83 protein-coding genes, 4 pseudogenes and 3 CRISPR repeat arrays (1 of these 90 running past the window's edge) are annotated in these 102,749 nt (G+C 71.8%); of the genes and pseudogenes, 53 read left to right on the top strand and 34 right to left on the bottom strand.

The features are described from left to right. Window positions 1-260, top strand: a pseudogene (locus tag ABD371_RS19845) (hypothetical protein); the annotation flags it as partial. 583 nt (window positions 261-843) lie between these two features. Here the strand turns inward: ABD371_RS19845 and ABD371_RS19840 are convergent. From ABD371_RS19840 to ABD371_RS19820, 5 genes are all read right to left on the bottom strand, one after another. Further along, the gene (locus tag ABD371_RS19840; protein WP_344478789.1) at window positions 844-1,755 is read right to left on the bottom strand and encodes an SDR family oxidoreductase; all 912 of its coding nucleotides are present in this window, start codon (window positions 1,753-1,755) and stop codon (window positions 844-846) included. A 92-nt stretch (window positions 1,756-1,847) separates the two neighbouring features. Further along, a complete protein-coding gene (locus tag ABD371_RS19835) occupies window positions 1,848-2,309 on the bottom strand; it encodes a GNAT family N-acetyltransferase (protein WP_344478787.1) in 462 nt (153 codons plus the stop codon). Next, window positions 2,306-3,646: a UDP-glucose dehydrogenase family protein gene (locus ABD371_RS19830; protein WP_344478785.1), complete on the bottom strand. Its 1,341-nt coding sequence runs from the start codon at window positions 3,644-3,646 to the stop codon at window positions 2,306-2,308. The genes ABD371_RS19835 and ABD371_RS19830 overlap by 4 nt, the downstream gene beginning before the upstream one ends. A gap of 155 nt (window positions 3,647-3,801) precedes the next feature. Then, complete coding sequence (locus tag ABD371_RS19825; RefSeq protein WP_344478784.1) at window positions 3,802-5,100, bottom strand: aminotransferase class III-fold pyridoxal phosphate-dependent enzyme; 1,299 nt, start codon at window positions 5,098-5,100, stop codon at window positions 3,802-3,804. Between the two features lie 73 nt (window positions 5,101-5,173). Continuing rightward, window positions 5,174-6,445, bottom strand: a complete 1,272-nt coding sequence (locus ABD371_RS19820) for a hypothetical protein (protein WP_344478782.1) — start codon at window positions 6,443-6,445, stop codon at window positions 5,174-5,176. 378 nt (window positions 6,446-6,823) lie between these two features. Between ABD371_RS19820 and ABD371_RS19815 the strand changes: the two genes are divergently transcribed. Together ABD371_RS19815 and ABD371_RS19810 are read left to right on the top strand one after the other, a co-directional pair. Continuing rightward, the gene (locus ABD371_RS19815) at window positions 6,824-8,137 is read left to right on the top strand and encodes an NsdA family TPR-like regulatory protein (protein WP_344478781.1); all 1,314 of its coding nucleotides are present in this window, start codon (window positions 6,824-6,826) and stop codon (window positions 8,135-8,137) included. A 1,514-nt stretch (window positions 8,138-9,651) separates the two neighbouring features. Further along, the gene (locus ABD371_RS19810) at window positions 9,652-9,864 is read left to right on the top strand and encodes a hypothetical protein (RefSeq protein WP_344478779.1); all 213 of its coding nucleotides are present in this window, start codon (window positions 9,652-9,654) and stop codon (window positions 9,862-9,864) included. A gap of 428 nt (window positions 9,865-10,292) precedes the next feature. Continuing rightward, window positions 10,293-10,560: a CRISPR direct-repeat array (repeat unit 23 nt; unit sequence CCCCGCCCGCGCGGGGGTCGTTC). Window positions 10,561-10,653: 93 nt separating this feature from the next. Here ABD371_RS19810 and ABD371_RS19805 read toward each other — a convergent pair. Next, window positions 10,654-12,735: an SMI1/KNR4 family protein gene (locus ABD371_RS19805; RefSeq protein WP_344478778.1), complete on the bottom strand. Its 2,082-nt coding sequence runs from the start codon at window positions 12,733-12,735 to the stop codon at window positions 10,654-10,656. Between the two features lie 831 nt (window positions 12,736-13,566). Between ABD371_RS19805 and ABD371_RS19800 the strand changes: the two genes are divergently transcribed. The 3 genes and pseudogenes from ABD371_RS19800 to ABD371_RS19790 all read left to right on the top strand — a co-directional run. Beyond that, window positions 13,567-13,692, top strand: coding sequence for a hypothetical protein (locus tag ABD371_RS19800; protein WP_344478776.1), 126 nt, complete (start codon window positions 13,567-13,569; stop codon window positions 13,690-13,692). Beyond that, entirely contained in the window at window positions 13,685-13,981 is a 297-nt protein-coding gene (locus ABD371_RS19795) for a hypothetical protein (RefSeq protein WP_344478775.1), read from the top strand. Before ABD371_RS19800 ends, ABD371_RS19795 begins: the two co-directional genes overlap by 8 nt. An 85-nt stretch (window positions 13,982-14,066) precedes the next feature. Then, a pseudogene (locus tag ABD371_RS19790) lies at window positions 14,067-14,249 on the top strand (IS5/IS1182 family transposase); the annotation flags it as partial. Between the two features lie 14 nt (window positions 14,250-14,263). Here ABD371_RS19790 and ABD371_RS19785 read toward each other — a convergent pair. Next, a complete protein-coding gene (locus ABD371_RS19785; RefSeq protein ID WP_344478773.1) occupies window positions 14,264-14,527 on the bottom strand; it encodes a hypothetical protein in 264 nt (87 codons plus the stop codon). 256 nt (window positions 14,528-14,783) lie between these two features. Here ABD371_RS19785 and ABD371_RS19780 point away from each other — a divergent pair, with 256 nt between their 5' ends. The 9 genes from ABD371_RS19780 to cas2e all read left to right on the top strand — a co-directional run bounded on the left by ABD371_RS19780 (window position 14,784) and on the right by cas2e (window position 27,297). Beyond that, window positions 14,784-15,539, top strand: a complete 756-nt coding sequence (locus ABD371_RS19780; RefSeq protein WP_344478772.1) for a hypothetical protein — start codon at window positions 14,784-14,786, stop codon at window positions 15,537-15,539. An 816-nt stretch (window positions 15,540-16,355) separates the two neighbouring features. Further along, window positions 16,356-16,810: direct repeats of the CRISPR family, unit length 28 nt; unit sequence GTCCGCCCCGCCCGCGCGGGGGTCGTTC. Between the two features lie 228 nt (window positions 16,811-17,038). Then, entirely contained in the window at window positions 17,039-19,888 is a 2,850-nt protein-coding gene (gene cas3 / locus ABD371_RS19775) for a CRISPR-associated helicase Cas3' (RefSeq protein ID WP_344478803.1), read from the top strand. 265 nt (window positions 19,889-20,153) lie between these two features. Next, window positions 20,154-21,833 carry a type I-E CRISPR-associated protein Cse1/CasA gene (gene casA, locus ABD371_RS19770; protein WP_344478770.1) on the top strand — a complete coding sequence of 560 codons (1,680 nt, stop codon included), beginning with the start codon at window positions 20,154-20,156 and terminating at the stop codon, window positions 21,831-21,833. Beyond that, entirely contained in the window at window positions 21,830-22,960 is a 1,131-nt protein-coding gene (gene casB, locus ABD371_RS19765; RefSeq protein ID WP_344478768.1) for a type I-E CRISPR-associated protein Cse2/CasB, read from the top strand. The genes casA and casB overlap by 4 nt, the downstream gene beginning before the upstream one ends. A gap of 194 nt (window positions 22,961-23,154) precedes the next feature. After that, window positions 23,155-24,381 (top strand): type I-E CRISPR-associated protein Cas7/Cse4/CasC, encoded by a 1,227-nt coding sequence (gene cas7e / locus ABD371_RS19760; RefSeq protein ID WP_344478767.1) that lies wholly within the window; start codon window positions 23,155-23,157, stop codon window positions 24,379-24,381. After that, a complete protein-coding gene (gene cas5e / locus ABD371_RS19755; RefSeq protein WP_344478765.1) occupies window positions 24,381-25,175 on the top strand; it encodes a type I-E CRISPR-associated protein Cas5/CasD in 795 nt (264 codons plus the stop codon). Before cas7e ends, cas5e begins: the two co-directional genes overlap by 1 nt. Before the next feature lie 4 nt (window positions 25,176-25,179). Continuing rightward, window positions 25,180-25,974, top strand: a complete 795-nt coding sequence (cas6e, locus tag ABD371_RS19750; RefSeq protein ID WP_344478763.1) for a type I-E CRISPR-associated protein Cas6/Cse3/CasE — start codon at window positions 25,180-25,182, stop codon at window positions 25,972-25,974. Beyond that, window positions 25,967-27,007 (top strand): type I-E CRISPR-associated endonuclease Cas1e, encoded by a 1,041-nt coding sequence (cas1e, locus tag ABD371_RS19745; RefSeq protein ID WP_344478762.1) that lies wholly within the window; start codon window positions 25,967-25,969, stop codon window positions 27,005-27,007. Before cas6e ends, cas1e begins: the two co-directional genes overlap by 8 nt. Beyond that, on the top strand, window positions 27,004-27,297 hold the full coding sequence (gene cas2e / locus ABD371_RS19740; RefSeq protein WP_344478760.1) for a type I-E CRISPR-associated endoribonuclease Cas2e: 294 nt from the start codon (window positions 27,004-27,006) through the stop codon (window positions 27,295-27,297). The genes cas1e and cas2e overlap by 4 nt, the downstream gene beginning before the upstream one ends. A 62-nt stretch (window positions 27,298-27,359) precedes the next feature. Then, window positions 27,360-27,631: a CRISPR direct-repeat array (repeat unit 28 nt; unit sequence GTCTTCCCCGCCCGCGCGGGGGTCGCTC). Between the two features lie 25 nt (window positions 27,632-27,656). Here the strand turns inward: cas2e and ABD371_RS19735 are convergent. Together ABD371_RS19735 and ABD371_RS19730 are read right to left on the bottom strand one after the other, a co-directional pair. Beyond that, window positions 27,657-28,249: pseudogene (locus ABD371_RS19735) on the bottom strand (IS5 family transposase); the annotation flags it as partial. Window positions 28,250-29,633: 1,384 nt separating this feature from the next. Further along, window positions 29,634-30,014, bottom strand: a complete 381-nt coding sequence (locus ABD371_RS19730) for a hypothetical protein (RefSeq protein WP_344478759.1) — start codon at window positions 30,012-30,014, stop codon at window positions 29,634-29,636. A gap of 635 nt (window positions 30,015-30,649) precedes the next feature. On the opposite strand from ABD371_RS19730, the gene ABD371_RS19725 reads away from it, so the two are divergent. From ABD371_RS19725 to ABD371_RS19715, 3 genes are all read left to right on the top strand, one after another. Beyond that, window positions 30,650-31,255 carry a GOLPH3/VPS74 family protein gene (locus ABD371_RS19725; protein ID WP_344478757.1) on the top strand — a complete coding sequence of 202 codons (606 nt, stop codon included), beginning with the start codon at window positions 30,650-30,652 and terminating at the stop codon, window positions 31,253-31,255. Between the two features lie 269 nt (window positions 31,256-31,524). Next, on the top strand, window positions 31,525-32,196 hold the full coding sequence (locus tag ABD371_RS19720) for a hypothetical protein (protein ID WP_344478755.1): 672 nt from the start codon (window positions 31,525-31,527) through the stop codon (window positions 32,194-32,196). A gap of 366 nt (window positions 32,197-32,562) precedes the next feature. Beyond that, the gene (locus ABD371_RS19715) at window positions 32,563-32,922 is read left to right on the top strand and encodes a hypothetical protein (RefSeq protein ID WP_344478753.1); all 360 of its coding nucleotides are present in this window, start codon (window positions 32,563-32,565) and stop codon (window positions 32,920-32,922) included. Between the two features lie 620 nt (window positions 32,923-33,542). Here the strand turns inward: ABD371_RS19715 and ABD371_RS19710 are convergent. Next, complete coding sequence (locus tag ABD371_RS19710; protein WP_344478751.1) at window positions 33,543-33,854, bottom strand: hypothetical protein; 312 nt, start codon at window positions 33,852-33,854, stop codon at window positions 33,543-33,545. A 114-nt stretch (window positions 33,855-33,968) separates the two neighbouring features. Between ABD371_RS19710 and ABD371_RS19705 the strand changes: the two genes are divergently transcribed. Beyond that, entirely contained in the window at window positions 33,969-34,652 is a 684-nt protein-coding gene (locus tag ABD371_RS19705) for a hypothetical protein (RefSeq protein ID WP_344478749.1), read from the top strand. Between the two features lie 947 nt (window positions 34,653-35,599). On the opposite strand, the gene ABD371_RS19700 is transcribed toward ABD371_RS19705, so the two are convergent. After that, window positions 35,600-36,580: a LolA-like protein gene (locus ABD371_RS19700; protein ID WP_344478747.1), complete on the bottom strand. Its 981-nt coding sequence runs from the start codon at window positions 36,578-36,580 to the stop codon at window positions 35,600-35,602. A 503-nt stretch (window positions 36,581-37,083) separates the two neighbouring features. On the opposite strand from ABD371_RS19700, the pseudogene ABD371_RS19695 reads away from it, so the two are divergent. Both ABD371_RS19695 and ABD371_RS19690 read left to right on the top strand, forming a co-directional pair. Next, a pseudogene (locus tag ABD371_RS19695) lies at window positions 37,084-37,282 on the top strand (helix-turn-helix transcriptional regulator). Between the two features lie 303 nt (window positions 37,283-37,585). Next, the gene (locus ABD371_RS19690; protein WP_344478745.1) at window positions 37,586-37,843 is read left to right on the top strand and encodes a hypothetical protein; all 258 of its coding nucleotides are present in this window, start codon (window positions 37,586-37,588) and stop codon (window positions 37,841-37,843) included. A gap of 52 nt (window positions 37,844-37,895) precedes the next feature. On the opposite strand, the gene exaC is transcribed toward ABD371_RS19690, so the two are convergent. From exaC to ABD371_RS19660, 6 genes are all read right to left on the bottom strand, one after another. Next, entirely contained in the window at window positions 37,896-39,419 is a 1,524-nt protein-coding gene (gene exaC / locus ABD371_RS19685) for an acetaldehyde dehydrogenase ExaC (protein WP_344478742.1), read from the bottom strand. 93 nt (window positions 39,420-39,512) lie between these two features. Continuing rightward, on the bottom strand, window positions 39,513-40,769 hold the full coding sequence (locus tag ABD371_RS19680) for a GAF domain-containing protein (protein WP_344478740.1): 1,257 nt from the start codon (window positions 40,767-40,769) through the stop codon (window positions 39,513-39,515). A 111-nt stretch (window positions 40,770-40,880) separates the two neighbouring features. Beyond that, window positions 40,881-41,489, bottom strand: a complete 609-nt coding sequence (locus ABD371_RS19675) for an N-acetylmuramoyl-L-alanine amidase (protein WP_344478738.1) — start codon at window positions 41,487-41,489, stop codon at window positions 40,881-40,883. 362 nt (window positions 41,490-41,851) lie between these two features. Further along, a complete protein-coding gene (locus tag ABD371_RS19670; RefSeq protein ID WP_381734398.1) occupies window positions 41,852-43,213 on the bottom strand; it encodes an esterase-like activity of phytase family protein in 1,362 nt (453 codons plus the stop codon). A gap of 333 nt (window positions 43,214-43,546) precedes the next feature. Continuing rightward, on the bottom strand, window positions 43,547-44,896 hold the full coding sequence (locus tag ABD371_RS19665; protein WP_344478735.1) for an SWIM zinc finger family protein: 1,350 nt from the start codon (window positions 44,894-44,896) through the stop codon (window positions 43,547-43,549). Then, window positions 44,893-47,793, bottom strand: a complete 2,901-nt coding sequence (locus ABD371_RS19660; RefSeq protein ID WP_344478733.1) for a DEAD/DEAH box helicase — start codon at window positions 47,791-47,793, stop codon at window positions 44,893-44,895. Before ABD371_RS19660 ends, ABD371_RS19665 begins: the two co-directional genes overlap by 4 nt. Before the next feature lie 278 nt (window positions 47,794-48,071). On the opposite strand from ABD371_RS19660, the gene ABD371_RS19655 reads away from it, so the two are divergent. The 4 genes from ABD371_RS19655 to ABD371_RS19640 all read left to right on the top strand — a co-directional run bounded on the left by ABD371_RS19655 (window position 48,072) and on the right by ABD371_RS19640 (window position 51,172). Next, window positions 48,072-49,181, top strand: coding sequence for a fatty acid desaturase family protein (locus ABD371_RS19655; RefSeq protein WP_344478731.1), 1,110 nt, complete (start codon window positions 48,072-48,074; stop codon window positions 49,179-49,181). Between the two features lie 70 nt (window positions 49,182-49,251). Continuing rightward, window positions 49,252-49,434 (top strand): hypothetical protein, encoded by a 183-nt coding sequence (locus tag ABD371_RS19650; protein WP_190125446.1) that lies wholly within the window; start codon window positions 49,252-49,254, stop codon window positions 49,432-49,434. A gap of 205 nt (window positions 49,435-49,639) precedes the next feature. Further along, window positions 49,640-50,044, top strand: a complete 405-nt coding sequence (locus tag ABD371_RS19645) for a roadblock/LC7 domain-containing protein (RefSeq protein ID WP_344478729.1) — start codon at window positions 49,640-49,642, stop codon at window positions 50,042-50,044. Between the two features lie 132 nt (window positions 50,045-50,176). Next, the gene (locus ABD371_RS19640; protein ID WP_344478728.1) at window positions 50,177-51,172 is read left to right on the top strand and encodes a DUF6397 family protein; all 996 of its coding nucleotides are present in this window, start codon (window positions 50,177-50,179) and stop codon (window positions 51,170-51,172) included. A 5-nt stretch (window positions 51,173-51,177) separates the two neighbouring features. Here ABD371_RS19640 and ABD371_RS19635 read toward each other — a convergent pair whose 3' ends face one another. Next, a complete protein-coding gene (locus tag ABD371_RS19635; RefSeq protein ID WP_344478726.1) occupies window positions 51,178-51,468 on the bottom strand; it encodes a hypothetical protein in 291 nt (96 codons plus the stop codon). A gap of 303 nt (window positions 51,469-51,771) precedes the next feature. Here ABD371_RS19635 and tdh point away from each other — a divergent pair, with 303 nt between their 5' ends. From tdh to ABD371_RS19620, 3 genes are all read left to right on the top strand, one after another. Continuing rightward, window positions 51,772-52,800: an L-threonine 3-dehydrogenase gene (gene tdh, locus ABD371_RS19630; RefSeq protein WP_344478724.1), complete on the top strand. Its 1,029-nt coding sequence runs from the start codon at window positions 51,772-51,774 to the stop codon at window positions 52,798-52,800. Between the two features lie 82 nt (window positions 52,801-52,882). After that, complete coding sequence (locus ABD371_RS19625; protein ID WP_344478723.1) at window positions 52,883-54,064, top strand: glycine C-acetyltransferase; 1,182 nt, start codon at window positions 52,883-52,885, stop codon at window positions 54,062-54,064. 44 nt (window positions 54,065-54,108) lie between these two features. Continuing rightward, a complete protein-coding gene (locus tag ABD371_RS19620; RefSeq protein WP_344478721.1) occupies window positions 54,109-55,023 on the top strand; it encodes a LysR family transcriptional regulator in 915 nt (304 codons plus the stop codon). Window positions 55,024-55,025: 2 nt separating this feature from the next. Here ABD371_RS19620 and ABD371_RS19615 read toward each other — a convergent pair whose 3' ends face one another. Together ABD371_RS19615 and ABD371_RS19610 are read right to left on the bottom strand one after the other, a co-directional pair. After that, on the bottom strand, window positions 55,026-57,146 hold the full coding sequence (locus ABD371_RS19615) for an ATP-binding protein (RefSeq protein ID WP_344478719.1): 2,121 nt from the start codon (window positions 57,144-57,146) through the stop codon (window positions 55,026-55,028). Window positions 57,147-57,186: 40 nt separating this feature from the next. Next, a complete protein-coding gene (locus ABD371_RS19610; RefSeq protein WP_190125438.1) occupies window positions 57,187-57,699 on the bottom strand; it encodes an SRPBCC family protein in 513 nt (170 codons plus the stop codon). 391 nt (window positions 57,700-58,090) lie between these two features. Here ABD371_RS19610 and ABD371_RS19605 point away from each other — a divergent pair, with 391 nt between their 5' ends. Further along, window positions 58,091-58,531, top strand: coding sequence for an SPW repeat protein (locus tag ABD371_RS19605; RefSeq protein WP_344478717.1), 441 nt, complete (start codon window positions 58,091-58,093; stop codon window positions 58,529-58,531). Window positions 58,532-58,549: 18 nt separating this feature from the next. Here the strand turns inward: ABD371_RS19605 and ABD371_RS19600 are convergent, their stop codons facing one another. From ABD371_RS19600 to ABD371_RS19590, 3 genes are all read right to left on the bottom strand, one after another. Further along, window positions 58,550-59,281, bottom strand: a complete 732-nt coding sequence (locus ABD371_RS19600; protein WP_344478716.1) for a DUF2470 domain-containing protein — start codon at window positions 59,279-59,281, stop codon at window positions 58,550-58,552. Between the two features lie 137 nt (window positions 59,282-59,418). Next, complete coding sequence (locus ABD371_RS19595) at window positions 59,419-59,685, bottom strand: DUF6296 family protein (protein ID WP_344478714.1); 267 nt, start codon at window positions 59,683-59,685, stop codon at window positions 59,419-59,421. A 150-nt stretch (window positions 59,686-59,835) separates the two neighbouring features. Continuing rightward, entirely contained in the window at window positions 59,836-60,696 is an 861-nt protein-coding gene (locus tag ABD371_RS19590) for a (2Fe-2S)-binding protein (RefSeq protein WP_344478712.1), read from the bottom strand. Window positions 60,697-61,036: 340 nt separating this feature from the next. On the opposite strand from ABD371_RS19590, the gene ABD371_RS19585 reads away from it, so the two are divergent. From ABD371_RS19585 to ABD371_RS19560, 6 genes are read left to right on the top strand one after another with little or no spacing between them, the layout of a single operon-like run. Beyond that, on the top strand, window positions 61,037-62,230 hold the full coding sequence (locus tag ABD371_RS19585; RefSeq protein WP_344478710.1) for an ATP-grasp domain-containing protein: 1,194 nt from the start codon (window positions 61,037-61,039) through the stop codon (window positions 62,228-62,230). Next, window positions 62,227-63,954 carry an IucA/IucC family protein gene (locus ABD371_RS19580; protein WP_344478708.1) on the top strand — a complete coding sequence of 576 codons (1,728 nt, stop codon included), beginning with the start codon at window positions 62,227-62,229 and terminating at the stop codon, window positions 63,952-63,954. The genes ABD371_RS19585 and ABD371_RS19580 overlap by 4 nt, the downstream gene beginning before the upstream one ends. Beyond that, window positions 63,951-65,699, top strand: coding sequence for an IucA/IucC family protein (locus ABD371_RS19575; protein ID WP_344478706.1), 1,749 nt, complete (start codon window positions 63,951-63,953; stop codon window positions 65,697-65,699). The genes ABD371_RS19580 and ABD371_RS19575 overlap by 4 nt, the downstream gene beginning before the upstream one ends. Next, window positions 65,696-66,964, top strand: coding sequence for a type III PLP-dependent enzyme (locus tag ABD371_RS19570; protein ID WP_344478703.1), 1,269 nt, complete (start codon window positions 65,696-65,698; stop codon window positions 66,962-66,964). Before ABD371_RS19575 ends, ABD371_RS19570 begins: the two co-directional genes overlap by 4 nt. Before the next feature lie 58 nt (window positions 66,965-67,022). Beyond that, window positions 67,023-67,724 carry a YoaK family protein gene (locus ABD371_RS19565; protein ID WP_344478701.1) on the top strand — a complete coding sequence of 234 codons (702 nt, stop codon included), beginning with the start codon at window positions 67,023-67,025 and terminating at the stop codon, window positions 67,722-67,724. Window positions 67,725-67,734: 10 nt separating this feature from the next. Next, window positions 67,735-68,706, top strand: a complete 972-nt coding sequence (locus ABD371_RS19560) for a phosphotransferase (RefSeq protein WP_344478699.1) — start codon at window positions 67,735-67,737, stop codon at window positions 68,704-68,706. A 55-nt stretch (window positions 68,707-68,761) separates the two neighbouring features. Here ABD371_RS19560 and ABD371_RS19555 read toward each other — a convergent pair whose 3' ends face one another. Then, on the bottom strand, window positions 68,762-69,409 hold the full coding sequence (locus tag ABD371_RS19555) for an HD domain-containing protein (protein ID WP_344478697.1): 648 nt from the start codon (window positions 69,407-69,409) through the stop codon (window positions 68,762-68,764). 479 nt (window positions 69,410-69,888) lie between these two features. On the opposite strand from ABD371_RS19555, the gene tgmA reads away from it, so the two are divergent. The 3 genes from tgmA to ABD371_RS19540 all read left to right on the top strand — a co-directional run bounded on the left by tgmA (window position 69,889) and on the right by ABD371_RS19540 (window position 71,607). Continuing rightward, window positions 69,889-70,080 (top strand): putative ATP-grasp-modified RiPP, encoded by a 192-nt coding sequence (gene tgmA / locus ABD371_RS19550; RefSeq protein WP_190125427.1) that lies wholly within the window; start codon window positions 69,889-69,891, stop codon window positions 70,078-70,080. A 13-nt stretch (window positions 70,081-70,093) separates the two neighbouring features. After that, entirely contained in the window at window positions 70,094-71,029 is a 936-nt protein-coding gene (gene tgmB / locus ABD371_RS19545; protein WP_344478693.1) for an ATP-grasp ribosomal peptide maturase, read from the top strand. A 122-nt stretch (window positions 71,030-71,151) separates the two neighbouring features. Continuing rightward, the gene (locus tag ABD371_RS19540; RefSeq protein WP_344478690.1) at window positions 71,152-71,607 is read left to right on the top strand and encodes a lamin tail domain-containing protein; all 456 of its coding nucleotides are present in this window, start codon (window positions 71,152-71,154) and stop codon (window positions 71,605-71,607) included. A gap of 72 nt (window positions 71,608-71,679) precedes the next feature. Here the strand turns inward: ABD371_RS19540 and ABD371_RS19535 are convergent, their stop codons facing one another. The 3 genes from ABD371_RS19535 to ABD371_RS19525 form a co-directional block, all read right to left on the bottom strand. Continuing rightward, a complete protein-coding gene (locus tag ABD371_RS19535) occupies window positions 71,680-71,895 on the bottom strand; it encodes a YbdD/YjiX family protein (RefSeq protein WP_344478688.1) in 216 nt (71 codons plus the stop codon). Further along, window positions 71,892-74,018 (bottom strand): carbon starvation CstA family protein, encoded by a 2,127-nt coding sequence (locus ABD371_RS19530; RefSeq protein WP_344478686.1) that lies wholly within the window; start codon window positions 74,016-74,018, stop codon window positions 71,892-71,894. Before ABD371_RS19530 ends, ABD371_RS19535 begins: the two co-directional genes overlap by 4 nt. Before the next feature lie 97 nt (window positions 74,019-74,115). Further along, window positions 74,116-74,379, bottom strand: a complete 264-nt coding sequence (locus ABD371_RS19525) for a DUF3311 domain-containing protein (protein WP_344478683.1) — start codon at window positions 74,377-74,379, stop codon at window positions 74,116-74,118. Window positions 74,380-74,552: 173 nt separating this feature from the next. On the opposite strand from ABD371_RS19525, the gene ABD371_RS19520 reads away from it, so the two are divergent. From ABD371_RS19520 to ABD371_RS19510, 3 genes are read left to right on the top strand one after another with little or no spacing between them, the layout of a single operon-like run. Then, window positions 74,553-76,118 carry a sodium:solute symporter family protein gene (locus ABD371_RS19520; protein WP_344478681.1) on the top strand — a complete coding sequence of 522 codons (1,566 nt, stop codon included), beginning with the start codon at window positions 74,553-74,555 and terminating at the stop codon, window positions 76,116-76,118. Continuing rightward, window positions 76,115-76,720 carry a sigma-70 family RNA polymerase sigma factor gene (locus ABD371_RS19515; protein ID WP_344478679.1) on the top strand — a complete coding sequence of 202 codons (606 nt, stop codon included), beginning with the start codon at window positions 76,115-76,117 and terminating at the stop codon, window positions 76,718-76,720. Before ABD371_RS19520 ends, ABD371_RS19515 begins: the two co-directional genes overlap by 4 nt. Further along, window positions 76,717-76,989, top strand: a complete 273-nt coding sequence (locus ABD371_RS19510) for a hypothetical protein (protein WP_344478677.1) — start codon at window positions 76,717-76,719, stop codon at window positions 76,987-76,989. The genes ABD371_RS19515 and ABD371_RS19510 overlap by 4 nt, the downstream gene beginning before the upstream one ends. Before the next feature lie 50 nt (window positions 76,990-77,039). On the opposite strand, the gene ABD371_RS19505 is transcribed toward ABD371_RS19510, so the two are convergent. Beyond that, window positions 77,040-77,798: a DUF4111 domain-containing protein gene (locus ABD371_RS19505; protein ID WP_344478675.1), complete on the bottom strand. Its 759-nt coding sequence runs from the start codon at window positions 77,796-77,798 to the stop codon at window positions 77,040-77,042. 250 nt (window positions 77,799-78,048) lie between these two features. On the opposite strand from ABD371_RS19505, the gene ABD371_RS19500 reads away from it, so the two are divergent. Beyond that, window positions 78,049-79,443 (top strand): cytochrome P450, encoded by a 1,395-nt coding sequence (locus ABD371_RS19500; RefSeq protein WP_344478673.1) that lies wholly within the window; start codon window positions 78,049-78,051, stop codon window positions 79,441-79,443. A 288-nt stretch (window positions 79,444-79,731) separates the two neighbouring features. Next, window positions 79,732-81,078, top strand: coding sequence for a cytochrome P450 (locus ABD371_RS19495; protein ID WP_344478670.1), 1,347 nt, complete (start codon window positions 79,732-79,734; stop codon window positions 81,076-81,078). Between the two features lie 33 nt (window positions 81,079-81,111). Here the strand turns inward: ABD371_RS19495 and ABD371_RS19490 are convergent, their stop codons facing one another. After that, window positions 81,112-82,080: a zinc-binding dehydrogenase gene (locus ABD371_RS19490; RefSeq protein ID WP_344478800.1), complete on the bottom strand. Its 969-nt coding sequence runs from the start codon at window positions 82,078-82,080 to the stop codon at window positions 81,112-81,114. 215 nt (window positions 82,081-82,295) lie between these two features. On the opposite strand from ABD371_RS19490, the gene ABD371_RS19485 reads away from it, so the two are divergent. After that, window positions 82,296-83,747, top strand: coding sequence for an aminotransferase class V-fold PLP-dependent enzyme (locus tag ABD371_RS19485; protein WP_344478668.1), 1,452 nt, complete (start codon window positions 82,296-82,298; stop codon window positions 83,745-83,747). Window positions 83,748-83,794: 47 nt separating this feature from the next. On the opposite strand, the gene ABD371_RS19480 is transcribed toward ABD371_RS19485, so the two are convergent. Beyond that, window positions 83,795-85,471, bottom strand: a complete 1,677-nt coding sequence (locus tag ABD371_RS19480; RefSeq protein ID WP_344478667.1) for an ATP-binding cassette domain-containing protein — start codon at window positions 85,469-85,471, stop codon at window positions 83,795-83,797. Between the two features lie 295 nt (window positions 85,472-85,766). Here ABD371_RS19480 and ABD371_RS19475 point away from each other — a divergent pair, with 295 nt between their 5' ends. The 3 genes from ABD371_RS19475 (at window position 85,767) to ABD371_RS19465 (ending at window position 90,707) form a co-directional block, all read left to right on the top strand. Next, window positions 85,767-86,936 carry an alpha/beta hydrolase family protein gene (locus tag ABD371_RS19475; RefSeq protein WP_344478666.1) on the top strand — a complete coding sequence of 390 codons (1,170 nt, stop codon included), beginning with the start codon at window positions 85,767-85,769 and terminating at the stop codon, window positions 86,934-86,936. 105 nt (window positions 86,937-87,041) lie between these two features. After that, a complete protein-coding gene (locus ABD371_RS19470) occupies window positions 87,042-87,983 on the top strand; it encodes a GNAT family N-acetyltransferase (protein ID WP_344478665.1) in 942 nt (313 codons plus the stop codon). Between the two features lie 240 nt (window positions 87,984-88,223). Then, window positions 88,224-90,707, top strand: coding sequence for a penicillin acylase family protein (locus ABD371_RS19465; RefSeq protein ID WP_344478664.1), 2,484 nt, complete (start codon window positions 88,224-88,226; stop codon window positions 90,705-90,707). Window positions 90,708-90,848: 141 nt separating this feature from the next. Here ABD371_RS19465 and ABD371_RS19460 read toward each other — a convergent pair whose 3' ends face one another. Beyond that, window positions 90,849-93,185, bottom strand: coding sequence for a chitinase C-terminal domain-containing protein (locus ABD371_RS19460; protein ID WP_344478663.1), 2,337 nt, complete (start codon window positions 93,183-93,185; stop codon window positions 90,849-90,851). A gap of 600 nt (window positions 93,186-93,785) precedes the next feature. On the opposite strand from ABD371_RS19460, the gene ABD371_RS19455 reads away from it, so the two are divergent. Then, a complete protein-coding gene (locus ABD371_RS19455) occupies window positions 93,786-95,306 on the top strand; it encodes a hypothetical protein (RefSeq protein WP_344478661.1) in 1,521 nt (506 codons plus the stop codon). Window positions 95,307-95,331: 25 nt separating this feature from the next. On the opposite strand, the gene ABD371_RS19450 is transcribed toward ABD371_RS19455, so the two are convergent. Beyond that, window positions 95,332-96,114 (bottom strand): GntR family transcriptional regulator, encoded by a 783-nt coding sequence (locus tag ABD371_RS19450; RefSeq protein ID WP_344478660.1) that lies wholly within the window; start codon window positions 96,112-96,114, stop codon window positions 95,332-95,334. Window positions 96,115-96,273: 159 nt separating this feature from the next. Between ABD371_RS19450 and ABD371_RS19445 the strand changes: the two genes are divergently transcribed. Then, window positions 96,274-97,452, top strand: a complete 1,179-nt coding sequence (locus ABD371_RS19445) for an acyl-CoA dehydrogenase family protein (RefSeq protein WP_344478658.1) — start codon at window positions 96,274-96,276, stop codon at window positions 97,450-97,452. 18 nt (window positions 97,453-97,470) lie between these two features. On the opposite strand, the gene ABD371_RS19440 is transcribed toward ABD371_RS19445, so the two are convergent. Next, window positions 97,471-97,968, bottom strand: coding sequence for a hypothetical protein (locus tag ABD371_RS19440; RefSeq protein WP_344478657.1), 498 nt, complete (start codon window positions 97,966-97,968; stop codon window positions 97,471-97,473). Between the two features lie 148 nt (window positions 97,969-98,116). Here ABD371_RS19440 and ABD371_RS19435 point away from each other — a divergent pair, with 148 nt between their 5' ends. The 3 genes from ABD371_RS19435 to ABD371_RS19425 are packed head-to-tail and all read left to right on the top strand — an operon-like array spanning window position 98,117 to window position 101,424. Next, window positions 98,117-98,536 (top strand): helix-turn-helix domain-containing protein, encoded by a 420-nt coding sequence (locus tag ABD371_RS19435; protein ID WP_344478655.1) that lies wholly within the window; start codon window positions 98,117-98,119, stop codon window positions 98,534-98,536. Between the two features lie 10 nt (window positions 98,537-98,546). Beyond that, window positions 98,547-98,963 (top strand): VOC family protein, encoded by a 417-nt coding sequence (locus ABD371_RS19430; RefSeq protein WP_344478654.1) that lies wholly within the window; start codon window positions 98,547-98,549, stop codon window positions 98,961-98,963. Between the two features lie 52 nt (window positions 98,964-99,015). After that, a complete protein-coding gene (locus ABD371_RS19425; protein WP_344478652.1) occupies window positions 99,016-101,424 on the top strand; it encodes an ATP-binding cassette domain-containing protein in 2,409 nt (802 codons plus the stop codon). A 53-nt stretch (window positions 101,425-101,477) separates the two neighbouring features. Here ABD371_RS19425 and ABD371_RS19420 read toward each other — a convergent pair whose 3' ends face one another. Beyond that, window positions 101,478-102,479: a helix-turn-helix domain-containing protein gene (locus ABD371_RS19420; RefSeq protein ID WP_417801415.1), complete on the bottom strand. Its 1,002-nt coding sequence runs from the start codon at window positions 102,477-102,479 to the stop codon at window positions 101,478-101,480. A gap of 171 nt (window positions 102,480-102,650) precedes the next feature. Between ABD371_RS19420 and ABD371_RS19415 the strand changes: the two genes are divergently transcribed. Continuing rightward, a protein-coding gene (locus tag ABD371_RS19415) for an NAD(P)-dependent oxidoreductase (RefSeq protein WP_344478648.1) crosses the window boundary here: on the top strand, window positions 102,651-102,749 show its beginning. It continues 837 nt past the right edge of the window; the window shows 99 of its 936 coding nt (coding positions 1-99); it begins with the start codon at window positions 102,651-102,653; its stop codon lies beyond the right edge, outside the window.

Below are 102,749 nucleotides of genomic sequence, written 5' to 3'. Positions count from 1 at the left end.
AGTATCTGCCGCCCGAGTCGATGACCTACCCCTCGTCCCCCGGGGTCACGGCGAGTCCGGTGCATTGCGGGGCCCTGGGCTGCCGGTCCGCAGTGGCGGTGAGCGTGGCGGCGTCCGGGCTGCCGCCCGAGGCCCTGGCGCGATTCGCCCGCCGCGCAGCCGGGCTGGACGGCGAACGGCGCACTCCCCGCCCGGGCCGCCAGACGCGCGGCCGGCGAGCGGGAGCCGCGCCCCAGTCGGCACGGAGCCGACTCCTGTAGCCGGCCCGGAGATACGGAAGACCCCCGACCGCAAAAGTCGAGGGCTCCGGCGCACGAAAGGCCACGTCCACCCCACCCGCGCAGGGGTCGCTCTAGACCAAGCGCCTTTCCCTAGATTGGTCAGTAGTCCGCCCCGCCCGCGCGGGTCGTTCGGCGTGGCTCGCGCGCGTCGTCGGTCTCCAGCAATCGTCCCCGCCCGCGCGGGGGTCGTTCTCACATCACCATCACCCACGGCGCGCTCTCCAGGTCGTCCCCGCCCGCGCGGGGTCGCTCGCGACACCTTCCGGGCTGTCGTTCAGGCGGCGTATCCGCGCGCCGCGCGGGGGTCGTTCGTGGCTCGGCCGAGACCGGGAGCTGCGGTCGTGGTCCGCCCCGCCCGCGCGGGGTAGCTCTCTGCCAGCGGGGCGGGGAGTCGCGGCGGCCGCCGTTCCGTTCGGTACAGCAAGCCACCCGCGCAGGCGGCAGATTCACCCGTTCGGGTGGGAAGTAAGGCCGTTGGGCCCCGTAGAAGGAGCCGCTGTGTGCCGTGCTGCGGCAACTGCGCTATCAATGAATGGATTTGGGGAACGAGCGAGTGGGCGGATCACTGGAGCTCGCCGCCCTGTTCGTACCCGGGGACCCGTCCCGGACTGGCCATGTCGACTTCTGGGCGGCAGGACCGATGTCCGGGGATGGGATCGCGCAGGAACTGCCGGGCGCCGCGAAGAATCGTCCGGAGCTGTCGCTGGGTGGCTTTGCTGTCGAGGCGTACGTCGAGGGCGCCGGGGATGTTGCTGCTGGTCCGGAGCGCTGTGGGCAGGCGGGTGGGGTCGAGGCCGTCGCGTTGGGCGATGAGGGTACCGAGTTCGTGTCTGCTGAGGGCGTCGGGGCCTGCGAGGTGGTGGATACCGGTCATGTCGCTGTCGGCGAGTTCGAGGAGGGCGCTGGCGAGGTCGGTGATGTGGACGGGGCAGCGGATGTCGTCGGTGAAGAGGGCGCCGTCGGTGGTGCCGTCGGCGAGCTGGTGGACGAGGTGTTCGTGGGCGGAGTGTCCGTGGCCGATGATCAGCGAGGTGCGGGTGACGGCTGCCTTGGGGTGGACGGCGAGGACTCCGGTCTCGGCGGCAGCTTTGGCGGCTCCGTACGGGGTGAGGGGGTCGGGGAGGCTGGTTTCGTCGTAGTGGACCCGGGTGCCGGAGAACACCGCGTCGCTGGAGAGGTGGACCAGGCGGATTCCCTGGTGTGCCGCCGTCATTGCGAGGTGGACCGGGCCCTGCGCGGTGACCGTCCAGTCGGTCCCGCCGCTTGAGGCGTTGATGACGATCTGCGGGTTCACCTCGGCCATGACCGCGGCCACACCGTCCGGGTCCCGCAGGTCCAGGTGGTACCAGGAGGTGGGGTCGGCGCTGCTGGGCCGGGTCGCGTAGGTGGCGGCCGTGGTGCGCCCCGCCGCTCGTGCCTGCCGGACCAGCTCGGTTCCCAGGAAGCCGCTGCCGCCGACGATCAGGACTGTCACCGGGCCACCGTAGCGAGGTGGGCGCGGTGCCGGTGGGCGGTCGCCCAGGTTGTCCGGGTGACCGCCAGGGCGTGAGAGGTTCGCCGGGGCGGCTACGCCCCTGGGCTCCAGAGGTAGTGGATGTCCGGTTCGCGTTCGTCGTTGCGCGCGCCGTCGGTCCGCCCGGCCTCAGTGAAGCCGTGCCGTTCGTAGAACCGCCGCGCCGGTGCGTTGACCTGGAACGTCCACAACGACAGACCGGCCGGCCGCTCGTGTTTGGCCAGCGCGATGAACCGGTCGCCCAGGCCCCGTCCGCGCCATCGCGGGTCGAGGTAGAGCTGCTTCAGCTCCTCCCCGTGCAGTACCAGGACGCCGGCGACGCCGGTCTCGGTGACCGCCACCCAGGTCTCGTACTGGGGGACGAGGACGCGTGCGAACCACTCCCGTACGTCGTCCTCGGTGTGCGCGCGGCGGACGGTCGGCAGCGCGGCGGCGAAGGAGCGCAGCCACACATCGGCGGCGGGGCGCGCGTCGGTGTCGCCGGCCCGGCGCAGGAGGACACCGTTGCCGCTCACAGCAGTGACCTCTCATTCTCGGCTGGGCGTCCGAGCTGGTGGACGGTCCAGCCCGCGGCGCGCCAGGTTTCGGGGTCGAGGGTGGTGCGGCAGTCCACGAGCAGGGGGCGGACCGTGCGGCCCGCCAGGGCCTGGGGGTCGGCGTGCTGGTATTCGGGCCATTCGGTGGCCAGGACAACGAGTTCTGCTCCGTCGACGGAGGCGGTCAGGTCGTCGGTGTAGTCCAGTTCCGGGTTGCGGGCCATCGCGGTGGCGACGGCTTGCGGGTCGTGGACGGTGATGGTGGCACCTTCCTGCTGGAGGGCGTGGGCGAGGGTAAGGGCGGGGGATTCGCGGACGTCGTTGGTGCCGGGCTTGAACGCCGCGCCCCACACGGTGACCCGGGCCTCGTTCAGGGGGTGGCCGTCGAGCGCGCGGGTGATGAGGTCCAGGGCGACACCGGTGCGGTTCTCGTTGATCTGCTCGGCGGCGCGCAGGAGCAGGGCGGCGTCGGTGGCACCGAGTCGGCGGGCGGAGGCGGTGAAGGCGCGGACGTCCTTGGGGAGGCAGCCGCCTCCGTAGCCGATGCCGGGCCGCATCCCGCCGGCGCCGATCCGGGGGTCGACGCCGAGGATTTCCACGATCTTCTCGATATCGCCATCGGCGGCCTGGCACATGTCGGCGACGGCGTTGATGTAGCTGATCTTCAAGCCGAGGAAGGTGTTCGCTGCGCCCTTGGCGAGCTCGGCGGTGGCTGGGTCGGTGACGAACAGCGGCACCCCGGTGTCGATGATGGCGGCGTAGACAGTGCGGATCGCTTTCTCGGCCCCGGCGGTAGTGAGGCCGGCGATGATCCGGTCCGGGCGCAGCGTGTCCTGGACGGCGTGGCCCTCGCGCAGGAACTCGGGGTTCCAGGCGACATCGACGTGGTTGCCGGCGGGGGCGAGGCGCTGGGCGAGGGCAGTGACTTCCGCTGTGGTGCCGACCGAGACGGTGGATTTTCCGACGATCGTGCATGCCTGGTCGAGGTGGGGGGCGAGCTGGCGGATCGCGCCGAAGACCTGGGCGGTGTCGTAAGAGCGGCCGTCGGCGTCGATGGGGGTGCCGACGCCGAGGAAGTGGAGCTCGGCGAAGGCGGCGGCCTCGCGGATGTCGGTGGTGAACCGCAGCTGCCCTGAGGCGGTGTGGCGGGTGAGCAGTTCCGGCAGGCCGGTCTCGTAGATGGGGCATTCGCCGGCGTTGAGCCGGTCGACCTTGGCCTGGTCGATGTCCACGCCGATGACCTCGTGGCCCAGTTCGGCCATCGCCGCTGCGTGCGGGATGCCGAGGTGACCACAGCCGATCACGGAAACGCGCATGTGCAGGATCGTCCTTTGTCTCGCCGGGGGTGCACCGAAGCCGGCGCACCCCCGGACGTTATCGGTTGTCATGGAAGCCCAAATCGGCTTGTCCGTAAGGGTGTTGGATCACTCGAACGAATGTCGGATGATGGCTTTGGGGCAGGGGTGGTGTGTCAGCCCGTGGTGTTGAGCGCGTCGGCCAGGGCGGTGGTGAGAAAGGCGATGTCGTCGTCGGTGGAGGTGAGCGGGGGCGCGACGACCAGGCCCTCGCTGACCGGGTCCCCGGCACCGGTGAACGGGTAGAAGAAAACGCCCCGCCTCTCCGCCGCCTTCAGCACGTGCCAGAGCGTTCCGGGGGCCACCTCCACCCCGTGGAGGAATCCGAGACCTCGCACGTCCCGCACCGGACCGGTGCCGTTCAGCGCGGCCAGCGCCTCGCCGAGCCGCTTCCCGCGCGCGGTGAACGCGGCCTGGTCGATCGCCTCCAGCTCGTCGAGGACGCCCAGGCACGCCGCCGCCATGAGCGGATGGGTGGCCATGGTGCCCATCGCGGGCAGCGGATCCGCCGCCTCGTGCCGCAGCCACCGGGCCGGGCCGGGCGACACGAGCACCGCGCCCACCCCGGTGTATCCGGCGCCGAGCCCTTTGGACAGGATCACCAGGTCCGGCTCGCAGCCCTTCCAGTGGTGGCTCGCGAGCGGCGTCCCGGTCCGCCAGAGGCCGGTCAGCACCTCGTCGTGGATGACGAGGACGTTCCGCTCCCGGCAGATGTCCGACACGCGTGTGAGGTAGCCGTGGGGCGGCACGAACGCGCCCCCGGTGGTGCCGTTGACCGGCTCGATCAACACCGCGGAGACGTTCTGAGCGCCGCGGCGGTCGATCTCCTGCGCGATCGCGTCGGCGCACAACGCCTCGCAGCCGCGCCCGGGATGGCCAGTGGCGTGGGTAGGCGGGTAGGGCGCGGGGAAGCCGGGGCCGAGGCCGAGCGCGTCCTCGGGCCGGGGCCGGCGGGTATGGTTCCCGGCGAGCGCGAGGGTCAGCGCCGAGTTGCCGTGGTAGCTCAGGGTCGAGGTGAGGATGTCCCCGCGCTCTTTCCCGTCGCGGGCGCGGGTGATGTTCCGAGCCAGGGCGATGGCGACCTCGACGCCGAGGGTCCCGCACGTGGTCAGCGCCACCGAGTCGTCGGGGCGGCCCACCGCCCGGCACAGACGGTCCATCAGCTCCAGCTGAACATGGGGCCGCACGACGGCAGCGCCGCCGAACGTGTAGCGGGAGAACTGCTCCTCGATGCGGGCACGGACCCGGGGGCTGCTCTGCCCGACATTGGCGCACAGCAGACCGCTCGACCCGTCGAAGAGGCGGGAGCCGCCGGCCAGGTGCAGCCACGGCCCCTCCGTCCCCGTGACCGCGACGTCCGGCAGAGGCCGCGAAGACGTCAGCAGCCGTTCACGGTGGCGCTCGTACCGCTCCATACAGATGGTTCCCTTCTGAGAGGTGCTGGGTGGACGGGGCCGCGTGCGCGGCCCCGGGCGGGTCGTGGGCGGGTCAGGGTGTCAGCGCCGCCGCGGGCCGCTCCCGCTGGTCGTGTTCGCGGAGGAGTTCCCTCAGCCGGGTCAGGGCCTCGATCGCCCCGGCACGGACGACGACGTCGCCTTCCCGGGCGCCCTCGATGGGGTACTCCTTGAAGGTCCCGTTCTCCATCAGCCCCTCCGGGTCGACGAAGAACACCTTCATGCCCCGTGCACGGGCCCGTGCCTGGACCGCGCGCCGGTCGGCGTGCAGCCCGATCACCAGGAGGGCCTTCGCTTCCGGGTGGAACGGGATGGGCGGGATCTTCTGGTCGTAGCGGCGCACGAAGCACTCCGGCAGCCCGGCGCGGGCCGCCAGCAGGTCGAAGTTGTGCTGGATGACCGGGCCGACCAGGCCCCCGGCGTCGTGGAGCTCCTTCAGGATCCGGTGCGCGGTCGTCGGCTCGGCCTCGAACGCCGCCTTGAACAGCCCGGTGAGCTGACCGGCCTTGGCGGCCGGGTTGGTCAGCATCTCCTCGACCAGGGTGTCGTCCTGCGGTCGCATCGTGAACCGGTGCGACTGCGTGAGCGCGTTGTCCCGCCGCTCGGTCACCCGGTACACCTCATGAAGGAAGTGGAGCGGCGGTACTCCGGCCTCGATCGAACTGCCGCAGCCGAGCTCGACCATGAACGGCAGGTGCTCCAGCAGCCCGGACAGATCCCCGTCGATCCTCGGAGTGCCACGCTGCTCCTTGATCCGCATCCCGCCCGCGAGGACGTTCCAGGGGAGCTGCCGCACGGTGCGGGGGACCTCGAACTCGTCGCTGACGATGACCACGTCCACGGAGCGGAACCCGGCCGGGGTGTCCCGGCCCGCGCGCTCGTCCTGCGGATGCTCCCGGTGCTCGGTGACGGTGACCCGCAGGTCGCCCCTCGACCAAGTCCCGTCGTCCTTCCTCCGCCAGCGGCCCTGCTCCAGCCACACACCGATCCGCGTACGGTATGCCTCGATCTCACCGGCGGGGGCCAGGACCGAGTGGTACAGGTACAGGTCCGCCAGGACCAGCCGCGGCACCGGGAAGGTGTAGTCGAGGTCGTACCGGTAGCGGTAGTGCACGATCCGCCGACGCCCGTGCTCGTCCACGCTCCAGCCGGACTGCCCGGCATTCGCCGTCTCCTGGGTCCGGCGCCAGATCCCCTCCTCGACCGCCCGGGGCCGCTCGTGCCGGCCGGTGCCGGCGAAGTGCTTCTCCCAGGTGGCCACCTGGGCGTCGTCCAGCTGCTCGATCACGGGATGGGGAAGAAACATCTCGTCCTCCTCGAAAAAGGGGGCTGGTGGTGGAACAGCGAGCGGTGCCCGCCCACGAACGTGGGCCGACTGGGCACGGGCGTGGTGGTCTTGCTTCCAGCGGCGAACCCACCGGGTGAGGGAGGGGAGCGCGCGGCAGTACGGAGCCCGCCATCCGGCCACGGGGCAGGCACGGAGGACAGGACTTCCGGACGCCAGCCCAACACCACGCCCAAGCGCACAGTTGTTCGTGTCCTGGTCTGGAGATCGAGTACAGCCCACCCGCCCCGGCCCGGAAAGGGTCCTCGTGTGGTGCCGCTGTGGTGCCGGTCCGGGCATCCGACTGCCACGGGCCCGGCGGGCCACTACGCTCCTGGACACACCCCCGGGAGACACGCTGTGGACGACACGATCCGCCACCCCCTCGCCGCCGCCCGCGCCGACCGAGGCTGGACCCAGTCCGAACTCGCCCGCCGCATCGGCGTAGCGGCCCGGGCGCGCGGGCTCCGCAGCGGCATCGACCGGCACCAGATATGGAAGTGGGAGAACTACCGTGCCGTCCCCGGTGCCGAGTCCCAGATGCTGCTCGCCGATGTCTTCGACACCGACCCCGCTCTCGTCGAGGCCCTGGGCTGGCCGTCCTGGCTGCCCGGTCCCGACCGTCCGGTTCCCCTCGGGCCCGGAAGCGCCGTCCCCGCTCTCCGAGAGGCCCTGCGCATGGACCGCCGAACCTTCCTCACCGCAACGACCGCCACCGCCGTCACCGGCCTCGCCCTGCAGTGGGCGGCCACCGGGCCCGCCCACGCCCTGCCCCGGGCCTTGGACGGACACCGCGTCGACGACGACCTCGTCACCCGTCTGGAGGCCATCGGCGACCAGCTCACCACTCTCGTCACCGAGCAGCGCCGGCACACCAGTCCCCTCCTCGACGGACACCTGAGCACGGTCACCAACCTCCTCGACGCCGGGAACCACCCGGCGGATCTCGGTCGGCGCCTGCACACCCTGGCCGCCCGCCTCGCCCTCACCAGCGGCTGGATCCGTTTCGACCAGGCCCACCACGCCGCCGCCAGCCGCTACTGGCAGGCCGCCCTCCACTCCGCCCACGCCTGCGGCGACCGCGACCTCGGCGCCGGCATCATCGCCGATCTCTCCTACCAGGCCCTGTGGACCGGCGACCCCCGCACCGCCGCCGACCTCCTCACCCACGCCCTCACCCACACCCGCCACCCCACCGCCCGCTCCCTCCTGAACCTCCGCCTCGCCCGCGCGCACGCCGCCCTCGGCGACGCCCGCCCCAGCGACCAGGCCCTCACCCGGGCCGAGCGCGAACTCGGCCGCACCACCGACCAGATGCCACCCTCATGGTGCTCGTGGATGGGACCTGAGGACCTCCTGGTCGACGCGGGCCGATGCCAGCTCGATCTCGGCCACACCCGCCGCGCCCACCAGCTCATCGGCGAAGGCACCGCCCTCCTCCCCGACACGCGTGCCAAGACCCTCGGCGTGTTCCTGGCGTACGAGGCCGAGAGCCACCTGCGCACGGGCTACCTTGACCAAGCCGCCGCCGCAGCCACCGAATCCCTCACCCTCGCCCGCCGCATCGGCGCACCCCGCTGCGTCACCCTCGTGGAACAGCTCCTGCCCGCCTTCCGCGACCACCCCCGCGCACCCGGCGTCCCCGAGCTGCTCCACCTCACCCGCAGCGCCTGAACACCCGGCCGCACCGGGCCTGCGCGGGGCACCCGCTACGGCGGCGGGAACCCGCACACACCCCGGGCCCTCGCCTGTATCCAGCACCGGGCTGTCCCCCCTGCTGACGGGCCGTCCGCCCCGCCCGCGCGGGGATCGTTCGACTTCGCCCTCGATCCGCACGGGCAGGAACTCGTCCGCCCCGCCCGCGCGGCGGTCGTTCCAGCTCAGCGGCGGAGATCTTGGCCGCGCGGGGCGCTCGATGACGAGCACGAAGGTCCGATCGAGGGCGAGGTTGTCCCCGTCCACGCGGGGTCGCTCGACAGTCCGGCCAGCAGGGGTGTGTGGCTGGTGCCGGACCGAGGTGGCAATCATGGAGGCTGGTCGCTGTCGCCGCCGAGGTCCGGACGTCGCTGCTGGCCGGCGTCGTACGCACCCGGCACGAGCTCCAGAGGCTCGGCGGATCCGGACGAGCTGGACACAGGTCCGGCCGCAGCAGTGCCAGTGCTCGCCCACACCGCGCTCCAGGCGGTCGAGTGGGCGCTGCTGGAGGTTCTGCACCAGCCCCCTCGGGCGTACCGAGGAAGCCGAGACAGCGGCACGCCGGGCGTACGGACCAGACTGAGCAACCGGTGCTGGTGCAAGCACAACCCGACCCCCCCCCACGGACGCCATCACTGCCGCGAGCAAGGCCCCCGACACGGCGAGGGAACGCACCGCACGATCAGTACAGGCATCCGCCGGCGAGGCTGCCATGCCGACGGATACGGTGCTACCAAAGCCCGGCACCACTTGCCCGTGGCCCGCCAGCAGAATCTGGGAACGGTCGTGAAGCATGTAAAGGAAAACAGCATGATCACGTGACAACGCCCCAGGTCACGCAGTGTCGTCCCCGCCCGCGCGGGGGTCGCTCCGCCGCCCGCGACGGTCGTACCTCATGACGATCGTCGTCCCCGCCCGCGCGGGGGTCGCTCCGCCGGTGCCGCCGGGGCGGCGGCCGAGACCGCGTCGTCCCCGCCCGCGCGGGGGTCGTTCCTGGTGGTTCACCCTGCACAACGACTTCCGGGTGTCGTCCCCGCCCGCGCGGGGGTCGTTCGGGCATGGACGTCGTGTCCGGGCTGTGGTCCGGGTCCGCCCCGCCCGCGCGGGGTTGCTCGACAGCCTGGCCGACCGGGGTGGGTGGGGTGTGTGGCCGGTGCCGGACCGAGGCGGCCATCGCGGAAGCCGGGCCGGTGCCCGTCGCCGCCGAGGTCCGGACGTCGCTGGCGGCCAGCAGCGAGCGCACCAGCACGAGTTCCCTGGGCTCGGTGGATCCGAGCAAGCTGGACACGGACCCGGCCGCAGCAGTGTCCGCCCCGCCCGCGCGGGGGTCGTTCGCCAGCCTCCTCGCCGGCCTCAACGTCGGAATCGTCGTCCCCGCCCGCGCGGGGGTCGTTCACCCGAGAGCAGTGGGCCGAGGAGACCCAGGTCGTCGTCCCCGCCCGCGCGGGGTGGCTCGGCAGCCTGGCTGGCCGGGGTGGGCGAGGTTGTCGCCGGTGGCGATCGTGGAGGCCAGGCTGGTCGCCGCGCGGCGGCGGCAAAAGGCCGCCGACACCGCCCGGACCCGCACCGCGCAGCACCTGCTCACCGCGCGCCTGGAGCAGCTGCGCGAACAACCACCACCCCGACCGAGCAGGTGGCCGTGCCGTGGGCGGACCGGCTGGCCCACCTCGCCGCCCGCCCCCTGGATGACGACACCGGAGCAGTGATCGGGGTCGCCGAGCTGAGCGGGGTGGCCTCGCCCGCCGGGCCCTGGCTGCGGCCCGGGGGATGGCGGGCAGTCGCCTCCGTGGTCCGCCGGTGGCGTGCCGGTGCAGCCGCCCTGCCCACAGGGGGCGTTCCTGGGACCGTCAGGGTGGGGTTCGAGAAGAACCGCCCTGCCGCGGTGCCGTACCGGATCTCTGCTTCGTGCTGCGGTCGCCCCGGACCGGAGTGGGTATGCGGATATGGGTGCTCGGTGCCGGTGTGGGTGGGTGGTTCTGGTCCTTGGCTCAGACGCAGGCAGGTGACCAGGACCGGCGTATACGGTGGTGGCCGGCGACGACAACACCGCAGCAGCAGGACCCGGGAGCTGTCCTGAACCATGTAAAGGAAAACAGCATGATCACCCGACAACACCCCAGGTCACGAAGTGTCCGCCCCGCCCGCGCGGGGGTCGTTCGGGGCCCTGGCTCTTTCCCAGCCGGGCCCCGTTATCCGCCCCGCCCGCGCGGGGGTCGTTCCCGACGTGAACTTTTGCCCGCCGTCCCCCGGGCATCCGCCCCGCCCGCGCGGGGGTCGTTCGGCCGAGCCCGGGGGCATGATGCAGGTCCTCGCGTCCTCCCCGCCCGCGCGGGGGTCGCTCTTCCGCCACGGCGACCGCGCCGGGCAGATCGACGTCGTCCCCGCCCGCGCGGGGGTAGTTCCCCGGCTGGTGCGTCGACGAGGACATCTCGAAAATGAGTCATGTCGCCGCCGGGTGAGCCGGGAAGGACACCCGCGAGCAGGAGCCGCTGCGCTCACGTGTCCTCATCGGTGTCCGGTCCGCTGGAAGAGCCGTAGACGAAGGTCGCATACGATTCGCCGGGTCCGGGCGGGCGGATCCATGAACGGGTGACGAAGCCGTGCAGCGGGCCTTCCAGCAGGGCGGTGCGTGGCAGGGTCAGTCCCAGGGCCCGCTCCAGGGCTCTCAGTGCACTCTTGGTCCCCGGCAGCCCCCGGGCCGGGGTATTGGGGGTGCCTGTTTCCTTCCGGAGGTTCTCGTCGCCCCGCCACTGCCCGGCCGTTGCCGGGAAGCCGTCGAGCGTCAGCCACGGCGGTATCTCCCCGGTCCAGTGGGGCTCGATGTCCCCGGCCGTCACGGAGAACGCGCACACCTCCTCCCCGCCGACCCCGGCGGAGAGGAGGAAACGAGTCCGGGTCCGGTCGAAGGTGTCGACGCTGTGCCAGACGACCACCGCCCTGGTCCCCTGTGACGCGGCGGCGGCCGGGGAGACGAAACGCTCCTCGTCGAAGCCCGCCGGGGCGCCGTCGAAGGCGAAGCTCCACCCGGGGGCAGCCTGCCCGATCCGGGCCAGGGCGCGGTCGTCGTACGACGTACTGCCGAGCGCCAGACCCAGCAGGTAGTGAGCGTCCCACTGGCTGAGGGGTGGATACAGCCCGTCCGGCCCGGGCGTCGCTTCCCGCTGCGGCCGGCCGCCGGGTCCGGGGCCGCCCCCGTCCGGGTCCATCAGACGGGCCGGCAGGCCCGCGGGATCGGGGTCCGCGACGAACACCGCCCGATAGCCCTGGCGGAGCCGGTCCGGCACCTCGTCCTCCAGCCAGCACAGACCCGCCGGATCGTCCCCCGGGGTCGTGCCGGGCCATTCCCCCTCCGGGCGCGCGAACTCGCCCCGGGGCAGGGCCAGCAGCAGCCGCGCCCGCTCCGGGGTGATCACCGGACCCACTACCGGATCCGCGAGCAGTCCCAGCGGCGCCAGATGGTCGGGGCCCAACGGCCGCCAGTGGGGGAGTGCGGCCCACAGAAGCCGCCACGCCTCGTTCCACCGGCCCCAGCGGGCCAACGCCCGCGCCTCACCAGCCGCCTCCCCGAGCGGCCCGTCGGCCGTGAAGCGGTACGTCCCCTCCCGCACCGCCCGCAGCGCCTTCTCCGCCCTCTCCCGTTCCCCGGGCGTCGTGCAGCGGGCGAGCAGATCCCACGACCGGCCGGCGTGGCCGTAGTGCCGGTCACCGGCGGCGAAGCCCACCGCCGCCACCGGCAGCAGATCAGAGGCGTAGACCGGGTCGAGCGCGAGAGAATCGGCCGAGAGACCCGGTGCGTGCGCCGAGAGAAGGCAGTCCAACTGCGCCCGCAGCAGCCCGGCCCTGGGCCTGCCGTACTCCTCGGCCCCGCGCAGCAGGGCCATCGCCTGCTCGTACTCCCCGCTCAGCGCCGCTCGCCGGGCCCGCTCCACCACGGCGTCCTGCGCCCGCGTCGTGTCGTTGGCGAACGGCGGCCCTTCGCCATGAGCGGCGTCATAGGCCGCCGAGCTGTGAAAGGACCGGTACAGATGCTCCATGTAGTGGCGGAAGGACGGATAGCGGTCAGGTGGCGCGGCACGCCACGACGCGTACTCGTACACCGCCCACTCGCCTTCCGCGCCCCGGTCCAGCGGATCGATCAGGACCAGCGTCATGTCCGTCTCCGCGTGCAGACCGAACGCCCGCTGCCACATCCCGGCCTCCAGCAGCCTCTGCGGCGACGCATCCTCGTCCAGGTGCTCCCCGAAGACCTCGGCGAGGTCCCACTCGTCCTCGTGAGGATGAATGTCCCGGGTCCCGGCCAGCCGGTAGACGGGGTGGTCCGCCGGCCGCCAGCCGTCGCTGATCCGCAGGAACGCGCCGAGCGACGGCGGCAGCCGATACCCGATCCGCTGCTCCAGAGCGGCGATGTCCGCGTCCGACGCCCCCGGACAGCCGAGCCACCGCGCCGCTATCAGCTCCGACTGCGCCTCGTCCTCCTCATCAGGGGCCTGCGCATCCGCCCACTCCCCGCTCCACAGGGTGAGGAACTCCCTCCAGTCGAAAGGAGATTCGGGTGCTGTCTTGTCCGTCGAGGTCATACCACTGATGGTGGCACCCGCCACTGACAACAGGCCCCGTCCGCCGGATCAGCACAACCGCGGCACGGGGAAGAAGCCCAGCATCTCCTCCAGGCCCTGAGGGTCCGGTCCGGCCCCGGCGGCCGAGTCGGCTCGACCAGCCTCTCCGCCTGACGTTCCCCCGGTCCGCGGCGAGGCACCGGGCCGCAGTGGCACCCGGCTGGACATGCTGCGTGTGGCCAAACCGTGTGGGCTCGTCGTGTGGTGGTGGGCGTGACGCGAACCAGCGGTGCCCTGCGGCCGGCCGCAGGGGCCACCGGGTCAGGCGTTCGCCGCCAGCGCGGCGGCGGCGCGGGTCACCTCGGGTCTGCCCGGATCGCTGCGGCGACCTCGTCGGCGGCCGGCCCGCCCGCCCGGGGGGGGCCACCGCGGGGCACGCACGGTCTTCAGGGTGCCCAAAAGCGCCAGGGTGGGCGTGAACGCACCAACGGCACCCTCGTCGTCACAGGCCGCGAGGTCCGCGCACACCAGGTCAAGCGCGGCCTACACCCCGTCCAGAGCCTTCCTCATCTGCCGAGGGCACCGGGCGACCGCCAGGCCCGGGCTTTCCCGAGTCGGGGTGTACACCTTCCTCAACGTGATCGCGATCGCGTTGAGGAAGCCAGCAGCCTCGTAGAGCGACTCGTCCGGGCAGGACGTGCTGGATGTAGCCCTCTCCCTGTTCTCCGTAGCGGCAGCGGCGGATGCCGTGTCCGTGGGCGAACTCGTTGACCGTGCTCTCCACTCCGGCGTGAGCTCCTGGCGGCCGCGCCCGAGAACGCCAGCGCAGTGCGTCGCTGGTGGTGCGAGGCGATGCTCGGCACCGACCTGAACGGTGACCGCCTGACCGAGGCCGCGCTGTACGGGACCCTGCCGACCACCACGGGGTCACCGAGGTCATCGAGCGCCGGCGGGCGGCGGGCCGACCCGGTTGAGTGAGCCGTACAACCCGGAGCCGGAGGGCTGGCCCTGCCTGCTGTCCGCCGAAGTCGATGCCTTGCTGGCCGACCTTGCACTGCCCGCCGACGTGTTCGGGGCGATCATCGCGGTGAGCGTCCAGATCAACGAGACCAAGGGCTACGTGCCGGGCAGTACCGCCTCGGCGAGGTGGCCCCAGCAGCACCGTGTCCCGCTCGGACCGGACGGATCCCTCGGCGTCGCCGAGTACGTCATCGTCGCCGACGCCGACGTGCCCCACTGCGTCCGGACCCGAGTCCAGCTCTTCTGAACCCAGCCGACGTGCCGAGACGGCAGCCTGATCGTGGTCGGCAATCCTGCCGCCGCCGGAAGCACACCACCTGGTCCATCCGCCCCGCCCGCGCGGGGGACGGCCACCCGGCTTCGACGAGGACCGCTACAAGAAGCGCAACACCGTCGAGCGGGCGATCAGCCGCATGAAACAGTTCCGGGCGGTCGCCACTCGCTACGACAAGCGCGGCTACGTGTTCCTCGGCACCCCTACCGCAGCGGCCCTCGCCATCTGGCTCCGGACCTGACGATCAGACGCAGCTCAGCTACCGCACTCGGCGGGCCGCTGATGCCCGCACGGCACCAAGCCGCCGTTCTTGTCGAAGACCTCCGCATCATGACCCGCGTTCACCCACACCGTGATGCCCTGGTCATGCACGACCACATTGAACGGCGACTGCTCCGGCTCCGCCTCGGTCGCCACCGTGAACTCCTCACCCGGACGCATCCAGTGATCAGTTCCCCACGGCTCAACCCACAGGCAGACCACGCCGCTGGTCTCGTTACTCACGCTCGTCCTGGCCATGCCCGCACCCTAACCAGCAACATGATCGCCCGGACAAGTCCCAGTGGAAATGTGCCCTTCCACCCCGCTGGCACCGCGTCGACCCGGCCCGCCCGTGTCAGCGATCATGTTCTGCGTGGCCCCGGGTTGGGGCAAGCCGGGCCCGGCAACCCAGCCACCGTTCCGGGACCAGGCCAGCCGTCAGGGTGTTGCTGAGAAACAGGAGCGTCTCCAGGGTGGTGTGGGCCCTGTCGGACCTGGCTGGCAGTCTGGGCCGGTGCTGATCGACGGATTCGAGAAGGCCCCGCTTGTCGCCGGGGAAGAACTCCTGGTCCTTCCAGGGTTCTGGGCCGCCTACCTGCTGTGGCTGTGCCGGACCGGAGAGGAGGATCCGGAGCCGGAGTGGTTCGGCGCCGACGAGGCCGACACGGACGCGGCATACGAGGCCCTGAGCGACGAGGGACGGTGGCCGGTCTTCCGGATACCTTTCAGCGACGGCCACACCGCGGTCGTCCTGGCATGCAACCACGCCGACGACGCGGGAACGGAGTACTTCGTCTCCCACCCCGCATGGGACCGGAACGGATACCTGGCCACCATCGACGGGCACCAGGCCGGCCCCGGGCTGTCCTGGCGCGAACTCACGCACATCGCCAATACCCCCGACCCGCACGCCCCCGGCGTTCAAGCCCCGTACGCCCGCCTGCTGCTCCTGCTGCCCGCACTCGGCGACGCCGACCTGCCCGGCGAGGCTCCCGACCTGCTGGGCGGCGCGCTCATCCAGGCGGGCGCCGCAGCCGGCGAAGCGCCGCGGCTGGCGCAAGCCCTCCTCCTCGACCACCCCCTGTGGGAGCCGGCCTCGTGGGAGCCACCCGCCGCCTCCCCGCTCTCCGGCAGCCGGGCCCCCTACCCCGGCATCCTGCACTGCGACGAACCCGGCAGCCCCCGCTTCGGAATCCACCTCGCCCAAGGCATCACCCGAGACCAGAGCGACCGACTGGCCCGAGCACTGGGCACCTGGCCCGCGACATGAACCCACGGGAATAACCGACCCACATCCACCCGCCCGCGCGGGGTCGTTTCGACCGGCACCGAGCCGACCCTCGGCTCGATGCCGGACAGCGCGGCGACGGGCATCAGCCCCGTCCGATGGCTGGTGCCGGTACGGTGCTCGGCCATGGCGAACACTCAAAACTCCGAGCGATTACTGGTCCCCGGCTGCCGGTCCGGCGAAGAGTCCGCCCCGCCCGCGCGGGGGTCGTTCAGATGTGGGCAGGTTCCGGGGATCGATTACCTGGTCGTCCCCGCCCGCGCGGGGTCGCTCGAACAGCCCGGTCGGCCGGGCTGTTCGCCGTCCCCTCCGAGGTCCGGACGTCGCTGGCGGCCGGCAGCGAGCGCACCGGCACGAGCTCCCGCGGCTCGATGGATCCGGGCGAGCTGAACACGGACCCGCCACGGCCGTATCCGCGCTCACCTTCGCCGTCCGCCAGACCGTGGAGGCCGCACTGCCGGAGTACCACGCCAGCGCCCTCGGCCGACTCGGGCGAGCTGAGGGAAGCCGAGACGGAGACCCATCGGGCGCACGGGACCGGGCAGAACCGACTCCGGTACCAGCACAACCCGAACCGCACGGACACCACCGGCACCATGAGCAAGGCCCCCGACACAACGAGGGAACGCACCGCACGGTCAGTACAGGCGTCCGCCGACGCGACCTCCGTACCGACGGATACGGTGCTACCCAAGCCCGGCACCACCGGCACTGACACACCAGCAGGATCTGGGAACGGTCGTGAAGCATGTAAAGGAAAACAGCATGATCACGTGACAACGCCCCAGGTCAGGAAGTGTCCGCCCCGCCCGCGCGGGGGTCGTTCGTTCGCCGCCGCCGGAGCAGCGGCCGGCGGGTTGTCCGCCCCGCCCGCGCGGGGGTCGTTCGATCGCCGCGCGCGAGGATCCGCGCCTTCAGATGTCCGCCCCGCCCGCGCGGGGGTCGTTCGCGAGGCATGGCACCGCTCATCGTGTTCACGGGGTCCGCCCCGCCCGCGCGGGGGTCGTTCCTCGGCGACGACGACGTCCTCAACTTCGATCTCGTCCGCCCCGCCCGCGCGGGGGTCGTTCGCGCGATCGGCAGCGCCCACGCCGCCAGGAAAGGTCCGCCCCACCCGCGCGGGGGTCGTTCCCTGGCCCGGTCGGCGGGTATGGCGCTGATCGTGTCCGCCCCGCCCGCGCGGGGGTCGTCCCTGCGAGGAGATCGCCGACGCGGACCGTTGTAGGTCGTCCCCGCCCGCGCGGGGGTCGCTCGCACATGCTCATCGCCGGAGCCACCGGGTCCGGGCCCCATCCGCGTGAGGGGATTCTCCGGGTGTGCCTGATGCAGTGGCTTGAGGAAGGGTTCGTCTCTGAGCTGGGGTGGTGTTGGTTGGGAGGGGGCGTTGTCAGTGGTGCGGCGTAGGGTGCCCGGCATCCGTGGGAGCTTTGCTGTGAGGGGAGTTGGGCCGGGTGGATGGCGAGGTCTCGGTTGTCGCGCTGATGCGGTCGATGGGGCTGGAGCCGGAGGTGGCGTCGCGGTTGTCGGTGTTGTGGGGGAAGTCGGCGGCGCGTAATAGGGGGCGGACGCATTTGCTGTTGGGGCATCTGCTGGATACGGCGGCAGTTGCTGAGGTCATGTGGCGGGAGTACCTGGCTCCGTCACTGAAGCGCCGGCTGGACGAGGTCAGCGGAGGGCGTGGCCGGGAGTGGTTCATGTGGGTGTGCGGGATTCATGACTGCGGGAAGGCGACTCCGGCTTTCCAGGCGCTGGATCCGGTTGAGGCGGTTCCGGTCGTCGCTGCTGGGCTGACGTGGGGCCGGTGGGCGAAGGGGAAGCGGTGGCGGCACGACATTGCGGGTGGGGTGTTGCTGGCTCCGTTGTTGCGTGAGGCGTGGGGGCGTGAGGCGGCTGGGTGGGTGTGGCCGTTGGTTGCTGGGCATCACGGGGCGTTTCCGTCGGTGGGGAGTTTGAGGAAGGCGCCTGTTGAGCTTCAGGGGCGTGGGGGTGAGTGGTTGGAGGTTCAGCGGGGTTTGGTGGATGTTTTTACTTTTGCGGTTGGTTTTGACGGTTTGAGTGCTGTGCGGCCTGTGGGGGCGTTGCGGAAGGCTGAGCAGTTGGCGTTGTCGGGTCTGGTGGTGATGGCGGACTGGATTGCGAGTGACAGTTCGTGTTTTGAGGGGTTGGGGGAGGCTGGGAAGGTTTCGCTGGCGGGGGCCCGACGGCGGGCGGCGGCGGGGTGGGCGCGGCTGGGGCTTCGTGGCGGGTGGGGTGCTTTGGAGGTGCCAGGGTCTGCAGTGGAGCCGCTGGCGCGGTTGGGTGTGGTTCCGCGGGAGTCGCAGGTGGAGCTGGTGGATCGGGTGTGGGCGATGCCGGCCCCGGGGCTGGTCGTGGTGGAGGCCCCGATGGGGGAGGGGAAGACGAAGGCGGCTTTGGCGGCTGCGGAGGTGCTGGCGGCGCGGTTCGGGCTGGACGGCGTGTTCGTGGCGATGCCGACGCAGGCGACCAGTGATCCCATGTTCGCGCAGGTGGTGTCGTGGGCCGAATCGTTTGATCCGGCCTTGGCGGGTCAGGTGGCGTTGCTGCACGGCAAGCGGCGTTTCAACCAGCAGTGGCGGCAGTTGTGGGAGGCATCGGCGGGTGAGGGGCAGGAGGGTTCTGGAGGGGATGAGTACGGGGCTGTCGATGAGGACGACGAGTTCGGGTACGGGACAGATTCATGCGGTGCGGCGGAGCGGGATGCGCCCCTGCGCTGGTTTCTGGGGAACAAGCGGGGTCTGCTGACGGCCTTCGGAGTGGGGACCGTCGATCACCTGCTGTACGCGGCGACGCGGACGCGTCATGTGATGCTGCGGTTCGCCGGCCTTGCGGGGAAGGTCGTGATCGTGGACGAGGTGCATGCCGCGGACGTGTACATGCGGCAGTTCCTCGTGGAGGCGCTGCGGTGGCTGGGGCAGGCGGGTGTTCCGGTGGTGCTGCTGTCGGCGACGTTGCCGCCGGCGGTGCGGCAGACGCTGGTGGACGCGTATCTGTCGGGGGCGGTGGGGCGTGCGGATGTGTCGGAGGCGGTTCCGGCACCGGCGGGGTATCCGTCGGTGACCTCGGCGTATGCGGTGGACGGGCGTGTGGCGGTGGAGAGCTCGACCGTGGCGGTGAGGTCGTGGCGTCCGTCGGTCCGGGTGGGGGTGGAGTGGCTGCCGGACGCATTGGTGGAGGGCGTCGTGGTGGCGGACGCGGTGCGGGCGGCGGTGGCGGGCGGCGGTGTGGCGCTGGTGGTGGTGAACCAGGTGGACCGGGCGCAGAACATCTACAGCTCACTGGTGTCGGGGGGTTTTGAGGGGGAGGTTCTGCTGCTGCACGGGCGGTTGTGCGCGGCGGACCGTGCGGAGCGGACGGAGCGTTGTCTGCGGCTGATGGGCCCGGGGGCGGTGCGGCCGGGTCGGATGGTGGTGGTGGCGACGCAACTCGCCGAGCAGTCCTTTGATGTGGACGCGGACGTGCTGTTCACGGACTTGGCACCGGTCGATCTGATGTTGCAGCGGGTGGGGCGGCTGCACCGCCATGACGGGACACGACGGCCAGAAGGACTGTCGGAGCCGCGGGTACTGGTGACGGGGGTGGCCGACGGCAGGGCGGGGATGCCGGTGTTCCTGCCGGCGTCGAAGGCGATCTACAAGGAGTGGCCCCTGCTGCGGGCTGCTGCTCTGGTGGCCGAGGCGGCGGGCGGGCTTCCCCCGGCGTCGGGGTCCGGTACCGGACCGGCCGCAGGACCTGGGTGGAGCGTGCCTGAGCAGGTGCCCGGTCTGGTGGCGCGCGCCTATGGGGAGGCCGATGTGTGCCCCCTGCCATGGGCACGGCGTGAGCAGGCGGCTGAGACGGTGTGGCTGAAGGAGCTGGAGGAGCGGGCGGCGGAGGCGCAGAAGTTCGTCCTGACGCGGCCTCGTGAGTGGGCGTCTCCGACGCTGGCGGGGCTTCATTACGGCGGGGAGCACGGGGTGCGGAAGGAGGAGGACCTCGAGGCGCTGGTGCGGGACGGCAAGCGGTCGGTGGAGGTGGTGGTTGTCCGCCGGGTGCGGGGCGGGTACGCGGCGCTCGGCGGGGGCCGGCTCGGGGTTCATGGTGAGGCGGTTGGCGCTGAGGTGGCGGAGCGGGTGCTGGGAGGGCTGGTGCGGCTGCCTCTCGGGCTGACCGAGGCGGCGGAGACGGATCTGAGGCCGTTGCCGGGGTGGGCGGGGGATCCGTGGCTGGGGTACGCGAAGGCGCTGGTTCTGGAGGAGGACGGGTGGGGCGTCGTGGGCTCGTCCCGGGTCGGCTACGACGAGGTGCTGGGCCTGGTCGTGGAAGAAATGTAGGACCCCGCGCGGGCGGGGACGACGGCCACAGGCAGACAGGAACACCCCTGCTGGACAGGGAGCCCGAAGGCGGTTGGCGATTATGCCACTGTGGCTGGCGGAATCCGGGTCCATGAGGCGGGAGTCACCTGATCGAGTGATCTGTCCCCCAATCCGACTGCGCATCACAGTCAGACATTCAACAATCCCAGTACTGGCGGGCACCTCCAGGCCCTCATTAACGCCTGCTAGTACCCCGAGCCACACAGAAAAAGGAAGAGCTGCGGTGCACGGTGATCTTGTTCGGGACGGCTGGTTACCCTCCGCCGGCATGGACGGCGGACAGTCCGTTGAAGGAATCCTGGGTGCGCTGACACGGGCCCATCTGATCCGCAGACTCGAGCTGCCCGAGCCGACGATGCTCCCTGCGGTACTGCGGCAGGTACTGCTCCCGGTGGTGCTGGACGCCCTGGGCGCGCCGAGGACTCCCGCCGAGTGGGCGGACCGGTTCGAGCGGGGCCGCTTCACTGGGGAAGAAGCCGGGCGGCTGGCGGACTATCTGGGGCCGCGGTTCGGTGACCGTTTCCGGCTCTTCGACGAGACCAGGCCCTTCGTCCAAGTCGCGGGGCTGACAGCGGTCAGCGGGGACACGAAGTCGTCCACGCTGCTCGTGCCGTCGATCGCCTCGGGAAACAACGTGCCGCTGTTCAGCTCCCTCAGCGAGGCCGACCACCTCGATCTGACACCCGGCCAGGCGGCGCTGTGGCTGCTGCACGCCCAGTGCTGGGACACCGCGGCGATCAAGACCGGTGCCGCCGGGGACCCTCGGGTGGCCAAGGGCAAGACCACGGGGAACCCGACCGGACCGCTCGGACAACTCGGTGTGATCGTTCCCGTCGGCAGGACTCTGTACGAGACGCTGCTGCTGAACCTTCCGATCGTGCCCGACGGCCTGCCGCCGGATGACCGCCCCCAGTGGGCCTGGCACGAGCGCCGGGCTCCGGCCGGCGGGAAGGATCCCGGCACGGCACAGTGGTCGTCGCGTCCGGCGACGGGTCTGCTGGACCTGATGACGTTCCAGTCCCGCAGGATCCGGCTGATCCCGGAGGAATCCCCTGACGGCCTGCGGGTGCGGCGGGTCGTGCTCTGCGCGGGAGACCGCATGGAGCAGACCTCCCAGCAGGAACCGCACACCGCGTGGAACCACACCGCGAAGCCGAAGGCCGGACAGCGGGCGCAGCGCCCTCGGCGTCATCTGTCCGGCCGTGCAGCCTGGCAGGGCCTGGCGGCCCTGCTCGCTCTCGATCTGTCCGCGGACGGCAATGGGCCGGTCACTTCCCTGCTGCTGCGCCAGGCCGGTGACCTGAGTGCCGAGGATTACCTCGCGGTGGACTACTCCCTGGGTGTGGAGATCTGCGGTCTGGAGTACGGGAACCAGAGCGCGGTCGTCGAGAACGCCATCGCGGACAGTCTTCCGCTGCCCGTCACCGCGCTCGTCGCCGGGAACCCGGATGTGCGGGAGGCCGTCCTGGAATGCGCTGCCCAGGCCGATCAGGCCGGTCGTGCCCTGGACCGTTTCCACGCGGAGCTGCGGCGGGCGGCGGGTGGTGATCCGCTGCCCCGGGACAAGGGCGAGCGGCCGTCGCTGCGGCTTCTGCACGCGGTGGACGGGCGGATGCGGCGTCTGCTGGCCGGGCTGCGCACCGTCGGCGACGACTGGGATCGGCTGGAGCGCGGCCGGGAGGCGTGGGAGCTGACGCTGTGGCAGGAGGTGGGCCGGGAGGCCGGGCAGCTTCTGGCGGCGGTGCCGCCGCGAGCCGTCGTGGGACGGGCGACCCGGGAGAACGGCAAGGAGATCGTCCACCGCAGCGGCCTGGCCGAGGCGTGGTTGTGGAAAGCGCTGCGGGAGGCCCTGCCCCGGGCGGCGGACGCACAAGAGGGCAAGGGCAGGGGTGAGGCGGCGTGACCGGGACCACCAGCGCTTCCGCGGGGCGCGGTGCCCGCGGGCTGCGGCCCCACTTCTGGGAGACCTATGCTCCCGGGGAGCCCTATGCGGCCAGAAGTATCGCCGCGCTGCGGGCGGGAGTGGGCCGCGAGCCGGGTGCCCTGCCGAAGGCACTGCACCGGGTGCAGGTCTCCGATGCCGACCAGGCGGCCGGGAGCGTGCCGGCGGGTTTCGCCGCCGAGCATGTGGCGCTGACGCTGTTCGGCGTGCACCAGCAGGGCCAGGCACGGACCGTCCACCAGGACGGGGTCGGACTGGGGACTGCCTGCCGGGCGCTGCGCGGCTGGGGCCGGGCCAGCGAGCTGGCCGTGGACCGGCGGATGGAGGCCGTGGCGGGTTCCCTCGATCTGGGCGAGCTGGCCTCTCACCTGCGCCCGCTGGTGCAGCAGTTGCGGGGAGCCGGTATCGGTCTGGACTACACCCGTCTCTACTTCGACCTGCGGGCCTGGCAGCGGGCGGAGCCGGAGCGCGACCGGCGGCTGCGGGCCTGGGGTCTGCAGTACACGGACCTGGCCCGTACGGACCCCGGCACTGCGGGCCCGCTGCTGCGGACTGCCGACGAGGGGCGTCCCTACTGGGAGCGGTACCCCAATACGCCGCGTGCGGCCGCGGAGCTCGCGGCGCTGCGGGCCGGGGCGAACCGGGAGGCCGGGACGGTGCCCGCGATGTGGCACCTGTACCGCAGCAAGGTCAGTCCCTACGGGCAGAACACCGGCGCTCTCGGGAGCCGGCTGGCCGCGGAGCACACCGTGCTGGTCCTCTTCGGGCTGCACCAGCACGGCCGGCGGAAGACGATGCATACCCCGGGTGTGGGGCTCGGCGAGGCATGCGGACGGCTGCGGGCTGCGGGCCGGGGGAGCGCGGAAGCACTGGAGCGCCGCTTCGGGAACATCCTCACCGCCGTGGACGGCCATGAACTCGGCCGGCATCTGCGCGGTCTCGTGCCGCTCCTGCGAGCAGCGGATCAGCCTCTGGACTACGGCCTTCTCCAGGACGATCTGCACGGCTGGGACGTCCCCGAGGGGCGGACGGCGATCCGCAGCCGGTGGGACCGCGCGTTCCACACAACCGGTGCTGCCCCGGCCTGAGCAGAGCTCGCCGCCGTCCGGGAGCACACCGCCGACGGCAGCACACGCGCGCCGACGGGGGCCGTCCCGGCCGCGGCGGACCATATCCGGCCCGCCGCCTGGCAGGTTCCCGGCCTTCGACGCCCGGCCCCGCCCGTGCTACCGCCATCACAACAGATCCAGGGTCACAGCACCCCGCACCGAAGGAGTTCACCATGACCACACCCACCCTGTTCGTCGAGGTTCACATCCTGCAGAGCCTCCCCCCGTCCAACCTCAACCGGGATGATTCCGGCACCCCGAAGCAGGCCGTGTACGGGGGTGCGCGCCGGGCCAGGGTCTCCTCCCAGGCGTGGAAGCGCGCCACACGGATGCACTTCGCGGCCTCGATCCCCGAGACGGACCGCGCCACCCGCACCAAGAGGATCGGCAGCCTGCTGACCGGGCGGCTCGCCCAGGCCGTCGCCGAGGGCGGGGCCGGCCTCGCCCAGGACCAGGCCGAGGGCCTGGCCGGTGCTCTGCTGACCCCGCTGGGCATCACCCAGTCCGCGACCAAGGCGAACCAGTCCGCCTATCTCCTGTTCTTCGGCAAGCGGCAGCTCGACGACCTCATCAAACTGCTCGACGGGCGGGCCGCCGAGCTCGCCGAGCTGCCGGACGAGGAACTTAAGCAGGAGATCGGGAGGCTGGACGTCGTCCAGACACTCTCCAGCGGGCACCCTGCGGAGGTGGCCCTGTTCGGCCGCATGGTCGCGGACCTGCCCTCCCTCAATGTGGACGCCGCCGTGCAGGTCGCCCACGCGCTCTCCACCCACGCCGTGCGCACCGAGTTCGACTACTACACCGCCGTTGACGACGAGAACACTGAAGACTCCGGCGCCGGCATGATCGGCACCGTGGAGTTCAACTCCTCCACCCTCTACCGCTACGCCGTCCTCGGGCTGCACCAGCTGCGCGACAACCTCACCTCGCCCGACGCCACCCTGGACGCCGCTGTCCGTTTCGTGGACTCCTTCACCCGCTCCATGCCCACCGGGCATCAGAACACCTTCGCCCACCGCACCCTGCCCCAGCTGGTCCTCGTCACCCTGCGTACCGACCAGCCGGTCAACCTGGTGTCCGCGTTCGAGGAGCCCGTGACCGGAGCGAGCGGCCTCGCCGCGCAGTCAGCGGTCCAGCTGGCGGCCGAGCTGGACACCGTCGCCACCTCCTGGGGCTCCCTGCCCGCCCAGATCCTGTCCACCCATGCTCTCCAGGGCGACAAACTCACCGAGGCCTTCGGCCCCTCCCGTCCGTTCCCCGCACTCCTCGCGTCTTTGAAGAGCTCTCTCGACAGCTGGCTCTCCACCGGCCAGATCCCCGCCGGGACACCGGTGCACGGCGACGTGCCGCCGGCACGGGACGGTGCCATCCCCACCACGACCGCCGCCCAGGACGCCTGATGCCGCAATCCGCCGTCCTGGTCCTGCGGCTGGCCGGGCCCCTGCAGTCCTGGGGCCGGCCGTCCCGCTACAACCGGCGCGAGACACACCACCAGCCCACCAAGTCAGGCATCCTCGGACTGCTCGCCGCAGCCGAAGGACGCCCCCGCGAAGCCCCCATCACCGACCTGCTCGCCCTGCGCCTCGGCGTCCGCACCGACCAGCCCGGCAGCCTGCTGCGCGACTACCACACCGTCAGCGACCACCGCGGACTGCCCATGCCCTCCAGCCAGGTCAACGCCAAAGGCATCCAGAAGAAGACCAGCCCCGCCAAACACACCGGCGTCACCAAGCGCTACTACCTCCAGGACGCCGTCTTCACCGCAGCCCTGCGCGGCCCCGCACCCCTCCTGACAGCCCTCGAACACGCGATCCGCGCTCCGGCGTTCCCGCTCTCCCTCGGCCGCCGTTCCTGCCCGCCGACCGGCCCCGTCAGCAAAGGCCTGTACCCCGACACCACACTGCTGGACGTACTCAGCAGCGTGCCCTGGCTGGCCGCGGCCCACCACCGGAATCAGACCCGGGGCGCCCTCGTGACCCTGGCAGCCACCCTTGAGGACCCGGACGGCGAGCACCGGATCACCGACACACCCGACACCTACAACCTGCGCACCGGAACAGTCTTCAGCAGCCGCAGCGTGAGCCACACACCGATCACCATCCCCACCGGCCACGCCCCGTCCGAAGCCCGCGACGACCTGCCCGGTACCGACCCGGCCTCCGGCCACGACCCCTTCGCCCTTCTGGGCTGGTGACCTCATGCCGTACCTGTCGAAGATCGCCCTCAATCCACACCGCCGCAGCACCCTCGCCCTGCTGGCCAACCCGCACCGGATGCACGCCACCCTCCTGGCCGGCTTCGCCGTCCAGCCCGTCACCGAACGCGTCCTGTGGCGCCTGGAGAAGGACAACCCGCACCGCGCGGAGCTGCTTGTCCTCACCGAAACCCGCCCTTCCTGGATCCACCTCGTCGAACAGGCAGGATGGCCCGGCGCCGACGACAGCGCACCGCTCGTCGCCGACTACGCCCCCCTGCTGGACAGAATCACCCCCGGCAGCGAATTCGCCTTCCGCCTCACTGCGAACCCCGTCCAGTCCCTGCGGCAGCCCACGAACCTCAGCCCCGAACAGGCCGAGCGGCGCGCCAAGCAGGAGGCCCAGCCGGGCACTGCGGCCGAACGGAAGATCCGGGGCTTCCGCATGCCCCACCGCACCGCGGCACAGCAACTCCACTGGCTCCTCAGCCGCACCGACCGCCACGGCTTCACCATCCCCGCCGTCCAGGACCCCACCCCGCCACCACCACTCGGCCTCGGACAGCCCGGCCCCCCTTCCCCCGCCGTGGCCCTCGCCGCACGCGACATCCTCCGCTTCAGCAAGCGCCAGAACGGACCACGCCTCACCCTCTCCACCGCCACCTACCAGGGTCGCCTGCGCGTCACCGAACCCGACCTGCTCCGCCACACGCTGCTCCAGGGCATCGGCCCCGCCAAGGCCTACGGCCAGGGACTCCTCACCCTCGCGCCGCTCGCCCAGGAGGACCGCCGTGCCTGACCCGTGGTGGAAAGCACGCCCGCAGGACGTGCACCGGCTGGAAGACCGCATCTCCAGCATCTACGTCGAACGCTGCCACATCGACCGCGACGACAACGCGATCGTCCTGGTCAACAAAGCGCGCGTCGTCCACATCCCGGCCGCCTACCTCGCCGTGCTTCTCGTCGGCCCGGGAACCCGCATCACCCACGCCGCAGTCGCCCTGCTCGCCGACTCCGCCACCACCCTGTGCTGGGTCGGCGAACAGGGCGTGCGCCTCTACGCCTCCGGCATGGGCGCGGCCCGCAACTCGCACCTGCAGTTACGCCAGGCATGGCTCGTCACCCGCCCCAAGGAACGCGTCGCCGTCGCCCGCCGCATGTACGATCTGCGCTTCCCCGGCGAAAACACCAAAGGCCTGACCCTCCAGCAACTCCGTGGAAGGGAAGGCACCCGCATTCGCAAGCTCTACGCACACCACTCCCAGCGAACCGGCGTCGCCTGGACCAAACGCGACTACAAACCCGGCGACGCCTTCGCCGCGGGCGACGACGTCAACCGCCTGCTGTCCGCGGCCAACTCAGCTCTCTACGGCATCTGCCACGCGGTCATCACCGGCGTCGGCGCCAGCCCCGCACTCGGCTTCGTACACACCGGCTCAGCCCTCTCCTTCGTCCTCGACATCGCCGACCTCTACAAAGCCGACTTCACCATCCCCCTCGCCTTCGACCTCGCAGCCAAAGGCCTCACCACCGAACGCGACGCCCGCATCGCACTGCGCGACGCCATCGTCAGCGAAAGACTGCTCCCCCGAATCGTCACCGACCTCAAACACCTCCTCGCCACGGAAAGCGAGCCCCTCCTCGAACAGGAACTCAGCGGCCTGTGGGACGACGACGGCACCGTCGTAGCCAGCGGAGTCAACTGGGGAACCGGCCCCTTCTCACAAGACGGGCACCTCGACGTCATCCCGCCCACCACCCCGCCCCACAACCCCAACGACGCAGAGGACGGACCGGAACAGCCAAACGGACCCAGTGAGGCCGGCCCGTGACCGTCATCGTCCTGATCGCCGCACCACCCGGACTACGCGGCCACCTCACACGGTGGTTCATCGAAACCGCACCAGGCATCTTCGTCGGCACCCCCGGCACCCGCATCCGGGAACGACTCTGGCAACTCCTCGCAGACCGTATCCACGACGGCCAGGCCGTCATGATCGAACCCGCCGACACAGAACAAGGCTGGTCCACCCGCACCGCCGGCCGTGACCGCTGGACCCCCACCGACTTCGACGGCATCACCCTCATGGCCCGCCCCCGTCAAAGCAACCAGCCCCGGTGACCACCCTGAAGCATGTAAAGGAAAACAGCATGATCACGTAACAACGCCGCAGGTCACGAAGTGTCTTCCCCGCCCGCGCGGGGGTCGCTCTACGCACTGGGACGGTCCCGCGTCCGCCGCGTTGTCTTCCCCGCCCGCGCGGGGGTCGCTCCTAGAACCCGCCGACACGGCCGGGCCCCGCAGGGTCTTCCCCGCCCGCGCGGGGGTCGCTCCACACCTCACGGTGCTTCCAGATCCGGCCTATCGTCTTCCCCGCCCGCGCGGGGGTCGCTCTGAAGACCGTCACTCTCGGAATGTTCACCGTGGGTCTTCCCCGCCCGCGCGGGGGTCGCTCCCCCGATACGCTTGCCGCGTAGCTATTTCCGCAGGTCGGCACGGTCGTAGGCTTTGTCCGCGTGTAGACGCTCCGGCTTGAAGTACCTGCCCCGGTGAGGGTCGTGTTTCGTTTGGTGGCCCTCCACCATGAGCTTCAGCCCTTCGCTGTCGTGCGTGTTTCCGGCCGAGACGCCGACGAGGAGCGGCAGTCCGTTCGCGTCCGACAGAACGTGCATCTTGGAACCCGGCCTGCCTCGGTCCAGGGGGCTCGGACCTGTGAGTTCGCCCCCTTTTTTAGCCCTGACGTGGGCGGTGTCGAGGACGGCTCGGGTGACGTCGATCAAGTCGGCGTCGTCGAGCCGGTGGAGCACTGCTTCATGCAGGCGGCCCCAGACACCGGCCCGGGACCAGATCACGAACCGACGGTGAGCGGTCGACTTCGAAATCCCGAAGCAGGGCGGCAAAGCCCGCCAGGCGCATCCGCTGACCAGGACGTAGATGATGGCCGCGAACAGGGTCTCTCAGGTGTGTCCCGTGTTCCGCCGCCCTGCGGCCGTACCTTCGACGGCGGGATCAGCGGCTCCGCGATCTCCCACAGCCCGTCCGGCACGATCTCGCCGTCGCCCGCACTGGTCAAACCGCCTGTACGGACGGCGGCAGGTCCTCACACCGGCTCCTCTCCTCCGGAGTCGGCGCGAGGAGATCGTCGCTGACCAGCTGACGTACCTGCGCGCAGCCGGACGGTACGAACCGAGGCGATGAAGTCGCTCCCCGGTGCCGCCGAGGGACGGGATGGCCCTCTGGTTGGGCCGCTCGGGTGGTCCGGTGCATCCCGGCGGTGCCTGGTGCGTTGTGTTGGCCGACACGGTCCCGCCGAGCCTCGAGTCACCATCCCGGCGGGGAACAGACTGGATCCGAACTTCGCCACCCGCTGCCGCGGTGGATACCGGATCCACCGCGACGGTGCTCCCGCCGTGGTGTCCTGTGGCAGGCCGCTCCGGCCCCTGGGGTGAGGTGTACGCATTCTGCTGCGGCAGCGCGGGAAGGGCGGGGCGGGCATGTAGCTCGAACCGGTGATCCGACTCGGGGGCGCGGTCCGGTCCCCGCGCGCCCGGGTGGTGTCGCTGTCCGCTTCGCTCAGCGCGATTTCGTACGGGTGACGGCTCGTGCACGGTGCAGGACGGCTGAGGCGTGGGGCTGGCCGCGGAAGCCGTGCAGGGATGTGCACATGTGGTTGAGTGCCTGGTCCGCCAGGGGCCAGGTGCAGCCCCGGACAGTGGTCGAGGAAAGTGCGCCAGTGGAAGCATGCCTCCTCCAGGCGGCCCAGGGTCAGCAGTGTCGCGGCGAGCCGGGCGTGGGTCAGAGCGCTGTTCTGCGCTGGTCGTCGGTGCGGGCCGCGGCCGAGGAGAGCCAGGCCGCGCTGATAGTCGAGGCTGGGGCGGGTGTAGCCGCTGAAGGGGCCGGGCGGGCTGGTTGCCCGGTCGTGCTGTGCTTCGGCGGATGAGAGGTCGCTGACGGCCTGGCGGCGGTTCTGGGCGTGGGCGTGGATGACGGCGCGTTGACTCAGCGGCGAACGGCTCCGCGAACTCCAGGGGCGTCGCGCCGACGGCTCCTACGACGAGGGGTGGACCGTCTGTCACACCACCCTGCCCGACAACCCGAGCGACGCCGTCCCCCCGCCCCCTCGGTCTGAGCCTGGGGTGCCCAGAACCCCCAGGCCGCAGCCCGCTCCTTGGCCCTGCGCATCGGTGCTTTCCTGGGTATCGACTGCACCGAGCCTCCGCCTGCGCCTTGATCGTCACCTCTCCGCTCACGACGGTCACTCAGGCGGGGACGTCAACAGCCAGGTGAGAGCCCCGAACCTCAACCCCATCCGCGACTGCCGGAGTGAGGGACATGGACTTCGTGGACGACACTCTTCATCACCCCTGGCGTGGACCGTCGTGCGCGCCTTCACCCTGGCTGTGATGACTGCCACTGGTCGGGATTGTGGCCACTTTCCTCACTAAGCCGCAGCGTTGTCACCAGATCCACATCGCTTGCGCGTCGGTCTGACCTCTCTCGTCAGCGCCGACCGGACTGGCCGCCTCGGGACCCATGCGCGAGGCCTGGTCCAGCGGGATGGCAAAGCGGTGTTCTCCGAAGTCCACCGCGAGGAGCCGATCCGGAAGCAGCTCGTAGTTGTCGACGGTCTTGCCGATGAAGGAGCGCATGAGCTCCAGAGATCCCTGCGCAGGGAAGTGCCATTCGCGGCAGCCGTACAGGCCGAAGGGGTTGCTCAGGGCCCGCAGGACCGGTCCGTCGAAGTGCAGCTCGACATAATCGCGCACGAAGCAGACGGCGCTCACCTCCCGACCCAGAAGCAACCGGAGGGGGTCACTCGCGTCGTCAACGATGGTCACGGGCACATGCTGCCAGACCCTTCTGCTCCAGCAGGTTCGACTTTCTCCGCCCTTCAGCGAGGGCGCGGTGACAGATGGCGCGACCAGATGACACCTGTTCACAGCTCTGTGTCTCGGACGGCGCCGGGTGAGCCGGTATGACGGTGCGGTGGAAACCGGCCGTGCCCGGCCCGGAGCACATCACTGGCCATCCCGTGCAGACCGCCGTCGGGGCGGAGATCCTGATCGCCCCCGACCTGGGCGGCAAAACATAAAACCATCAACTACTCTGCAGTAAAAGGGGACGAGACCCTGTTCATCATGAAATACCCGCCCGGCACCGTCCGGCGAACCCTCTTCCGAAGGTTTCCCGCTGGCCGTGCGAGACGTCGACCGGGTCGCAGGGCAGTTCGTGGAGGTGTGGTGTGGCGACGTCGATGACGAGGGCTCCGGCTTCCCCGGCGGCCGGGTTCCAGTACAGCGAGGCCTCTCCGTTCCGGTGCCTTCGGGGCGAACTTCCGCTGCCCGGTGACGGGGCTTTGACCGCGGGGGAGGGGCGATACTGATCGTGACCGTCGCTCCGCCGCCGGGCAGACCTCCGGATGCGGGCCGGGCGGCGAGGAAGACCTGCGCCGATGTCTTGAGGGGAGCCGTTCATGACCACGGCGAAAGACCTGTTCATCATCACCATGTACCCGGAGGCGGAGCACTCCGTGGGACAGGGGGACCTGTCGCTCGCACTCGCGGGCGCCGAGCTGATCGATCTCCTCGATGCGGCGACGGTCACCCTGGAAGACGACCGCATCGTGCCGGACGGGCCGCCGGTACTGGACGATCGGCTTGTGGCCGAGGCTGCGGCCGGACTCATCCGGCAGGTGCCATACGAGCGGATCGAGGACTGGCTGTGGCGCCGGGGCCGGGACCTGTCGGCCGCGTACCAGACGGCCCTGGAGGAGGACGGCGAGCTGACCCGCAAGCGAAGCGGTGCCTCGCTCTTCGGCCCGCGACGCGTGGAACTGATCGACACGTCCGCGCGCCGCCGGGCGGTTTCCCGCTGGGAAGAAGGCGAACCCGCCCTGTGTGCCCTCGCCTTGGTTGTGGGCATCGGGCCCGAACGATCCGACGATGAGCCCGGCCTCGCCGACGAGGCGTTGACGGCCGTGGTGGCCGCTGTCCACGACGCGGTGATGGAGCTGGAGGCGGTACGCCAGAGACGGTCCATCGAGAGCGCGGCCTTCGCCAACCTCTGGCGCGGAGTGTGAGCCTGCTCCGAAGGGAGCGGCCGAGATCGACGGCAGGGGCAACGGTCGCACTGACCTCTGAAGCAGGGGACATCCGGCCCGGTCTGATCGCGGTGTTCCCTGAGACACCGCCGAGCCTGACGAGCGACGGGCACCGGATGCCGACTCCGTCCGGTGCTCTCGGACGTCCTGCTGGTGCTGTCGCACTCGCTTCCGTACTCGCAGGAGCCTTCCGAACCGTGGAGGGGGCGGCGGTCCGCCCAGACACAGGCCTTTGGAAGACCGCCCATATGGCACTTCTCCATATCGACCAGGTACTCGGCGACCACCCCTTCGCCGAAATAGGCGAACCCTCCCTGGCTGTCGCCGACAAGCGTCGCGCACTGCTCGCCGTGGCGGGCACCCACACCCACCACTTCGCCGGCGGCGCGCCGGTCGGCGTGTACGACACCGGGGACCTGGTCTGCCAGACGCTGCTCCGCTCGCGGTACCGGGTACACGCCCTGGCCTTCCACCCCACCCTTCCGCTGCTCGCGACCGGTACCGGACGCTACGACGGCGGCTACTTCTTCGATGGCGAACTCCTGCTGCTCAACCTGGAGACTGGCGAGTCCGTCTCGGCCATCGAGCACGAGTCCGGCCGTCAGGTGCTGGAACTGGAGTGGCAGAACGAGACCGATCTCCACCTGCTGATGGCCCCGCCCGACGACTGGCAGGACAAGGAGGCGCACACCCACGGGCACACCGCCGTGGTGAACCGGCCCGACTGGAATGCCGTAGACCCGCACTCGCTCACCGGCCGCGACCTGGCCGGGCCACGCGTCGCAGCCCCGCGCGGACGTCGGCCCACGAGCCCGCCACCTGGTCACGGCACTCGCGGCCAACTGGGATCCGCGCCGCCATGTCCGCGCGGTCGAACCGCTCTCCGACGGCAGGATCCTGTCCTGCGGCGACGGGCGTAAGGCAGGAGTGCTGGTCGTCGTCCGGGGAACGGGAATGGGCGGTCACCGACGGCGTGGGCGGACAGGAGATCGCGGTCGCATATGACGAACGCTCGTGCGTTGCGCGGACGGCACCTCGGTGCTCACACCCCACGGGTCGAACGGCGTCCGTAGCGCCCTGCCCATCCGGCGCGGTCGTCGGCTCTACTTCCAGACCCAGTCCGGGCCGCGTCGGGCACGGCTCCGTGAAGACGGGGTGCGCTGGGTGGCCGCCGCGGAGGTTGCCCGTCCGGGGCCCGGCGTCCGGCCGAGCCGGCCCGCGCGAAGACGCGAAGGCTCTTTCCGTACTCCTGGGCTCCCGGGGAGACATACTTCGGCGGCCCCGGTGTGAAGATGGTGGGCGGCTCGCTGGTCCACGCCGGGACGGTGTATGACGGCAGAGGGCTCCAGCCCGGCGGTTCGTTTGTCGTCCGCCGGTCGCTCGTCGGCGGAGCACCCGACTGGGTGTTCCGCACCGACTTGCCCGCCACCTCGCTGGACGCCGACGACGACACTGTCTATGCCGCCTACGACGACGGCGAGATCGTCATACTCGGTCTCGGTGACGGCACTGTGCGCGGCCGGCAGCGCCGCCTCACCGTCGGCGCGGTGTCCGCCGTGCCGACCGTGCTCACTGTCGCCGAGCCCGGCCGGCTGGTCATCGGCACCGGCGACGGACGCGTCCTGCTCTGCTCGATCAGCCCCTGAAGCGCCCCTGGGCCAGGCCGGTCACGATCACCCGGCACGGAGAGGGAAACCCTGAATCCCGGTCTCCCGGGCCCCTCCCGCATCCTCGACGGCAGCGCTCCGCCTGCTCTCCCTGACGGCCGAGCTGTGGTGAGGGCCAGGCCCTGGCTCGGTATACGCCGACGCGGTGTATAGGAAAGTACTGGTGCACTCGTTCGGCTCACGGACCCTCCGCACTAACGAGACCAGGCGCGCAGGGCAGGGCATCGTGGATGGTGGAGTCCGCCCGGACGCTCTGCGCACGTCGACCGGGCGGACCACCCATCAGCCCCTCCTCCACCGTCCTCGCCCGGCCCGGCGACCGTGCTCGTCTAGCAGCAGCAGACCGTGCTCCACCTGACAGAGCAGCCCACACCCCGTCGCCGACTACTTTCACCACCTCGCCGACCCTCTACCGGCCGGCAACAGCCCTCGCACAGTGGCCGAAGCCGTCCTCCACGACGCCCGTCTCCTGCGCGTCCTGTACGGGCACTTCGCCCCCCCTGAACGACCCGGACCCGCCTGTTCCGGACTGGACTTCGCAGATGCACCGCGGCGCGCCTCGGCTTCACAGTACGTACCGAGAGCAACGAGCCGCCCCGCTATGCAGCGAACAGCACGAGAAAGCCGACGAAAGCGCTGAACCCGACGAAACCAAGGGCCGTTCCGGCCGCCGCGACCCACAGACGTCCGACACCGTGCCGCGCATAGTGGATGCCCGCCGCCCCGAAGGCAAGGGCGAGGCCGTCGGCGGGCGCGTCGAACGGGGTCAGGAGGAAGAACACGGGCACCGACACCCCCAGAGCGGCGACGGCGCCGAAGAACAGTGCCGTGGGGGCCGGCAGAACAGCCGGCGAGTCGGCCGGGTCGGCCGCGGATCGCCAGGACATGACCCACGCCTCATTTTTGAACACGTTCAGATCGTGTCGATCGTACTTCAGGCACTGACCGGAGCCCCCGCACTCACGCCGAGGCCGGTTCGGGCGGCACCGACGGCGGTGTTCGCTGAGCACCCCTATGCTTCACCAATGCTCGACGCAGACATACACACCGGCGGCATGCCGGCCCCACAGTCCAACGGCAGTCCCCGGAACGGGGCTGTCCCGGTATGGGTCTCGTTCCGGCGCACTCTTCTCGTGGTCGCCATCGGTCTCGCGGCCGCCGCTGCCAATACTCTGATCGCTTATCTCACGATGGGGATCGCAGGCTTCATCGCGGTCATGGCCAGCGTCATCTTCGGTCTGGTGATCGCCGTGGCGCTGCGGGCACTGCACCGCGCCTGGTGGCTCGCCACGCTCTCCCTCGTACCGTCGCTCATGGTCATGTTCGGCGCCGGCGACTACACGCCCGAGCTGGCGCTGGAGCAGCGCGGTGTCCGGGAGCAGGTCACGATCACGGCGGACAGCGCCGCCGGGACGGAGAACAAACGCCACGCCTACACCCTCCGTGGCGACCAGGGGATCCTGAAGGAGAAGATGGTGTGGCGCGGCGGGGGTTCCCCCTACGAGGTGGGGGACCGGATCGAGATCCTCCGAGACCCGGAGGGAATCGCCCCGCTCTGGGACCGGAGCGACGTCGACTCCGCCGAGAAGCTGGACTGGCTGATCTGGGGAACCGCTACCTGGACGGCCATGGCGCTCCTTGCCGGGTACCGCGGGCACATGCGCCGGAAGAAGAACAAGCAGCCCTTCCTGGACCGGTTCGACTTCTGAGCACCGCTCCGGTGAACGCGAGCCGTCGGCGTGGGCACGGTGTGAAGGCTGCCCCCGGCGTGGGGTCGGCGACTGGTCGTCTGCACGGAGACCCGGTGGTTTCCGGTACGACTCGACCCCGCCTGCTACGGAGGCTCTCCGCAGGTACGGACATTCAGCAAGGACGCCCTGAAGAAGATGGGACGGGAAGTGCGTCCCTGGCCGCCAGCCGATGTACCGGGCGCGGAACGCCAACCCCATCCATCCGCCGCCGCGCCCGTCAGTCCTGGCAACCCCATGGTTGAGCGTGGACCGCTCCATTCGGCAAATAGGCTTCCAGCGCCCGCTGTTCCTCGTCCAGCGCCCGGTCTGAGCCAGCAGCGACCACCGGATCTCCTGCGTCAGATCATCGAGTTCGTACGCGCCCGGTGGGCTGGCCAACCTTCCTTGCCGCTGGCCCGTCCAGTATCAGCATCCGCCGCGCGTACACCGCATCCACCGCGAACAGACGACGTATCGTCACGGAGATCGATAACAGGTCGCACAGGGGCGATCTGCCTGAACCAACGCCCTCTGGAATGAGCAATTGGACCGCGCAAGGATTGGTCGTCGAAGGGGTGCCGGCCAGGCGCTTCGCCGCTGTGCCCGGAGAGGCAGGCGGCGGTGGTCGCCGACGTGATCGACCGTATCTGCATAGCCCGCCTCGCGACTACCGTCCGGCTGTGCCGCGTGCCGGCTCCCCTGCGCGAGTGGAGATCGCGGTCAGCTACCAGGACGGTCCGGCCCTGGCCGCGCTCACCGACCGTCTCGATGTCCCGGTCCTCGGCCCGCACTGGCCTCTGGCAGGGGCCGTCGGTCGGGACGCGGGACCGGTCGGCAGCGGTCCCGGCCTTCGCGAGGCGGCCAGGGCCTCTTCTGTCCCTGCCACGAGCTGTGCTGACCAGGCTCGGCTCGTTCCAGATTTCCGGTCAGACGAGGGGCGACGTGTCGGCTGCGGTCGCGCCGGTGGGAACCCTGACCTTCACGGGCTCGCCCTGCTCGGTGAAAGTCAGAGTGGTCGTGGACCGGATCGCTCCCTCGATGTTCATCTCCAGCCGGACCTGGACGAGTCGGCCGTGCTCGTCGATCCACACGTTGGAGGTGGCGGGGATTGAGCCGTCCAGCATGTCGCGCATCCGGTCGGTCTTCTTCCGGGCCTCCGGGGACATGTTCAGGGTCAGCGCCTCCTGAGTGAGCGCGCCCCGGTAGAGAGTGGCGGAAGTCCCGGCTACGTCATCCACCCCGATCCGCTGGTAGCGCTCGGTCTGGATCACTTGGCGCAACAGGAACTCGGGGTCGTTGCCAGGAGCCTTGAGGAGTTGCTTGGTCTTGACGCCTGAGCGGTCCACGGACATCCAGTCGACCGAACCCTTCTTCGTGCCGCCACGAATGTAGAGCCGTTCTGGGGTGAAGACCTGCTCAAAACGGGCCGCGTCCTCAAAACTCACCACGAGCGTTCCCTGCTTACGCGCGAAGTCGTGGCCGCCCCTGCCCGTGAGGACGTACACACGGTCACCCGGCTGGGCGACCTCCCAGCGATAGGCCGTACGGGACGTGGTCAGCCCCTCGACGGCCGCCCGCACCACCTGCGAGCGGTCGGGCTCGGCAGTCGCGGAGGCGGATGCCGCGGGTGCGGCGGCCTGGCTCTGTGGGCCCTTCGCCGCGCAGCCCACGGTGAGCAGCGCGACGCAGGCCAGGGCCGAGAAAAGGGAACGGCGCATGGCGGGATGGAGCCTCCAGAAACAGACGACAGGGAGACGGAAGCGGCCGGGCTCGTCATTGACCTGTGCACGCAGATCGTCCAGGCAGCTTATAGCGGGCGACAGACAGCCACTGACACCGCAGTTGGCGTCGAGCCGGTGGGCATCGATCAGGAAGAAGCACCGGCGGTTGTCCACCGTCGTCGTCACGCCGGTTCAGCCCCGGAACAGGAGCGCGAACGAGGCACCATACCTGTGAGCGCGCTCACTGCTCCTGCTGGACTCCGGGCGGTACTGGCACGACGTCGAGGCCGCCCGGTCGTGCCTCGAGGCTGAGCCGGCCTCCGAGGCCGCAGGCACCTGGAGTCGACAGACCTCTGGTGACCGCTGGCAGCCAACACCAGGCCGGATGCCGCGGAGCGGTAACTCTGTCTGTCACCACCCGGACTTTCTGGCCAGTCGCCCGGTGCGTCGACGGTGAAGCAGGACGCTGTATAGCCGACGATGCCCGGTTCGCCAAACCGGGAATCCTGCGGACCATTGGTGGTGTTCGCGCTGGCTGTACTTGGCGGTGGGGCCGCGCGATCGAATGTCTCCTTGTGTGATTGCACCGGCGGCTCCAGTGGATGCCTGCGCACCGAATGCTGAAGTGCTGCGCGACCCGCCGGCGGACGCTGTCTCATGCGCACTGCTGAAACCTGAGGAAGGTTCCCATGGCTCGCCCCCCTGCACTCAAACTTGCCGACGTACTCGCGGAGATTCCGTATGAGCCCGTCGGCGTTCTACCGCCTGCGAGCCCGGGGCGATGCTCCCCGAATGATCAAGCTGCCGAACGGAGAGCTGCGCTGCCGCCGCGCCGATCTGGGTGCGTGGTGGGCCGCGTGCGAGAGGGAGACGCCCGAATGGCGATGAGCTAAAAAGTCCGATTCTGGCAAATACGCGAGCGGCCCAGCCGAAAAAGAGGATTCGAGGTCCGCTGGACCGTCAACGGCCTCGAGAAGTCGGAGTCCTTCAAGACCAAAGGGCTCGCGGAGAGCCGCCGCGCCAAACTGATGACCGCAGCCCGGGACGGCGATACGGCTTCTTCGGCTGCATGTACTAAGCGGGCATGCGCCCTGCCGAAGTCATCCACCTGCAGAAGGCTCAGTGCCGCCTCCCGGCGACAGGATGGGGCCTGCTGAACCTCAAGGGCGGCGTCGTGACCGCTGGAAAGGAATGGACCGACGACGGCTCTGCCCACGAAGTCCACTCCCTGAAACGCCGCGCCGCCTCTTCCACAACGCCAAGGGCAACTACATCAACGCCCCCGCCTACGGCATCTCCTTCTGGCTTGCCTCCGGCGTGGACCCTGCCGAATGCGCCCGCCGCGCCGGACAGAGCATGAAGGTCCTCTTCCGGCACTACGCCAAGTTCTTGGCCGAGGCACGTGATCACGCCAACCGGCTCATCGAGGATTCCATGCGACGCTGGTAGATGAAGGGTGCCTGACAGGGAAAACACCTGGTCAGGCACCCTTTTGCGGTGCCTAGAAGAAGCCCACCTTCTTCGGCGAGTACGACACCAACAAGTTTTTCGTCTGCTGGTAGTGCTCCAGCATCATCCGGTGGTTCTCGCGGCCGATCCCCGACTGCTTGTACCCGCCGAACGCCGCGTGCGCCGGGTAGGCGTGGTAGCAGTTCGTCCAGACGCGGCCTGCCTGGATGGCCCGGCCCGCGCGGTAGGCGGTGTTGATGTCGCGGGTCCAGACGCCCGCCCCCAGGCCGTACAGGGTGTCGTTGGCGGTCTTGATGGCGTCGTCGAAGTCGGAGAAGGAGGTGACGGCGACGACGGGGCCGAAGATCTCTTCTTGGAAGACGCGCATGCGGTTGTCTCCCTCGAGGACGGTCGGCTGGACGTAGTAGCCGCCGGCCATGTCACCGTCGTGCTCGATGCGTTGACCGCCGGTGAGGACCTTCGCGCCTTCCTGCTGGCCGATGTCGAGGTAGGAGAGGATCTTCTGCAGCTGGTCGTTGGAGGCCTGTGCGCCGATCATCGTGTCGGTGTCCAGGGGGTGGCCGGGGAGGATCTGTTCGGTGCGGGCGATGCCGGCTTCCAGGAAGGCGCCGTAGTGGCCGCGCTGGATCAGGGCGCGGGAGGGACAGGTGCAGACCTCGCCCTGGTTGAGGGCGAACATGGTGAAGCCTTCGAGGGCCTTGTCGAGGAAGTCGTCGGCGGAGGCGGAGACGTCGTCGAAGAAGATGTTGGGTGACTTGCCGCCGAGTTCGAGGGAGACCGGTTTGATGTTCTCGGAGGCGTACTGCATGATCAGCCGCCCGGTGGTGGTCTCCCCGGTGAAGGCGATCTTGGCGACGCGCGGGCTGGAGGCCAGGGGCTTGCCGGCCTCGACGCCGAAGCCGTTGACGATGTTGAGCACGCCGTCGGGGAGGAGGTCGGCGACGAGGCTCAGCCAGAAGTGGATGGAGGCGGGGGTCTGCTCGGCGGGCTTGAGCACCACGGCGTTGCCGGCCGCGAGGGCGGGGGCGAGCTTCCAGGTGGCCATGAGGATGGGGAAGTTCCACGGGATGATCTGGGCGACGACGCCCAGCGGCTCGTGGAAGTGGTAGGCGACGGTGTCGTCGTCGAGCTGGCTGAGACCTCCCTCCTGGGCGCGCAGTACCCCCGCGAAGTAGCGGAAGTGGTCGATCGCGAGCGGGATGTCGGCGGCCAGGGTCTCTCGTACCGGCTTGCCGTTCTCCCAGCTCTCGGCGACAGCGAGCGCTTCGAGGTTGGCCTCCATGCGGTCCGCGATCTTGAGCAGGATCCCGCCGCGCTCACCGGCGGAGACCCGGCCCCAGCCGGGTGCGGCGGCGTGGGCGGCGTCCAGGGCGCGTTCGACGTCCTCGGCGGTGCCCCGGGCGATCTCGGTGAACGGGCGGCCGTTGACCGGGCTCGGGTTCTCGAAGTACGCGCCCCGGGCCGGGGGCACGTACTGTCCGCCGATCCAGTGGTCGTAGCGGGGCTGGTACGAGACGATCGAGCCGTCGCTACCCGGTGCCGCGTATCGGGTCATCTCCACAACCTCCCGGTGACGCCGCCGCCACCTTGGGACGACGGTCATCGGGAGGCTAGGAGCCCGGACGTTGCGAGCGCGTTGCGTCACCCGTCACCGCCGCTGCCAGCCGTCCAGTTCGCGGACCCTGGCCAGCGCGGCGGGCCGCTGCGGCGGGGGCAGTACGGCGGCGAGCGCCCGCCACACCGGCAGATCCTCCTCGCCCCAGGGGCTGTACGCCCAGTCCGCCAGCAGCCCGGGATCGGCGCGCGCCAGCAGGGCGGCCCGGAGCTGGTCGGCGAGTCTGCGGCGCAGCCGTACGACGGAGGGCGCGCGGGAGGCGGGCAGCAGCGGCCCGGCGTAGGCGCTCATCGCGCCCGTGACCGCGCCCGACGCCAGCCGCCGGGTGACCGTGCCGAAGTCGGCGTCGACACGGGCGGCGGCGATGCGGTAGGGGCGTGAGCGGAGCACACCGGGGCCCAGCAGGGCGCGCAGCCGGTGCAGTTCGGCCCGCAGGGTCACCGGGGTGACCGACTCGTCCTCGTACAGCTCGATGAGCAGCTCGTCGCCGCCGATGCCCTCGGGGTGGTGGGCGAGCAGGACCAGGATCTCGCTGTGTCTGCGGCTCAGCCGTGTCTTGCGACCGCCGGTCACCAGCAGGGCCTCGTCCCGGCCCAGGGCGGAGAGCCGGACGCCGTCCGGGGCGGGCGGCGGCGCGAGCAGTGCCAGCTGGGACTCGGCGGCCCGCGCCACGGCCCCGACGAAGGCGAGGCTGTGCGGATGCGCGAGCCCGTTCCCGCCGGTGATGTCCACCGCGCCCAGCACCCGTCCGCTGGCGGGATCGTGGATCGGGGCCGCCGCGCAGGTCCATGCCTGCACCGGGCGGCTGAAGTGCTCGGCGGCGAAGATCTGGACGGGCCGGTCCACGGCGATCGCCGTGCCGGGCGCGTTCGTGCCGGCGACCGTCTCGGCCCAGCGGGCGCCCGGCACGAAGTTCATCCGGCTCGCCGCACGGCGGGCGGCGAGCGGCCCCTCCACCCACAGCAGCCGTCCCTCGGCGTCGCAGACGGCGACCAGATGGCCGCCGTCCCTGGCATACGCGTCCGTCAACTCCCGCACCAGGGGCATCGCCCGCGCCAGCGGATGCCCTTCGCGGTACGCGGTGATCGCGCCCTCGTCCAGCTCGACGCCCGGGGTGCCGTCCGGGCTGACCCGGGCACGGGCCGAACGCCGCCAGGATTCGGCCACCACAGGGCGTACGGGAGGCTCGAACCGGCCCTCGCTCAGATAGGTGTCGTGCGCTCTGCGCAGCGCGGTGATCCGCTCGTCCGGGTCCTCGCCCGGCTCCAGGGCCACCCATGGGTCGGTCAACTCGGCCTCCCTGGGGTCCATCGTGACCGAGTCGACCGGGCGCGACAAGAACGACTGCCGCGCCGTAAGAGAGGCTTTCCGCGCTGCTCTCCGTGCTTTCCGCGCTTTCCGTCAGGCGAAGTTGACGAGCCGGATGTATCGCGTCCAGTCCCAGTACGGCCCCGGATCACTGTGGGTGGCGCCGGGGACCTCGTGGTGGCCGATGATGTGCGCGCGGTCCTTGGGGATGTCGTAGCGCTCGCACACCGAGGCGGTGAGGGCCGCCGAGCGTTCGTAGAGGGCATGGGTGAAGTAGGCGGGTCTGTCCACCCAGCCCTCGTGCTCGATGCCGACGGAGCGGGTGTTGTAGTCCCAGTTGCCCGCGTGCCAGCCGATGTCGCGCTCTCGTACGCACTGCGCCACATGGCCGTCCACCGAGCGGACCACATAGTGCGCGGACACCTTTCTCGCCGGGTTCTGGAAGATCTTCACCGTGTCGGCGAAGGTCTCCTGGGTGACATGGATGACGACGAAGTCGATCCGGTGGGACGAGGGCCGGTCGGCGGCGGTGAGATTGGACGCGGAGGCGGGCGTCCAGTGCGCGGAGGGATGGTCGGTGTCCGCCTGCGGGCGCGACGAACCGGTGGCGGTGGCGGTGGCGGCCCGGGCTGCGGCCGGCGGCAGCAGCGCGCCGGTGACCGCCGTCAGCGCTGCGCCGCCGAGGAGTGTTCTGCGGTCCATGGGTCCTCTCCTGGTGGCGTGTCAGAAGCGGGGGAGGTGCGTACGGGGATCCTCCGCCGGAGGGCGGGGTCACCGAGAGGATCTCCTGCCGGCGGTGGTTGGCCGGGGATGTCGGTGTCGACGGTGCGCCGTCCCGGGTGGGACGGGTACGGCGGGCACGGCGGGTACGACGGATACGGGACGGGGGTACGGACCGGTGCGAGTGGGTGCGAGTGGGAACCCACCGTACGAGGTGCCGGGCTACGGGGTGGTGATTCGCCGTAAATCGGTACAGGAGGGTCGTGGCTGTGGTACGGCGAAGCCGCCCGGGGCTCGGGATCCGGGCGGCTCCGGGGCGGTGGGCGCATGCGCGTCCGGGCGGGTCAGCCGGTCAGCTGCTCCGGCAGCCGTACCTGCACCACATGGGTGTTGATACCGCTGTCCACGAGCCGTCCGTTCGGATCGAAGGCCCCGGGGCCGTCCGTCATCCCGAAGTCGTTGTCGTTGATGAGCGCGAGGGTCCGCTTCCCGACCACGGCGACGCCCTCGATCTTCCCCGGCACCCCCGCGACCTTTCCGAAGTCGACGAGAAGGGACTTGCCCAGCACCGGGACGCCCGCCGCCGAGGGATCGTCGAGCTGCTCATAGCTGGGGGAGGTCGACGGGTCGTCCCATCGGCCGCCCAGAATGCCCGCGCCCGGCGGGAGGGTGACCCGCTGGAGCCGGGACGATCTGTCCGTGCGCTCCTGCACCAGGAGGGTGTCCTCGTCGAGGGCGACGAGCGAGGAGATCTTCAGCTCGGAGGTGTCGGTCTCGCCCGGATCGACCACGCCCACCGCGTCGAACCGATAGGCGTACTCGGCCGTCACCGCCCGCTTCTCGGGGGAGAACCGGATCAGCCGGGCATTGCGCGACGCCTCGCCCGCGGCCTGGTCGGGCACCGCCAGCGGGCTCTGCACCGCGGCGACCAGATCGCCGCCCGGGAGTACGGCCAGTCCTTCGAAGCCCCGGTTGAGCTTGCGGTTCAGCAGGATCGACGGCAGGGCCTCGATCACCGGATAGTCCGCGCCCGTCAGCTTCAGACCCTGTGGCACATAGCGGGCGAGCACACGGCCGCGCGGGGAGACATGGATCAGCGAGGGCCCGTACTCGTCGGAGAGCCAGAACGAGCCGTCGTCCGCTCGCACCATCCCCTCGGTGTCCAGCCCGCTGGGGTTGCGGTCGAGCGGGGTCCCCGCGTCGTACGAGTACGGGGCCTCGTCGCGGGAGGCCTGGTTCGGCAGCCCGGTGACCGGCTTGCCGGAGGAGGTGGTCAGCCCGATCGCGGTGAGCACCCTGACCCGGTCGCCGGAGACCCGGATCTTCACCAGGGCCGGGTCGAACTCCGGCACCGCGAAGGTGCGGCGCTTCTTGCCGTCGACCCTGATCTGGCCGTTGGGACCGCGGTCGGTCAGTGCCCAGAACTCGCCCTTGCGGCCGGCGGGGTAGAGGTCGCTGCCGACGCCGAGGTGGACGCCCCGGTCGTTGGAGACGGAGCCGGGCAGCAGCGAGTTGCTGAACTCCGCGAGGGGGATCTCGTCGAGGACGGCGGAGCCCACGACACGCGGGGGCTTCTCGGCCTTGCCCGCGGGAGCCGGGGCCCCGATGGCCGTGCCGGCGACGGCCATGGCCGTGACCAGGGCGATCGGCAGACCTACGGCGAGGGTACGGCGCGGTGCGCGGGACGGCTGGGTGTGGGGGGACAACGGGCCTCCTTGGCAGGACGGGCGGTTGGCTCCGGCGGACCGGACCGGACCGGAGCGGCGCGTACCGGAGCGGAGCGGCGCCGGCCGGGGCGGTCCGGGCGGCTCTCCCGTCCGGACGCCGTCCGGCGTCGGGACGTACACTGCCGGACCCGGCGGGGGCCCGGGGGCGGTTTCGCTGTTTCGGCCGATACACGCGCTGCCTGGTGAGGCTGTCGGGATCTCGCGTTGGGCCCGCGCCCCGGACTACGGGTGTGTCCGGTACGAGGTTCTCGCGCCTCGTACCGGACGCCTGCCCCGGACGCCTGCCTCGGACTTCCGCCCGGGCCCGGGCGGTCAGCCGCTCTCGCCCAGGGCCTCCGCCAGGGCCGCCGCCGGGTCGTGGGAACCCGGACCCGAGGGCGACCAGTGACCCCGCTCCTTGCGGTACGGCCACCAGCGGCCGTCCTCGCCGAGCCGCAGCTGAGCCTCGGAACCGGTCACCGTCCAGCGGCCCGGCGCGGACGCGCGCAGCCGGGGCCGGTCCGTCTCCTCCCAGGCGGTGTCCAGCACCGACGACGCCCGGGCGAGCGCCTCCGGGCCGGGCGTCCACTCCCCGTCCAGGACGGCGAGCGCGCTCGTACCGCCCGAGCGCCAGGCCCGAACCGCCAGATCCAGCTCGGCGCGTCCCCGGCCGGTCGCGGAGGCGAGACGCCGGACGATCACCGGTCCCGGGGCGGCGGCGGCCATCCGCACCGCGTCCTGGTCCGGCGTCAGCACCTGCTCCACCGGCTGGTCGCCATGGCCCGGAGCGAGCGCTTCCGAGAGCAGGCGGTGGGCGCGCGCGGCGGCGTCGGCGGCCAGGAACTCCAGCGCGTCCGGATCGATCCCCGGAGCCGGTGCGGTCCCGGTGTCCAAGACGGGCGGCTGGCCCGGCTCCTGGAGCGGCGGCGGGGGAGCGGGCAGCGGCGGAAGGATCTCCCGCGCCGCGAACGCCTCATCGGCCCGTACCCCCGGGGAAGCCGCTTCCGGCTCCTCGTCCGGTGTGGCACCGGCCGAGGCCCGTGCCACGCTGCGCAGCTGGAGTTCGTCCAGCAGGCGGCGCTCCCCGCGCCCCCGCATCAGCAGCAGCACGAACGGGTCCTGGTCCAGCAGCCTGGCCACCTCGTAGCACAGGGCCGCGGTGTGCGGGCACAGGTCCCATGCCCCGCAGTCGCACTCGGGCTCCAGATCGCCTACGCCGGGGAGGAGTTCGACGCCGGCCGAGGCCGCGTCCTCGACCAGGTGCGGGGGCATCTCCCGGTCCAGCAGGGCGGCGATGTGACCCGACCGGTCGACCGCCATGTCCAGGAACCGGTCCCACCCGGCGTCGGTCAGCTCGGTGAGCAGCACATCGCAGCGCCGGCCGGTGCCGTCGCGGTCCCGTACGACCGCGGTGACCCGGCCGGGGCGTACCGACACCGCGCCGACCGCGCCGGCCCTGGCCTGCCGCCGGCCCTTCTGGAGCTGCTCGCCGTCGAGCGCCGTGTCCTCCAGGGCCTTGATCCAGGTCTGGCCCCACCAGCTCCGGGCGAAGCCACGACCCCGCACGGGCGGCCGTGCGGCAAAGGTCCGCACCTCGTCCCGGCCGTCGCGGGACCCGCCCCCGGCCTCCTCGGTGTCCGTGTCGGTGTCGTACGTGTCGTCGTACTCGTCGTTGTCGTTCATCGCGTCGCGCCGCCCCCTCGCAGCTCCACCAGATCCGCCAGTTCGGCGTCGGTCAGTTCGGTCAGCGCGGCCTCGCCGGATCCGAGGACCGCGTCGGCCAGCTCCCGCTTGCGCGTGAGCATGTCGGCGATCCGGTCCTCGATGGTCCCCTCGGCGATCAGCCGGTGGACCTGAACCGGCTGGGTCTGCCCGATGCGGTAGGCCCGGTCGGTGGCCTGCGCCTCGACGGCCGGGTTCCACCAGCGGTCGAAGTGCACGACATGCTCCGCCCGGGTCAGATTGAGACCGGTGCCGGCGGCCTTGAGCGACAGCAGGAAGACCGGAACGTCACCGCTCTGGAAGCGGCCCACCATCGCCTCGCGCTCCGCGACCGGCGTACCGCCGTGGAGGAACTGCGTCGGCACACCCCGGGCGGCGAGGTGCCGCTCCAGCAGCCGGGCCATCTGCACGTACTGGGTGAAGACCAGAACGGCGGCACCCTCGGCGAGGATGGTGTCCAGCAGTTCGTCCAGCAGTTCCAGCTTGCCCGAGCGGTCCGCGATTCTCGGTTGTTCCTCCTTCAGATACTGGGCCGGGTGGTTGCAGATCTGTTTGAGCGCGGTGAGCAGCTTCATCACCAGGCCGCGCCGCTCCATGCCGTCGGCCTCGGAGATCGCGGCCAGCGTCTCGCGCACCACCGCCTCGTAGAGACCGGTCTGTTCGGCGGTGAGGGAGACGGCGCGGTCGGTCTCCGTCTTCGGCGGCAGTTCGGGAGCGATGCCCGGGTCGGACTTGTGCCGGCGCAGCAGGAACGGCCGGACCAGTGAGGAGAGCCGCCGGGCGGCGGCGGCGGGGTCTTCGCCTCCTTCCACCGCCTGCGCGTACCGCGAGCGGAATGTGCCGAGTGGGCCGAGGAGTCCGGGCGTGGTCCAGTCGAGGATGGCCCACAGCTCGGACAGGTTGTTCTCCACGGGGGTGCCGCTCAACGCGACCCGCGCCTTGGCCCCGAGGGTGCGCAGCCTGCGGGCGGTCGCCGAATAAGGGTTCTTGACGTGCTGTGCCTCGTCGGCGACGACCATGCCCCACGCCGTCCGGGCGAGTCTCTCGGCGTCGAGCCTCATCGTGCCGTACGTGGTGAGAACGAACTCTCCGTCGGCCAGGTTCCCGAGTTCGCGGGACGATCCGTGGAAGCGCCGGACCGGAGTGCCGGGGGCGAACTTCTCGATTTCCCGCTGCCAGTTGCCCATCAGCGAGGTGGGACAGACCACCAGGGTGGGTCCGGCCGCCGACGGCTCGGTCTGCCGGTGCAGATGGAGGGCGATCAGCGTGATCGTCTTGCCGAGGCCCATGTCGTCGGCGAGACAGCCGCCGAGGCCCAGCGACGTCATCCGGTTGAGCCAGTTCAGTCCGCGCAGCTGGTAGTCGCGCAGGGTCGCGGTGAGCGCCGCGGGCTGCGCGATCTCCTGGGTCCCGCCCTCGGGGTCGGCGAGGCGGTCGCGCAGCCGGGCCACCCAGCCCGAGGCGTGCACCGCCACCGATCGGCCGTCGACCTCGGCCGTGCCGGTCAGTACGGCTCCGAGCGCGTCGATCGGGGTCAGCTTCCGGTCCTGGCTCTCGCGGGCGCGGCGGGCCTCCTGGGGGTCGATGAGCACCCATTGGTCGCGCAGCCGCACCAGCGGCCGGTTCGCCTCGGCGAGCAGATCCAGCTCCTCGCGGGTCAGTTGACGGTCGCCCAGGGCGAACCTCCAGTCGAAGGCGAGGAGGGCGTCGGCGGACAGGAAGGAGGGAACCCCCGACTCGCCGCCGTCCGCGCCGTCGTCGGGCGGGCCGATCACGGCCCGGGCGGTGAGACGGTGGGCCAGTTCCTTCGGCCAGTGCACCTGGAGGCCGCCCGCCGCCAGCGCCTTGGCCGCCTCGCCGAGGAGTTCGGCGACCTCCTCGTCCGCGAGGTCGAGCGCGTCGGGAACGGCGGCCTGCAACAGCGGCGCGAGAGGGGGCCACGCCCGGGCGGCGCGGCGCAGCGCCAGCAGCGCGTCCATCCTGGCCCGGGGGCCGAAGGCACCGCCCGGCCGGTCGCCGCCCGCCCATACGCCGGCCGCGTCCGCGACGACGGCCGGGTCGCTGACACTGTGCATCTGGAGGACGGCGCGGAACGACGGTTCCGTACCGCCCTCGGCCTCCTCGCCCGCTCTTTCGCCCACGAGTTCGACGCGCAGGGAGAGGCGTACGCCGGCGTCGTGCCCGGCGGCGACGTCCGCCGCCCAGGCGCGCCGCTCGGGCAGCCGCTGCGGCTCCCGCGCGGCGAACGCCGGACCGCCCGCGGCGGCCTGTGCGGCCGGGGTGCGGGGCATCGAGTCCGCGATCGCGTCGAGGAACGAGCGCAGCAGCCGCTCCGGTTCCGGCAGCAGGGGCACTTCGGTCGCGCCGCCCGCGACGGCGGCGTCCGGCGGTGTCTCCAGCGGGGTGGCGTGGGCGGTGGGCGGCATCGACGCGGCGAGGGCGCGGATCCCGTCCAGGTCCTCGGGGGTCAGCGGCCCGATCCGCCAGGAGTCGTGATCGGTGGCGGTGAGTCCGGGCAGCAGCAGCCCGCGCGCCACGAGCCGCAGGGAGAGCACGGCCGCGGCTCCCCAGAAGGCGACGGAGGGGGAGGCGTCCGCGGCGGCGCGCATCCTGGTCAGGAGCGGCAGCGCGGTGGAGACGGGCAGCAGCAGCGCGGGCACGGCGCGCGGGCGCAGATCGTCCCCGACGACCGTCAGGGTGCCGGGCGCGGTGTCGGCGTCGGGGTGCCAGAAGGCCATGCGCCCGGTGCGTGCCGGATCGCCGGGAAGGAAGACGGCGTCGGCGCGGGGGAGGGGGACGTCGGGGGAGAGGGAGTCGAAGGAGACACGGGAGGGCGTTGCCGCGGAGGGTGGATGCACAGCGATGACGCATTCCTCAAATTTGACTAGTGCACAGGTGGGAGTCGCCGAGGGTACCCGATGCGATGGCTGAATCGCCTCTCGTGATCAGGTGACCCTCCTCACGCGTGTCTTCGTCCCCGCCGGGAGGTGTGGCCAGCACCAGCCGGTGCGGCGGGCTGCCCCCCACCCGGTCCGGGGGATGGCGTCATGGTCCGGTGAGGTCCCGCTTGCCTACGTTTTCTCAGGTCAGCGCAGCCGCACAGGGCCCTGCGCGACCCCGAGGACCGGAGACCTCCATGCCCCAGGCCACCGCCCCTTCCACGGGCCCGCCGTCCGTGGCGGCCCGCACCGGGTCCGAGTTCGCGCCGCTGCTGCGGATCGTCAGGGAACAGGGGCTGCTCGAACGCCGCACCGGCTGGTACGCCCGGGGCATCCTCCTCAATCTGCTCGCCCTGGCCGCCGTGGTCACGGGCACGGTCCTCGCCGGCGACTCCTGGTGGGTGCTGTCGCTCGCGCCCCCGCTGGCGCTGTTCTCCACCCGTACCGCCTTCTTCGCCCATGACGCCGGGCACTCCCAGATCACCGCGGACCGGCGCACCGGCCGGATCATCCAGCTTCTGCACGCCAATCTGCTGCTGGGGATGAGTCAGGAGTGGTGGAACGACAAGCACAACCGGCACCACGCCAACCCCAACCATGTCGACAAGGACCCCGATGTCGCGGCCGACATTCTCGTCTTCACCCAGCGGCAGGCCGTGGGGCGCGCCGGATTCCGGGGGCTGCTCACCCGCCATCAGGCCTGGCTCTTCTTCCCGCTGACCACCCTCGAAGGGCTCGCGCTCAAGGTCTACGGCTTCCGGGCCGTCTTCTCGGCCCCGTCGGGCGAGGGGCCCCGCCCGTCCGTCCGCGCCCGCTCGCTGGAGGGGCTGTTGCTCGTCGCCCATGTCACCGGGTACGTCACCCTGCTGCTCGCCGCGATGCCGCCGGTGCGGGCCCTGGTCTTCGCCCTCGTCCATCAGATGCTGCTCGGGCTCCATCTGGGCATGGCCTTCGCGCCGAACCACAAGGGGATGGAGATGCCCGACGAGGGCCGCGGCAAGAGCTGGGGGCATCTGCGCCGACAGGTGCTGACCTCGCGCAACGTCCGGGGCGGCCCGGTCACGGACTGGCTTCTGGGCGGGCTGAACTACCAGATCGAGCACCATCTCTTCCCCAGCATGCCCCGCCCTCACCTGAGGCTCGCGCGGCCTCTGGTACGCGCCCACTGCCGGGCGCTCTCCCTCGCCTATCACGAGACCGGGCTCGTCGAGTCCTATCGGCAGGCGCTGGGGCATCTGCGCGAAGTCGGCGAACCGCTGAGGGCGGACGGACGGGGACGACGCGTGGAGGGGGTGCGGGGCGCATAGTGGAACTGTGCGGTGCACCCGCGCGTTTCACCGGCAGAAATAGGCGAAGGCCGCACAAGGAGGCGTCGAGATGTCGACACGTACAAAGATCGTCATAGGGGGAGTGGCCGTCGGGCTGCTGCTGATGACGGTGATTCCGTTCTGGGCGGCTCTGCTGATCGTCCTGGGCGTGCCCGCGGTGGCGTATCTGGCGCTCGACCCCACGCAGCGGCGTCGGCTGCGCAAGGCCTCCCGCAAGGAGCTGGGCCGCTGAAACCGCGCTGTTCCGGGGGGTCGTCATATCTCCGCGTTCCCCGCGGGAAAGGGCGGTCGCCGAGGCTCCGGGGAAATTGAATATGCCTCTCGAATGTACCTGTGCCGCCATGTGATTCGGCGGACAGGTTGCACCTTGCCCTGCCGTCCCCGGTGCGAAAGGCTTACCGCAACACGGGGAACGTATGAGCGGGGAGGGACCGACCATGCCACTGGACAAAGGACTCGACTGGCTGCTCGATGATCTGACCAAGCGGATCGAGCACATCAGGCACGCACTGGTGCTGTCCAACGACGGGCTGGTCACAGGAGCGAGCACCGGACTCGCCAGGGAGGACGCCGAGCATCTCGCCGCGGTCTCCTCCGGGCTGCACTCCCTGGCCCGGGGCTCCGGGCGGCACTTCCGCGCCGGCCGGGCGCGTCAGACCATGGTCGAGTTCGACGAGGCGCTGCTCTTCGTCACGGCGGCGGGCGAGGGAAGCTGCCTCTGTGTGCTGAGCGAGGCCGAGGCGGACGTCGGCCAGGTCGCCTACGAGATGACCCTGATGGTCAACCGGGTCGGGGAACACTTGGGCGTCGCGGCCAGGCAACCCGGTCTCTCTCGCCCCTGACCTGCGAGAACTCCAGTCCTCTCCCCGTCCGTCGGGTCTGCGTGAACAGGTTGTCCACAGGCCCGGCGGGATGTCGCCGCAGCGGGCTATCGTCGTCACTGAGAGTACTCATGACGCACGGGGGAGACGATCATGACGGTACGGGAAGGGCTGACCGCGGCGGGAGCCGCCCGGCTGCTGGAGCTGAAGCAGTCCGAGTTCGATCTCGCGATCCGGCTCGGCCACATCCGGGCCGTGTCCCGGGCGGCCGGCGGGCCCGCGCGAGTCGCCCGGGCGGAGATCGAGCGGCTGCGCGGCGCTCCGGGGTTCCCGAAGGAGCTGCGGGAGCGGGTGCGGACCGCGGGCACCGGGGAAGGGGCGCGGCTGCTCGCCATCAGCCCGGGGCGGTTCACCCGGCTCGCCCGCACGGGCCACTTCGCCCCGGTCGTTTTCTATCTCAACCGCTATCACGCGGTCGTCTGGCTCTATCTCGTCGAGGAGCTGGAGGACTTCGCCGCCGACCACCCCGATCTGCTCAGCGGCCGGACACCGCCCGCCCAGCGGGCGATGCTCGACGAAGGGGAGGACCGGCGCGCCCGCACCTGGCGGGGCCGGCTGCTGGAACTGCTGCTGCGAGAGGCGCGCGATCCGTGGGAGCGGGCCGCGGCCGTCGCCGCGGTGCTCGATCCCGACACGGTCGCCGAGGTGGTGACCGACCCCGGTGAGCGCGAGACGCTCCGTCTGCTGCGGCCCGAACTCGTCCCGGTGCGGCCGTTGTCTCCGGCGGCCCAGGACGTGGTCGACCGGCTGCGGCTGGCGGATCACCCGAGCGAGATCCTTCGGCACCGGATGAGCCTCGCCCTGGCGGTACGGGAGGCCAGGCTCGGCCGCTCCGGACCCGGGGCCGGCCCGGTCGCGGGCCGAGGCGCGGGAGTGGTCCTCGGGCCCGTCGGGGTCCTGGGGGTGGGCCGCGCGACCGTCCCGGCGGTGCCTGTACCGGCCGTCTCCGTCCCGGCGCGCGGGCCGGAGCCCGTCCCGGCGGGCCGGGTGGCCGCGCCGCGCCGCCGATCGCGCGGGCGCTCGCTGTTCAAGCGGCTGTGGCCGAGGGGGCCGAGACACGCGGTCCGGCCGCCCCGCCGGGATTCCTGACGGGTTCAGGCGGGCTCGCGGGGCACGGCGGGGACGGTCGCGCCGCCGCCGCTCGCCACGGCCTCCACCACGGCCTGGTGGAGGGTCCGGCTGGCTTCCTCGGAGTCGCAGGGCGTGGGGCTGCCCGACATGGTGAACCAGTCGGAAGCGCCGCTGTACTGCACCGCGACCTTCGCCTCGCCGTCGGCCCAGGTGGTGTGCACGGTGAGATCCCCGGTCAGTGCGCCGACCTCGTCGGTGAGGACTCCGCCGCGCCCGGAGTACACACCTGTGGTCGTCCACGATGCCCAGCTCATCCTCCCAGGCTCGCACCGCGGGGCCGAATGTGCGACCGAAGTGCCCGGCTCCCGGAATCACCCCCCGGCGGGACGGCCCCGTACCCGCCCGTACCCGCCTGGCGCGGCCCGCCGCGCCGCGCCGCCTGTGAAGCTCCGCTGTTGGCCCGCTTAAGAAATCCTCGATGGACTCCGGCGGGCCGCGCTGGGCAGATTGGTCCCGGTCCATTCGTTGACGCTGACATATTTTGCCGTCATTGGTGTGATCATCTCGTTCGACCGCATTTCCTGTGATCCATCCCCACCATGCCTGGAGCCGCCCCGATGAAGGCACTTGTCAAGCAGCACGCCGAGCCCGGTCTCTGGCTCCAGGACGTGCCGGAGCCGGAGACCGGCCCGGGCGATGTGCTGATCAAGGTGCTCCGTACCGGGATCTGCGGCACCGACCTGCACATCCGCTCCTGGGACGCCTGGGCGCAGCAGGCGGTCGACACTCCGCGCGTGCTCGGACACGAGTTCGTCGGCGAGGTGGCCGCCGTCGGTTCGGACGTCCAGGACATCGAGGTCGGCGACACGGTCAGCGGCGAGGGCCATCTCGTCTGCGGCAAGTGCCGCAACTGCCTCGCCGGACGCCGTCATCTGTGCCGCAGCACGGTGGGCCTCGGCGTCGGCCGCGACGGCGCGTTCGCCGAGTACGTCGCACTGCCCGCGTCCAATGTGTGGGTGCACCGCACCCAGGTGGACCTGGACATCGCCGCGATCTTCGACCCCTTCGGCAACGCGGTCCACACCGCGCTCACCTTCCCCCTCGTCGGCGAGGACGTGCTCATCACCGGCGCCGGCCCCATCGGCATCATGGCCGCGGCCGTGGCCCGGCACGCGGGGGCGCGCAATGTGGTGATCACCGATGTCAGCGAGTCCCGTCTCGAACTGGCCCGCAAGGCCGGGGCCACCCTCGCGCTGAACGTCTCGGCCCACGGCATCGACGAGGCCCAGCGGCAGCTGGGGCTCAAGGAGGGCTTCGACGTCGGCCTGGAGATGTCGGGCCGCCCCGAGGCGATGCGCGACATGGTCGACAACATGACCCACGGCGGGCGCATCGCGATGCTGGGCCTGCCCGCGCAGGAGTTCGCCGTCGACTGGGCGAAGATCGTCACCTCCATGATCACGGTCAAGGGCATCTACGGCCGCGAGATGTACGAGACCTGGTACGCCATGACGGTCCTGCTGGAAGCGGGACTCGACCTCACCCCGGTGATCACCGGCAGCTATGGCTTCCGGGACTTCGAGGCCGCGTTCGACGAGGCCGCCACCGCCCGCAGCGGCAAGATCATCCTTGACTGGACCCGCTGACCCGCTGACCCGCTGACCCGCTGACCCGCTGACCCGAGGCCCCGACCACCAGACCGCAGTCACACCCGAGGGAGCACCCTTCATGTTCGCGTCAGTCCGCGACGACCTCCGCACCACCCTGGACGAGATCCGCGCCGCCGGCCTGCACAAGCCGGAGCGGGTCATCAGCACACCGCAGAGCGCCACGGTCTCCGTCGCCTCCGGCGAGGTGCTCAACTTCTGCGCCAACAACTACCTCGGCCTCGCCGACCACCCCGAGGTCGTCACGGCCGCCAAGGAGGCGCTGGACCGCTGGGGCTACGGCATGGCCTCCGTGCGGTTCATCTGCGGCACCCAGGATGTGCACAAGGAGCTGGAGGCGAGGCTGTCGTCCTTCCTCGGCCAGGAGGACACCATCCTCTACTCCTCCTGCTTCGACGCCAACGGCGGCGTCTTCGAGACCCTCCTCGGCCCCGAGGACGCGGTCATCTCCGACGCCCTCAACCATGCCTCCATCATCGACGGAATCCGGCTCTCCAAGGCCGCCCGCCACCGGTACGCCAACCGCGACCTCGCCGATCTGGAGCGCCGCCTCAAGGAGACGCGGGACGCCCGCCGCCGGCTCATCGTCACCGACGGCGTCTTCTCCATGGACGGCTATGTCGCCCCCCTCGCCGAGATCTGCGATCTCGCCGACCGCTACGACGCGATGGTCATGGTCGACGACTCGCACGCCGTCGGCTTCGTCGGCCCCGGCGGCCGGGGCACCCCCGAGCTGGCCGGCGTCATGGACCGGGTGGACATCATCACCGGCACGCTCGGCAAGGCCCTCGGCGGCGCGTCCGGAGGCTATGTCGCCGCCCGCGCCGAGATCGTCGCCCTGCTGCGCCAGCGCTCCCGCCCCTATCTCTTCTCCAACTCCCTCGCCCCGGTGATCGCCGCCGCCTCCCTCAAGGTGCTCGATCTGCTGGAGTCGGCAGGGGAGCTGCGCGAGCGGCTCAGGGCGAACACCGAGCTGTTCCGCACCCGGATGACCGAGGCGGGCTTCGAGATCCTGCCCGGCGACCACCCCATCGCCCCCGTCATGATCGGCGACGCGGCGGAGGCGGGACGCATGGCCGAGCTGCTGCTGGAGCGCGGCGTCTATGTGATCGGCTTCTCGTACCCGGTCGTCCCGATGGGCCAGGCCCGGATCCGGGTCCAGCTCTCGGCCGCGCACTCCACCCAGGACGTGGAGCGCGCCGTCGCCGCGTTCATCGACGCGCGCGAGCAGCTCAAGGGCTGAGGCCGGGCGGCGGGAGCGGTCGGCCGGACTGACAGAATGACCTGGTGATCGACCCCAGACGGCTGCGCATTCTGCGGGCCGTGGCGGACCACCGTACGGTGACCGCCGCGGCCTCCGCGCTCTATCTCACCCCCTCAGCGGTCTCCCAGCAGCTGAGCACGCTGGAGCAGGAGACCGGGCACACCCTGCTGATCCGCAGCGGCAGGGGGGTCCGGCCGACCGCCGCCGGGGAGATCCTGCTCACCCACACCCACGCGGTGCTGGCCCAGCTGGAGCGGGCGGAGGCGGAACTCGCCGAGTACGCGGGCGGCACGGCCGGCGAGGTGACGGTGGCCGCTTTCGCCACCGGCATCGCCGAGGTCGTCGCCCCCGCCATGGCCCTGCTCGCGGCCGGCCACCCGGGCATCCGGGTCCGGGTGCGGGACGCCGAGGGCGACGAGAGCCTGCCGCTCGTCCTCGACGGCGAGGCGGACCTCGCGGTGGCGGTCGAGTACCGGGGAGCGCCCGGCGACGACGGCCGGCGGCTGTCCCGGGTACCGCTGTACGCGGAGCCCTTCGACGCGGTTCTCCACGAGAGCCACCCACTCGCGGACGCCGGGCGGGTCGCGCTCGCCGAGCTGGCCGACAGCGACTGGATCGGCCCCTACCCCGGCAACCCCTGCCACGACATGGTGCTGCTCGCCTGCGAGCTGGCCGGTTTCCAGCCCAGGCTGGTGCACTCCTCGGACGACTTCCGGGCCGTCGTCGCGCTCGCGGGGGCGGGCGCGGGCGTCGCGCTGGTGCCGCGCTCCGCCCTGCGCGACGTGGAACCCCGGCACGCGGTGGTACGGCCGGTGTCCGGCCCGGCGGCGACCCGCCGGGTGTTCGCCGCGGTGCGCCGGGGCGCCGAGGGGCACCCGCTGATCAGCCCGGTGCTCCAGGCCCTGGCCGAGGCCGCGTCGGCGAACGCCGCCGTCTGAGGTCAGCCGGGGGGCGGGACGAGGGCCGCCTTGAGGCCGGACTCCAGATCGGTGGTGGTGCCCCGCAGATACGCCGTCTCGTAGACGGTGTCACCCACCACCGCCCGCGCCGCCCGCTCGCACTGCTCCCGCACGGTGGCCAGCTCCGGGGTGCCGCGCTGCGGATGCCCGACGGTGCTCCAGAACGCCTGGCCCGTTCCGTACACCTGACCCGCCCGCTCCCCGTCGCCCGCCGCCGCGATCGCCGCCGCCAGCAGATCCAGCCCCAGCGCGATGCCGAAGCTGTCGCCGATGCCGCTCTTGCCCGCGAGCATGGCCCGCGCGTGCTCGGCCGCGTCGAGCGGCTCTCCGGCGAAGAGCGCGATCAGGCTGAGCTGGTAGTCCAGATATGCGCGGGTCCAGGACTCGCCGCGCTCCACACACCCCCGCCGCAGGAAGAGCGCCCGCTCCCTCGCCTCCGGCAGTCTGCCGAGCCCGGTCAGCGCGAAGACCCGCACCAGATGGCAGCGGAGCCCGTCGGCCGAGTCGAAGGGACCGGCCGCCGCCGCGCCCAGCGCGTCCGCCGCCAGCCGGTCGGCGTCCAGCGCACGGCCCGTCAGCAGGGCTATCAGCCCGCCGAGATACGCGGCCGCGAGCGTGCCCCGCGCATCCTCGTCCCGGCTCGCGGACCGGGCGCACGCGTCGCTGATCCGCCGGGCCGTGTCGTACTCACCCTGGAGGGTCACCGCCACCCCGAGCGCCCACAGCCCCCGGGTGCGATGGGGGCCGTCGTCCGGATGGGCGGCCAGCGCCTGCTCCAGATAGTCGCGGGCCTCGTGCAGATGGCCGCAGCAGCTCCAGAAGAAGCCGACCAGCCCCATCAGCCGCAGCGCCCGGTCCGGGGAGACGGCCAGCAGATGGTCGAGGGCCGTGCACAGATCGGTGTGGACGTCGCCGACCCTGCGATACCAGTGGGCCTGTTCCGGACCGAGCCACTCCGCGTCGGCGCGGGCGGCGAAGGCGAGGAAGTGCTCGGCGTGCCGGTCGGCCACCGCGCCCTCCTCCCGCAGCGTGCGCAGCCAGAACCCGCCGTATTCCCGGATGGTGTCGAGCATGCGGTAGCGGATGCCGCTGCCGCCCTCCGACTTGACCGAGGTGAGGACCGAAGCCGCCACCAGACGGTCGAGCAGCGGGCCGATCCGCTCGGTCTCCAGCGGGCCGCCGGCGCACACGGCCCGGGCCGTGGTCTCCTCGAAGTCGCCCCGGAAGACGGAGAGCCGCGCCCAGAGCAGCCGTTCGAGCGGAGCGCACAGCTCATGACTCCACCCGATCGTGGTAAGCATCGTCCGGTGCCGCTCCGGCCGTACCGCGGCGCCGTCGGCGGCCCGGAGCACATCGAGGCGGGAGCCGAGCCGTTCGGCGACATCGGGGACACCGCTGCGCCCGGCCTGGGCGGCGGCCAGCTCCAGCGCCAGGGGGATGCCCTCCAGGCGGTGGCAGATCCAGCGGGCGGCCGCGTCCGGGCCCGCCCCCTCCCACCCCGCGTCCGTCCCGCCGCCGCGGCCCTCGCCGTCCTCCCGCTCCCCGGGAAGGAGGGCCCCCCGGTCGGCGGCGGCGGTCGCCACACGCTGCCGGAACAGCTCCAGCGCGTCCGGCCCGTCCCCCCGCAGGGGACAGACCTCGACCAGCCGCTCGTCGTCCATCCCGAGCGGCTGTCTGCTCGTGGTCAGTACCGTCAGCCCGGGCACGGTCGTCAGCAGGTCGCCCACCATGGCCCGGCAGGGGCCGGTGAGGTGCTCGCAGGAGTCGAGGACGAGCAGCAGTTCCTTCCCCATGAGCCACTCGCACAGCGCGTCCACCGGCATCCGGGGGGTGTGGTCGGACAGATCGCAGGCGTCCGACACGGTCGACAGCAGCAGCCGGTCCCCGTGCAGCGGCGACAGATCGGCCCAGGCCACTCCGTCCCGGAAGGTCCCGGCCCCGCCCGCCGCTCTCGCCGCGCGCAGCGCCAGCCTCGACTTGCCCACGCCGCCGCTGCCGACGAGCGTGATCAGCCGATGGCGTTCGAGGTCCCGGTCGAGCCGGGACAACTCCCGGTTCCGTCCGACGAAACTGGTCGTCTCCTTGGGAAGGTTGCCCAACACACGGCCAGTCTCGCCCATCGGAGCGCCGCCCGCGTCAACCTCAGCGAGAGGTTGACGCGGACTCCATCGCCTCCTTCAGATTGCGCAGCGTCCGGCGTATGTTGCCCCGCTGGTAGTCGGCGAAGGTGTGCCCCCGGGTCGCCAGCCGGTCGAAGGCGTTGGCCAGCGCGTCCGGCCAGCTCCGCCGGTCGTCCCGCCAGGTCTCGGTCACCCGGGTCCCGCCGTCGATCGCGTCGAAGCGGTACTCCCAGGTGGCGATCCGCCCGCGCAGCAGCGGCCGGCGGCGGCCGATCGCGTGCACACGGAACGCGAAGCGCTGCCCCGGTATCGCCGCCGTCACCGTGCAGCGGGTGGTCCAGCGCAGCCCGCCCCGTTTGTTGTGGCCGTCGAACTCCATGCCCACATGGGCCCCCCGTGCCTCGCCGCGCACGGTCGCGCCCAGATTCTCCGGACTCCAGCGGCCCATCAGGGCGGGATTGCTGACCTGCTCGTAAATGGCGGAAGGGTGGGCCTGGATCACGATGCTGTCCGAGACGGCCAGGGTGCGTGGCATGGGGACGACTCCGTTCCTTGAGTACGGGCTTGCGCGGACCCTTGCCCGCGCGACGGCGTTCAACTCCTCGCGCGGCACGCCTCCTTGCCCGCTCCGGCCGGAGAAGGGCCGGTCGGGGCCCGGAGGGAGAGGCACACATTACCCGCCGGTATGCGCGAGGCGCCCCCCGCGGGCGCGGCCCGGCCGGATCCGGTCGGGCCGCGATCGGTTCCGGCGTCGAACGCGCTCGCGCCCGGTGGAGCGCCGTACGGCCGGCGCGGAATCCGGAGGATCGGCGGAATCCAAAGTTCCGATTGACTTCCGATAAAGAAAAGATAAGCGCAGAATGAAAGAGCGCGGCTCGGCCGCGCGCTTCGGTCAAACGCACAGAGCGCTGAAGGAGGCGAGTCGTATGGCCGGCGTCTCACACAGGGAGGATCTGGCGGGGCACCCCGACATCACGGAGATGCGGGACCGCTACGCCCGTGTGCTGGGAGGGCGCGATGTGGCGCTCGTGGACGGCCCGGTGTTCCTGGTCGGCCTGGCGTGCGCGATCTCCCCGTGGATCGTCCATTTCTCGGCCGGCCAGCCCGCGCTGGCGACCCACAATCTGATCATGGGTGTCGCGATCGTCGTGCTGGCGCTCGGATTCACCGTCACCCCCGCCCGGATGTACGGCCTGAGCTGGGCCATGTGTGTCATGGGCGCATGGCTGGTGGTGGCGCCGTGGATCGTGGGCAGCAGTCCCGACAAGGGGGTCATCTGGACCAACGCGATCCTCGGCGGTCTCACCTTCCTGCTGGGGCTGGTCTGCACGGCGGCGGCGATGAGAAGCGGTCGCGCCGCCAGGTGAGCCGCCCCGGGCGAACCGTTAGGAGTCGCTCAGCAGCCAGCTCCGCGGCGACCGGTGGCGGGCCGTGCTGAGCAGCGCGTGAATGCGTTCCCCCGCCTCGTCGACGTCCCTGACCGGGACGGGGAAGGGCAGCCGCGCGTCCTCGTGGGCGTCGGTCCCCTCCAGGCGCAGGGTGATCCCGTAACGGTCGATGGCGAGCGGCAGCGCCCGCCGCACCCCCTGGGTCACCCGCGGCTTCACCAGCCGCAGCAGCAGGCCGACGATGTCGCTGTGGTCGTCGAGCAGATGGGTGAGCATCCCGGCCTCGCAGGTGGCCAGCGGATCGGTCTCGGCGTTCATCAGGGCGTCGAGACCGACCGTGACGCGTTCCCCGCCCCGGTCCAGGACCGCGTGGGAGAACTCCATGCAGCGGCTGCCCTCGGGCGAGTCGTGCCGCTCGTTCGGCAGCAGCCACCCCGCGAGCAGCACCCGGGCGCGCACCCGGTCGCGCACCGGGGTGGGGGCGACGTCGGTGAACTCCAGGGTGGCGCGTACCGGACCGTCCCCGGGGGCGGCGCTCTCGCCGTCCCACTCCCGTGACATCGCCGGGTGCAGATGGATGTGTTCCGTGACGCCGGTGCCCTCCAGCCGCGAGACCTCGGTGCGGCCCTCGTCGGTGACCACCGTCATGGAGTCGGCCGCCATCAGGATCGACCGGATCCGTTCCGCGCTGGACGGCTGCTGGGGAGGGGCGTTGAACAGGCGGCGCATCCGGGTCTCCACATCTCCGCACATCGAGACGGCAGCGGTAATTAGGTTTGCCTAACCTAACCTCCCGGGGCTGTCATCGCCAAGCCCGGACCGGGTGGGATCCGGTCACGTCCGGCGGTACGGGAGCCCCGGCCGCCTCAGGCGCCGGGCACCGCGTCGTCGGGGCCGGGCACCGGATCGTCGACGGGTCGCACCGAAACCGGCAGCCCCGGGGCCTGATGGCCCCCGCTGGCCAGCATGCGGACCTCGCCCCGGTCGCTGATCTCCGCGCGGACGATGCCGGTGTCGTCCTCGTAGACCGGATACCCCCCGGCCCCCGCTCTCCCGGTCCGCCGGACGACCACCACGTCGTCCTCCGCACCGGATCCCTGGAAGATCAGCTCGTAGCTCTCCGAGTACTCCATGGGTTCTCCCGACAGCTGCCCGAGGGGCTGGATGCCGCCTCCTCCCATCCTTCCCCAGGCCCGCCCCCGTCGCCTGGGGAAGGGCGGGAGGTGGCCGGGATCCGTCCCGCCGGGGTGGTGTGCCCCGGCGGAGCGGGACGCCCCGCCGGATTACGGAGTGGTCTCCTCCAGCCGGCGCACCCGCTCCGCGTCACTCGTGCGGGGGCAGGTGGCGCAGGCCTCGGCCGGGCGGATCGTGTAGTAGAGGCAGCAGCCCATCCGGTCGCGGGTGGGGTACGACTGGCCGTCGCTCCCCTCCAGCCTGCGGAACGCGGCACCGCCGGGGTACGGCCCGACGGCCTTCGGCAGCAGCTCGCCGGCCTCCCGCACGGCCCGGTCCTCCTCGCCGAGCATCCGGCCGACGTACCAGATCCCGGAGATCAGATCGTCCGTCACCATGCCCCACAGCGCCCGGGGCCCCCGCCGCAGCCGGGGGCCGGCCGCCGCCAGCACCGGACGCACATGGTCGGCGACCGCCGCGCGCAACTCCGCGCGCAGGGACTCCTCGTCGGCCAGCACCCGTACCCCCGGAAGTCCGGCCGCAGGGTCGTCGGGCAGACAGGAGAAAGCGCCGGGCACCACCGCGTAGGCGTCGCTCGTACGGCTGAGTCTGACCTGGTCGGGACGGAGTCGGGGCACCCGCCGTTCCAGGTACCACGGGCCGCTCATCAGCAGCGCCGCCGACCAGAGGAAGCCGTGCAGCGCACGGGAGGCGACCACATGGGGCCGGGCCGTGTGCGCGTACCGGTCCTGGATGCGGCGGTCCTCGGCGTCGAGGAAGGCGTTGAGCAGCTCGGGCCGGCAGGCCAGCTCCGCGCCGTCGACCCAGCCCTGACCGGCGGGCGCATGGGGCTCGGCCACCACCACGTCGAGCGCCTCGCACAGCCGGGCGAGCCGCCGGTAGGAGGAAGCGAGCAGGGTGGAGCAGCTCAGCGCAGCTCCGGCAGGTGCAAGCGCCGGGGCCAGGGTCACGGGGACTCCTCAAAGAAGCGTGCGAAGGGAGGGGTGAGGGGAGGGGCGAGGGGGGTGCAAGGGAAGGGTGGGAGGAAAAGTCGGGAGGGAAGACAAGAGGGGAAGGTAAGGCTCACCTTAACCACATCGTCGGACCAGATCGTTAACTGGGGGCGCGGCGCTGCGAATTGGCAAAATTAGGGATGCCTAACCTAAGCTCCGTCATGGTCATCCGGAGCCTCCGGAACTGCTGCGACCAGGGGGTTCATCCTGTGTCCGCAGGTCAGGCCGTCATACTCGGCCCTGACTTGTTCCCGACTGTCCCCTCCCCAGCGAATGTGCGCGCGGAAGTATTTCACCCATGCAGATGTATGTGCTCGCCCTCAATCCCACCGATTCGGTCACCGAGGGTTTCCTCCCCGCCGCACGCCGGCTCGGGCTCGATGTCACCCTGTTGACGGACCGGCCCGAAGCCCATCGCGACCGCTACCGGGACACGTACCCGGACGCCGAGATACTGGAGTGCGACGTCCGCGACCACCACGCGGTCATCACCGCCGTCTCCGCCCACCGGCGGCCGGACGCCATCTTCAGCAACAGCGACCACCTCCAGACGCAGACCGCCCTGGCCGCCGGATACTTCGGCCTCCCCGCCAAGAACTGGCACGCCACCCTGCGCACCAAGGACAAGGCGCAGATGCGCCGTCACCTCGCCGCCGACCCCGTGCGCTCGGTGGAACTGGCGGCCCATCAGGACCCCGGGGAGCTGCTCACCGCCGACCTTCCCCTCCCCTGTGTGCTCAAGCCCCGCGAGGGAGTGGCCAGCGAGGACGTGGTCCTCGTCGAGGACGCCCGCGAACTCCTCGAACACTGCGCCCGCATCCGGGCCCGCCGGCCGGGGGCCGCCCTCGTCGCCGAGGAGTACCTCCCCGGCGAACTCCACACCCTGGAGACCCTCGGCGACGGGAACCGCCTCCATGTCCTGGGCGGATTCCACACCGAGCTGTCGCCCCTGCCGTACTTCATCGAGGAACGCATGGCGTTCGTCCCCGCCCACCCCGAACCCGTCGTCGCCCAGGTCCTCGCCCAGCTCGACGCCCTCGGCGTCGGCCTCGGCGCCTGCCACACCGAATTCGTCGTGCACCAGGAACGCGTACGCCTCATCGAGGTCAACTACCGGGCCATCGGCGACCAGTGCGATCTGCTCCTCGCCGAACTCCTCGGCATACCGCTCTTCGAACACATCCTCCGCACCCATCTCGGTGAACCGCTTCCGGCCGATCTGAACGCCCGGAGCGACGGCGCGGCCCGGCTCGTCTACCCGCTCGCCGACCGAGCGGGCACCCTGAGCGCAGCACCGGGACCCGCCGATCTGACAATCGACGGTGTGAGACTCACCTACCGTCCGACGCGCTTCACAGGCGAGCGGCACGACCTTTACCACACCAACCGCGACTTCCTCGGCATCATCCGCGCCACCGGCACGGACCAGACGTCCGTGGACCGGGTCGTGGAGGACTTCCTCGCCGGGCTCAGCTGGGAGATCACACCGTGACGGTGACCTGCGCGGACCAAGAGCGAAGCCTGCTCCTGAAGGTACTCAGCACCCTGGTGCGGGAGGACGTCGTCGGACTCCGCAGCCGCAGCACCCCCTGGCAGGGCCCCGACGGCCCCTGGCTGCGCCTCGCCGTCCCCGGGGACGACGCCTGGCTGCTGCCCGTCAGCCATGTCGCCCCCGGCTTCCAGTGCGACACCGAGGCCCGGCTGCCCCTGCTGCGACGCGAGTCCGACGGCACCGAACTGACCACCACCGACGCCGTCGTCGCCGCCCTGGGCGCGCTCGCCGACCCCGGGGACCGCCCCGGCTTCGACGCCTTCGCGGCCGAGTGCCGGCAGACCCTCACCGCCCGCCGGCTGCACGCCGAGACCCGCCACGAGACCGACGCGGAACTCACCGCCCGCCACGGCCCGGATCCGGCCCACTGGACCGGCCCGCACGCCGCGCTCGCCTTCGACACCCTCGCCGCCCGTCTCGACCACCCCGTCTACCCCACCGCCCACAGCAGACCCGGCCTCAGCGAGGCCGATCTCACCGCGTACGCACCCGAATTCCACCCCCGCTTCCCGCTGCGCTGGCTGCTGCTGCCCCCCGAGGCCGTCACCGCGCACGGCTGGGACCCCGCCGCCCTTCCGTCGCCCCGCCCGGACGACGGCCGCTTCGCGCTCCCCGTCCACCCGCTGACCGCGCGCGACGCCCTGCGCGAGGCCCTGCGCGCCACCGGGCTCGAAGACCGCGCCGAACTCCTGGAACAGCCCGGACCGGAAGCCGTGCCCACCCTCTCCATGCGGACCGTCGCCCTCACCGCCGACCCCGCGATCCACCTCAAACTGCCCCTCGCCACCTCCGCGCTGGGCCGCCTCAACCGGCGCACCGTCAAACCCGGCACCCTCACCGACGGCGCGGCGGGCCAGCGGCTGCTGGAACGGGTGATCGCGGGCGAGCCCCGCTTCCGGGACACGATCCTGCACGCCGACGAGACCCGGTACGCCCACGCCGGACACGAACTCCTCGCCGTCCTCTGCCGCCGCCTCCCCGCCGGACTGGAGAACACCGCCGTCGTCCCCCTGGCGGCCCTGCTCGCCCCCGCCCCGGACGGCCGGCTCATCGTCGACCACCTCGCCGCGCGCTTCCACGGCGGCGACCCGCTCGCCCTCCTGGACTCCCTGCTCACCCTGCTCTTCGACTGGCAGACCACCCTCTTCGGCCACGGCATCGCCCTCGAGTCCCACCAGCAGAACATCTCCCTCCTCCTCGACCGGCCCGGCGGCCGGACCCGGCTGCGGCTGCTCTTCAAGGACAACGACGGCCCGCGCGTCAACACCGCCCGCCTCCGCGCCACCCTCGGCACCGGCCCCGAGACCTTCGACGACCACCGGATACTCCACGACACCGACCAACCGGTACTCGACCTGTTCACCACCATCACCGTCCATCTCTGCGCCGGGGCCTACGCCTTCGGCCTCGCCCGCCGGGGACACACCCCCCTCGGACCACTTCTCGACCTCGTACGCGACCGGCTCACCGAGGCCGCGGACCGACTGGACACCACACGCGGAGCCCTGCTGCGCACCCATGTCCTGGACGCAGCGCGACTGCCCATCAAGGCCATGGTCACCGCGGGCACCCTGCTGGCCAAGGAGAGATCAGGGGCTTTGGACATCAACAAGCACTACGCCACCGGCCCCAACTACCTGGCACCGGGGAGGCAGCACCGATGACCAGCACCACACCCGACCGCCCCACCGCGGCCGGCCCGCCCGCCGGGCTGCCCACCGCCGACGAGGCCGTCGCCCACACCCTCCTCAACTGCCTGCTCCGCGAGGTCTCCGGACCCGAGCACCAGACCGCCGTCAGCGGCGGCCGGCTGATGCTGCGGCTGCCCCGCCGGGGCGTCCTGCTCCGCGTCGGCCTGCGCCGCACCTCCCTCCTCGGCTCGCACCGCTTCACCGGGCCCGTCACCGAGCAGTGCGCGGACGGCTGGACCGAGGTCGACTGGCGGCGGCTCGCCGCCTACACCCACGCCGAGCTGTCCCTGCGCACCGGGGCCCGCAACGACGAGTTCCTCCCCCAGATCGCCGCCAGCCACCAGGGCGTCACCGCCGCCCTCGCCGCCCACGGCGGCCCCGGCCGCGACGACACCGACCCCCTCGCCGCCTACCTCGCCTCCGAACAGTCCCTCGTCCTCGGCCACCGCTTCCACCCCACCCCCAAGGCCCACAGCTCGGACCCCGCCACCTGGTCGGCGTACGCCCCCGAGGCCCGGGCCGCCTTCCCGCTGCGGCTGCTCGCCGTACGCGAGGAACTCATCGCCGAGGAACGCGCCGAACCCCTCGCCACCGAGCCGCTGGACCGGATGCGCCCGGTGCCCGACGGCTACCGGCTGCTCCCCGCCCACCCCTGGCAGTACGAACAGCTCTCCGACCGGCCCGCGCTGCGCGCCGCCCTGGAGCGCGGCGACATCCTCGACCTGGGCCCCGGCGACCGGATCTTCACCCCCACCGCCTCCGTCCGCACCCTCTACGACGGCGACACCTTCCTCAAATTCAGCCTGAACGTCCGGATCACCAACTGCGTCCGGAAGAACGCCCACTACGAACTCTCCGGCGCGGTCGCCCTCACCCGCCTCCTCGCCCCCGCCCTCGCCGACCTCGCCGCCCGCTTCCCCGGCACCGGAATGCTCCGCGAGCCCGCCTACCGCAGCATCGCCGTCCCCGGGCCCGGCGGCCGTCCCGACATCGGGCTCCTGGAAGGCTTCGGAGTCATCGTCCGCGAAGGCCTCGGCGGACGGCTCGCCCCCGGCGTCACCCCGCTGCTCGCCGCGGCCGTCGCCGACGAGTACCCCACCGGCCCCGGACACATCTCCCACCTCGCCGGCCGGGACCCGGCCGACGCCCTCGACTGGTGGCGCGCCTACCTCGCCCTCCTCGTACCGCCCGTGCTCGCCGCCTACTTCGACCACGGACTGGTCCTCGAACCCCACCTCCAGAACGTCATCGTCGGCGTCGGCCCCGACGGCCGCCCCGCCCAGATCCTCTTCCGCGACCTCGAAGGCACCAAACTCGTCCCCGACCACCACGAACAGGCCCTCGCCGCCCTCCCCGCCGACGTCGCCGGACCGCTCACCTACGACGCCCGGCACGGCTGGGACCGGGTCGTGTACTGCCTGCTCGTCAACCACATCGCCGAACTGCTCGCCGCCCTCGCCGATCTGCACCCGCAGACCGAGCCCGCCCTCTGGGCCCAGGTGCGCCGCGCCATCGAGGAGTACGCGGAGACCAGCGGCCACCCGCCCCGGCTCAGGGCCCTGCTCGCCGGGGTGCCGCTGCCCGCCAAGGCCAACCTCCTCGCCCGCTGGGACCGGTCGGCCGACCGTCACGCCGGATACGTACGCCTGCCGTCCCCGCTCGCCGAGGACATGCTCACCGAAGCGACCCGCGCCGAAGCCGACCGGAGCCCCCGATGACCCCGACCCCGACCCCGCCCCCGGCCTGGGCCCCGCCGCTGCCCCCGTCCGGCGTCCACCGGCTCGCCCGGTCACTCGAATCCGGCCGGCTCCCCGCCTATCTGTACGACCTCGACGCGCTGCGCGAACACGCCCGCGCCGTCCGCGCCGCCCTCCCCGACGGGGTCGAGCTGTACTACGCGGCCAAGGCCAACCCCGAACCGGAGATCCTCACCGCCCTCCTCGACCACGTCGACGGCTACGAGGTCTCCTCGGGCGGCGAACTCGCCCATGTCGCGCGCGCCGTGCCCGGCCGCCCCCTGGCCTTCTCCGGACCGGGCAAGACCCCCGACGAGATCGCGTCCGCCCTGCGGCTGGGCGTGGCCCGCTTCCATGTGGAGAGCGCCCACGAACTGGCCGTCCTCGCCGACCTCGCCGCCCGCACGGGCACCCGCGCCCAGGTGCTCCTCCGCTTCAACCTCGCCGTCGAGGACGGACTGCTCCACGGCAGCGCACTGGCGATGGGAGGCCGTCCCGCGCCCTTCGGCATCGACCCGGCCGAGGCCGACGCCGTGCTGCGCACCCTCACCGACGGCAGCCGCCCCCGGCTGGAGTTCCTCGGCGTCCACGCCCATCTCGCCAGCGGCCTCACCGCCGAACGCCAGCTCACCGTCGCCGCCTCGGTCCTCCGCTGGTCGGCGGCGCTCGCCGCCCGCCACGGCGTCGTACTGCGCGAGGTGAACATCGGCGGCGGCATGGCCGTCGACTACGCCCGCCCCGACGAGACCTTCGACTGGCACGCCTACGGCCGGGGCCTCGCCCGGCTCCGCGAGGACTGTCCCGGCCGCCCCCTCCTGCGCATCGAACCCGGCCGGGCACTGACCGTCTACAGCGGCTGGTACGCCACCGAGGTGCTCGATGTGAAACACAGCCACGGCGAGGACTTCGCCGTCGTCCGCGGCGGCACCCACCATCTGCGCACCCCCGCCACCAAGGACCACGACCAGCCGTGCGCCGTGCTCCCCGTCGCCGACTGGCCCCACCCCTGGCCCCGGCCGGGGACCGCGGCCGGACCGGTCACCCTGGTCGGACAGCTGTGCACCCCCAAGGACGTCCTCGCCCGCTCGGTCCCCGTGCCCGGCGGACTGCGCGCCGGGGACCGGGTGCTGTTCGCCATGGCGGGGGCGTACGCCTGGAACATCTCGCACCACGACTTCCTGATGCACCCCAGGCCCGGATTCCACTTCCTGTCCGACCGGACGACACGGCCCGGCGGCGCGCCATGACCACCGGGACATCCCGATACCGTTCGCCGAAGGGGGCCTACGGAGAGCCGAGGGAACAGTGCAGCCGAAGCCCGGCGCGGGCCTCACCGGGGCCATGGTGGTACTCACCCTGACCACCGGCGTCGTCGAAGCCGTCAGCTTCCTCGTGCTCGGCCCGGTGTTCACCGCCGTCCAGACCGGCAATCTGCTCCTCCTCGGCTTCGCCGTCGCCGGGGAGGGCGGACTCTCCCTGGTGCCCCCGGCCCTCTCGCTCTGCGGCTTCACGGCCGGCGCGGTGCTCGGGGCCCGGCTGGAGCCGGGCCCCGAACCGCACGGCCGGGACCGCCGGTTCACGGCGGGCCTGGCCGCCGAGGCCGCGCTGCTGGGGCTCGCGGGGGCTCTCGCCCTCGCGGCCGTACCCCGGGGCGCGGTCACCGTGCTGGTCGCCACCGCCATGGGCCTGCGCAATGTCACCACCCTGCGCGCGGCCGTACCCGATCTCACCACCACCGTCGCCACCCGCGCCCTCACCGGACTGCTCGCACCCCTCGCCTCGGACGCCCGAGTCCTCACCGACACGGCCGGACGGCTCCGCAGGGCCGCCGCCGTCGCCGCGATGTTCGCCGGCGGACTCCTCGGCGCGTCCCTGCTCCACGCGGGGACCCCCGGGGCGGCCCTGCTCCTCGCCGTGGCGGCGACCGTGCTCATCACCGGCCTCGCCCGCGCCGCCGTCCGCCGACGGCACGAAAACCGCGCGCCCGGCGGCGGCCCCGGCGGGTAGCGTCGCCCGTATGAGGGAACAGCCCCCGGAGATCGACGACTCGGCCGTGCGCCGCGCCCTGCGCGACTGGGACATCGACCCCGCCGAGCTGGCCTACGCGCCCGTCGGCTTCGGCGACCACCACTGGATCGCGCGCGGCCCCGGCCGATGGTTCGTCACCGTCGCGGACCTCGCCGACAAGGAACACTGCGGAACGGGCGTCGAGGCCGCCCGCCGGGGCCTCACCCGGGCCCTGGACACCGCCGTCGCCCTCGGGGGACAGGGCCTCGGCTTCGTCGTCGCGCCCCTGCCGACCGCCGCCGGCCACCCGCTGCGCCTCCTCCCGGACGGCCGGCACGCCGTCAGCGTCTTCCCGCTCGAAGAGGGCGTCGCGGGATCCTTCGGCGACCCGCCGTCGCCGGAGCGGCGGACCGCGACCCTGGAGATGCTGGCCGCGCTGCACAGCGCCGCGCCGCCTCCAGGGACGCCCTCGCCCCCGCCGGAACTCCCGGCCCGGGAGCGGCTGGAGACGGCGCTGCGCGAGACCGGACGCCCCTGGACGGGAGGCCCCTTCGCCGAGCCCGCCAGGTCCCTTCTCGCGCGCGCCGCCGCGCACCGCGCCCTGGAGACGTTCGACGGACTGCTGGAGCGGACGGCGCGCGGCGGCGCGGAGCCCGTGGTGACCCACGGCGAGCCGCACCCCGGCAATCTGCTGTGGCGGCACGGCCGGGGCCTGCTGGTCGACTGGGACACCGTGGGTCTGGCGGTGCCCGAGCGCGATCTGTGGCACCTCGCCGGGAACCCGGGCGACCTCGACCGCCACACGGAACTGACCGGGAGAATCCCCGACCCCGCCGCTCTCGCGTTCTACCGGCTGCGCTGGGACCTGGAGGACCTCACCTTCTTTCTCGGTCTGTTCCGCTCGCCCCACGGCAGGAGTCCGGACACCGAACTGGCGTGGTCGGGTTTCACCGGCATCCTGAAACGCCTGACGGAGGGATGAGCACCCCCGGCGGTTGCGGTACAAAACCGCGAGCAGGCGGCCCTGGCCCGGTCCGTCATTCGGACCACGGCGACTCCAGGATCGTTCGTACGAAATCCCCTCGTTCGAAACCGGACACATAGTGTTCGAGGACATCCGCCTTCACATTGCCGAATGTGGTCTCCGGTTTGGGGCTGATTCCCTCGGTGAACGCCCGGAGGATGCGCCGCTTGAAGTCGGGGCGCGGATGCAGCGTGACGATTGCCGCACGGTCCGTGTCCGAGACGGTGTCAAAACCGATTCCGAGCACGTCGTACTCGACTCCCGCGGTGACCAGAGCCACTTCAGGCTCCATGAACTCGGGAATACCGGGGGTGGTGTGCAGCGCGATGGCGGTCCACACCCTGCGGACGGAGTCCTCGGGCACTCCCCGGCTCCGCAGAAAGCGCCGCGCCTCGTCCGCCCCGTCCACCTCGAAGCGCCGCCCGCTGTCGCGGAAACGCTCGCCGAGCCCCAGGTCATGGAACATGGCACCGATGTAGAGCAGCTCCGCGTCGAAGGACAGCCCCTGGTCACGGCCCCGCAGCGCGCCGAAGAAGTAGACCCGCCGGGAATGGTCGTAGATCAGCGGGCTCGTCGTGTCCCGCACCAGCTCGGTGGCCTCCTGTGCGAGCGTGGTGTCCGGAACGGACACACCCGCGATCGGCGGAAGGTCGCTCGTCATGGGTATTCACAGCCTTTCCTCGTACGATTTCTCCGAGGACGCCGATCCTGCCGGGTTCCACCGGCGGCGGCCATGACCCCGGTATCCGTGTCCACGTGCGACCGGACGCCGGCCGGATCACTGACAAGGAACGCGGTATCACTCCGTGTTCACGGCGTGATGGGAGGTGTGGGTGAACGCCGGTACAAATGTGACCACTGGGACCCCTGTGGCTGATGGTGACCGACATCACCTACCGACCCAGTGCACGGAATTGCCTCGCCGTACGTCTTCATAGGTGTCAGGGAACGTCAACGGCCCGCGCGCGCGGATGTGTTAGCGGTGTGGAAATACAGCTGCTCGGATCGGGGACGTCCGACTGGCACGTACTTTTTGGCAATATGACGGTATGTGATGAATCGACTACATCCAATCCTCGTATTGCTCTCATGTGGCCACGCAGTGGCCCCGGACAGTCCCGTGTGGGCCAGGGAGAAAGCATGAAACCGTTCGCGTGGAACTACGCACGACCGGCCGAGTCGGCACCTGTGATCGACCAGTACTCGTACGACTCCACCCTCCAGCTGAACGTCCTGCCCGACGGGCGTCCGGCCATCCTGGACAGGGCACTGCTGGCGGCGGTCGGAACCACCACCTCCACCGCCGGCTCCGCCACCCACTTCGACGACTGACGCGTCGAGAACGATGACCGTACTGATCCTGACCTGTGAGCAGGATGTGACGGCGGACATGGTGGTGGCGCAGCTCCACAGGAGAGGCGCTCCCCTCGTCCGCTTCGACCCCGGCGACCTTCCGGGTGAGGGCGCGCTCTCCGCCGAGTACGTCCGGGGCGAGTTCCGCGGCTATCTCTCGACGGGTGGCCGCGTGGTGAGCATGGACGGCCTGCGCTCCATCTGGGTGCGCAGGCCCGGCGAGCCGGCCGCCCACGCCCCCGAACCGTCCCCCTGGCTCTCCGCCGAGACCGGCCAGGCGCTGTACGGGATGCTGGACTGCACGGCGGCCCGCTGGATGAACGAGCGGGGCGCGGCGGCCCGGGCCCGGCTGAAACCGTGGCAGCTGCGCACCGCCCACCACAGCGGGTTCCCCGTGCCGGCCACGGTCGTCACGACCTATCCGCGAGTGGCCCAGCAGTTCGCGGACCAGTACCGGCATGTGGTGGTCAAGGCGGTGTCGGGCAGGCCGCCGGGCGATCCGCCGATGGCGCTGCCCACCACCCTCGTACCCTCCGACGCGGACTTCTCCGAAGTGGCGGCCGGTCCGACGCTGCTTCAGCGGTACATCGCCAAGAGCGCCGACATCCGGCTCACGGCCGTCGGCGAGGAGTTGTTCGCCGCGCGCAAGACGGCCGAGCCGGGGCAGGTGGACGGGAGGTTCGGCGACACCGGGCACACCTGGAAGCCGGTCGAGCCGCCGGCGCGGGTGCGGCGGGCCGTCGCCCGGTACATGGAGCTGGCCCGTCTCGCCTACGGCGCGTTCGACTTCGCCGAGGACGCCGAGGGGACGTGGTGGTTCCTGGAGTGCAACCAGGGCGGCCAGTTCGGCTTCATCGAGCTGGAGACCGAGCAGCCGATCGCGGACGCCGTCGCCGGCTGGCTGGCCGCGCCCGGCGAGACGGGGTGAGGCGGCTGAATCCTTGCGACTTCAACGAAATTTTCTCTTCGGCATATGGTTTGGGCATACGCTGAGCCTCTGAGCCGGGCCCGACATTGGGGGGTGCCCGGCCTTCGATGTGAAGGGTGCTCATGCGTCACACACGTTCCATCGCCGCTGCCGCCGTCGCGGCGTGTTTCGGAGGGCTCGTCCTGCTGCCCTCGCCCGCCCAGGCCGCCAAGGGCTCGGTCCACCTGTACAAGATCTACTACGACAGCCCGGGCAAGGACAACCGCAGCAACTCCAGCCTGAACGGCGAGTACGTACAGATCCGCAACACCACCAAGTCGGCCGTCAGCCTCAAGGGCTGGGTGCTCAGCGACAAGGCGAACCACAAGTACGTCTTCGGCTCCTACACCCTGGGCAAGGGCAAGACGGTGACGATACGCACCGGCAAGGGGAAGAACACCGGCTCCACCCGGTACCAGGGCCGGCGCGCCTATGTCTGGAACAACGACAAGGACACCGCCACCCTGAAGAAGGCCTCGGGCTCCAAGGTCGACACCTGCTCGTACAACTCGACCAAGGTCGACTACAAGGTGTGCTGACCGGCCGCCGGTGACGACGGTGCGCCCGCTCCCTCCGCGAGGGGGCGGGCGCACCGTCATGAGGGGCCGGGCTCAGCAGCAGCGGGCCCGGGTGCGCCGCTCCTCGCGGTCCGTCCGCAGCCGCTGGAACTCGCGCGGCGTCGGCGGACGCACCCCGGGGTGCTCCCGCCGGTGCCGTTCGCAGTGCCGGTCGTAGGCGCTCTCGCCGGTGAGTTCGCGCAGATACCAGTGGACCGCGCGCAGCCCCCGGCGCAGCGCCGCCGCCCAGGAGGCGGGCGCGGCGCTCACTCGCGCACCCCGGCCAGCGGCTCCGACGCCTTCGACACATCCAGCTTGGAGGCCACATAGGGGGCCTCGCTGCTCGTCGGCGGCGTCGGGGAGAGCCTGGCGCGCACACAGACCACGGCGGCGTTGACGATGACCGTGGCCACCAGCACCACGAAGAGAATGATCAGCACGCCGTCCACGGTGGAGTTGGTGACGATGGTGTGCATGTCGTCCATGCTCTTGGCGGGCGACAGCACCTTGCCCGCGTCGATGGCGTCGGCGAACTTCTCCCGCTGGGCGAAGAAGCCGACGCGGGGGTCGGGCGAGAAGACCTTCTGCCAGCTGGCGGTGAAGGTGACGGAGACGACGAAGGCGAGCGGCAGCCCGGTCACCCAGGCCCAGCGGAACCGTCCCGTCTTGATGAGCAGGGTGGTGGCCACGGTCAGCGCGATCGCCGCCAGCAGCTGGTTGGCGATGCCGAAGAGCGGGAACAGCTGGTTGATCCCGCCGAGCGGGTCGGTGGCCCCGGCGTACAGGAAGTACCCCCAGCCGGCCACCACCAGCGCGCTCGCCAGCCAGATGCCCGGCTTCCAGTTGACCCGGCCGAGCGGCTTCCACACATTGCCCAGCATGTCCTGGAGCATGAACCGTCCCACCCGGGTTCCGGCGTCGACGGTCGTCAGAATGAACAGAGCCTCGAACATGATGGCGAAGTGGTACCAGAACGCCTTCATCCCCTCGCCGCCGATGACGTCCGAGAAGATCTGCGACATGCCGACCGCCAGCGTCGGCGCTCCGCCGGTACGGGCGACCAGGGTGGACTCCTCCACCGCCTTGGCCGCCGCCGTCAGCTCCTCGGGCGAGATGGTGAAGCCGAGATTGGCGACGGCGGCGGAGGCGGACTCCACGCTGGAGCCCAGGAGTCCGGCCGGGGCGTTCATCGCGTAGTACAGACCGGGGTCGAGCACGGAGGCGGCGATCAGCGCCATCACGGCGACGAACGACTCCATGAGCATCGCCCCGTAGCCGATCATCCGGACCTGGGACTCCTTCTCGATCAGCTTCGGCGTGGTGCCGGAGGAGACCAGGGCGTGGAAGCCGGAGAGCGCGCCGCAGGCGATGGTGATGAACAGGAAGGGGAAGAGCGACCCCGCGAAGACCGGGCCCTGGCCCGAGGAGGCGAAGGAGGTGATGGCGTCCGCCTGGAGCATGGGCGCGGCGAACAGCACGCCGAGCGCCAGCAGCGCGATGGTGCCGATCTTCATGAAGGTGGAGAGATAGTCGCGCGGCGCGAGCAGCATCCACACGGGCAGCACCGAGGCGACGAATCCGTACCCCACGAGCGAGAAGACCAGGGTGGTCGGGCTGAGGGTGAAGGTGTCCGCCAGCGAGGAGTTCTCGATCCAGCCGCCGCCCACGATCGCCAGCAGCAGCAGCACGACACCGATCAGACTGGTCTCCAGCACCCGCCCCGGGCGGAACACATGGAGATAGAAGCCCATGAACAGGGCGATCGGAATGGTCATCGCCACCGAGAAGGTGCCCCAGGGCGAGTGCGCCAGGGCGCTGACCACGACCAGTGCCAGCACCGCCAGCAGGATGATCATGATGATGAAGACGGCGATCAGCGCCGCCGCCCCGCCGACCTTGCCGATCTCCTCACGGGCCATCTGCCCCAGGCTCTTGCCGTCCCGGCGCATCGACAGGAACAGCACCACCATGTCCTGGACGGCACCGGCGAAGATCACTCCGAAGACGATCCAGATCGTGCCCGGCAGATATCCCATCTGCACCGCCAGCACCGGACCCACCAGGGGGCCGGCCCCCGCGATGGCCGCGAAGTGATGGCCCAGCAGCACCCGCCGGTCGGTGGGCTGATAGTCGACGCCGTCCTCCAGCCGCTCGGCCGGCGTCGCCCGGGTGTCGTCGGGCCGCAGCACCCGCCTGGCGATGAAACGGGAGTAGAAGCGGTAGGCGATGGCGTACGAGCCCAGCGCCGCGCCGACCAGCCAGACGGCCGAGATCTCCTCGCCCCGGGCGAGCGCCAGCACTCCCCAGCAGACCGCGCCGACGATGGCGACCGCAGTCCACACGAGAATCGTTTTCGGATTGGCCCGCGACAGGGGCGTGGATGACCGGGACACACTGGCTCCTCAGAAAGACGGCAGACGGCAGACGACGGACGGCTGGTGACGGACGGTTCGGACCGGGACGGGAACCGGGACCGGGGTCGGTGGCGGCTCAGGGATCCGGCGCGGGCGGCGGCCCCGGCCCGGCGGCCCGCCGCGTCAGCAGATACGCGGCGAGCAGGCCGAGAGCGCAGAGGGGTACCCAGGCGAGCTGGTACCAGTAGAAGAACGGCACCCCCGCCAGCCGGGGCTCCTCCCGCGCGTACCCCGGCACCCACAACAGCGCCACGACCGGCGCGAGAAGACAGACCCCGGCCGCGCCCCGGCGGAGCCTCCCCGCTCCGCCGGACCCCGCACGGCGGCCGTCCCCTCTCATGGATTCCTCCCAAGTCGTCCCATCCCGGTCCCTGATTCCGGACGGTCTGTGGAAGAGTTGCCGATCTCCACGGTTTGGTTGACACACGGGGGCGGGAGATTTCCGCGCCCGCGCCCTGACCCTTCCCCGCGGAGACGCATCCCAGCTCACAGCCCGCAGCACGGACGGTGACCATGACCGAAGGAGCCGCCGTCGCGGCGTTCCTCGCCGTCGTCGGCGCGGCCTCCCTGCTGGCCGCCCGCGCCCGGCGGCTGAACACCAGGGACAGACTCCCCGCGCTGGAGGGCTGGGCACTCGCCGACCGGAGCCTGGGCACCGGCTGGACCTGGCTGCTGCTCGGCGGCACGATGTTCACCGCGTACACCTTCACCGCCGTCCCCGCGCTCGCGTACGGCAACGGCGCGCCCGCCTTCTTCGCCGTCCCCTACACGGTCATCGTCTGCCCGCTCGCCTTCGTCCTGCTGCCCAGGCTCTGGTCGGTGGCCCGCGCCGGCGGCCACATCACCGTCGCCGACTTCGTCCGCGCCCGCTACGGCTCGCCGCCGCTGGCCCTGGCCGTGGCGCTCACCGGCATCCTCGCCACCATGCCCTATCTGGCGCTCCAACTCCTCGGCATCCGGGCCGTGCTCGCCGCGAGCGGCCTCGACGCCTCGCAGGCGCTCCTCGGGGACCTCGCGATGGCGGTCCTCTTCGCGGGCCTCGCCGTCGCCACCTACCGGCACGGACTGCGCGCCCCCGCCCTCATCTCCGCGCTCAAGGCCGTCGCCGTCTTCGGCTCCGCGCTCGCCGTCGGCCTGCTCGTCCTCGACCGCTTCGGCGACCCCGGCGCGGTCTTCGCCGCGGCGGCGGCCCGGCTCGGCGACCGGGGCGGCCCGCAGGCCTCCCTCCTCCTCGCCGACGACCAGCGGCTCGCCTTCGCCACCCTCGCGCTGGGCTCCGCGCTCGCCCTGCTGATGTACCCGCATGTGCTCACCGCCGCCTTCGCCGCCCGGGGGCCCGCCACCCTGCGCCGGGTCTGTGTGGGCCTGCCCGCCTGGACGGCGGTGCTCGCCCTCTTCGGCCTGCTGGGGATCGCCGCCGTCGCCGCCGGAGTGCGCGCGCCCGGCCCCGGCTCCGAGTCCGCCGTGCCGATGCTGGTGGACCGGCTGGCACCGGCCCCCCTCACCGGGCTGGTGCTCGGCGCGATCACGGTGGGAGCCCTGGTCCCGGCGGCGGTGATGTCGGTGGCGGCGGCGACCTCCTTCGTACGGAACGTGTATGTGGAGTACGTCCACCCCACCGCCACCCCCAAACGGCAGGTGCGCATAGCCAGGGCCGTCTCCCTCACCGCGAAGGCGGGCGCGATCGCCTTCGTCCTCGGGCTGCGCGACCAGGCCGCGATCAATCTCCAGCTGCTCGGCGGCGTATGGATCCTCCAGATATTCCCCGCCGTCGCGATCGGCCTCTACACTCGCCGACTGCACCACCGGGCGCTGCTCGCGGGGTGGGCGGCGGGCATGCTCCTCGGTACGGTCATGGTCGTCCGGCGGGGCTTCTCGCCGGTCGTCCCGCTGGGCTTCGGCGGGCACACCGCGGAGATCTACGCGGGGCTCGCCGCGCTTCTGCTCAACGCGGGCGTCGCCGTGGCGGGCACCGCGCTGCTGCGCCGGCGGGGTGTGCCCACCGGCCCCGACACCACCTCGCTCGCCCGGCGAACCGACCACCGGCCCCGGCCCCAGACGGGAACCAGCTCCCCATGAGACGGACACCACGCGCCACCCGCACGCTCTTCCCGCCGCCGTCGCGGGCCGCCGAAGCGCTCGCCGACCCCGCCGACCCCGCCGACCCTGTTGACCCGGCCGATCCCGTCGAACAGGAACGGGAGACGGCGCTCGCGCGTCTCTTCGAGCGTCACTACACCTCGATGCTCCGGCTCGCCGCCCTGCTCGGTGCCGACGACCCGGAGAACATCGTCGCCGAGGCCTACTACGAGATCTACCGCAAATGGCGGAAACTGCGCGACGCCGACCGTGCCGAGTCGTATCTGCGCTCGGTCGTCTGCAACCTCACCCGGATGCGGATACGCCACCTCCAGATCGTCCGCAAACACGCCGAGCCCCCGCCCGTCGAATGGGCCGTGTCCGCCGAGTCCACCGCACTGCTCCACGACGATCAGCGGGCGCTCATCAACGCCCTTCGGCAACTGCCCCCCAGACAGCGCGAGGCACTCGTCCTGCGCCACTGGATGGGCCTCAAGGAAGGCGAGATCGCCACCGCCATGGGAATCTCCTCCGGATCGGTCAAAACCCACACCGCGCGCGGCATCGCGGCACTGACCCAGGTGCTGGAGAACCGCCGATGACCGGCCCCGACACCGAACGCCGGCTGGCCGAGGCGATGACGGCCCTGGCCGGGCAGGTGCACCCCGCGCCCGACGCCTACCGCACCGCGCGCGTCCAGTGGCGGCGGCGCGAACGCCGCCGGCGGCTGGTTCTCGCCCTCCTGGTCGCCGTCGTCTTCGCCCTCGCCGTACTCGCCGGACTCTGGGTGCTCAACTCCGCCCCGACCGGCTCCGGCACCGCCCCCGAACCCGACCGCCCCCCGGCCGCGACCGCACCACCTCGCGGCTGAGCCGCCACAGCCCCGAACCGCTGAGCAGCCGGGCCGGGCGACCGCTGCGATCAGCGCCGAGCGCTCCCGGCGACCCGGTCGATGGCAGGCCCCAGAAAGGCGGCCGTCAGCCCGGCCCTGCGCTCGATCCACCCGGGCGGGACCACCCCCTCCTCGCCGCTCCGCCGCCGCCGGATGTCCTCGACCACCTCGGCGGGCGCGGCCGGATCGGCGCGAAGGACATCGAGCGCCTCGGCCTTGGAGATCAGCGCACCCGTCCGGATCGTCACCGAGGCCCGCGCCAGGGTCAGCATGCCCAGATCGACCCAGACATCCTGTCGCCACAGCTTCCGCTTCCGCACCAGGGGTTGCCAGTAGCACCGCAGATCCCGGACGACGAAGTCCACGAGCATCTCCTCGCTCACCGGCGGCAGCACTTCGGCGGGCGGCCGGCCGTGCAGCACCACCCCGAAGCGGTGCAGCTCGCAGCGGGTCACCTCGGTGACGGGCCGGCGGTACAGCTCCCGGTGGGCCCAGGCGAGATGGCGGCGGGCCGGATCCGCCGTCCGGCCCGCCGGGAGATAGCCGCAGTGCAGCTTCGCGGCGAGCGGCTCCTCCCGCTCCAGCCGCCGGTGGAAGGCGGCCAGCCGCCCTCTCTCCGCCACCGGGACGGGCCGGGCGAGCACCGCGATGAGATCGAGATCGCTGCGGCCCTGGAGATAGCCGCCACCGCCCAGCGAGCCGTGGGCCCACACCGAGACCGGCCCCAGCAGCTCCACGATCCCGTGGGTGAACCGGTCGAGGAGATCATGCGTCGCCTGATCCTTCATGACACCAGTGTGCGGCAGCCCCGGGGCGGGGGAGGCGGGGAAGCGGCGCCCGGCCGCGGTGGACTGACGGCTTGTCGGGCCGTGCCGGAACAGGGATATGCTGCCAGCGGCTCAAGGATCTTGTATGACCGCGGCAGGGACCGCGGCTCGGTGGTCCCTGCCGCAAGAGACGTCAGTGAGCGCCCCGCCGGGATCTCCGCGACCGTGTCCGCCCGCGCGGCGCGCTCCTCACCATGGCTTCGGAGGCCCTGTGACCACCCCGCGCCCAGATGTCCACCGCGACGCTTCCGCCCCTGTGCCGCCGCCCGGCTGCCCCGCGCACAACATGGGCCCCGACGGACTGCACAGGCTCTACGGGCCGGTCGCGGAGAACGACCCCCGGGCGCTGTACGAGATGCTCCGCCGGGAGTACGGCCCGGTCGCGCCGGTGCTCATCCACGGCGATCTGCCCGCCTGGCTGGTCCTCGGCCACCGGGAGAACCTCGAAGTCATGCGCACGCCCTCGCTGTACACCCGTGACTCCCGGCTCTGGACGATGTTCCGGGAGGACCGGGTCGCCGCCGACTCCCCGCTGATGCCGATGCTCCAGTGGAAGCCGCTCTGCGTCTTCACCGACGGCGACGAGCACGCCAGGCTCCGCCGCGCCGTCACCGACGGGCTCGCCCAGTTCAACCGTCACGGGGTGCGCCGCCATGTCACCCGCCACACCCGCCAGCTGGTCGCCGCCTTCGCCGAGAGGGGCGGCGCCGATCTGATCCCGGAGTACGCCGAGAAGCTGCCCATGCTGGTGATGACCCAGCTGCTGGGCATGCCCGAGGAGAACGGACCCCGGCTGGTCGACGCCTCCCTCGACCTGATGAAGGGCACGGAGACCGCCCTCGTCAGCAACGAGTTCGTGGTCGACACCCTCCGCTCCCTGGTCCGGCGCAAGGGGGTACGGCCGGGGCGCGACCTCGCCAGCCGGCTGATCGGCCACGAGTCCGACCTCACCGAGAACGAGGTCGTCGAGCATCTGCGGCTCGTGCTCGTCGCCGCCAACGAGACGACGGTCAACCTGATCGCCAACACCCTGCGGCTCGTCCTCACCGACCGGCGCTTCCGCGCAAGCCTCTCCGGCGGCCAGATGACCCTGCCCGACGCGCTGGAACAGGTGCTCTGGGACGCCCCGCCGCTCTCCACGATCCCCGGCCGCTGGGCCGTCGGCGACACCGTGCTCGGTGGCCGCCGGATCAAGGCGGGCGATCTGCTGATGCTCGGCCTCGCCGCGGGCAACACCGACCCCGACATCCGCCCCGACCTCTCCGCCCCCGTCCACGGCAACCGCTCGCACCTGTCCTTCAGCAGCGGCCCGCACGAGTGCCCGGGGCAGGACATCGGCCGCGCCATCGCCGAAACCGGCATCGACACCCTGCTGACCATGCTCCCCGGTCTCGAACTCGCGGTCTCCGACGCCGAGCTGGAGACCAGCGCCGCCTGGCTGACCGAGCGCGTGGAGTCCCTCCCCGTACGGTTCGAACCGGTGCGCACGTTGGCCGCCCCCCGGGCGGAAGACCGTACTCCGCGCTCCGCCGCCGACCTCGCCCCGGCCGAGCGGCCCGCTCCGCCGCCCGAGCGGCGCTCCTGGTGGAAGTCGCTCCGCGGCTGAGCCCACCCCGTACCCCCTCGTACGCCCCGTACCCCCACGGTCCACAGCGCGCCGGTGAGAGATCCACTCTCGCCGGCGCGCGGCGTTTGGGCCTTCGGTGACGGTGACGTGAGGGGAACGTGTGACCCCGGGAACGGCCGTGCCCCATGGGTACGATGCCGCGTATTCGATCAGTCACCGTCCGTACGGAACGCCGAACGCGCCCTGGGAACAACGCTGTTGACCGGGCGGACGGGCCGACGCGGAAGAACCAGAAGAACCAGAAGAACCAGAAGAGGAGTACGCGAGTTGTCCGCTGGCTTGCTACAGATCCCCCGGGCGCCCGGTGCGCTGCCGTTCCTCGGCCACACCCTCGGGCTCGGGCGCGATCCGCTCGGCTTTCTCGCCTCGCTGCGGAGAACGGGCCCACTGGTCCGCGTCGATCTCGGCACGATGCCCGTGTACTTCGCCACCACCGCCGAACTGATCCACCAGATCACCGTCGCCCAGGCCCGCTCCTTCGAGAAGGGCCGGCTCTACGACCGGGTCCGCCCGATCTTCGGCAACGGCCTCGCCAACGCCAACGGCGAGCAGCACCGCACCCACCGCCGGCTCATCCAGCCGATGTTCCACCGGTCCCGGATCGCCGGATACACCGAGGTCATGAGCCGTCACGCGCTCGCCCTCGCCGAATCCTGGACCGACGGCCGGCGCATCGCCGTCGAACGCGTCATGAGCGACTACACCATCGCCACCCTGAGCGAGACGATGTTCTCCGGCGACCTCGGCCGGCCCGCCATCGAGGCGGTACGCCGGGATCTGCCCGTCATCCTCAAGAACGTGCTGGTACGGGCGGCCTCGCCGCGCTTCCTCGACATCCTGCCGATCCGCCCGAACCGGGACTTCGACCGCGCCAGGAAGAGCATGCGGGGCATCATCGACGAGGTGGTGGCCGCCACCCGCCGGGAGGGCTGGAGCGGACGCCACGATCTGGTCTCGCTGCTCCTCGACGCGCGGGACGAGGAGACCGGGGCCGGGCTGACGGACGAGGAGGTCGGCGACGAACTCGTCACCATCCTCTTCGCCGGCACCGAGACCACCGCCTCCACACTCAGCTGGGCCTTCCACGAACTGGCCCGCCACCCCGAGGCCGAACGCCAGGTGCTCGCCGAGATCGACGAGGTGGTGGGGGAGCGGCCGGTGACCCTGGAGGACGTGCCCCGGCTGACGGCCGTCCGCCGGGTGCTGGACGAGGCGATCCGGCTGCACGGCGTCACCCTCCTGATGCGCCGCACCACCGACGCCGTCGAACTCGGCGGCTTCCGCGTCCCCGCCGGAACCGAGATCGCCTTCAGCCTCTACGCCGTCCACCGGGACCCGGCCCTCTACACCGACCCGGAACGCTTTGACCCCGACCGCTGGCTTCCCGAACGGCGCGCCGCCGTCCCGCGCGAGGCGTTCGTCCCCTTCGGCGCGGGCAACCGCAAATGCATCGGCGACGCCTTCGCCTGGACCGAGGCCACCATAGCCCTGGCGACGATCCTCGCCCGCTGGCGACTGCGCCCGGTCGACGGCCACATCACCCGTGAGGCGGCCTCCGCGATGGCCCACCCCGACCATGTCCCGATGGTGGTCGAGGCCCGCCGGGCCGGCTGACACCACGTACCTCGGGGGGCCGGACGGGCGGACTCACAGACGTACGACGAGCTTCCCGGCCCTCCGCCCCTCCTCCAGATCCCGGTGGGCGTCCCTGATCCCGTCCAGCCCGTACACATGGACCGGACCCAGGGACAGCTCCCCGGCGGCGACGCGGTCCAGCGTGCGCTGGAGAACCCCGGCGGGCAGATCGGCGGCCTCCCCGGCGTACGCGGTCAGCCGCACCCCGCTGGGCAGATACCCGATCGGGTAGAAGTCGTGGACGATCCACTGGTTGGAGAGCATCCCGGTGAAGCAGACCGTGCCGTGCACCCGGGTCGCCGCCAGGGTGTCCGGCAGGGTCGGCGTCCCCACCAGCTCCAGCGCCGCGTCCACCCCCGCCGGGACGATCTCCCGGACCTTCGCGGCGATCGCGCCGTCGTCCACCAGCGGATGGTCGACCCCGTGGGCGGCGAGCGCCGCGGTGCGCTCCGCGGAGCGGGTGGTCGCCAGCACCGTCGCGCCGAGATCCCCGGCGAGGGCGGCGGCGGCCAGCCCCAGCGCGGAGGTCCCGCCCCGGATCAGCAGCGTCTGGCCCGCCGCCAGGTCCAGCCCGGTGGTCAGCGAACCGTGGGCGGTCTGAAGGGTCTCCGGCAGCGCCCCCAGCGTCTCCCAGGGCAGTGCGGACGAGAAGGGGATCACCTGCGAGCGCGGCACGACCGTGTACTCGGCGTACCCGCCGTCGTAGGTACGCCCCATCCCGCCCATCATCGCGACGACCTGCCGCCCCCGGGGCAGTACCCCGTCCGGGTCGCTGTCCACGGTTCCGGCCGCCTCGATGCCCAGCACCCTCGGAAGGGTGACGCCCTCGGCCAGACCGAGCCGGGTGTGAAGCTCCGAACGGTTGAGCCCGAACGCCTCCACCTTGATCCGCACCCACCCCGGCCCCGGCTCGGGCACCGGCAGCACCCGCAGCTCCAGCCTCTCCGGCGGCCCCGGCTCCGACAGGACGACGGCTCTCATGGTCTGCTCCACCGGACCTCCCTGGGCACCTCTCCGCCGAAGGCCATCCTCACCCCGTTCCCGCCCCCGGCGCGCGCCGGGGAGCGCGTGAGACCCCGGCCCCGCGCCGTGGAATCCAACGGTCCGGTCCATGGGTGTCAGGTGTCACGGCGTTCTTGCAGCGGTGCCGTGCCCGGCCGCATCCTGGGAACCGGGGGAGCCGGACAGGGGACGGAATGACCGAGAACATCACCGAGACCGACAGCCGACATCTGCCGTGGGACCAGCCCGCAGGCACCGGCGACCGGGACGGATTCGCGCACATACGAGCCGTGGAGTACGGCTATCTGGACGAGACCCGCCACATATACCTCGACCACACCGGCGCCGGGCTGCCCGCCCGCCGGCAGCTGCGCGCCCAGAGCGAGCGCCTCACCGGCGGCGTCTTCGGCAACCCCCACACCGACAGCCCGGCCTCCACACCCACCACGGCCCTCGTGGACGAGGCCCGGGAGCGGGTGCTCCGCTTCGCGGACGCCGACCCCGCCGAGTACACCGTCGTCTTCACCGCCAACGCCACCGCCGCCTGCCGGCTCGTCGGCGAGGGCTATCCCTTCCGCCGCCGCCGGGCCGAGCTGCTGCTCACCCTCGACAACCACAACTCCGTCAACGGCCTGCGGGAGTTCGCCCGCGCCCGCCGCGCGCCGACCACCTACATCCCGCTCGCGGGACCGGAGATGAGAGTCGACGAGGAGGAGGTGGCACGCGCGCTGCGCGGGCGGCGCGGCGGCCGGGGGCTGTTCGCCTTTCCCGCGCAGAGCAACTTCAGCGGGGTCCGCCATCCACCCGAGTGGATCGCCCGCGCCCGGGAGCGCGGCTGGCACGTCCTGCTCGACGCCGCCGCCTTCGCCGCCGCCAACCCGCTCCGGCTGAGCCGCTGGGGACCCGACTTCACCGTGCTGAGCTGGTACAAGGTCTTCGGCTACCCCACCGGGGTGGGATGTCTGATCGCCCGCAAGAGCTCGCTCGCGCTGCTGCGGCGGCCCTGGTTCTCCGGCGGCACCATCCAGGTCGTCAGCGCCCTGGGCCGGTGGCACCGGCTCGCCGAAGGAGCGGCGGCGTTCGAGGACGGCACGCTCGACTTCCACGCCATCCCGGAGGTCCGCACCGGACTCGACTGGATCGAGTCCGTCGGCGTCGAAGCCGTCCACGACCATGTCGCCCGGCTCACCGCCCGGCTGCTGTCGGGCCTCGCCCGGCTCCGGCACGGCGACGGCCGGCCGCTGATCCGGCTGTACGGGCCCCGCACCACCGCCCGGCGCGGCGGCACGGTGGCGCTCAACGTCCTCGACGCGCGCGGCCTCGTCGTGGACGAGCGGATCGTCGCCCGGGACAGCTCGGCCGCCGGGATCTCCCTGCGCACGGGCTGCTTCTGCAACCCGGGCGCGGGCGAGGCCGCCTTCGGGATCGGCGCGGAGGCACTGCGCCGCACCGGCCGTGACCGGGGCGCGCTGACGATGGAGGACTATCTCTCCCGGCTCGGACTCCCGTCCGCCGGCGCGATCCGGGTCTCGGTCGGACTGCCCTCCAACACCGGGGACGTGGACGCCCTGCTGCGGTTCCTGGAGCGGACCTACCGGGACCGGACACCGTCGCCGCACGGTCTCGCGCCGAGGGACGGCTGCTAGGGACGACCGCGGGGGAGGCCGCCGGGTCAAGCCCCGGCGGCCCGTCCTCAGCGGCGGCCCGTGCCCCCGGCGAGCGGCCGGGACCGGGTGGGGCACCTGCGGTGGAGCACCCACCCGGCCGCGCTCAGGAAGAGCACGGTGAAGCCGGCCAGGATCAGCCAGCGCGACCAGGGGGCGTGCGCGAAGCTGTCCCCGTACGAGGCGAGCAGCGGCGGTCCCAGCGGCGAGGCCCCGTGCGTCCACAGCTCCTCCAGACCGGCGGCGGAGCCCAGCGCCTCGAACGCCCACCGGTTGGTCATCGCCGCGCCGATCCACTGCCCGGCCGCCGCCATCAGCGGCACCGGGACGAACGCGCCGGAGAACAGCACCTGCGGGAAGCACAGCAGCGGCAGGGCCAGCGCGGCCTGCCCCGGGTCCGAGACGGCGGCCGAGACGAGCAGCCCCAGCGCCAGCCCGGCCGCCGACGCCAGGGTGCTGGTGGCGAAGAGCGATCCGTACACCCCGGCCCCCGCGTCGGGCAGCCGGTCCCCGGCCCGCAGCACCACCAGCAGCAGGGCGTCCGCGATCGCGAGGACGGGCAGCAGCAGGGTGACCTTGGCGGCGAGATAGGGGCCGAGACGCAGGGTGGTGAGCCGCTCCCGGCGCACCACCGCCAGCTCGGCGCAGATCTGGAGGAGGCCGTAGGCCAGCCCGAAGAAGAACGCCCCGAACGCGATCCAGAACAGCACCATCGCCGTGGAGGAGGGGACCGGCCGCGCCGGGTCGAAGACCCCCGGCCGAAACAGCAGCGCGAACATCGCCACGATCATCAGCGGCGAACCCACCATGATCGCGGCGGACAGCCGGTCGCGGCGCAGCAGCTCGCCGCCGCGCCGGGTGAGCAGCAGCCACTGCGCGAACGCCCCGGGCCCCGGCCGGGGCCCGGGGCGGCGGGCGGCGCGGGCCGGGAGCGGCGCGGGCGGGCCGGCGGGCTCCGGGACCGGGCGGATCGCCCGGTCCTCGGCGACCGCCGTGTACACCTCGGTGAAGTCGGCCGCCCCGTAGTGCCCGAGCACCTCGCCGGGGGCTCCCTCGCGGGCGGGGGAGCCGTCGGGGGCGAGGAAGAGGATCCGGTCGCAGCGGGCCAGATCGGCGGGGGAGTGGGTGGTCAGCACCACGGTGACACCGGAGGCGGCGAGCCGGCCGAGAAGATCCATCAGCCGTGCGCCGGTCGCCGGGTCGAGCCCCGACGTCGGCTCGTCCAGGAACAGCGCCCGGGGCCGGGTCAGCAGCTCCACCGCGATCCCGGCCCGTTTGCGCTCCCCGCCGCTGAGGGTTCCCACGCTCTGCCCGGCGCACCCCCACAGCCCCAGCTCCCGCAGCACCCGGTCGACGTCCTCGCCGTCCGCGCCGCGCAGCCGGGCCGCGTACCGAAGGCTCTGCCGCAGCCCGAGCCCCCGGTGCAGGATGTCCTCCTGCGGTACGAACCCGAAGGGCACGGCGGCGTCGGCGGGGTCGGCCCCGTCGTGGCCGACCAGGCCGCTGCTCGGCCGCCGCAGCCCGGCGAGGGTCTCCAGGAGCAGGGTCTTGCCCGCGCCGCTGCCGCCTGCGATCGCGGTGATCCGCCCCGGCGGCGCCTCAAGGGTGACTCCGCGCAGCACGTCCCTGCCGCCGCGCAGCCGCAGTCCCGCCCCGGCCGCGTGGATCCGCGCCCCCTCGGCAGCCTTCTGTCCGGTCTCCGTCACCCGTGCACTCACCGTCCCGGCCGCCCTCCACCCCGGCACCGTGCACGGGGACCGGGGGCGGCTGCCCGAGCCCTGCCCCGATGCCGGACCGGACACACCTGACGGCCGCCCGCCGGCGGCGAATTCACCCGCGCGGGGTGATTCCGGCGATGCGGTGACGGCGTCAAGGAGGCTGCACATCACGGAAGTTGACGCACCGACAAGTGCCCGCCGACCCTCCCGATAATTGGTCCGGACCAATTATGGTGTGCGGTGATCCGGGCGCACCCCGCGCCCGGGACTCCCGGAGGTGCTGGTGCTCGCTCGTCGTTCCCTGCTGCTCGGAGCCGCGGTCGCCGCCACCGCGGCCACGCTCCCCGGCACCGCCGCGCACGCCGCCGCCGGCAGCGCCGCCGGTGGCCCGCTGCCGCTGCCCCGGCCCACCGGCGCGCACCCGGTCGGCACCCGCTCCTTCCCGGCGACCGACCACGCCCGCACCGATCCCTTCGCCTCCCGTCCCGGGCCGCGCGAACTGATGGTGCAACTGTGGTTCCCCACCGCGCGCCACGCCGGACAGGGCCTTCCCGGACAGGGCCTTCCCGGACAGGGCCGCGCCGGGTACACGGACGCGCCCACCGCGGCGGTCCTGGAGGCCGGGTGGGGCGTGGCGGCCGGGTCCCTCGCGCGGGTGCGCACCGGGGTCCGGCCGGTGCGGCGGGTCCCCGCCCGCCCCACCCTGATCCTGCTCAGCCACGGCCGTGGCTCCGTCCGCGCCCTGACCACCTCGCTCGCCGTCGAACTCGCCTCGCACGGACATCTGGTGGCGGCCGTGGACCACACCCATGACGCCGCCGCCGTCCACTTCCCCGACGGGCGGCTCATCCGCGGCAGTCTGCCGTCCGCGCCCGAGGACTGGGACGCCCAGGACCGCATCGAAACCTCCGTGCGCGCCGCCGACCTGCGATTCGTCGCCGACGAGCTGACCGCCCGCCGCCTCGCGCCCCGGCGCGTCGGCCTCCTCGGCCACTCGATGGGCGGCGCGGCGGCCGCCGAGGCGATGCGCCAGGACCCCCGTTTCGCCGCGGGAATGGACCTCGACGGCGGCCTGTTCGGCACCGCCGTCGCCGACCGGGGCCTGGACCGCCCCTTCCTGCTGCTCACCTCCTCGCCCGACCACGAGACCTGGGCCCGCTGGCGGGCCGCCCAGCAGGGCTGGGGCCGCCATCTGCACCTGGCCGGCGGCGGCCACCTCAGCGCGACCGATCTCGCCGGGTACGCCGAGGCCATCGGCCTGCGCGAGAGATGGCCCGAGCCGCTGTGGGGAGAGCTCCTGGGGACCGTCGCACCGGAGCGGGCCACCGCGGCCGTGCGGGCGTTCACCGTCGCCTTCTTCGGCCGGTTCCTCGCCCACCGCCCGGCCCCGCTGCTGCGCGGCCCCTCGGCCCGCTTCCCGGAGGTCGAGTTCCGCTGGAGCCGGGGCCGCTGACCCGCCCGGCCTCGGGCGAGCACCTCCGAAGGCGTGGTGCTATGGTCGTTCGCGTACCGCACCTCATGGCGGCCTCCCCCAACCGTTGCTCACGGAGGCCCTTTCATGCCTGCGATGTCCCATGTGCGCGTTTTTCGTCGCGAGGACCGCGACCAGCTCACCACCCTCGTCAACGCCCACGCCGCCGCCGTCGTCCCCGGCGCGACCGTCTCGGTCAACACCGTCCTGAGCAGCCTTGAGCGCTGCCCGGAGGAGTACGTCACCGACCCCTGGGTCGCCGAGCGCACCACGCTCGTCGCCGAGCACGAGCGGCAGATCACCGCCGCCGCCCATCTGCTGCGCTACCGCAACGACCCGGACGTCGGCGAGGACTACCGGGACACCGGCCACATCGCCTGGTTCGTCCACTTCCCCGGGCCGGACGCCGACGCGGGGAGCGGGACCGGGGCCGAGCACCCCGCCGAGCAGCTGATGTCCGCCTGCCTGGCCCAGCTCACCCGCTGGCACGTCCGCGCCCGCCTCGCCGACGGGCAGCTGCCCGCCCCCGGCGTCTACGGCGTACCCGAGCAGTGGCCCCATGTGCGCGCGACCCTGGAGCGCGCCGGATTCGTCCACACCGGCCACACCGAGACGGTGCTCATCGCCTCCCTCCACGAGCTTCCCGCGCTCCCCGCCCCCGGAGAGCCGCCGCTGCCGGGACTCTCCTTCCACCGCACCCTCGGCGAACTCGGCACCCGGCTCACCGCCCGGCTGGACGGCGAGCCCGTCGCCCACATCGAACTCGACACCAACCTCGAACGCCCGGAGCGGCACGCGCGCTCCGGCGGCCTCGCCGACATCGCCGATCTCGAACTCCCCGAGGACCCGCACCCCGAACTCCTCGGCCGGCTCCTCGCCGAGGCCCGCCAGTGGCTGACCCTGAGCGGCTGCGACCGGATCCTGGCGTACGCCACCGAGGACGAGGCCGAGGAGATCGCCGGACTGACCCGGCACGGCTTCCGCGAACTGACCCGTACCGCGCGCGGCTGGGAGCACCGGGCCGTTTGACCCCAGGTCCGCCGAGGGCTCTCGAACGGCTGGTTCGAGAGCCCTTTCCCTGTCCGGAATTCGGCTCCGAATCGGCCTTGAATCGGGGCCGGAACACCAGCGGGACCACGGTGAAGACGCAGATTCCAGCGGTGAAGTTCCGTCCTTGACAAAGGGAATTGACTCCTGATGGGTTGTCGTGGGGCAACCGGTCCATGGTGCCCACAACAACCTTTTGCAGAGCTCTGGTTGGGAGACCTTTTGTTCTTCCGTACTTCTTCCGCGTCCCCTTCGGGGAGACCGCGCGGGGGCAGCCGAATCCGTACCCTCGCCATAGCCGCGATCGCGCTGGCGACCACCGCGACGACCCTCGCGCCCACGGCCGCCGCCACCGCCGACGGCCCGCCCGGCGAGCGGGTGTCCCGGGTGACGGCCGGGTCCCTCTCGGCCACCATCCGCTACACCGAATACGGCATCCCGCACATCACCGCGAGCGACTACACCCGACTCGGCTTCGGCTCGGGCTGGGCCCAGGCCGCCGACCAGGTGTGCGTCCTCGCCGACGGCTTCGTCACCCTCCGCGCCGACCGCTCCCGCCACTTCGGCCCGGCCGCGAAACCCGAGAACGCCCTGTCGGGAGGGCGCACCAACCTCAGCAGCGACCTCTACTTCCAGGGGCTGCGGGACAGCCGCACGGCCGAGAAGCTGCTCGCCCGGCCCGCGCCCCAGGGGCCCAGCCGCCAGGTCAAGGATCTGCTGCGCGGCTGGGCCAGGGGCTACAACGCCTGGCTCGCCCAGAACGAGATAGCCGACCCGGCCTGCCGGGGCCGCTCCTGGGTGCGCCCGGTCGACGTCAACGATCTCGCGCTGCTCTCCCACGCGATGACCTCGACCGCCGGACAGGTCATGGCCACCGAGGGCATCGTCGCCGCCACCCCGCCGGCCACGGGGGCCGCCCGGGCGGCGGCCGACGCCGAGATCGACCCCGACCGGGCCGTCAGGGGAGCACGGGAGCTCTTCGACCACGCCCGCCGGAGCATGGGTTCCAACGCCGTCGCCTTCCACGGCGACACCACCGCCAACGGCCGGGGCCTGCTGCTGGGCAATCCGCACTACCCCTGGCAGGGCGGCCGTCGCTTCTGGCAGTCCCACCAGACCATCCCCGGCGAGCTGAACGTGGCCGGCGGTTCACTGCTCGGCTCGCCGGTCGTCAACATCGGCTACAACCGGCATGTCGCCTGGAGCCACACCGTCTCCACCGGCACCCCGATGAACCTGCACGAGCTGACGCTCGACCCGAAGGACCCGACGGCCTATCTGGTCGACGGCGAGCGGGAACGGATGCGGAAGCGCACCGTCACCGTCGAGGTCAAGGACGGCGCCCCGGTCACCCGTACCCAGTGGTGGACCCGGTACGGCCCCGTCGTCACCGCGCTCGGCCGCGATCTGCCGCTGCCCTGGACCGCCGACCGCGCCTACGCCGTCGGCGACCCCAACGCGAGCCACATGCGGTTCTTCGACACCGGACTCGCCTTCGGCAAGGCGCGCAGCACCGGCGGAATACTCAAGGGGCTGAACCGCACCCAGGGCCTGCCGTGGGTGAACACCGTCGCCGCCGACTCGCGCGGCGGCAGCCTCTACACCCAGTTCCAGGTGCTCCCCAGGATCACCGACGCCCTGGCCGAACGCTGCTCCACCGACCTGGGCCGCGCCGTCTACCCGGCCGCCGGCCTCGCCGTCCTCGACGGCTCGCGCGCCTCCTGCGCACCCGGCACGGACAAGGACGCCGTCCAGCCCGGCACCTTCGGCCCGGGGAAGATGCCGACGCTGAAGGACGCGCCGTACGCCGCCAACTCCAACGACAGCGCCTGGCTCGCCAACGCCGAGCGCCCGATCCGGGGGTACGAGCGGGTCTTCGGCGACCTCGACACCTCCCGCTCGCTGCGCACCCGCGGCGGCATCGAGGATCTCGCGGCGATGGCACGGCGCGGCGGGCTCACCGTCGAGGACGCCCAGCGGCTCCAGTTCGCCAACCGGACGCCCGCCGGCGACATGGCCGCCGCCGACACGGCACGCGCCTGCGCCGCACTGCCCGGCGGGAGCGCGACCGCCACGAACGGGGCCGTCGTCGATGTGTCGGCGGCCTGCGGAGTGCTGGAGCGGTGGGACCGGACGACCAACGCCGACAGCCGGGGCGCGCTGCTCTTCCAGCGCTTCTGGAACCGGCTGACCAGGGCCCTCCCCGAGGACCAGCTCTGGAGGACGCCGTTCTCGGCGGCCGACCCGGTGCGTACCCCGCACACCCTCGACACCGGCCGGCCCGCCGTGGCACGGGCCCTGGCGGACACCGTGCAGGAGCTGCGCTCCGTCAACGCCGCGCTGGACGCGCCCTGGGGCGAGCACCACTTCGTCGAGCGCGGCGGATCGAGGATCCCCGTGCACGGCGGCCCGCACGGGCTCGGTGTGTGGAACATGATGATCGGCGTCTGGGACCCGGCGGGCGGCGGCTACACGGAGATGGTCCACGGCTCCAGCCACATCCAGGCGGTGACCTGGGACGGCTCCCGGTGCCCGGTGGCCCGGACCCTGCTGGCGTACGGGCAGTCCTCCAACACGCTCTCCCCGCACTCCAGCGACCAGACCCGGCTGATGGCCGAGAAGAAGTGGGTGACCCCCCGGTTCTGCGAGAAGGACATCCTCGCCTCGCCCGAGCTGAGGGTCGTCACGGTGCGCGAACGCGCCTGACCCCCGGCAGCGGCCAGGAGCCCCGCCGTCCGCCGATTCGGCGGACGACGGGGCTCCGTCATGTCCGGGACATGGCGAAGGCCCCCGGGGGCGGCAAGGCCAGGGACACCGCCGCCGGGGGCCTTCGGGATCAGGAGGGGATCAGCAGGCGCCCAGGTCCTGCCAGGCACCCCACTGGCTGGCGCCGGGCTCGTCGCCCTTCGTCCACCACTTGGCCTTGTAGTTGCGGGACTTGTGGGAGACGGTCGTGTTGGCGGGGTACTCGCCGGTCACGGCCCAGGCCGGGTTGGTGCAGGTGCCGCCGGGGCCGCCGGGGCCCGAGCCGTCGGTCGGCTCGACGATCTTGGTGCCGCGCGCCAGGTCGCCGGCGAGGGAGTACGTCTTGCCGCCGAAGGTGACCGTCCAGTTGGACGGGGTGGAGGTCGGCGAGTAGTAGACGAAGTCCAGCTCGACCGAGGCGCCGGGGGCCACCGACTGCCAGGCCGGCAGCTTCAGCGAGACGCGGTGGAAGTCGCCCTTCAGGCCGCCGATGTTGTTGTTGCCCGTGTGGTCGCTGCGGATGACCGTCGCACCGAAGCCGGACTGGTCCTTGGCGTTGCCGGGCGCGGAGGTCGCGTAGTCGAACTGGAACTCCGTGCCGCCGGGCAGCGGCTTGGTGGTGTTGTTGGTGATCTTCATCTTGGGGCTGATCGGGTAGTTGGAGTCGCCCAGCGCGAACTGGCCCAGCTCCACGTCCACCTTGACCGCGTCGGTCGGCAGCGCGATGTTCGTCTTCTTGTTGCCGTACGGGGTGGCGGTCTTGTACTTCTGGTACATCAGGTTGGTGAGGGTGTCACCGGGCTCGTACTGGCCCTTGGCGGCGTTCCAGCGGTAGTCGCCCGCCAGCTCCCAGATCATCGTGCCGCCGATGCCCTTGTCGACCACGTAGTCGGCCTTCGTGGCGATGGACTGCTCGTCCTCGGTGGAGATGAAGACCTTCTTCTGCGCGTTCCACAGCCACGGCGCGACCAGCGTCGAGTCGTACTTGCGGACGTAGGTGCCGGTCAGTTTGGTGTCGGCGGGGAGACCGAACTTGGTGACGTAGTCGCCGACGATCCCCTTCTCCAGGTTCTTGGCGTGCCACATCGGGTTGAAGCCGGCGGGGGCTTCCTTGCCCGCGGTGTCCGTCTCGTGCCAGATGTTGTCGATGCCGACCGCGCCGTCACCGCACTTGGTCAGATTCTGTCCGGCCGGGCAGGTGGTCGAGGCGGCCTTGCCCCACAGACCGTCGGTGCCGCCCTGGACGTTCTTCCAGCCGCGCGAGTAGTAGGGCAGACCCACGTTGATGCGGCCGGAGGGCATCGAACCGCGGAAGTAGTGGTAGGCCCAGTCGGTGTTGAGGTACCCGATGCCGCCGTACTGGGCGGTGGAGTAGACGTTAGCCCCCGCCAGCTCCGAGTCCTTGCCGTCGTCGAAGAGGGAGGCCTGGGGACCGACGTGCTCGTTCCAGGTGCCGTGCAGGTCGTACGACATGATGTTGACGTAGTCCAGGTACTGCTGGACCTGGAACGTCTCCATCCCGCGCAGCAGATAGCCCGAGGAGGGGGCGGCGACGGTCAGCAGGTAGTGCTTGCCGTCGGCCGCGCCGGCCCGGTCCAGCTTCTCGCGGAGGGTCTTCATCAGGACGGAGTAGCTCTTGACGAGACCGGCGCGCCGCCCGTTGGCGAGCTGCCAGTCCAGCGGGTTGCCCGCGTCCTTCATCGTCGTCGGGTACTCGTAGTCCACGTCGACGCCGTTGAAGCCGTACTTCTTGATGAAGGCCACGGCCGAGTCGGCGAAGGTGTTGATACCCGCCTGGTTCACCGAACCGTCGGCGTTGGTGGTCATCGAGTAGAAGCCGCCGGAGTTGACCCGGTTGCCGTTGTCGTCGTTGTAGCCGCCGGTGTCCGACCAGCCGCCGACCGAGATCAGGGTCTTGACGTCGGGGTGCTGCTTCTTGAACTTCGTCAGCTGGTTGAAGTGGCCCTTGTAGGCCAGCGACGGGTCCATCTCCGCGCCCGGGACGCCGGGGAAGGTGATCCCGGTGTTGGGGTTGTTCGGTCCGTCCGTGCCGACGGTGATCTTGTTCGCGGAGTCGACCGCCGCGAAGGCGTAGTTGATGTGGGTGATCTTGTCCCACGGAATGTCGGAGGCGAGGTAGGCGGGCCTGCCGTCCTTGCCGGTGCGCCAGTTGGCGAAGTAGCCGATGATGCGGCGCTGATGGTCCGCGCCCATCTTCTCGCGGCCCTCGGTGTCGTAGACCGAGCAGTACGGGACGTCGACGCCCGGCGTCTTGTACAGACCGTCGGGGCGACACGACTCGTGGGGAGTCGTGGGCGGCGCCACCGGGGCCGCGGGGGCCGCCTGTGCGACGCCGGGCGACAGCGCGCCGGCCAGCAGCGCGGCGACGGCCGCGCCTGCCGAGAGCAGCGTTGCCCGTGTACGGGTGGGGGACAGCACGGTCGGATCCTCCTGGTGGGGGGCCGCGCCCGTGGGGGGCGCGGGGTGATCGGCCTTGCTCAACATGTGTGGGGGTGAAGTGCGTTGGATTCCGATGGGTGTTCGCCCGAACCGGAATCAACAGAGGGTGACGCAGAGATTAGGAAGGTCTGGACCGGCACGTCAATAGGTCTGGACCATTTACCTGCTGGGGGAGAGGCCGTTGGCCTGCGTCGATATCGGTCCGCGCCGTGCCTTCCGCCTCACGTCGCGCATCGCGCGAGGGGTGCCCGGAGCCCCCTGAAATGCGGTACGACCAGCGGTAAGTAACAAAGGATGATATTCGAATGGCCGCTGTCGAAATCCGATCGGCGGTGACCGTGACCGCCGTTCACCCCGTGATTCCCGCCGATGGGGCGCGCCGGAACAATCCCGTGAAGCCGCCGGTAAACCACGCTTTCCAGTGACCGTGAAGAATCGTTTGGTCGCTCATGGTGACGACTAATCTTCATGCTGATTCCCACTTCCCCGCTGTTTTCCCCGCCCCGCCCCGCCCCGCCCCGCGTCTCGCGAGCGCACGCACCGGCCCGACCGGCCGAACCCACAGACCGGAGACCGCGCATGCCGCGACCCCTGCGCTTCGAAGACATCGCCGAGGCCAAGCGGCATCTGCTCGACGACCCCGCCGCACACCGGCGCGCCGTGCGCCGCGCCAACGACGCGGCCCTCCTGAACGGACTGGTGCGCGTCCCGCCTCCCGCCCCGGCCCGCCAGGCCGTCTCCCTGACCCGCCATCAGACCGGATTCCGGGACCAGGGCAGCCGCGGCACCTGCTGCGCCTTCGCGGCCTGCGCCGCCGTCGAGGCCGCGTACAAACGCGCCCACGGCGTCGAGATCGACCTCTCGGAGCAGTTCGCCTTCCATGTGCACAAGGCGGGCGAACTCCGCCCCGACTACGCGAGCACCGGCACCCACCCCGAGAACAACAGCTCCTACTGGGGCTTCCAGGGCTGCTCCGACATCGTCGACAAGCTCGCCCGGACCGCTCTTCCCGAGGAGTCGCTCGCCCCCTATCTCGACGGCTGGGCGATGGACCTGCTCCGGCACGCCACCCCGGCGAGCGGATCCCTCGGCCCGGGGTGCGTCCAGGAGGAGGTGGACGCCTTTGAATATCTGGAGGCCCATGTGCCCACCCGCGCCCGCCGCTCGGCCCGCTTCCGGGTGACCGGATTTGCGGCGCTGCCGGACTCGCCCTCGCCCGCCCAGGTGGAAGCCGTGCTCGCCGAGGGCCACGAGGTCGTCGCGGACCTCCCCGGGCACTGTCTGCTGCTGGTGGGGTACGACCGGGCCCGGCGCGTCTACACGGTCAAGAACTCCTGGGGCGAGGGCGAGTTCCTGGAGCTGTCCTACGACTCCGCCGACTGGCCGGTCATCGGAGGCCGCTATGTCACCGCCGTCCAGCCCCCCGACGCCGCTCCGCAGTGGGACGCCTTCTGGATCGGCCGATGGCGGATGGACCACGACGGCTGGCGCGGCGATCTCGTGATCCGCCGGACCACCGACTACCGGAGCGACCCGCACGCCCCCACCAAACTCGGCGACTACTACCGCAACGGGCAGGCCTACGACGTCAACGGCGTGACCACCCAGAACGGTCAGGGGCTGCACTTCTGGGTCGCCGACCTCCCCGGCCGTCTCCCCCCGGGAACACCGGCGGGACAGGAGTTCCGGGCCTACGTCTTCGGCGGCGACCCCGACAGCGCGGCGGGCTGGACCACCTGGAACGGCACCCCGTTCGGGCTGAGCCTCGGCCGCGCGGCGCTTCCCGGCGCACCCGCCCAGGGCTTCACGGCCCCCGACTGGGCAGGGGTCTGGGAGATGAACCACGACGGGGTGCGCGGCAGACTGGACATCGTGTCGGCCCACCCCTTCGCCGCCGTCTACACGACGGAGGACGGACAGGCGCTCCGCGCCTCGGGCGGCCCCCACGGCAGCAGGCCGCACATCCTCGACCTCGCCGTCCCGCTGCCCGGCGGCAGCCGGCGATTCCGTCTGCTCGCGCACACCTGGGCCAGGGGCGTCTTCTCCGGCCACACCTCGGCGGGCGGCGTCGATCTCGGAGTCCGGGGCCACCGCCTCTGAACGCGGGGAGCCCTGGGCGCCGGCATCACTTCGCCGAGGGCTCCGCCGCCGGCCCGGCCTCCAGCCGCAGCGCCGCGAGCCGCCGGCCGCCCGGCTTGCGACCGCCGGTCCTGGCTCCCCGGCCCGCGGTCGCCGCCACGACGTTCCCCGGCAGCCGCAGAGCCTCCAGCACCTCGTCCAGATGACGCCTCGTCGCCGCGCTCGCGGCGGCCCCGTCCCGGTCGGCCACGGCGTCCCGCACCAGCCGGTGGGACTCCCACCCCTGGGGCTCCGCGGTCATCACGACCGACACGAAGGCCAGCATGGTGCGGTACTGGAGAGGCTCCAGCGTCTCGATGAGCGTCGTGTGCCCGGACATCAGGGTCAGCAGCCGAAGGAACGCGCGGTGCGCGCGGTTGGCCGCCGGACGGTTCCCGTTCCGCAGCGCCTCCAGCCCGAGGGCGAGCGCCGCGTCCAGCTCGGCGAGCTGATCCGCGCGGTGCCGCCCGGCCGCCAGCTCCGCCGCCCAGGGCTCCAGCCTCGCCCGTGCCTCCACGGTCTCCACGATCCGGTCCAGATCCTCCGGGCCCAGCCGGGGGATGAAGGCCCCCCGGTGCGGGTGGACCTCGACCAGCCCGCGCCCCGCCAGCGCGCGCAGCGCCTCGCGCACCGGCAGCCGGGAGACGCCCAGGCTCTCCGCCACGGTCTCGGTGACGATGTGGGCCCCCGGCTCCAGGCGCAGATCGAGGATCTCCGCGTTGAGCAGATCGAAGACCCTCCGCTCGACCGTGGGGTTCTTGCCGGACGGGGAAGGGGTGCGGGACGGCATGGGCATCAGTATCCGCCACCGGCCGTGCTTGACGATGGCCCTTGAATCGGATCCAATCTGACTATGGGCACCCTAACTTCTGCTGAAGGGCCGCCCGCCTTCACGACGGCGGAGCCGACACGAGCCGCCACGAGACCACAGAACGGAGCCGGGCCGCCGATGACGCACACCGCCCCGCCGCCCACCGCATCCACCGCATCCACCGGATCCGCCGCACCGGCGTCTCAGGACGACGGCGCGCCCGGGGCCCCGCGCGGACACGACGAGGCCCTCGCCGCCGCGCACGCCCTGGCCCCCCTGCTCGCCGAACGGGCCGCCGAGGCGGAGGCGCGCCGCGCCGTCCCCCACGACACCCTCCGGCGGCTCGACGCCGCCGGACTCCTCCACGTCCTCACCCCCCGCGAGTGGGGCGGCCTCGGCCTCGGCTTCGACACCGCCCTGCTCACCACCGCCGCGCTCGCCAGGGGCTGCGCCTCGACCGGCTGGCTGCGCGCCGTCCTCGGCGGCAACACCTGGGCCGTGGCCCAGCTGCCGGAGCGGGCCCGCCACGAGGTCTTCGCCGCCCCTGACAACCGGGTCGCCCTCCAGCTGCGGATCGCCGGACCGCCCGCGCGGAAGGTGGCCGACGGCTACCTCCTGCGCGATCTGCGCGGCCGGTTCTGCAGCGGGATCGACCACGCGCGGTGGATCCTCGCCGGGATCCGGGCCCCGCGCACGGCGGGGGCGGAACCGGAACCCCACGTCATGCTGATCCCGGTCGACGACACCGAGCCGGTGGACGACTGGCGCACCAGCGGACTGCGCGCCACCGGCAGCCGCTCGTTCACCCTCTCCGAGACCGTCGTCCCCGCGTACCGGGTCCTCCCGCTCAGCGGGCTCGACCCGGCCCTGCCCACCCCGTACGACCGGCCCCCGACCCCCGCCTTCCGCATGGCGTTCACCACCGTCGGGACGCTCCCCCTCGCCGGAGTACTCCTCGGCACGGCCCGGGCCGCCGCCGACGCCCTGCTGGAGCGGGGACGCGTCGGCGCGGGCGCGGACGTACCCGCGCTCCTGGCCCGGACCGACGCCGCCGAAGCGCTGCTGCTCACCGGCCTCGCCCGGCTCGCCGCCTCCGCGACGCCCGGCGGCACCGCGCGGGAGCGGGCCGCCGTACGCCGTGACATCGCCTGGGCCGGGACCGACTGCCGGCGGATCGTCAACACCGTCTTCGAGGCGGCCGGCTCCGGCGCGCTCTACGACACCGACCCGCTCCAGCGGATCTGGCGCGACGCCAACGCGGCGGCGCAGCACCCCACCTTCGACCTCACCCGCTGGGGACCGCCCTCGCTGACATGAGCCCCGGGCGGACAGGCCCTAGCCGGCCGCCCCGGCGGGCCGCCCCGAGCCGACCATGAACCGCCACACCAGACCGTGGCCGAGAAGGATCAGCAGGCTCAGCAGGATCGCCTCCGCCTGGATCGGCCGGAGACCGAGCGGGTCCGCCAGCTCGGGGGCGAGCCCCACGACCGCGATCAGCAGATAGACGGCCGCCGCCCCCAGCTGGGGCAGCACCAGGGAGGCGGAGGAGTCGTCCCGGGAGCCCTGAGCCAGCAGACGCAGCGTCGACAGACAGCCGACCACGGAGATCACCACAAAGCCGGCCCGCCAGATCCCCGGCGTACCGGTACCTCCCACCTGCGCGAACAGCCCCATCAGAGCCGGCAGCAGAAAGGAGAGGTAGATCCCGCCCACGATCCGGCGCATCGCCGGGACCCGCATCCAGTCGGGATGGCTCTGCACCACGTTCCACCAGAGTCCGACCAGGGTGAAACAGGTGGCCGAGAAGAGTGCGTAGAACGTGCTGACATCCACCGGGCCTCCTGCGCAGCCTCCGCGCCCGCCGCGGCTTCGCGGGCGCGCGGACCGAGCGTCCCACGGCCGTGCCGCCCCCGTGCCGCACCGACACCCCCACAAGCCCGAGCGCCGGGCGCGCCCCGGCCGCCGTGCGATGCTGGTGGGCATGACCCTGGAAGACCTGGTACGGCTGCGCCGCGCGCGGGATGCGATGGACCGCGACTACGCGCGGCCGCTGGATGTGCCGGCGCTGGCGAGAGTCGCCCTCATGTCGCCCGGGCACTTCTCCCGCAGCTTCCGGGCCGCCTTCGGGGAGACGCCCTACAACTATCTGATGACTCGCCGTGTCGAGCGCGCGAAGGCCCTGCTGCGGCGCGGCGACCTGAATGTCACCGAGGTCTGCCTCGCGGTCGGGAGCACCTCGCTGGGATCGTTCAGCTCACGCTTCACCGAGCTGGTCGGCGAGACCCCCAGCGCCTACCGGGCCCGCCGCCACGAGGCCGGTGCCGTGATCCCGGCGTGCGTCGCCAAGATCCGCACGAGACCGGTCAGGATCGGAGAAGCGAAATCCGCCGCCGCCTCGTAGGTTCGAAGGCATGAACATCAAGCTCTCACAGTGCTTCATCGCAGTCGACGACCACGACAAGGCGCTCGCCTTCTACCGCGACGCCCTCGGCCTGGAGGTACGGAACGACGTCTCCTTCGAGGGGATGCGCTGGGTGACCGTGGGCTCACCCGAGCAGCCCGATGTGGAGATCGTCCTCGAACCGCCGCTCGCCGACCCCACCGCCTCGCCGGCCGACAAGCAGGTGATGGCGGAGCTGCTGGCCAAGGGCGTACTGCGCGGAGTGATCTTCTCCACCGACGACTGCGACGCCACCTTCGAACGCGTCCGGGCCGCCGGCGGCGAGGTGCTCCAGGAGCCGATCGACCAGCCCTACGGCGTCCGCGACTGCGCCTTCCGGGACCCGGCCGGCAATATGCTCCGCTTCACCCAGCCCCACCAGCGCTGAGCACCGCACCGACGGAGACCGCCGGAGCGGTCTCGAACACGATGGAGAGACGATGAGCAAGGCCAAGAGGACGGACACGCCGCCGCCCGCGTCGCACACCGCCGACAGTCACGATCTGATCCGTGTGCACGGCGCGCGCGTGAACAACCTCAAGGACGTCAGCGTCGAGATACCGAAGCGCCGGCTGACGGTGTTCACCGGCGTCTCCGGCTCGGGCAAGAGTTCGCTGGTGTTCGGCACGATCGCGGCAGAGTCGCAGCGGCTGATCAACGAGACCTACAGCGCCTTCCTCCAGGGCTTCATGCCGTCGCTGGCGCGGCCCGAGGTCGATGTGCTCGAAGGGCTGACCACCGCGATCGTCGTCGACCAGCAGCGGATGGGCGCGGACCCCCGCTCCACCGTCGGCACCGCCACCGACGCCAACGCGATGCTGCGCATCCTCTTCAGCAGGCTCGGCCTGCCCCACATCGGCTCGCCCAACGCCTTCTCCTTCAACGTCCCCTCCGTCCGGGCGAGCGGCGCGATCACGGTCGACCGGGGGGCCGGCAGCAAGACCGTGAAGCAGACCTTCACCCGCACCGGCGGCATGTGCCCCAACTGCGAGGGCCGGGGCACGGTCTCCGACATCGACCTCACCCAGCTCTACGACGATTCAAAATCCATCGCGGAGGGCGCGTTCACCATCCCCGGCTGGAAGTCGGACAGCTGGTGGACCGTGCGGCTCTACGCCGAGTCCGGCTTCCTCGACCCGGACAAGCCGATTCGCAAGTACACCAAGAAGGAGATGCAGGACTTCCTCTACCGCGAGCCGACCAAGGTGAAGGTCGAGGGCGCCAACCTCACCTACGAGGGACTCATCCCCAAGATCCAGAAGTCGTTCCTCGCCAAGGACCGGGAGGCGATGCAGCCGCACATCCGGGCCTTCGTGGACCGGGCGGTCACCTTCACCTCCTGCCCCGAGTGCGAAGGCACCCGGCTCAGCGAGGGCGCCCGCTCCTCCCGGATCGGCGGGATCAGCATCGCCGACGCCTGCGCGATGCAGATCAGCGATCTCGCCGACTGGGTCCGCGGCCTCGACGAACCCTCGGTGGCACCGCTGCTCGCCACCCTGGGGCAGACCCTCGACTCCTTCGTCGAGATCGGGCTCGGCTATCTCTCGCTCGACCGGTCCTCGGGAACGCTGTCGGGCGGCGAGGCGCAGCGCGTCAAGATGATCCGCCACCTCGGCTCCTCGCTCACCGACACCACCTATGTCTTCGACGAGCCGACCACCGGGCTGCACCCCCATGACATCCAGCGGATGAACAAGCTGCTGCTGCGCCTGCGGGACAAGGGCAACACGGTACTCGTCGTGGAGCACAAGCCGGAGACGATCGCGATCGCCGACCACATCGTCGACCTCGGCCCCGGCGCGGGCTCGGCGGGCGGCCGGGTCTGCTTCGAGGGCACCGTCGACGGGCTGCGGGCGGGCACCACCGTCACCGGCCGCCACTTCGACGACCGGGCCGCCCTCAAGAAGGCGGTACGGGAGCCCACCGGCAAGCTGGCGATCCGCGGTGCGAGCACGCACAACCTCCGCGACGTCGACGTCGACATCCCGCTCGGGGTGCTCACCGTCGTCACCGGCGTCGCCGGCTCGGGCAAGAGCTCCCTCGTGCACGGGTCGCTGCCGCACCGGTCGGGGGAGGCCGGCGCGCATGTGGTCTCGATCGGCCAGGAGGCGATCCGCGGCTCACGGCGGAGCAACCCCGCCACGTACACCGGGCTCCTCGACCCGATCCGCAAGGCGTTCGCGAAGGCCACCGGCGCGAAGCCGGCGCTGTTCAGCGCCAACTCCGAGGGGGCCTGCCCCAACTGCAAGGGCGCCGGCGTCGTCTACACCGACCTGGCGATGATGGCCGGCGTGGCCACCACCTGCGAGGAGTGCGAGGGGAAGCGGTTCCAGGCGGCGGTGCTCGAATACCGCCTCGGGGGCCGTGACATCAGCGAGGTGCTCGCGATGCCGGTGACCGAGGCCGAGGAGTTCTTCGGCTCGGGCGAGGCACGCACCCCCGCCGCGCACGCCGTCCTCGGCCGCCTCGCCGACGTCGGACTCGGCTACCTCAGCCTCGGACAGCCGCTCACCACGCTCTCCGGCGGCGAGCGGCAGCGGCTCAAGCTGGCCACCCACATGGCGGAGAAGGGCGGCGTGTACGTCCTCGACGAGCCGACCGCCGGCCTCCACCTCGCCGATGTCGAGCAGCTGCTCGGCCTGCTCGACCGGCTGGTCGACTCCGGCAAGTCGGTCATCGTCATCGAGCACCACCAGGCGGTCATGGCCCACGCGGACTGGATCATCGACCTCGGCCCCGGCGCGGGCCACGACGGCGGCCGGATCGTCTTCGAGGGAACCCCCGCCGACCTCGTCGCCGACCGCTCCACCCTCACCGGTGAGCACCTCGCGGCCTACATCGGCGGCTGACCGGCTCTTCCCTCTCGCCGCCCGGCCCGTCCTCCCCGCCCGGTGACCCGTGCTCACCGGGCGGCGGAAGGCGGGCCGTTCACCGCCCTGGGGAAGGCCCGCCGGTACGCGCCGGGCGACACCCCCACATGCTTGACGAAGTGGTGCCGGAGATTGTTGGCCGTGCCGAGCCCGCTCAGCTCCGCCACCTTCTCGACCGGCAGCCCGGTGGACTCCAGCAGCGCCTGGGCCTGCCCCAGCCGCTGCTGGAGCAGCCAGCGCAGCGGCGTCGTCCCGGTCGCCGCGTGCAGCCGCCGGTAGAACGTCCGGGGGCTCATCGCGGCGCGCCGGGCCAGGTCGTCGACGGTCAGCGGATCGGACAGCCGCTCACGGGCCCACTCCAGCACCGGCCCCAGCCCCTCGTCGTCGGTGGCCGGCACCGACGACTCGATGAACTGGGCCTGCCCGCCCACCCGGTGCGCGGGCACCACCATCCGCCGCGCCAGCTGATTGGCGACCCGCGCGCCCAGATCGCGGCGGACCAGATGCAGACAGAGATCGAGTCCGGCGGTCAGCCCCGCGCTGGTGAGCACATCGCCGTCGTCCACATAGAGCACCGAGTCGTCCACCTCCACCTCGGGATGGCGCTCGGCCAGTTGAGCGGTGTGCATCCAGTGGGCGGTCGCCCGCCGGCCGTCGAGCAGCCCCGCCGCCGCCAGTGCGAACGCCCCGGTGCACAGCGACACCATCCGCGCGCCCGCTTCATGGGCCAGCCGCAGCGCCTCCACCAGCTCCGGCGGCACCGGCGCGCCCTCGTCCACACAGGCGTCGGGCACCGACGTCACGATGACCGTGTCCGCGCCGATCAGGCCCTCGGGCCCGTAGGGCGTCCGCAGTGACAGCCCGGCCGCCCCGTCCGCACCGCCGTCGCCCCACGCGCCGCCCCCGACCTCGCAGAGCCGCAGTTCGTACCAGCGGTCGGCGAGATCGGGCTGCGGCTTCCCGAAGACGGTGCAGGGGATGCTCAGTTCGTACAGGTCCCACGAGGGGACCCCGATACCGGGAGGCACGACCAGGGCGACGGAACCAGCGCTCATGCCCCGAAGCGTATGGCAGGAATGTGGTGCCGCCTGTCACTCCTGTCACTGTCCCGGGCGGGCGCGCGCTGAGAGCGTTGTCCGTACGCGATCGAACGCGTACTCGAACGCAAGAAGCGCAAGAACCGTGAGAAACGCAAGGAGCACCACATGAACACCGGCCTTCCCGCCGTCACCGTCATCGGACTGGGTCTGATGGGATCGGCACTGGCCACCGCCCTGCTCGAACAGGGGCACCCGACCACCGTG

This window comes from Streptomyces amakusaensis (genome assembly GCF_039532665.1).
Classification (GTDB): domain Bacteria; phylum Actinomycetota; class Actinomycetes; order Streptomycetales; family Streptomycetaceae; genus Streptomyces; species Streptomyces amakusaensis.
Note: the sequence above shows the minus strand (reverse complement) of the source record. Positions and strands in the feature narration are given on the sequence as shown.

Coding starts and splice junctions, on each gene's coding strand:
- ABD371_RS19830 (WP_344478785.1), bottom strand. CDS start 3,646: ATGCGCGTTTCCGTGATCGGCTGTGGTCACCTCGGCATCCCGCACGCA.
- ABD371_RS19825 (WP_344478784.1), bottom strand. CDS start 5,100: ATGGAGCGGTACGAGCGCCACCGTGAACGGCTGCTGACGTCTTCGCGG.
- ABD371_RS19820 (WP_344478782.1), bottom strand. CDS start 6,445: ATGTTTCTTCCCCATCCCGTGATCGAGCAGCTGGACGACGCCCAGGTG.
- ABD371_RS19805 (WP_344478778.1), bottom strand. CDS start 12,735: ATGACCTCGACGGACAAGACAGCACCCGAATCTCCTTTCGACTGGAGG.
- ABD371_RS19800 (WP_344478776.1), top strand. CDS start 13,567: ATGCTCGGCACCGACCTGAACGGTGACCGCCTGACCGAGGCCGCGCTG.
- ABD371_RS19785 (WP_344478773.1), bottom strand. CDS start 14,527: ATGGCCAGGACGAGCGTGAGTAACGAGACCAGCGGCGTGGTCTGCCTG.
- cas3 (WP_344478803.1), top strand. CDS start 17,039: ATGCGGTCGATGGGGCTGGAGCCGGAGGTGGCGTCGCGGTTGTCGGTG.
- cas7e (WP_344478767.1), top strand. CDS start 23,155: ATGACCACACCCACCCTGTTCGTCGAGGTTCACATCCTGCAGAGCCTC.
- cas5e (WP_344478765.1), top strand. CDS start 24,381: ATGCCGCAATCCGCCGTCCTGGTCCTGCGGCTGGCCGGGCCCCTGCAG.
- cas6e (WP_344478763.1), top strand. CDS start 25,180: ATGCCGTACCTGTCGAAGATCGCCCTCAATCCACACCGCCGCAGCACC.
- ABD371_RS19725 (WP_344478757.1), top strand. CDS start 30,650: ATGACCACGGCGAAAGACCTGTTCATCATCACCATGTACCCGGAGGCG.
- ABD371_RS19720 (WP_344478755.1), top strand. CDS start 31,525: ATGGCACTTCTCCATATCGACCAGGTACTCGGCGACCACCCCTTCGCC.
- ABD371_RS19705 (WP_344478749.1), top strand. CDS start 33,969: ATGCTCGACGCAGACATACACACCGGCGGCATGCCGGCCCCACAGTCC.
- ABD371_RS19690 (WP_344478745.1), top strand. CDS start 37,586: ATGGACCGACGACGGCTCTGCCCACGAAGTCCACTCCCTGAAACGCCG.
- exaC (WP_344478742.1), bottom strand. CDS start 39,419: ATGACCCGATACGCGGCACCGGGTAGCGACGGCTCGATCGTCTCGTAC.
- ABD371_RS19675 (WP_344478738.1), bottom strand. CDS start 41,489: ATGGACCGCAGAACACTCCTCGGCGGCGCAGCGCTGACGGCGGTCACC.
- ABD371_RS19665 (WP_344478735.1), bottom strand. CDS start 44,896: ATGAACGACAACGACGAGTACGACGACACGTACGACACCGACACGGAC.
- ABD371_RS19655 (WP_344478731.1), top strand. CDS start 48,072: ATGCCCCAGGCCACCGCCCCTTCCACGGGCCCGCCGTCCGTGGCGGCC.
- ABD371_RS19650 (WP_190125446.1), top strand. CDS start 49,252: ATGTCGACACGTACAAAGATCGTCATAGGGGGAGTGGCCGTCGGGCTG.
- ABD371_RS19645 (WP_344478729.1), top strand. CDS start 49,640: ATGCCACTGGACAAAGGACTCGACTGGCTGCTCGATGATCTGACCAAG.
- ABD371_RS19640 (WP_344478728.1), top strand. CDS start 50,177: ATGACGGTACGGGAAGGGCTGACCGCGGCGGGAGCCGCCCGGCTGCTG.
- ABD371_RS19635 (WP_344478726.1), bottom strand. CDS start 51,468: ATGAGCTGGGCATCGTGGACGACCACAGGTGTGTACTCCGGGCGCGGC.
- tdh (WP_344478724.1), top strand. CDS start 51,772: ATGAAGGCACTTGTCAAGCAGCACGCCGAGCCCGGTCTCTGGCTCCAG.
- ABD371_RS19625 (WP_344478723.1), top strand. CDS start 52,883: ATGTTCGCGTCAGTCCGCGACGACCTCCGCACCACCCTGGACGAGATC.
- ABD371_RS19610 (WP_190125438.1), bottom strand. CDS start 57,699: ATGCCACGCACCCTGGCCGTCTCGGACAGCATCGTGATCCAGGCCCAC.
- ABD371_RS19605 (WP_344478717.1), top strand. CDS start 58,091: ATGGCCGGCGTCTCACACAGGGAGGATCTGGCGGGGCACCCCGACATC.
- ABD371_RS19600 (WP_344478716.1), bottom strand. CDS start 59,281: ATGCGCCGCCTGTTCAACGCCCCTCCCCAGCAGCCGTCCAGCGCGGAA.
- ABD371_RS19595 (WP_344478714.1), bottom strand. CDS start 59,685: ATGGAGTACTCGGAGAGCTACGAGCTGATCTTCCAGGGATCCGGTGCG.
- ABD371_RS19585 (WP_344478710.1), top strand. CDS start 61,037: ATGCAGATGTATGTGCTCGCCCTCAATCCCACCGATTCGGTCACCGAG.
- ABD371_RS19575 (WP_344478706.1), top strand. CDS start 63,951: ATGACCAGCACCACACCCGACCGCCCCACCGCGGCCGGCCCGCCCGCC.
- ABD371_RS19570 (WP_344478703.1), top strand. CDS start 65,696: ATGACCCCGACCCCGACCCCGCCCCCGGCCTGGGCCCCGCCGCTGCCC.
- ABD371_RS19560 (WP_344478699.1), top strand. CDS start 67,735: ATGAGGGAACAGCCCCCGGAGATCGACGACTCGGCCGTGCGCCGCGCC.
- ABD371_RS19555 (WP_344478697.1), bottom strand. CDS start 69,409: ATGACGAGCGACCTTCCGCCGATCGCGGGTGTGTCCGTTCCGGACACC.
- tgmA (WP_190125427.1), top strand. CDS start 69,889: ATGAAACCGTTCGCGTGGAACTACGCACGACCGGCCGAGTCGGCACCT.
- tgmB (WP_344478693.1), top strand. CDS start 70,094: ATGACCGTACTGATCCTGACCTGTGAGCAGGATGTGACGGCGGACATG.
- ABD371_RS19540 (WP_344478690.1), top strand. CDS start 71,152: ATGCGTCACACACGTTCCATCGCCGCTGCCGCCGTCGCGGCGTGTTTC.
- ABD371_RS19525 (WP_344478683.1), bottom strand. CDS start 74,379: ATGAGAGGGGACGGCCGCCGTGCGGGGTCCGGCGGAGCGGGGAGGCTC.
- ABD371_RS19520 (WP_344478681.1), top strand. CDS start 74,553: ATGACCGAAGGAGCCGCCGTCGCGGCGTTCCTCGCCGTCGTCGGCGCG.
- ABD371_RS19515 (WP_344478679.1), top strand. CDS start 76,115: ATGAGACGGACACCACGCGCCACCCGCACGCTCTTCCCGCCGCCGTCG.
- ABD371_RS19510 (WP_344478677.1), top strand. CDS start 76,717: ATGACCGGCCCCGACACCGAACGCCGGCTGGCCGAGGCGATGACGGCC.
- ABD371_RS19505 (WP_344478675.1), bottom strand. CDS start 77,798: ATGAAGGATCAGGCGACGCATGATCTCCTCGACCGGTTCACCCACGGG.
- ABD371_RS19490 (WP_344478800.1), bottom strand. CDS start 82,080: ATGAGAGCCGTCGTCCTGTCGGAGCCGGGGCCGCCGGAGAGGCTGGAG.
- ABD371_RS19485 (WP_344478668.1), top strand. CDS start 82,296: ATGACCGAGAACATCACCGAGACCGACAGCCGACATCTGCCGTGGGAC.
- ABD371_RS19470 (WP_344478665.1), top strand. CDS start 87,042: ATGCCTGCGATGTCCCATGTGCGCGTTTTTCGTCGCGAGGACCGCGAC.
- ABD371_RS19455 (WP_344478661.1), top strand. CDS start 93,786: ATGCCGCGACCCCTGCGCTTCGAAGACATCGCCGAGGCCAAGCGGCAT.
- ABD371_RS19450 (WP_344478660.1), bottom strand. CDS start 96,114: ATGCCGTCCCGCACCCCTTCCCCGTCCGGCAAGAACCCCACGGTCGAG.
- ABD371_RS19445 (WP_344478658.1), top strand. CDS start 96,274: ATGACGCACACCGCCCCGCCGCCCACCGCATCCACCGCATCCACCGGA.
- ABD371_RS19435 (WP_344478655.1), top strand. CDS start 98,117: ATGACCCTGGAAGACCTGGTACGGCTGCGCCGCGCGCGGGATGCGATG.
- ABD371_RS19430 (WP_344478654.1), top strand. CDS start 98,547: ATGAACATCAAGCTCTCACAGTGCTTCATCGCAGTCGACGACCACGAC.
- ABD371_RS19425 (WP_344478652.1), top strand. CDS start 99,016: ATGAGCAAGGCCAAGAGGACGGACACGCCGCCGCCCGCGTCGCACACC.